This window comes from Pseudomonas asplenii, from assembly GCF_001293465.1.
Classification (GTDB): domain Bacteria; phylum Pseudomonadota; class Gammaproteobacteria; order Pseudomonadales; family Pseudomonadaceae; genus Aquipseudomonas; species Aquipseudomonas fuscovaginae_B.
In genome coordinates this window covers 111289-226631 of record NZ_JSYZ01000014.1, presented here as the reverse complement: position 1 = coordinate 226631, position 115343 = coordinate 111289, and the positions used below count along the sequence as shown (strand labels likewise).

The 115343-nt window shown below is 63.1% G+C and carries 97 protein-coding genes (2 of these 97 only partly in view); 43 read left to right on the top strand and 54 right to left on the bottom strand.

Translation table 11 applies throughout. The features are described from left to right. The 3 genes from PF66_RS18215 to PF66_RS18210 form a co-directional block, all read right to left on the bottom strand. Positions 1-1774: the 5' portion of a dermonecrotic toxin domain-containing protein gene (locus tag PF66_RS18215; RefSeq protein WP_241494399.1), read on the bottom strand. Its footprint begins 1307 nt before the window's first position; the window shows 1774 of its 3081 coding nt (coding positions 1-1774); it begins with the start codon at positions 1772-1774; its stop codon lies off the left edge, out of view. A 104-nt stretch (positions 1775-1878) separates the two neighbouring features. Then, positions 1879-2118, bottom strand: a complete 240-nt coding sequence (locus PF66_RS33485) for a hypothetical protein (RefSeq protein WP_241494397.1) — start codon at positions 2116-2118, stop codon at positions 1879-1881. Between the two features lie 194 nt (positions 2119-2312). Continuing rightward, positions 2313-3863 (bottom strand): PLP-dependent aminotransferase family protein, encoded by a 1551-nt coding sequence (locus PF66_RS18210; protein WP_054063459.1) that lies wholly within the window; start codon positions 3861-3863, stop codon positions 2313-2315. Positions 3864-3953: 90 nt separating this feature from the next. Between PF66_RS18210 and PF66_RS18205 the strand changes: the two genes are divergently transcribed. The 4 genes from PF66_RS18205 (at position 3954) to PF66_RS18190 (ending at position 7130) form a co-directional block, all read left to right on the top strand. After that, positions 3954-4592 (top strand): FMN-binding negative transcriptional regulator, encoded by a 639-nt coding sequence (locus PF66_RS18205; protein ID WP_054063458.1) that lies wholly within the window; start codon positions 3954-3956, stop codon positions 4590-4592. Further along, complete coding sequence (locus PF66_RS18200) at positions 4589-5035, top strand: GNAT family N-acetyltransferase (RefSeq protein ID WP_054056663.1); 447 nt, start codon at positions 4589-4591, stop codon at positions 5033-5035. The genes PF66_RS18205 and PF66_RS18200 overlap by 4 nt, the downstream gene beginning before the upstream one ends. Positions 5036-5051: 16 nt before the next feature. Next, positions 5052-5729 carry a GNAT family N-acetyltransferase gene (locus PF66_RS18195; RefSeq protein ID WP_054063457.1) on the top strand — a complete coding sequence of 226 codons (678 nt, stop codon included), beginning with the start codon at positions 5052-5054 and terminating at the stop codon, positions 5727-5729. Positions 5730-5897: 168 nt separating this feature from the next. Further along, positions 5898-7130, top strand: a complete 1233-nt coding sequence (locus PF66_RS18190) for an autotransporter outer membrane beta-barrel domain-containing protein (protein WP_054063456.1) — start codon at positions 5898-5900, stop codon at positions 7128-7130. A gap of 54 nt (positions 7131-7184) precedes the next feature. On the opposite strand, the gene PF66_RS18185 is transcribed toward PF66_RS18190, so the two are convergent. The 4 genes from PF66_RS18185 to PF66_RS18170 all read right to left on the bottom strand — a co-directional run bounded on the left by PF66_RS18185 (position 7185) and on the right by PF66_RS18170 (position 12283). After that, positions 7185-7463, bottom strand: a complete 279-nt coding sequence (locus tag PF66_RS18185; RefSeq protein WP_017902210.1) for a helix-turn-helix domain-containing protein — start codon at positions 7461-7463, stop codon at positions 7185-7187. Then, positions 7460-8785: a type II toxin-antitoxin system HipA family toxin gene (locus tag PF66_RS18180; protein WP_054056666.1), complete on the bottom strand. Its 1326-nt coding sequence runs from the start codon at positions 8783-8785 to the stop codon at positions 7460-7462. Before PF66_RS18180 ends, PF66_RS18185 begins: the two co-directional genes overlap by 4 nt. Positions 8786-9047: 262 nt before the next feature. Beyond that, on the bottom strand, positions 9048-10856 hold the full coding sequence (gene oadA / locus PF66_RS18175; RefSeq protein ID WP_054056667.1) for a sodium-extruding oxaloacetate decarboxylase subunit alpha: 1809 nt from the start codon (positions 10854-10856) through the stop codon (positions 9048-9050). 11 nt (positions 10857-10867) lie between these two features. Next, the gene (locus tag PF66_RS18170; RefSeq protein ID WP_054056668.1) at positions 10868-12283 is read right to left on the bottom strand and encodes an acetyl-CoA carboxylase biotin carboxylase subunit; all 1416 of its coding nucleotides are present in this window, start codon (positions 12281-12283) and stop codon (positions 10868-10870) included. A 288-nt stretch (positions 12284-12571) separates the two neighbouring features. On the opposite strand from PF66_RS18170, the gene PF66_RS18165 reads away from it, so the two are divergent. Next, complete coding sequence (locus PF66_RS18165) at positions 12572-13534, top strand: LysR family transcriptional regulator (protein ID WP_054063455.1); 963 nt, start codon at positions 12572-12574, stop codon at positions 13532-13534. Here PF66_RS18165 and PF66_RS33480 read toward each other — a convergent pair. From PF66_RS33480 to PF66_RS18150, 3 genes are all read right to left on the bottom strand, one after another. Continuing rightward, positions 13476-13667 (bottom strand): PA3496 family putative envelope integrity protein, encoded by a 192-nt coding sequence (locus PF66_RS33480; protein WP_081005865.1) that lies wholly within the window; start codon positions 13665-13667, stop codon positions 13476-13478. The genes PF66_RS18165 and PF66_RS33480 overlap by 59 nt on opposite strands. A gap of 86 nt (positions 13668-13753) precedes the next feature. Next, complete coding sequence (gene hexR / locus PF66_RS18155; protein WP_017902205.1) at positions 13754-14620, bottom strand: transcriptional regulator HexR; 867 nt, start codon at positions 14618-14620, stop codon at positions 13754-13756. A 183-nt stretch (positions 14621-14803) separates the two neighbouring features. After that, on the bottom strand, positions 14804-17677 hold the full coding sequence (locus PF66_RS18150) for a putative bifunctional diguanylate cyclase/phosphodiesterase (RefSeq protein WP_054056670.1): 2874 nt from the start codon (positions 17675-17677) through the stop codon (positions 14804-14806). 262 nt (positions 17678-17939) lie between these two features. Between PF66_RS18150 and uvrD the strand changes: the two genes are divergently transcribed. The 4 genes from uvrD to PF66_RS18130 all read left to right on the top strand — a co-directional run bounded on the left by uvrD (position 17940) and on the right by PF66_RS18130 (position 22466). Beyond that, a complete protein-coding gene (gene uvrD, locus PF66_RS18145; RefSeq protein WP_054056671.1) occupies positions 17940-20123 on the top strand; it encodes a DNA helicase II in 2184 nt (727 codons plus the stop codon). Positions 20124-20282: 159 nt separating this feature from the next. Beyond that, positions 20283-20723 (top strand): EamA family transporter, encoded by a 441-nt coding sequence (locus tag PF66_RS18140; RefSeq protein ID WP_054056674.1) that lies wholly within the window; start codon positions 20283-20285, stop codon positions 20721-20723. Positions 20724-21058: 335 nt separating this feature from the next. Next, a complete protein-coding gene (locus PF66_RS18135) occupies positions 21059-21925 on the top strand; it encodes a Tim44 domain-containing protein (RefSeq protein WP_054063454.1) in 867 nt (288 codons plus the stop codon). A 133-nt stretch (positions 21926-22058) separates the two neighbouring features. Beyond that, positions 22059-22466 (top strand): SMI1/KNR4 family protein, encoded by a 408-nt coding sequence (locus PF66_RS18130; protein ID WP_017903741.1) that lies wholly within the window; start codon positions 22059-22061, stop codon positions 22464-22466. A 34-nt stretch (positions 22467-22500) separates the two neighbouring features. On the opposite strand, the gene PF66_RS18125 is transcribed toward PF66_RS18130, so the two are convergent. Beyond that, positions 22501-24264, bottom strand: coding sequence for a cation:proton antiporter (locus PF66_RS18125; protein WP_054060275.1), 1764 nt, complete (start codon positions 24262-24264; stop codon positions 22501-22503). 281 nt (positions 24265-24545) lie between these two features. Between PF66_RS18125 and PF66_RS18120 the strand changes: the two genes are divergently transcribed. Then, on the top strand, positions 24546-25031 hold the full coding sequence (locus PF66_RS18120) for an acyl-CoA thioesterase (RefSeq protein WP_054060272.1): 486 nt from the start codon (positions 24546-24548) through the stop codon (positions 25029-25031). Between the two features lie 114 nt (positions 25032-25145). On the opposite strand, the gene pdxY is transcribed toward PF66_RS18120, so the two are convergent. Next, on the bottom strand, positions 25146-26018 hold the full coding sequence (gene pdxY, locus PF66_RS18115; protein ID WP_054060273.1) for a pyridoxal kinase PdxY: 873 nt from the start codon (positions 26016-26018) through the stop codon (positions 25146-25148). Positions 26019-26132: 114 nt separating this feature from the next. Between pdxY and PF66_RS18110 the strand changes: the two genes are divergently transcribed. Beyond that, complete coding sequence (locus tag PF66_RS18110; protein WP_054063453.1) at positions 26133-26537, top strand: DUF3301 domain-containing protein; 405 nt, start codon at positions 26133-26135, stop codon at positions 26535-26537. Positions 26538-26643: 106 nt separating this feature from the next. On the opposite strand, the gene PF66_RS18105 is transcribed toward PF66_RS18110, so the two are convergent. After that, positions 26644-27618 carry a CobW family GTP-binding protein gene (locus PF66_RS18105; protein ID WP_054063452.1) on the bottom strand — a complete coding sequence of 325 codons (975 nt, stop codon included), beginning with the start codon at positions 27616-27618 and terminating at the stop codon, positions 26644-26646. A gap of 35 nt (positions 27619-27653) precedes the next feature. Between PF66_RS18105 and PF66_RS18100 the strand changes: the two genes are divergently transcribed. Next, a complete protein-coding gene (locus tag PF66_RS18100; RefSeq protein WP_054056844.1) occupies positions 27654-28010 on the top strand; it encodes a hypothetical protein in 357 nt (118 codons plus the stop codon). 29 nt (positions 28011-28039) lie between these two features. Here PF66_RS18100 and PF66_RS18095 read toward each other — a convergent pair whose 3' ends face one another. The 3 genes from PF66_RS18095 to dksA are packed head-to-tail and all read right to left on the bottom strand — an operon-like array spanning position 28040 to position 30333. Beyond that, positions 28040-28690 carry a DUF1826 domain-containing protein gene (locus PF66_RS18095; RefSeq protein WP_054056842.1) on the bottom strand — a complete coding sequence of 217 codons (651 nt, stop codon included), beginning with the start codon at positions 28688-28690 and terminating at the stop codon, positions 28040-28042. Then, positions 28690-29901, bottom strand: a complete 1212-nt coding sequence (gene zigA / locus PF66_RS18090) for a zinc metallochaperone GTPase ZigA (RefSeq protein WP_054063451.1) — start codon at positions 29899-29901, stop codon at positions 28690-28692. The genes PF66_RS18095 and zigA overlap by 1 nt, the downstream gene beginning before the upstream one ends. Before the next feature lie 27 nt (positions 29902-29928). Further along, positions 29929-30333, bottom strand: coding sequence for an RNA polymerase-binding protein DksA (gene dksA, locus PF66_RS18085; RefSeq protein WP_054056840.1), 405 nt, complete (start codon positions 30331-30333; stop codon positions 29929-29931). A 123-nt stretch (positions 30334-30456) separates the two neighbouring features. Between dksA and PF66_RS18080 the strand changes: the two genes are divergently transcribed. Continuing rightward, positions 30457-30834, top strand: coding sequence for a hypothetical protein (locus PF66_RS18080; RefSeq protein WP_054056839.1), 378 nt, complete (start codon positions 30457-30459; stop codon positions 30832-30834). Positions 30835-30838: 4 nt separating this feature from the next. Here PF66_RS18080 and PF66_RS18075 read toward each other — a convergent pair whose 3' ends face one another. Continuing rightward, positions 30839-32071, bottom strand: coding sequence for an N-acetylmuramoyl-L-alanine amidase (locus PF66_RS18075; protein WP_054056838.1), 1233 nt, complete (start codon positions 32069-32071; stop codon positions 30839-30841). Between the two features lie 131 nt (positions 32072-32202). Between PF66_RS18075 and folE2 the strand changes: the two genes are divergently transcribed. The 8 genes from folE2 to thrS are packed head-to-tail and all read left to right on the top strand — an operon-like array spanning position 32203 to position 39781. Further along, entirely contained in the window at positions 32203-33099 is an 897-nt protein-coding gene (gene folE2 / locus PF66_RS18070) for a GTP cyclohydrolase FolE2 (RefSeq protein ID WP_054056843.1), read from the top strand. Further along, positions 33096-33764, top strand: coding sequence for a metal ABC transporter ATP-binding protein (locus PF66_RS18065; protein ID WP_054063450.1), 669 nt, complete (start codon positions 33096-33098; stop codon positions 33762-33764). Before folE2 ends, PF66_RS18065 begins: the two co-directional genes overlap by 4 nt. A gap of 2 nt (positions 33765-33766) precedes the next feature. Continuing rightward, complete coding sequence (locus PF66_RS18060; RefSeq protein ID WP_054063502.1) at positions 33767-34630, top strand: metal ABC transporter permease; 864 nt, start codon at positions 33767-33769, stop codon at positions 34628-34630. Positions 34631-34641: 11 nt separating this feature from the next. Further along, a complete protein-coding gene (locus PF66_RS18055; RefSeq protein ID WP_054063449.1) occupies positions 34642-35529 on the top strand; it encodes a metal ABC transporter substrate-binding protein in 888 nt (295 codons plus the stop codon). After that, complete coding sequence (gene hisI / locus PF66_RS18050) at positions 35526-35960, top strand: phosphoribosyl-AMP cyclohydrolase (protein WP_152973052.1); 435 nt, start codon at positions 35526-35528, stop codon at positions 35958-35960. The genes PF66_RS18055 and hisI overlap by 4 nt, the downstream gene beginning before the upstream one ends. After that, a complete protein-coding gene (locus PF66_RS18045) occupies positions 35957-36517 on the top strand; it encodes a carbonate dehydratase (RefSeq protein ID WP_054057218.1) in 561 nt (186 codons plus the stop codon). Before hisI ends, PF66_RS18045 begins: the two co-directional genes overlap by 4 nt. A 2-nt stretch (positions 36518-36519) precedes the next feature. Continuing rightward, a complete protein-coding gene (locus PF66_RS18040; protein WP_054063448.1) occupies positions 36520-37857 on the top strand; it encodes a dihydroorotase in 1338 nt (445 codons plus the stop codon). Between the two features lie 31 nt (positions 37858-37888). Next, on the top strand, positions 37889-39781 hold the full coding sequence (gene thrS / locus PF66_RS18035; protein ID WP_054063447.1) for a threonine--tRNA ligase: 1893 nt from the start codon (positions 37889-37891) through the stop codon (positions 39779-39781). Between the two features lie 112 nt (positions 39782-39893). Here thrS and PF66_RS18030 read toward each other — a convergent pair whose 3' ends face one another. Next, positions 39894-40409 carry a DUF3617 domain-containing protein gene (locus PF66_RS18030; protein ID WP_054063446.1) on the bottom strand — a complete coding sequence of 172 codons (516 nt, stop codon included), beginning with the start codon at positions 40407-40409 and terminating at the stop codon, positions 39894-39896. Positions 40410-40537: 128 nt separating this feature from the next. On the opposite strand from PF66_RS18030, the gene cls reads away from it, so the two are divergent. Both cls and PF66_RS18020 read left to right on the top strand, forming a co-directional pair. Then, complete coding sequence (gene cls, locus PF66_RS18025) at positions 40538-41977, top strand: cardiolipin synthase (RefSeq protein ID WP_054063445.1); 1440 nt, start codon at positions 40538-40540, stop codon at positions 41975-41977. Positions 41978-42098: 121 nt separating this feature from the next. Further along, positions 42099-42518 (top strand): hypothetical protein, encoded by a 420-nt coding sequence (locus PF66_RS18020; protein ID WP_054057213.1) that lies wholly within the window; start codon positions 42099-42101, stop codon positions 42516-42518. 9 nt (positions 42519-42527) lie between these two features. On the opposite strand, the gene cfaB is transcribed toward PF66_RS18020, so the two are convergent. The 5 genes from cfaB to hflK (PF66_RS17995) form a co-directional block, all read right to left on the bottom strand. Next, positions 42528-43712 (bottom strand): C17 cyclopropane fatty acid synthase CfaB, encoded by a 1185-nt coding sequence (gene cfaB / locus PF66_RS18015; RefSeq protein ID WP_054057212.1) that lies wholly within the window; start codon positions 43710-43712, stop codon positions 42528-42530. A 172-nt stretch (positions 43713-43884) separates the two neighbouring features. Then, positions 43885-45795, bottom strand: coding sequence for a cation-translocating P-type ATPase (locus PF66_RS18010; RefSeq protein WP_054063444.1), 1911 nt, complete (start codon positions 45793-45795; stop codon positions 43885-43887). Continuing rightward, complete coding sequence (hflK, locus tag PF66_RS18005; RefSeq protein WP_054063443.1) at positions 45792-46850, bottom strand: protease modulator HflK; 1059 nt, start codon at positions 46848-46850, stop codon at positions 45792-45794. The genes PF66_RS18010 and hflK (PF66_RS18005) overlap by 4 nt, the downstream gene beginning before the upstream one ends. Then, positions 46847-47908 (bottom strand): protease modulator HflC, encoded by a 1062-nt coding sequence (gene hflC, locus PF66_RS18000; RefSeq protein ID WP_081009883.1) that lies wholly within the window; start codon positions 47906-47908, stop codon positions 46847-46849. Before hflC ends, hflK (PF66_RS18005) begins: the two co-directional genes overlap by 4 nt. Before the next feature lie 2 nt (positions 47909-47910). Beyond that, positions 47911-49872, bottom strand: a complete 1962-nt coding sequence (hflK, locus tag PF66_RS17995; protein ID WP_054063441.1) for a protease modulator HflK — start codon at positions 49870-49872, stop codon at positions 47911-47913. A gap of 693 nt (positions 49873-50565) precedes the next feature. Between hflK (PF66_RS17995) and PF66_RS32140 the strand changes: the two genes are divergently transcribed. The 8 genes from PF66_RS32140 (at position 50566) to lpdA (ending at position 58589) form a co-directional block, all read left to right on the top strand. Further along, positions 50566-50904: a hypothetical protein gene (locus tag PF66_RS32140; RefSeq protein WP_017903012.1), complete on the top strand. Its 339-nt coding sequence runs from the start codon at positions 50566-50568 to the stop codon at positions 50902-50904. Between the two features lie 226 nt (positions 50905-51130). Further along, on the top strand, positions 51131-51745 hold the full coding sequence (locus tag PF66_RS17990; protein WP_054061209.1) for a CDP-alcohol phosphatidyltransferase family protein: 615 nt from the start codon (positions 51131-51133) through the stop codon (positions 51743-51745). Positions 51746-51843: 98 nt separating this feature from the next. Beyond that, positions 51844-53601, top strand: a complete 1758-nt coding sequence (locus PF66_RS17985; RefSeq protein WP_054063440.1) for a bifunctional alpha/beta hydrolase/class I SAM-dependent methyltransferase — start codon at positions 51844-51846, stop codon at positions 53599-53601. Beyond that, on the top strand, positions 53598-54959 hold the full coding sequence (locus tag PF66_RS17980) for a phosphatase PAP2/dual specificity phosphatase family protein (protein WP_054063439.1): 1362 nt from the start codon (positions 53598-53600) through the stop codon (positions 54957-54959). Before PF66_RS17985 ends, PF66_RS17980 begins: the two co-directional genes overlap by 4 nt. Beyond that, a complete protein-coding gene (locus PF66_RS17975) occupies positions 54949-55404 on the top strand; it encodes a hypothetical protein (RefSeq protein WP_054063438.1) in 456 nt (151 codons plus the stop codon). Before PF66_RS17980 ends, PF66_RS17975 begins: the two co-directional genes overlap by 11 nt. Before the next feature lie 9 nt (positions 55405-55413). Beyond that, complete coding sequence (locus tag PF66_RS17970) at positions 55414-56034, top strand: lysophospholipid acyltransferase family protein (protein ID WP_054063437.1); 621 nt, start codon at positions 55414-55416, stop codon at positions 56032-56034. A gap of 1 nt (position 56035) precedes the next feature. After that, complete coding sequence (locus PF66_RS17965) at positions 56036-56968, top strand: phosphatidate cytidylyltransferase (RefSeq protein WP_054060960.1); 933 nt, start codon at positions 56036-56038, stop codon at positions 56966-56968. Positions 56969-57188: 220 nt separating this feature from the next. Then, on the top strand, positions 57189-58589 hold the full coding sequence (lpdA, locus tag PF66_RS17960) for a dihydrolipoyl dehydrogenase (RefSeq protein ID WP_054063436.1): 1401 nt from the start codon (positions 57189-57191) through the stop codon (positions 58587-58589). A gap of 60 nt (positions 58590-58649) precedes the next feature. On the opposite strand, the gene PF66_RS17955 is transcribed toward lpdA, so the two are convergent. After that, the gene (locus tag PF66_RS17955) at positions 58650-59123 is read right to left on the bottom strand and encodes an Lrp/AsnC family transcriptional regulator (RefSeq protein ID WP_054060963.1); all 474 of its coding nucleotides are present in this window, start codon (positions 59121-59123) and stop codon (positions 58650-58652) included. A gap of 147 nt (positions 59124-59270) precedes the next feature. Between PF66_RS17955 and PF66_RS17950 the strand changes: the two genes are divergently transcribed. Further along, the gene (locus PF66_RS17950; RefSeq protein ID WP_054060962.1) at positions 59271-59897 is read left to right on the top strand and encodes a LysE family translocator; all 627 of its coding nucleotides are present in this window, start codon (positions 59271-59273) and stop codon (positions 59895-59897) included. Positions 59898-59989: 92 nt separating this feature from the next. Then, positions 59990-61492 carry an aldehyde dehydrogenase family protein gene (locus PF66_RS17945; protein ID WP_054063435.1) on the top strand — a complete coding sequence of 501 codons (1503 nt, stop codon included), beginning with the start codon at positions 59990-59992 and terminating at the stop codon, positions 61490-61492. Between the two features lie 72 nt (positions 61493-61564). Here PF66_RS17945 and PF66_RS17940 read toward each other — a convergent pair whose 3' ends face one another. The 4 genes from PF66_RS17940 to PF66_RS17925 all read right to left on the bottom strand — a co-directional run bounded on the left by PF66_RS17940 (position 61565) and on the right by PF66_RS17925 (position 66201). Further along, positions 61565-63610: a pyridoxamine 5'-phosphate oxidase family protein gene (locus tag PF66_RS17940; protein ID WP_054063434.1), complete on the bottom strand. Its 2046-nt coding sequence runs from the start codon at positions 63608-63610 to the stop codon at positions 61565-61567. A gap of 21 nt (positions 63611-63631) precedes the next feature. Beyond that, the gene (locus PF66_RS17935) at positions 63632-64261 is read right to left on the bottom strand and encodes a glutathione S-transferase family protein (protein WP_054063433.1); all 630 of its coding nucleotides are present in this window, start codon (positions 64259-64261) and stop codon (positions 63632-63634) included. A gap of 145 nt (positions 64262-64406) precedes the next feature. Then, positions 64407-65309 (bottom strand): LysR family transcriptional regulator, encoded by a 903-nt coding sequence (locus PF66_RS17930; protein WP_054063432.1) that lies wholly within the window; start codon positions 65307-65309, stop codon positions 64407-64409. Between the two features lie 76 nt (positions 65310-65385). After that, on the bottom strand, positions 65386-66201 hold the full coding sequence (locus PF66_RS17925; protein ID WP_054063431.1) for an alpha/beta fold hydrolase: 816 nt from the start codon (positions 66199-66201) through the stop codon (positions 65386-65388). A gap of 296 nt (positions 66202-66497) precedes the next feature. Here PF66_RS17925 and PF66_RS17920 point away from each other — a divergent pair, with 296 nt between their 5' ends. Then, a complete protein-coding gene (locus PF66_RS17920) occupies positions 66498-67709 on the top strand; it encodes a putative sugar O-methyltransferase (protein ID WP_152973051.1) in 1212 nt (403 codons plus the stop codon). Positions 67710-67822: 113 nt separating this feature from the next. On the opposite strand, the gene PF66_RS17915 is transcribed toward PF66_RS17920, so the two are convergent. Continuing rightward, the gene (locus PF66_RS17915; RefSeq protein ID WP_054063429.1) at positions 67823-68227 is read right to left on the bottom strand and encodes a DUF3077 domain-containing protein; all 405 of its coding nucleotides are present in this window, start codon (positions 68225-68227) and stop codon (positions 67823-67825) included. A gap of 514 nt (positions 68228-68741) precedes the next feature. On the opposite strand from PF66_RS17915, the gene PF66_RS17910 reads away from it, so the two are divergent. From PF66_RS17910 to PF66_RS17900, 3 genes are all read left to right on the top strand, one after another. Further along, positions 68742-69074, top strand: a complete 333-nt coding sequence (locus tag PF66_RS17910; RefSeq protein WP_239687876.1) for a hypothetical protein — start codon at positions 68742-68744, stop codon at positions 69072-69074. 425 nt (positions 69075-69499) lie between these two features. After that, positions 69500-80086, top strand: coding sequence for a non-ribosomal peptide synthetase (locus PF66_RS17905; RefSeq protein ID WP_160320662.1), 10587 nt, complete (start codon positions 69500-69502; stop codon positions 80084-80086). Next, positions 80083-81243: an FAD-dependent monooxygenase gene (locus PF66_RS17900; protein WP_054063427.1), complete on the top strand. Its 1161-nt coding sequence runs from the start codon at positions 80083-80085 to the stop codon at positions 81241-81243. The genes PF66_RS17905 and PF66_RS17900 overlap by 4 nt, the downstream gene beginning before the upstream one ends. Before the next feature lie 160 nt (positions 81244-81403). Here PF66_RS17900 and glmS read toward each other — a convergent pair whose 3' ends face one another. From glmS to rpmH, 21 genes are all read right to left on the bottom strand, one after another. Further along, positions 81404-83239 (bottom strand): glutamine--fructose-6-phosphate transaminase (isomerizing), encoded by a 1836-nt coding sequence (gene glmS, locus PF66_RS17895; RefSeq protein WP_054063426.1) that lies wholly within the window; start codon positions 83237-83239, stop codon positions 81404-81406. Positions 83240-83250: 11 nt separating this feature from the next. Further along, the gene (locus PF66_RS17890; RefSeq protein WP_054056439.1) at positions 83251-84018 is read right to left on the bottom strand and encodes a DeoR/GlpR family DNA-binding transcription regulator; all 768 of its coding nucleotides are present in this window, start codon (positions 84016-84018) and stop codon (positions 83251-83253) included. 325 nt (positions 84019-84343) lie between these two features. After that, on the bottom strand, positions 84344-85711 hold the full coding sequence (glmU, locus tag PF66_RS17885; RefSeq protein ID WP_054056438.1) for a bifunctional UDP-N-acetylglucosamine diphosphorylase/glucosamine-1-phosphate N-acetyltransferase GlmU: 1368 nt from the start codon (positions 85709-85711) through the stop codon (positions 84344-84346). 113 nt (positions 85712-85824) lie between these two features. Beyond that, positions 85825-86250, bottom strand: coding sequence for a F0F1 ATP synthase subunit epsilon (locus tag PF66_RS17880; RefSeq protein ID WP_010447599.1), 426 nt, complete (start codon positions 86248-86250; stop codon positions 85825-85827). Positions 86251-86295: 45 nt separating this feature from the next. Further along, the gene (gene atpD, locus PF66_RS17875) at positions 86296-87672 is read right to left on the bottom strand and encodes a F0F1 ATP synthase subunit beta (protein ID WP_054056437.1); all 1377 of its coding nucleotides are present in this window, start codon (positions 87670-87672) and stop codon (positions 86296-86298) included. Positions 87673-87699: 27 nt separating this feature from the next. Continuing rightward, positions 87700-88560 (bottom strand): F0F1 ATP synthase subunit gamma, encoded by an 861-nt coding sequence (gene atpG / locus PF66_RS17870; protein WP_017902417.1) that lies wholly within the window; start codon positions 88558-88560, stop codon positions 87700-87702. A 50-nt stretch (positions 88561-88610) separates the two neighbouring features. Next, complete coding sequence (atpA, locus tag PF66_RS17865; protein ID WP_054056436.1) at positions 88611-90155, bottom strand: F0F1 ATP synthase subunit alpha; 1545 nt, start codon at positions 90153-90155, stop codon at positions 88611-88613. 21 nt (positions 90156-90176) lie between these two features. Continuing rightward, entirely contained in the window at positions 90177-90713 is a 537-nt protein-coding gene (locus PF66_RS17860) for a F0F1 ATP synthase subunit delta (RefSeq protein WP_017902419.1), read from the bottom strand. 12 nt (positions 90714-90725) lie between these two features. Next, the gene (locus PF66_RS17855) at positions 90726-91196 is read right to left on the bottom strand and encodes a F0F1 ATP synthase subunit B (protein WP_054056435.1); all 471 of its coding nucleotides are present in this window, start codon (positions 91194-91196) and stop codon (positions 90726-90728) included. Between the two features lie 52 nt (positions 91197-91248). Beyond that, the gene (atpE, locus tag PF66_RS32135) at positions 91249-91506 is read right to left on the bottom strand and encodes a F0F1 ATP synthase subunit C (protein ID WP_002555987.1); all 258 of its coding nucleotides are present in this window, start codon (positions 91504-91506) and stop codon (positions 91249-91251) included. 148 nt (positions 91507-91654) lie between these two features. Then, positions 91655-92524: a F0F1 ATP synthase subunit A gene (gene atpB / locus PF66_RS17845; RefSeq protein WP_054056433.1), complete on the bottom strand. Its 870-nt coding sequence runs from the start codon at positions 92522-92524 to the stop codon at positions 91655-91657. A 16-nt stretch (positions 92525-92540) separates the two neighbouring features. Further along, positions 92541-92948: a F0F1 ATP synthase subunit I gene (locus PF66_RS17840; RefSeq protein ID WP_054056432.1), complete on the bottom strand. Its 408-nt coding sequence runs from the start codon at positions 92946-92948 to the stop codon at positions 92541-92543. Positions 92949-93096: 148 nt separating this feature from the next. Beyond that, the gene (locus PF66_RS17835) at positions 93097-93969 is read right to left on the bottom strand and encodes a ParB/RepB/Spo0J family partition protein (RefSeq protein ID WP_054056431.1); all 873 of its coding nucleotides are present in this window, start codon (positions 93967-93969) and stop codon (positions 93097-93099) included. 9 nt (positions 93970-93978) lie between these two features. Continuing rightward, positions 93979-94773: a ParA family protein gene (locus tag PF66_RS17830; protein ID WP_054056430.1), complete on the bottom strand. Its 795-nt coding sequence runs from the start codon at positions 94771-94773 to the stop codon at positions 93979-93981. 18 nt (positions 94774-94791) lie between these two features. After that, positions 94792-95436 carry a 16S rRNA (guanine(527)-N(7))-methyltransferase RsmG gene (gene rsmG, locus PF66_RS17825; protein WP_054063425.1) on the bottom strand — a complete coding sequence of 215 codons (645 nt, stop codon included), beginning with the start codon at positions 95434-95436 and terminating at the stop codon, positions 94792-94794. Further along, complete coding sequence (gene mnmG / locus PF66_RS17820) at positions 95433-97325, bottom strand: tRNA uridine-5-carboxymethylaminomethyl(34) synthesis enzyme MnmG (RefSeq protein WP_054056428.1); 1893 nt, start codon at positions 97323-97325, stop codon at positions 95433-95435. Before mnmG ends, rsmG begins: the two co-directional genes overlap by 4 nt. Positions 97326-97967: 642 nt before the next feature. Further along, a complete protein-coding gene (gene mnmE, locus PF66_RS17815) occupies positions 97968-99338 on the bottom strand; it encodes a tRNA uridine-5-carboxymethylaminomethyl(34) synthesis GTPase MnmE (protein WP_054056427.1) in 1371 nt (456 codons plus the stop codon). Between the two features lie 81 nt (positions 99339-99419). Beyond that, positions 99420-101099 (bottom strand): membrane protein insertase YidC, encoded by a 1680-nt coding sequence (yidC, locus tag PF66_RS17810; RefSeq protein WP_054063424.1) that lies wholly within the window; start codon positions 101097-101099, stop codon positions 99420-99422. Between the two features lie 2 nt (positions 101100-101101). Continuing rightward, the gene (gene yidD / locus PF66_RS32130) at positions 101102-101347 is read right to left on the bottom strand and encodes a membrane protein insertion efficiency factor YidD (RefSeq protein WP_039792602.1); all 246 of its coding nucleotides are present in this window, start codon (positions 101345-101347) and stop codon (positions 101102-101104) included. Next, positions 101340-101741, bottom strand: a complete 402-nt coding sequence (gene rnpA, locus PF66_RS17805; RefSeq protein WP_054056450.1) for a ribonuclease P protein component — start codon at positions 101739-101741, stop codon at positions 101340-101342. The genes yidD and rnpA overlap by 8 nt, the downstream gene beginning before the upstream one ends. A 16-nt stretch (positions 101742-101757) precedes the next feature. Continuing rightward, entirely contained in the window at positions 101758-101892 is a 135-nt protein-coding gene (gene rpmH, locus PF66_RS32125; protein WP_080635311.1) for a 50S ribosomal protein L34, read from the bottom strand. Positions 101893-102458: 566 nt separating this feature from the next. Between rpmH and dnaA the strand changes: the two genes are divergently transcribed. From dnaA to gyrB, 4 genes are read left to right on the top strand one after another with little or no spacing between them, the layout of a single operon-like run. Further along, entirely contained in the window at positions 102459-103991 is a 1533-nt protein-coding gene (gene dnaA, locus PF66_RS17800; RefSeq protein WP_054056425.1) for a chromosomal replication initiator protein DnaA, read from the top strand. Between the two features lie 38 nt (positions 103992-104029). Continuing rightward, entirely contained in the window at positions 104030-105133 is a 1104-nt protein-coding gene (gene dnaN / locus PF66_RS17795) for a DNA polymerase III subunit beta (RefSeq protein ID WP_054056424.1), read from the top strand. 35 nt (positions 105134-105168) lie between these two features. After that, a complete protein-coding gene (gene recF / locus PF66_RS17790; protein ID WP_054056423.1) occupies positions 105169-106272 on the top strand; it encodes a DNA replication/repair protein RecF in 1104 nt (367 codons plus the stop codon). Positions 106273-106276: 4 nt separating this feature from the next. Next, positions 106277-108694, top strand: coding sequence for a DNA topoisomerase (ATP-hydrolyzing) subunit B (gene gyrB / locus PF66_RS17785; protein ID WP_054056422.1), 2418 nt, complete (start codon positions 106277-106279; stop codon positions 108692-108694). 54 nt (positions 108695-108748) lie between these two features. Here gyrB and PF66_RS17780 read toward each other — a convergent pair whose 3' ends face one another. Next, on the bottom strand, positions 108749-109636 hold the full coding sequence (locus PF66_RS17780; RefSeq protein WP_054063423.1) for a LysR family transcriptional regulator: 888 nt from the start codon (positions 109634-109636) through the stop codon (positions 108749-108751). A 133-nt stretch (positions 109637-109769) separates the two neighbouring features. Here PF66_RS17780 and PF66_RS17775 point away from each other — a divergent pair, with 133 nt between their 5' ends. Continuing rightward, the gene (locus tag PF66_RS17775; RefSeq protein WP_054063422.1) at positions 109770-111407 is read left to right on the top strand and encodes a GMC family oxidoreductase; all 1638 of its coding nucleotides are present in this window, start codon (positions 109770-109772) and stop codon (positions 111405-111407) included. 159 nt (positions 111408-111566) lie between these two features. Further along, complete coding sequence (locus PF66_RS17770; RefSeq protein WP_054063421.1) at positions 111567-113189, top strand: MFS transporter; 1623 nt, start codon at positions 111567-111569, stop codon at positions 113187-113189. A gap of 174 nt (positions 113190-113363) precedes the next feature. On the opposite strand, the gene PF66_RS17765 is transcribed toward PF66_RS17770, so the two are convergent. The 3 genes from PF66_RS17765 to glyS all read right to left on the bottom strand — a co-directional run. Beyond that, positions 113364-114134: a lysophospholipid acyltransferase family protein gene (locus PF66_RS17765; RefSeq protein ID WP_054056418.1), complete on the bottom strand. Its 771-nt coding sequence runs from the start codon at positions 114132-114134 to the stop codon at positions 113364-113366. Positions 114135-114217: 83 nt separating this feature from the next. Continuing rightward, positions 114218-114751 (bottom strand): D-glycero-beta-D-manno-heptose 1,7-bisphosphate 7-phosphatase, encoded by a 534-nt coding sequence (gene gmhB, locus PF66_RS17760; protein WP_054056417.1) that lies wholly within the window; start codon positions 114749-114751, stop codon positions 114218-114220. A 9-nt stretch (positions 114752-114760) separates the two neighbouring features. Then, positions 114761-115343, bottom strand: the 3' end of a protein-coding gene (gene glyS, locus PF66_RS17755; RefSeq protein ID WP_054063420.1) for a glycine--tRNA ligase subunit beta. The gene runs 1475 nt beyond the window's last position; the window shows 583 of its 2058 coding nt (coding positions 1476-2058); its start codon lies beyond the right edge, outside the window; it ends in the stop codon at positions 114761-114763.

Sequence of the window (115343 nt, the reverse complement as noted above, 5' to 3'; positions counted from 1 at the left end):
CGCTGTCGACAAACAGCGCCTCGGCGATCGGCTCGGACAATACCGCGGTGTCCAGCGTGGGCGGCTCGGGAATCTCGGGCAGATCCCAGTCACTGAGAATGACCCGCGTCAGGTGCGGCTCAAGAAAGCCACCCTGGTCATAGATCTTGCGACTGTGGTCGTCCAGCCCAGCCAACACCGATTGCTGCAATGTCTCCTCGACCTGGATAGCCGCCAGCAGGTGCGCCAGCGACGCAAACTCGCGCAAGGGTTGTTCCGCACCCGGTCGCAGCAACACCTGCGGCCCTCGATCGACCCTGCGCGGGCCGATCACGAAATGATTGAGCACGCGGTCCGCCGCCGCGCCAGGATGCGCCAGCAACGCCAGCGGGCGGACGACGATGGACAGTCCCGACACCACCAGCACCCGGGTGTCCAGGCTCATCACGGCCGTGACATATAGCCGTGCACGCTCCGTCAGCCGTTGCGTCAACCGCAGCTCCAGCGCCAGCATCGGCAGCAGGACCTGCATATAAAGCGTGAAGAGCACCTTCTGTCGGGCCCGCTCGGTCGTGTAGCGCTGCAACTTCTGCCTGAGCAGGGCGGGATAGTTGCCACCGATATCGGCATCGCTCACGGCTGCACGCAACAGTGGGTAGGTCATCCAGCCCGGTACTGCCGCCTGCTCCCCGTTTGTCGTCGGCTTGTCATAGTGAATCTGTGCGATTGCCGAGAGCGGAAAGGCCTCGATGTTCTCCAGTGCCATGTCCGTGTAGTCCCGCGTGGAAGACGCGGTGTGCTGGTCCAGAAAAGGGATGAAACCCGGATCGACCGCTGCCAACGGACTGTTGTCGATCTTCGTGAGGGTCACGCGGATATCGGAAACCGAGACGTTCTCGGCCTTGGGTTCAAGCTTGAGCAGGCTCTTGGCCAACTCCCGCTCGGCAAACTCGATGATGCCGGGGATACCTTCGAGAAACGCCTCGCCTTCACGCAACCGATGCACCTCTGACAGCCTGCTGACGAAGCGGCCGTAAGTGGCACGCTCCGCTGTCGAGGCCTGCCGCAACCAGTCGGGAAGCAACTCATGCAGTTGCAGCAGCTTCGCTTCGTGCTCGGCGTGAAAGGCGCCGAGCAATGCCTGTGGGCCGGTCAACTCGTGCAAACGCCGATCGAGAGCGACACGGTCGCCGTAGTCGCCCGGCTTGATTGCACTGATGCTTTCCAATTGCCGCATCAGCAGGGTGACCGCCAGGGCATCGAAGACATGGTTGTCTGGCGAGTATTCTCCCTGGTCCGGTTCACTGTCTCTCAAGGTCCATCCCAAGGCGGTTTCCAGGGCAACGATGGAGTCGAACGCCTTGATCCCGCCGAGCAGCGTGTACAGCAACACGATCTGCCGTTCACCCACCTGCCGCGTCAAAACCAGTCCCTGCTGAAATAGCGGCTCGGGATCTCGGACTCCGGTGTCGACAAGGGTGATATAGGCTTTCGTGCAACCCTCTCCCAGCGCCAGGCAACGGGCCCGGAAATCGGGGTAATCGAGTACGGCCTCCACGGTATCCAGTTCATCACCCGCGAGCGCGGCACTGGCCTTGCGCAATTGTGCGGCAATGAAGTCCGAGAGTTGCTGCCAGGGCGTAGTACCTTGTTCTGCTGGCGAACGCCCGGCATTCGGGACCAACGACCGGTACAAGGCTGGCGAACTCCAGAAGTCGACCAGGCTCTGCTTATAGGTCGCCAGCAACGCCGGGGCCCACTCGCTGACCAGCTGTTCCGCACTGTCGGCCCGCATCCCCAGTATCGGTAGATACTTGCCGCCCGAGTCGAGTGTCAGGTAGCTGCCCAGGGGATGAACCGGGGCAACCTTTCCCAGCCAGCAGTCGATCAGCCGATGGTTCAGCGGGACGACCCGATAGGTCGCCGGGGCATCGGGGTTGCGCCCGGCGTGACGTAGATAAAGGCGGCATTGCGTAGCGCTTTTCCCCGGGTCGGGAAAAAGTCCTCCAGCATCGCCTGCACCAGGTCGGCCGTGGCGCTCTCCAGGCCGGGCCGGGCGGCCAGGCAGTCGTTGAGGCTGAAGACATGCAGGGCCTGGTCGCTTTCACTGACCGGAGCGGTGACCGTAATGACCGTCATACTCCGCCCCCTGCACAGGAAGGCACATGACAAACGGGCAAGCTGGAAACTGTTGGAGTTGTTGCGTTGGGCATGACCAAAAGCCTCTGGGCAAAAGAATTCTGCCCACGACAGTAGCCATGCCCCCTTCCTGGAACGCGGTAACTAAGTAGCCCGGCGCCCGGACTGCCCGGGCTCAAACGCCGGACACCCCCTCAGTTCCGCCAGACCTCGCGCAAGCGGCCCAGGGCCGCTTCGATGTCCGCCTCCGGGACGGCCGCGAAACCCAGGACCAGCCCGGCGTGACGATCCGTCGGCGGCGGCGGCGGAGTGATCCAGAAGTTGCTCAGGGGGCTGATCTCCACTCCGACACTCGCCGCCTGCGCGATCAGCTCCTGCTCGCGCGCAAGACTTTCGACCGGCACCATCAGGTGCAGGCCGGCGATCGCTTCCGGCAGGCTGCCGCAACCGCGAATGCCGCTCGGCCAGTGGGCCAGCAGGGCGTTGCGCCGGCTCAGGGCGGCCCGGCGCATGCGACGGATATGCCGCTGGAAATGCCCGGCGGCCATGAACTCGGCCATCACCGCCTGGGTGCTGACTTCCGAGTGGCGCATGTCCAATGCACGACGCTGGGAAAAGGCGTCCACCAGCGTCGGCGGCAACACCAGGTAGCCCAGGCGCAACGCCGGAAAGGCGATCTTGCCGAACGTGCCGACGTAGAGCACCCGCCCCTGCCGGTCCAGGGCCGCCAACGGTGCCAGCGGCGCGCCGCTGTAGCGGTACTCGCCGTCGTAGTCGTCCTCGACGATCCAGCCGCCGGTGCGTTCGGCCCAGGCCAGCAGCTCCAGGCGCCGCGCCAGGCTCATGATCACCCCGGTGGGGTATTGATGAGCCGGCGTGACATAGGCCAGCCGGCAGTCCGGCAACCGCCCGAGTTCGGCACAGTCCAGGCCCTCGTCATCCACCGCCACGCCATGCACCGTCGCCCCGGCTACCGCGAACGCCAGCCGCGCCGCCCGGTAGCCGGGGTTTTCCACCGCCACGCCGTCGCCGGGGTCCACCAGCAACTGTGCACAAAGGCTGATGCCCTGTTGTGCACCGCTGGTGATCACAATTTGTTCAGGCGAGCAGGACAAACCACGGGAACTGCGCAGGTACGCTGCGATCAGGCTGCGCAACTGCCTCTCCCCCGCCGGCTCGCCGTAGCACAGCTGCGCCAGGTCCGGTTTTCTCCAGAAAGCCGCCTGCAGCTTGGCCCAGACGCCGAACGGGAACAGGTCGAAAGCCGGCACTCCCACCCGAAAGGCCCGTGGCGGACCCTCCGGTGGCTCGTACATCGCGTTGCGCTCGATGCGCTCCAGTGCCTGATTGTGGATAACTTTACTGGATGAAATCCCAGTATCTTTCACCGATTTTGTGGATAACTCTGTTGATAAGCCTGTTGAAAACTCTGTGGATATTTTTGTGGACAACTTTCTGATCGGCAGCGCCTTGTCTGGCAATTGCGCAACGTAGGTGCCATCGCCAATCCGCCCCTCGATGAAGCCCTCGGCATACAGCTGGTCATAGGCCCGAACCACGCTGTTGCGGGAGATCCCCAGGGCGCTGGCCAGGTCGCGGCTGGCCGGCAGGCGGCTGCCACTGGCCAGGCGTCCGTCCAGCACCCGCAGGCGCAGGGCCTGGTAGAGCTGGCGGCTGAGGCCCTTGGCCGGATCCAGCTGGATCCCGGCAGGGTCGAACGACAGGGGCAGCGATGGACTGGGCATGGCATTGGACCTATGAAAATCATCAACAATGGCTCTTACAACCAACCAATAGCCTGCCTAGGATGCCGGTATTCGCCAAGGAAAATTTCCATGTACACACCCAGCGCCTTCGCCGAACACGACCTGCCCACCCTGCACCGGCACATCCAGGCCACGCGCCTGGCGATCCTGGTCACCCACGGCAAACTGGGCCTGCAGGCCAGCCACCTGCCGCTGCTGCTCGACCCGGGCCAGGGCGCCCATGGCACCCTGCTCGGGCACCTGGCACGGGCCAATCCGCAGTGGCAGGAGCTGGCCGAAGGCGCCGAGGCGCTGGTGATCTTTCCGGGGGTCGATGCCTATGTCAGCCCGTCCTTCTATGCCAGCAAGGCCGAACACGGCAAGGTCGTGCCAACCTGGAACTACACGGCCGTGCACGCCTACGGCCAGGCCGAGGTGTTCGACGAGGCCGGGCGCCTGCGCCAACTGGTTGGTGCCCTCACCGACCGCCATGAAGCCGGCCGGGCCACCCCCTGGACAGTCGACGATGCGCCCGAGCCGTACATCGCCACCATGCTCAAGGCCATCGTCGGCATCGCCCTGCCGATCCAGCGCCTGGAAGGCAAGCGCAAGCTCAGCCAGAACCGCAGTGCCGTCGATATCGCCGGCGTACAACAAGGGCTGGCGGCCAGTGCCGACAGCCAGGACCAAGCCCTCGCCCAATTGATGCATCAAGGAGTGTCAGCATGAGTTCGATCGAAATCCGTCCGGTGACCGCCGCCGACCAGGCCGTCTGGCGTCCGCTGTGGCAGGCCTACCTGAAGTTCTACGAAACCGAATTGCCGGACAGCATCTACCAGTCGACCTGGCAGCGCTTCCTCGACCCGGCCGAGACCACCCACGCCGCCCTGGCCTGGCAGGACGGCAAGGCCGTGGGCCTGGTGCACTTCATCTACCACCGCTCGAACTGGAGCATCCAGAATTCCTGCTACCTGCAGGACCTGTTCGTCGCCCCCGAGGTACGCGGCACCGGCCTGGGTCGCAAGCTGATCGAGCATGTGTACGCCACGGCGGCCCGGGACGGCTGCAGCAAGGTGCACTGGCTGACCCACGAAACCAATGCCACGGCCATCCAGCTGTACGAGCGGATTGCCGAACGCCCGGGCTTCATTCAATTCCGCCACGGCCTCTGAGCCCGAGAACAACACCATGTCGACAACCGTAGCCAACTGGAATGGCGCCCCGGCGCCGTCCACCCGACGCCTCGAAGGACGCTTCATCGTCCTGGAAAAACTCGACGCCGCCCGCCATGGCGACGAGCTGTATCGCGCCCTGGAAGGCCCCGGCGCCGATCCGAAACTGTGGGACTACCTGCCCTACGGCCCGTTCCCGCAGCGTGAAGGCGCCTTCGACGACTGGCTTGCCGGCCACGCGGCGAGCAGCGATCCCTACTTCTTTGCCGTCGTCGACAAGGCCAGCGGCGAAGTCCAGGGCGCCCTCAGCCTGATGTCGATCGTGCCGGCCCAGGGCCGCATCGAGATCGGCCACGTCACCTTCGGCGCACCGATGCAGCGCTCGCCCAAGAGCACCGAGGCGGTCTACCTGCTGGCCAGGGAGGCCTTCGCCCTCGGCTACCGGCGCCTGGAGTGGAAGTGCAACAACGACAACGCCCGCTCCCGCGCCGCCGCCGAGCGCCTGGGTTTCCAATTCGAGGGCGTGTTCCGCCAGCACATGGTGGTCAAGGGCAGGAACCGCGACACCGCCTGGTTCAGCATCATCGACTCGGAGTGGCCCGCCGTGAATGCCGGCTTCGAGCGCTGGCTGTCGGAGGACAACCTGGGCGCAACGGGGCAGGTGCGGACCCTGACCGAATGTCGCGAAGCCTGAAGGCCTGACACGCGGTGGCCGACTTTCCGGCCACCGCACACCAGGACACAGCCGAAATAAACGGAAAGCTGCTGACATCTCCCGCGAAGCCCAGGTAAAAACCCCGACATTTACCGCTTGGACAGCTCGATACATTTCCTCCTCGACCTATTCTGAGGATGAAATGGAATGCTCCCCAAGACCCGTCTCGCCATCTCCCTGGCCCTGGTGCTCAACGGACTGCTGGCCCAGCAGGCACAGGCCCAGCAGCCACCGCCAAATGCCTACCGCGGTTCATCCAGCGTCTACGACTGGGACTGGCTGCTCAAACAGCCGCCGGAACCCGGGGGCAGCCTGCCGACCACCTCCCCGTCACCCGCCCATGAGCCCGCCAAAGGCGGCCAGGGTGGCAACATCCTGCCGACGATTCCGGCATCCCCACTGCTCGAAGCCCTGAACCGGCTCGGTCCGGCCGAAAGAGAAGCCGCCCTGACCCAACTGGCCGGTGCCGATAATGCCAACCTGGCCCAGGCCACTCTCGGCGCTACCCGACAGGTGGGCGCCAGCGCGCTGTCGGCCATGCTCCAGCCCGACAACGGCAGGAGTCGCCTGTGGCTACAGAGCCTGAGTAACGTGGGCCGATTCGAACCGGCACAGGGCGGCAAGGACTTCCAGCAGACGACCCGGGGCCTGGTGCTGGGGGCCGACTGGTCGCTGGGCAACGAATGGCGCCTGGGCCTGCTCGGCGGAAAATCCCGTTCCGAGCACAAGGGCAGCCACTTCAGGGGCGAACTGGACAGCTGGCATGCCGGCGCCTACGCCCTGCGCCAGGACGGCCCCGCAGCCTTGCGCTTCGGCGCGATCCATAGCAGCCACGCTGGCAGCACTCAACGCCACGTCGCGTTCAGCGGCTATCAGGATCGACTCTCCGGCAACTACACGGCCACCAGCCAGCAGGCCTTCGCCGAATTCGGCTACAGCCTGGGCAACAACCAACTGAGTACCGAACCCTTTGCCGGCCTCGGCTACCAGCGCTACTCACGCCAGGGACACACGGAAAAAGGCGGTGAGGCGGTGCTGAAGAACAGCGGCCAGGCCCTGGACAACTTCAGCACCACACTGGGCCTGCGGGCCGCCGGCAACTGGCGCTTCGGCCACGGCATGAGCCTGACCCCGCACCTGAGTGCCGGCTGGAAGCACCTGTATGGCGAACTCGACAGCATCACCCGCCAGACGAACCGGACCACCGCCATGACCTTCACGACCCGCGGCATCGCCCAGGACCGCGAGAGCCTGGCGATCGAAGCCGGACTCGAACTGAACCTGTCCTCCCGCCATCGCCTGGGCCTGGGCTACAGCGGCGAACTCGGCGCGAAGAACAGCAACCACGGCATCATGGGGCAGTGGGCGCTGGCTTTCTGACAACTTTCCATCAACCGGTCAGGCTCATGAACAGCTGCCTGACCGATGAGCACCTCAGCCTGATGTCTTGCGCAGTCGCACCACGCCCATCTGCAACCCGAAGGGCCTGAATACAGAGTTCAACGACTTGAGGGTCGGATTGCCTTCGTCATGCTCGATATGCACCAGGGTACGGACCGAAATCCGGCACATCCGGGCAAACTGGGTCTGCTGCAACCCCGTTACCTCCGTCCGCAAGCGCCTGACCGCAACACCGATGCTGATCATGCCCTGGGCCAGATCATCCTGAATGGCCTGGATCAGCAGGGCACGGACTTCCAGGCTGAGCGTCATGCCAACCCCCAGTCTCGCAGACGCTGACCAAGCCTTTTCAAGGCAATCAACGGATGGTTCATGGTGACGGCGGGCAAGCCACTATCCGTCAGAATATCGGGCAAGGCCAACAGATGCCTGGCATCCGCCCGAAGCCGCTCAAAGGCTGCCTGGGGCTCGACCAGCCCCGCCAGCGCGTCGCACGCCTTGCGCCAATCCACCTCCCCGCCCCTTTCGATATCTCTTGCCCACTTGGTGCTGCGTGTCACACCTTCATCATCCATGACCATGGGCGCCAGGTCGTAAATCGGTGCCAGGCGAACCCCCCGCTGATCGCGGATGATCGATGTGTTGCGCCCATGGTTGTCGGAGTTGCCCAGGATCTTGTTGAGCAAATCACGGCGCAGATAATCCGCCACCAGATCTTCCACCTGCTCCCCCTGGCCGGCCTGGCGCCAAAGTGCAACCAGACGAGTGATCACCTCCAGGTGCTTCAGGCGACTGCCAGGCACCGTGACCCCGGCCAACGAATACACCGACTCCACGGCTGAACGCTCGGTCCCCTGCTCAGTGACATGACGGTCGAAACGTTGCATCCAGAGGCTCGGTCTGTTGGCTTCCTCCAGCTTCAGCCCCTGCACCGAGACAGTTTCGATCCCAAGCACCTGCAAAGCCCTGTAATAGTGGTACTCGCTCCTGAGGATGTCCTGATCGGTCTGCGTGGACTTGTTTCGAGCGAATTTCACGAACCAGTGTTGTGCCACGTCGCGATCATCGAGAACCGCGTCCGGGTACAGCAGGCCATTGTGGTCCTCACTCATCAGCAACTTCGGTGCTTCGCCTCCAGCTCCCGTAGCTCCGCCAATCGCCGCGCCCTGCTCGTAGGCGTACTCGAGAAATCGGTTATCGCGCGCCACCACGTCCGCTCGGGTAAATCCCATGGGCTCACGACCGTCCTGCACGTCCACGGACTCCTTGACCCGCAGATGGCCAACGGGAGCCGGGGTGCTTTTACCCAGCAAAAAAAGGTCGGCATTGACATCATCAGGCTTTTCCCGCCCCACCCTGGCGATGAGGAAGCGCCTGGCAGCACCGGCAGGAGCAATATCCTGCAGGAAGGCCGGAGCCTGCCGGTCATCCATGCTGTCCCAGTCCAGCGGGAGGTTCGCACTGACCGCACAGGCGAATGGACTGCCCATATCCTCGATATGATCCAGCAGATAGCTCTGCTTGTAGGCAAACCTGCAACGCCCCTCGAAACCTTTTTCCGGCGACTCGAAAATCAGGGTCATGGCGTCCTGCCAGATTCCGTCGGTGTAGGCCTGAAGTGTGAGTGCGTACATGATTCAACCTGCAACTTAATGCACTTTATAGGCAGAGACTGCCGCCAAAACTGCAATATAGTACAGATTCGCCTGCCAGCATCGCCCAATAACTGCAATATAATGCATCAGCCTTGCTATACGGCGCAAATATACGCAATAAAATGCATATCGTTCTAGAGCAGCAGACCATAACACCCCACACAACATGCTCAAAGAATGAACAAAAAAAGGGAGGCATACGCCTCCCCGAGGATAAACATTGATAGATGAAGGCTGTCGATCAGCCTTCGATCTCGATCAGGATCTCGCCCGGGTTGACCCGGTCGCCCTTGGCCACGTGGATGGCGACGACCTTGCCCGACACTGCGGCCTGCACTTCGGTCTCCATCTTCATGGCTTCGGTGATCAGCACGGCCTGACCGGCCTTCACACTGTCGCCTTCCTTGACCAGCACATCGACGATGTTGCCTGGCATGGTGGTGCTGACGTGGCCTGGCGCACTGGCCTGCTTGCGCTTGCTGCTGCCACCGCCGACGAATTCGTTGAGCGGTTCGAACACCACTTCTTCCGGCATGCCGTCGATGGACAGGTAGAAGTGCCGCTTGCCTTCGGCCTTCACGCCGACCCCGGTGATGTCCACGCGGTAGGTTTCGCCGTGCACGTCGATGACGAACTCGGTCGGTACGCCCTCGCCGCCCGGCGCACGCACACCGCCGGCCTCGGGGATCGGCAGCAGCACTTCAGGCACCAGGGTGCCGGCCTCGCGCTCTTCGAGGAACTTGCGCCCGATGTCCGGGAACATGGCGAAGGTCAGCACGTCTTCTTCCGACTTGGCCAGGGTGCCGATGTCGTTGCGCAACTTGGCCATTTCCGGCTTGAGCAGGTCGGCCGGCCGCACGTCGATCACGTCCTCGCTGCCGATGGCCTGGCGGCGCAGCTGCTCGTTGACGGTGCCCGGCGCCTTGCCGTAACCGCCCTGCAGGTACAGCTTCACTTCGTTGGTGATGGTCTTGTAGCGCTCGCCGGCCAGGACGTTGAAGAAGGCCTGGGTGCCGACGATCTGCGAAGTCGGGGTCACCAGCGGCGGGAAGCCGAGGTCTTCGCGCACCCGCGGAATTTCCGCCAGCACTTCGTTCATGCGGTTGAGGGCGCCCTGCTCCTTGAGCTGATTGGCCAGGTTGGAAATCATCCCGCCCGGCACCTGGTTGACCTGCACCCGGGTGTCGACCGCGGTGAATTCGCTTTCGAACTGGTGGTACTTCTTGCGCACGGCGTAGAAGTACAGGCCGATTTCCTGCAGCAGTTCCAGGTCCAGGCCGGTATCGAACTCGCTGCCCTTGAGGGCGGCGACCATCGACTCGGTGCCAGGATGGCTGGTGCCCCAGGCGAAGCTGGAGATGGCGGTGTCGATATGGTCGGCACCGTTTTCCACCGCCTTGAGCTGGCACATCGCGGCCAGGCCTGCGGTGTCGTGGGAGTGGATGAACACCGGCAGCGACTGCTCGGCCTTCAGTGCCTTGACCAGCTCGCCGGTGGCGAACGGAGTCAGCAGGCCGGCCATGTCCTTGATCGCCACCGAGTCGCAACCCATGGCTTCCATCTGCTTGGCCTGGGCCACGAAGGCCTCGATGGTGTGCACCGGGCTGGTGGTGTAGGCGATGGTGCCCTGGGCGTGCTTGCCGGCGGCCTTCACCGCCTCGATGGCGACGCGCAGGTTACGCACATCGTTCATGGCGTCGAAGATACGGAATACATCGATGCCGTTGACCGCCGCCTTGGCGACGAAGGCCTTGACCACGTCGTCGCTGTAGTGGCGATAGCCGAGCAGGTTCTGGCCGCGCAGGAGCATCTGCAGGCGAGTGTTGGGCAGGGCCGCGCGCAGCTTGCGCAGGCGCTCCCACGGGTCTTCCTTGAGGAAGCGCACACAGGCGTCGAAGGTCGCGCCGCCCCAGACTTCCAGCGACCAGTAGCCGACCTTGTCGAGCTTGTCGCAGATCGGCAGCATGTCTTCGGTGCGCATGCGGGTGGCGAGCAGCGATTGGTGGGCGTCGCGCAGGATCGTGTCGGTAACGTGAATCTTTTTGGTCATTGTAATAGTCCTCACAGGCCTGCGTGGGCGGCGATGGCGGCGGCGATGGCCAGGGCCAGCTCTTCGGGTTTGCGCTTGATCGAGTAGTTGGTCAGTTCCGGATGGCTTTCCACGAAGCTGGTATTGAACTGGCCACTACGGAATTCCGGGTTACGCAGGATTTCCTGGTAATAGGCGGCGGTGGTCTTCACGCCTTGCAGGCGCATGTCGTCCAGGGCCCGCAGGCCACGGTCCATCGCCTCTTCCCAGGTCAACGCCCAGACCACCAGTTTCAGGCACATGGAGTCGTAGAACGGTGGAATGGTGTAGCCGGTGTAGATCGCCGTGTCGGTCCGCACGCCGGGACCACCGGGCGCGTAGTAGCGGGTGATCTTGCCGAAGCTGGGCAGGAAGTTGTTCTTCGGGTCCTCGGCGTTGATCCGGAACTGCAGGGCAAAACCGCGATGGATGATGTCTTCCTGCTTGACCGACAGCGGCAGGCCGGAGGCGATGCGGATCTGCTCGCGGACAATATCGATCCCGGTGATTTCCTCGGTGATGGTGTGTTCCACCTGCACCCGGGTGTTCATTTCCATGAAGTACACCTCGCCATCGGCGAGCAGGAACTCCACGGTGCCGGCGTTCTCGTAGCCCACCGCCTTGGCCGCACGCACCGACAGGTCGCCGATGTAGGCGCGCTGTTCAGGGGTCAGCTGGGGGCTCGGGGCGATTTCGATCAGTTTCTGGTTGCGGCGCTGGATCGAGCAGTCGCGCTCGAACAGGTGCACCACGTTGCCGAAGCTGTCGCCGAGAATCTGCGCCTCGATGTGCTTGGGGTTGACGATGCATTTTTCCAGGAACACTTCCGCCGAGCCGAAGGCCTTGGTCGCTTCGGAAATCACCCGCGGGAATGCCTGTTCCAGCTCCTCGCGGCTGTTGCAGCGCCGGATGCCGCGACCACCACCACCGGAGGTGGCCTTGAGCATTACCGGATAACCGATACGGTCACCCTCGCGCAGGGCTTCCTCGATGCCGGAGACGTTGCCTTCGGTGCCTGGAGTGACCGGCACGCCGGCCTTGATCATGCTGCGCCGGGCTTCGGTCTTGTCACCCATGCGCCGGATCACTTCCGCCGCCGGGCCAATGAACTTCACCCCACGTTCAGCGCAAATTTCTGCCAGTTCGGCATTTTCCGAGAGAAAGCCATAGCCGGGATGCAAGGCATCGCAGCCGGTTTCCACCGCCAGGTTCACCAGCTTGCGCGGGTTGAGGTAGCCGGCCAGGGGCTCGGCGCCAATGCTGTAGGCCTCGTCCGCGCGCTTGACGTGCAGGGCGTGCCGGTCAGCGTCGGAGAAGATCGCCACGGAGCGAATGCCCATTTCGGCACAGGCCCGCACGATACGTACGGCAATCTCACCACGGTTGGCGATCAGGATCTTTTTTATCACTTGGAAATTCCTAAGCCGCTGGAACAAAACAACCTGCTGGAACCAGAAAGGACCTGGGCCCGCCCGCGATGGTGTCCGTCAAAACACCAGAAGCCTCGCGGGCCAGCCCTATGTCCACGACCCGATGTCTGTCCCACAGCACGGGTCGACGAGTGACTAAATGTTTCAAGCCAGTCGCATCACCACACTAGTCCCGGTCAGCGATAAACTAAAATCAATAATTATTGGGTCGCTTATAAGCAATGATTTATAGTTGCCTGACCAGCCGCCTGAGAGTGCTCGCAAAAAATGCGTAAGTCCTTGATGCGTATGACATTACGCCAGTTGAAGATCTTCAATGAGGTCTGCGATTTGCGTTCCTACAGCCGCGCGGCCGAGGAAATGTCGCTTACGCAGCCAGCCGTCAGCCTGCAAATTCGTCAGCTGGAAGAGCTGATTGGCCAGCCGTTGTTCGAATATGTCGGCAAAAAGCTCTACATGACCGAAGCGGCTGAAGCGTTACAGCGCGCCAGCCGGGACATCTTCGGCCGGCTGGAAAACCTCGACATGCAGCTCTCCGACATGCAGGGATCGCTGCAGGGGCAATTGAAACTGGCGGTGGAATCCAGCGCGAAGTACTTCGTGCCGCACCTGTTCGCCGCCTTCAAGCGCCAGTATCCCGAGGTCAGCCTGCACCTCACGGTGGTCAATCGCGCCCAGGCCCTGCGGCGGCTGTCGGACAACCGCGACGACCTGCTGATCATGTCCATGGTGCCCCAGGACATGGGCCTGGAATTCCTGCCGTTCCTGAACAACCCGATCGTCGCCGTGGCCCCACCCGATCATCCGTTGTGCCACAGGGGCCCGCTGCGCCTGCAGGACCTGGAACCCTATCCGTTGCTGATCCGCGAACCGGGGTCGGGCACCCGGATGGCCTGCGAGGAGTACTTCAAGGAAAAGCGCGTGCACTTCTCGCAGACACTCGAAGTGACCTCTGGCGAGGCGCAGTGCGAAAGCGTGGTGGCGGGGCTGGGCCTGGCGCTGTTGACGCGCCACGCCCTGAGCCTGGAACTGGCGACCGGCGTGCTCCGGGAACTGCCGGTGGAAGAACTGCCGCTCTATCGCAGCTGGTGCGTGGTTCAGGCCAGGGATAAACGCCTGTCACCGGTCGCGCATGCGTTCCTGGGGTTCATCCGAAGTGAAAGGCTGCAGATCAGTGGGCTCGCTGAGCGCTTCGACGGTCGGCTGCCGAGTCCATCTGCCAGTAATTGAGGGCGGCGATTTCCTGTTGCAGCTGACGCAGTTCGTTGCGGTCTTCGATTGCGCGACGGAATTCCATGCGGCGCTGGTCTTCCTGCTGCCGACGGGTCTTTACGCTGCTTTGCTCTTCGTGGTGCCGGGCCATTTCGAGTCTCCCAGGTTGGGTTGGAGACTCCAAGATGGCTTCAGGGCGTTACGATTTGGCGGCAGCCGGATGACAGGGAGATGAAATCAGTCTTCGAGGTTCTTCAGCGACTTGGGCGACAGCCGCAAGCTGCGCAGGCTGCGCTTGACGCTCTTGAGGTGGTTCACCAGGCTCGGCCCGCGGGCCATCGCCACGCCCATCGCCAGCACATCGATCACCACCAGGTGGGCGATACGCGAGGTCAGCGGCGTGTAGATCTCGGTGTCCTCGTGCACGTCGATCGCCAGGTTGATCGTCGACAGCTCGGCCAGCGGTGTCTGGCTCGGGCACAGGGTGATCAGCGTCGCGCCGCTTTCACGGACCATGTTGGCGGTGATCAGCAGGTCCTTGGACCGCCCCGACTGGGAAATGCAGATCGCCACGTCGCTGGGTTTGAGGGTCACCGCCGACATCGCCTGCATGTGCGGGTCGGAGTATGCCGCCGCGGTCAGCAGCAGGCGGAAGAACTTGTGCTGGGCATCCGCCGCCACCGCACCGGACGCACCGAAGCCGTAGAACTCAACACGCTGGGCGGCCGACATGGCCGTCACCGCCCGCTGCAGGGCCGCCGGGTCGAGCTTCTCGCGCACCTCCATCAGGGTGTGCAGGGTGGTGTCGAAGATCTTCAGGCTGTAGTCGGCGACAGAGTCGTCTTCATGGATCGCGAACTGGCCGAAACTGGCACCCGCCGCCAGGCTCTGGGCCAGCTTGAGCTTCAGGTCCTGGAAGCCCGAGCAGCCGATGGCCCGGCAGAATCGCACGATGGTCGGCTCGCTGATGCCCACGCTGTGGGCCAGGTCGGCCATGGAGCTGTGCATCACCGCCGCCGGGTCGAGCAGGACATGATCGGCAACCTTGAGCTCCGATTTGCGAAGCAGGGTGCGGGACTGGGCGATGTGTTGCAACAGATTCAAGGGCTGGACTCGATTGTTATGGGCGAACGCCTGGGATGTAGCATTCTTGTAGTTATACTACATGAAATCGCGGCTTGCCTGTTCATTGCGTTGGCGAATACGGTTTCAGGAGCCGGTTTCGCCGGGCAATGGCCGCCTTGGGCGGTTGGCGGCGGCAATGATCGGGCGTCAGTGCGCCGTGATTCAGACGGCGCGCTGATCGTCGAGCAGCAGCCGCACCAACTCCGCGGCCTCCACCGGCCGGCTGATCAGGTAGCCCTGCACCTCGTCGCAGCCGTGCAGCTTGAGGAACTCCAGTTGCTGCGGGTTTTCCACGCCCTCGGCCACCACTTTCAGGCCCAGGCTGTGGGCCATGGCGATGATTGCCCGGGTGATCGCGGCGTCTTCACTGCCTTCGTCCAGGCCGCGGATGAAGGCCTGGTCGATCTTCACGTAGTCCACCGGGAAGCGCTTGAGGTAACTCAGGGACGAATAGCCGGTGCCGAAATCGTCGATGGCCAGCTTCACGCCCAGGTCGCGCAGTTGCTGGAAGGTCGCGATGATGTGCTCGACGCTGTCGAGCAACTGGCTTTCCGTCAGTTCCAGTTCCAGCAGGTGCGGCGCCAGCCCGCTTTCCTCCAGGACCTGACGCACCAGGCTGACCAGCTTGCCCTGGCGCAACTGGTGCACCGACAGGTTCACCGACACCCGCATCGCCGGCAGGCCCTGGCGCTGCCACTCACACGCCTGCCAGCAGGCCCGGCGCAACACGAACTCGCCGATCGGACCGATCAGCCCGGTTTCCTCGGCCAGCCCGATGAAGTCCCCGGGCGGCACCCGGCCCATGGTCGGATGCTCCCAGCGCACCAGCGCTTCGGCGGCGTTCAGGCGACCGGTGGCGAGGCACAGCTTGGGTTGGTAGAACACGCTCAGTTGCTGTTCCTCGATGGCCTTGCGCAACTGGTTCTCCAGTTGCAGGCGCTCCAGGGTGCTGGCCTGCAGGCTTTCGGTATAGAACTGGAAGTTGTTGCCGCCCAGGTGCTTGGCATGTTGCATGGCGATGTTCGACTGGCTGACCAGCGCCGGGATTTCCCGGGCGCTGTCCGGCAACAGGCTGATACCCATGGAAGCGCTGACCACCAGCTCATGCCCTTCCACCGTCACCGGCAGGCGCAGCTTGCCGAGCAGCCGCGTCGCCATCCTGGCCAGGCTGGACAGCGTGCCGTAGGCATCGAACAGCACCGCGAACTCGTCACCGGACAGGCGGGCGATGGTGTTCGCCTCCGGCAGCGCGTTCACCAGGCGCCGGGCCATCTTCTGCAACAACTGGTCGGCGACTTCATGGCCTAGGCTGTCGTTGAGCAGCTTGAAGCGATCCAGGTTGATATGCAGCAGCGCCAGGCTGCGCCCTTCCTGGCGGGCCCGCTGATTGGCCTCGCGCAGACGCTCCTTGAACAGCGAGCGGTTGGCCAGGCCGGTCAGCTCGTCGTAATGAGTCAGGTAGCGCATGCGCTCTTCGGATTCGCGCCGCGCCGACAGATCGGCGAAGAAGCCCACGATATGGCTGACTTTCCCCCGCTTGTCGCGCACGGTATTCAGTTGCAGCCACTGCGGATACAGCTCGCCGTTCTTGCGCGCCTCCACCAGTTCGCCCTGCCAACTGCCGTACTGCTCCAGGGATTGGTGGATCATCGAGTAATGCCGACGGGCGTCGCGGCTGCAAGGCAGTTCGACGACGTTGCGCCCCAGCATGTCCTCGATCTGGTAGCCGGTGACCCGGCTGAACGCCTGGTTGACCGCCAGCAGCGCGTAGTTCGGGTCGAAGATCACGATGCCTTCACTGGCGGCCTCGAACACCGTCGCGGCCAGTTGCCGCTGCGCCTCCAGCTCCTTGTGCGAGCTGATATCGCGCCGGGTACCGACCATTCGTAGTACGCGACCGCTGGCACTACGTTCCACCGCCCGGCCGCGGTCCTCGATCCAGACCCAGTGGCCGTCGCCATGGCGTATGCGGTATTCGATGACATAGTCCTCGCTGCGGCCCTTGAGGTGCTCCACCAGGGCGCGCTTGAGCGCCGGCAGGTCCTCGGGGTGCAGGCGCGGCTTGAGGTGGCTGAGCATGGCCGTGACGTATTCGGGGTCGAGGCCGAACAGCTCCTTGAGTTGGGTGTGGTGCACCTCGTCGGTCTGCAGGTTCCAGTCCCACAGGCCGAGTTCGCTGGCCTGCAGGGCGAGCGCCAGGCGCGTTTCGCTCTTGGTCAGGGCCTGGTTCGCCAGGTCCAGCTCCCGGCTGCGCTGGGCGACACGGTTTTCCAGCTCGGCCTGGGCCTCGCGCAGTTCCAGTTCAGCCCGGCGGCGTTGCTCGACCTCGCGGGCCAGCTCCTGGTTGAGCTGCTCGCTGCGGGCCTGGGCCTGCTGCAGGTTCTCGATCAGCGCCTGGTTCTGGAAGCGCCGCAGCAGGCCGCGCTCGATCAGCCGATTGACCTGCAATGCCACCACGCTGAGGGAGGCCAGCAGGATCAGTCCGAGCCAGCCCCAGCCCTGGCGGGCGCCATCACCCTCCCAGAACAGGTAGCCGATGGCAGGCAGCAGGCAGGACAAGGTGAAGGTGAGGAACGCCGGAAAGCTCACGGCATAGGCGATGCTGGCAGACAGGGTGGCCGCGCCGATCAGGCCGAATACCCAGGCCTGCTGGAGAAAACTGTCGGTAGGCACCAGGGCGATGCCGGCGCAGGCCAGGGTCAGGCCACTGACGGCGGAGCCGAGCAGGAACATCCGGCGCCAGATCGGCTGGGCCTGCCGGCTGGGAATGGCCGAATCGAACGCCGCGACCTGGATCACGCGCAAGGCCACCAGCGCCATCAGCCAGACCATCCAGATGCTGACCAGCAGGTAACGCTGCGGGCTCCAGAGCAGCCAGGCGCAGACCAGACCGTTGATCAGCATGAACAGGGTGGGCAGCAACGAGCCCTGGTACAGCAGGCGTGTGCGCTCGACCGCCAACTCGGTGGCGAACTGCTTGCGGATCACCCGCCCGGCCTCCACGGAGGGGCTCAGCGTGTCGGAGCTGTGTGTCATATGGGCATTGTTCTTATAATGGTTGAGCCATAAATGTCGCAGGAGCATACACAAGCCTCCGGCCGGACCAAACTGCTCCAAGTCATAAAATGTAATGGATTTTCCCGCGATAGACCCTTCCACACCGGACAAAGTCAGCTATTGCGCCGCCTGCGGCCGATGACCCGCCGGTCGTCATCACGCCGGTTTTTTCGTCGGCCACGGCCTCGACCGCCCGGCATTAGGGTTTGCCCACCCGTAGCCAGCACCCTAGAATGCGCCGATGCGCAACGATGACCTCTCCCTCCTGCTGAACTCCCTCAACGACGCCCAACGCCAGGCCGTAGCCGCCCCCGTTGGTCGTCAGTTGGTCCTGGCTGGCGCCGGCTCCGGTAAGACCCGGGTGCTGGTGCACCGTATCGCCTGGCTGATCCAGGTCGAGAACGCCTCGCCCTACTCGATCCTGTCGGTGACCTTCACCAACAAGGCCGCTGCCGAGATGCGCCACCGCATCGAGCAGTTGATGGGCATCAGCCCGGCCGGCATGTGGGTCGGCACCTTCCACGGCCTGGCGCACCGCCTGTTGCGGGCGCACTGGCAGGAAGCCGGGCTGAGCCAGACCTTCCAGATCCTCGACAGCGACGACCAGCAGCGGCTGGTCAAGCGGGTGATCCGCGACCTGGGCCTGGACGAGCAGCGCTGGCCGGCCCGCCAGGCCCAGTGGTTCATCAACGGGCAGAAGGACGAGGGCCTGCGCCCGCAGCATATCCAGGCCAGCGGCGACCTGTTCCTGGCGACCATGCGCAGCATCTACGAGGCCTACGAGGCCGCCTGCGCCCGGGCCAACGTGATCGACTTCTCCGAGCTGCTGCTGCGCGCCCTGGACCTGTGGCGCGACCACCCGGGCCTGCTCGAGCACTACCAGAAGCGTTTCCGGCACATCCTGGTGGACGAGTTCCAGGACACCAACGCCGTGCAGTACGCCTGGTTGCGCATGCTCGCCAAGGGCGGCGACAGCCTGATGGTGGTCGGTGACGACGACCAGTCGATCTACGGCTGGCGCGGCGCGAAGATCGAGAACATCTACCAGTACTCCGACGATTTCCCGGACGCCGAGACCATCCGCCTGGAGCAGAACTACCGCTCCACCGCCGGAATCCTCAAGGCCGCCAACGCCCTGATCGCCAACAATACCGGGCGCCTGGGCAAGGAGCTGTGGACCGACGGCGGCGACGGCGAGGCGATCAACCTCTACGCCGCCTTCAACGAACACGACGAGGCGCGCTACGTGGTGGAAACCATCGAAAGCGCGCTGAAGACCGGCCTGGCGCGCAGCGACATCGCCATTCTCTACCGCTCCAACGCCCAGTCACGGGTGCTGGAAGAAGCCCTGCTGCGCGAGCGCATCCCCTACCGGATCTACGGTGGCCAGCGCTTCTTCGAACGGGCCGAGATCAAGAACGCCATGGCCTACCTGCGCCTGCTCGAAGGCCGGGGCAACGATGCGGCGCTGGAGCGGGTGATCAACGTCCCGGCCCGCGGCATCGGCGAGAAGACCGTCGAGGCCATCCGCGAACACGCCCGCCACAGCAATGTGTCGATGTGGGAGGCCATGGCCCAGCTGATCGCCAACAAGGGCGTGACCGGCCGGGCCGCCAGCGCGCTCGGGGCCTTCATCGAGCTGATCGAGAACCTGGCCGCCAGGACCCAGGACAGCCCGCTGCACCTGATGACCCAGATCGTCATCGAGCAGTCCGGCCTGATCGCCTATCACGAGGCGGAAAAAGGCGAGAAAGGCCAGGCCCGGGTGGAAAACCTCGAGGAACTGGTCAGTGCGGCGCGCAACTTCGAGGCCGCCGAGGGCGAGGAAGACCTGTCGCCGCTGGCGGCGTTCCTCGGCCATGCCTCGCTGGAAGCCGGCGATGCCCAGGCCGACGAGCACGAAGACAGCATCCAGCTGATGACCCTGCACAGCGCCAAGGGCCTGGAATTCCCCTACGTGTTCCTGGTGGGCATGGAAGAAGGCCTGTTCCCCCACAAGATGAGCCTGGAGGAGCCCGGCCGCCTGGAGGAAGAGCGTCGGCTGGCGTATGTCGGCATCACCCGGGCGATGCAGAACCTGGTCATGACCTACGCGGAAACCCGTCGGCTGTATGGCAGCGAGACCTACAACAAGGTGTCGCGCTTCGTACGTGAAGTACCGAAGGGCCTGGTGCAGGAAGTGCGCCTGTCCAACAGCGTCAGCCGGCCGTTCGGTGGCAGCCAGCAGCAGGCCAGCAGCCTGTTCAGCGGCAGCGAGATTCCGCAGACCGGCTTCAGCCTCGGCCAGGCGGTACGCCACAGCATCTTTGGTGACGGCGTGATCCTCAACTTCGAGGGCTCCGGCGCCCAGGCACGGGTCCAGGTCAACTTCAGCGAAGGCAGCAAGTGGCTGATGCTCGGCTACGCCAAGCTCGAAGCCATTTAAGCGGCAAGGCAGAAACCAGGATCGCTCCCACGTTCCGCGTGGGAGCGCCGCCCGGGACGCTCGGCGTCCATTCCCTGTCACGCAGGGCGGTACCGGATGCAGGCCCACGCGATGCGTGGGAACGATCGAATCGAATTCACTCTGCGGGAGTGCGACACCATGGGCCCTGGCTTCTTTTCCTCGTGGACATTCTGGGCGCTGCTGTCGGCGACCTTCGCCGCATTGACCGCGATCTTCGCGAAGATCGGCATCGATAACGTCAACTCGGACTTCGCCACCCTGCTGCGCACGGTGGTGGTGCTGATCAGCCTGGCCTTGATTTTGTACGCCACGGGCCAATATCAGTCCCTGAGGTCGATCTCCGGCAAGAGCTACCTGTTCCTGCTGCTGTCGGGCCTGGCCACCGGTGCTTCCTGGCTCTGCTACTTCCGTGCGCTGAAAGCCGGCCCGGCGTCGCTGGTGGCGCCGGTGGACAAGCTCAGCGTGGTGCTGGTGGCGATCATCGGCGTCCTGCTGCTGGGCGAAAGGCTCGACCTGCGGCAATGGGCCGGTATCGGCATGATTACCGGCGGCGTAGTCCTGCTGGCGCTGCGGCGCTGACGCTTCCGGGGCACACAGCCTTGTGGTGTTGAAACGCCTTGGGCACCGCCGCGCCCCTGTAGGAGCCGGGCTTGCCCGCGAAGGGGCCCTTGAGATCGCTAAAAGCTTCGCGGGCAAGCCCGGCTCCTACAGGAGGGGTGGCGAATTGGAAATTTCATACAAGATCTAAAGACAAGCCAACAACCCAATGAACATTGGACCTACTGGCTTTCATGAAATATTCAGCATTGAGGTGAGAGGATTCAGGCAAAAGCCGGAAACACTCTCTCGCTAGCCAGTAACAATTCACCTGTGCAGTATGACACGCGTGCACTCCACAAACGGGAATACCCTTTATGCAACGTTTTCTTAGCATCGCCCTGGCGCTCTGCATCGGCCTGACGATGAGCCTCGACGCCAACGCCAAGCGCTTTGGCGGCGGTAAAAGCGCGGGGTCGGCACCGACCCACCAAACCAGCCAGATGGCCCCTGCCACTGGCGCTGCCGGCGGTGCAGCCGCCACGGCTGGCGCAGCGGGTGCCGCAGGTGCGGCAGCCAAGGCAGGCGGCGCCTCGCGCTGGTTGGGCCCATTGGCCGGTATCGCCGCTGGCGGCCTGCTGGCGTCCATGTTCATGGGCGGCGGTTTCCAGGGCATGCAGTTCTTCGACATCCTGATCATGGCGGTCATCGCCTTCGTGATCTTCCGCTTCATTGCCTCCCGTCGCCGCAAGCAGCAGGAGCAAATGGCTCCAGCCGGCGCGCCGTACCAGCGTGAAGTGTTCGAGCAACCGGCTCCTGCCCAGAACCCGATCTTCGGTGGTTCCGCCGCGCCGCGCCGCGTGATCAACGCCCCGGCCTGGTTCAACGAGGAGCGCTTCCTGGAAGCCGCCCGCAGCCACTTCCAGGCGCTGCAGCAGCACTGGGACGCCAACGAAATGGACAAGATCGCCGAGTTCGTGACCCCGCAAATGCTGCAGTTCCTCAGGCAGGAACGCGCCAGCCTGGGCGACGGCTTCCAGTCCACCTACATCGACAACCTGCAGGTGCAACTGGACGGCGTGGATGACCGTGCCGACAAGACCATCGCCACCCTGACCTTCAGCGGCGTGTCGAAAACCTCGCGTTTCGACCAGGGCGAAGTGTTCAGCGAAAGCTGGAACATGGAGCGCCTGCCAGGCGACAACCAGCCTTGGCTGGTCGCCGGTATCCGCCAGAACGTTTGATCCAGGCGCGTTGTCTGATACATCAGAACCCCGGACTTGTCCGGGGTTTTGCATTTCACGATTGCACTTGTAACGAGCTACTGTATAAAACGCGTCATACCCAACCGCGCCATGCAGCAAGAGGATCGAGGCCGTGGAAGAAGTTATCGAACAATTGCGTGAAGCCAACGAACCCGTACCGGTGCCACTGGAGTTGCCCGACGAGGATCAGTTGGTCGAGATCGAAGAGGAGCTGTTCATCAACATCCCCTTCGTCTTCAAGGAATTCCTGCTGACCGTCAGCGACGTGGTCTACGGCAGCCTGGAGCCGGTGACCGTCACCGACCCGCAATCCCACACCTACCTGCCGGAAGTGGCGGCCAACGCCTGGGACAGCGGCGTGCCGCGGGACCTGATCCCGATCTGCCAGGACGGTGACGACTACTACTGCGTCGAGGAGGACGGCACTGTGGTGCTGTGGTCCGGCGAAGAGGAACTGATCACCGAAGAGTCCTGGGAGTCGGTCTGGCACTGGGCGCGGGACGTCTGGCTGGAAAGCTGACACCCCGCCGGAATCGGCGGGGCACCCTGAGGCCTCAGTGCCCCGCCGAGTCCCTGTTGTTCTCCAGCGTCTCCAGCAGGGCCACCTGCATCCGCGTATGCACGCGGACGAACCAGCGCCAGAGCAGCGCCGCCACCGCCGCAGCGACCACCGCGATCAGCATCAGCAGTTCGCTGGTGGGCAGAATGCTCGCCGACAGCGCCGACAACAGCAGGAAGATCACCAGCAGCGACAGCAGCGGAATCACCTCGGCGATCACCCGGCGCACGCGCTGGGTATGCCGCCCGGCCACGTCCGGCTTCACCCCCATCTCCGCCAGCAGCATCGACAGCGCCTTGAGCTTGCGGTAGGCGGCAATCAGAAAGGGCAGCGACAGCAGCAGCGCGCCACCCCAGATCAATGCCTTGTGCCAGCTCGGTTCACTGACCCAGCCTTGCAGATAGGTGGCGATCGGCTGGGCGAAAAAGCCGCCGGCAAAGAAGATCGCCACCACCAGCGCCAGGTTCACCCCCACCTGCAGCAGGATCTTGCGGATCAGCGAGGCCAGCAGCGCGCCTTCGCCCTGGGGCTGGATGCTGCGCAGCCATTCGCCATACAGGCCGAACACCCGGCCCATGCGGCGCGGCACCACGGCGGCGAGCTTCAGCGACAGCGGGTCGGCCGCGCGGATCAGGTACGGTGTGAGCAGGGTGGTAATCACCGAGACCGCCACGGCCACCGGATAGAGGAAGTGACTGGTGACCTGCAGGGTCATCCCCAGTGCGGCGATGATGAAGGAAAACTCGCCGATCTGTGACAGCCCCATGCCCACCCGCAGCGAGGTGCGGCCATCGTTGCCGGCGATGAACGCGCCCAGTCCGCAGGAGACCATCTTGCCCAGCACCACCGCGACGGTGATCACCGCGATCGGCCAGGCGTATTCGAGCAGTACCGCCGGATCGAGCATCAGGCCGATGGCGACGAAGAAGATCGCGCTGAACAGGTCGCGAACCGGCTCGATCAGGCGCTCGATCTTCAGCAACTGGCGCGACTCGGCCATGATCGCACCGATCAGGAACGCCCCCAGCACCATGCTGTACTCGAGCTTCACCACCAGCAGGCAGAAACCGAAACACAGGCCCAGCACGGTGATCAGCAGCATCTCGTTGCTTTCGAAACGGGCGACATAGGCCAGCAGACGTGGCACCAGCAGGATACCGATGACCAGCGCGACGATCATGAACAGCGACAGCTTGCCGACGGTGGAGAACACTTCGCCGGAACTCACCGTGCCACTGACGGCAATGCTCGACAACAGGGCGATGATGCCGATGCCGAGAATGTCCTCGACGATCAGCACGCCGAAGATCAGTTGCGCAAAGCGCTGGTTCTTCATCTTCAGATCATTGAGCGCCTTGACGATGATGGTGGTCGAGGAAATCGCCAGGATCGCGCCGAGAAACAGCGAGTCCATGGTGTTCCAGTCGAACCAGCGGCCGATCTCGTAGCCGATCCAGATCATCAGCACGATTTCCAGGAACGCGGCGATGAACGCCGTCGCGCCGACCTTGAACAGCTTGCCCAGGCTGAACTCCAGCCCCAGGCAGAACATCAGGAAAATCACCCCGAGCTCGGCCAGGGTCTTGATGGTGTCCTCGTCATGGATCAGGCCGAACGGCGGGGTGTGCGGGCCGATGATGAAACCGGCGACGATATAGCCGAGCACCACCGGCTGCTTGAAGCGGTGGAACAGGATGGTCACCACGCCCGCCACCAGCATGATCACGGCCAGGTCCTGAATAAAGCTGATGGCATGCATGGCGTGACGCTCCTTGTGTCGGCGGATGTTGGCCAGACCGCCCACCGCGCCCATCGAGTCGTCGGCGGTCAACGTTCCGGGTGTAAGAATTTTCTATGGCATGGCTTTTCGAAGGTTAACACCGCGACTTCCGACAGAAAGCCGGTGCAATATGTAGAAACAGATCGCTTGGCGCGTGACGATGCAACCATGGCTGGCGTCCCGTAATCGAGGTGTCTGAAAAATGCCCAAAGCGCCCGCAGAGGTGCCTGAACCTGTCCCTACCTACCCATGAGCGTGCTATGGAACCTGGAAACGCCCAGCTGTCGATGACCGTTTTGATGACCCCGGATATGGCCAACTTTTCTGGCAATGTCCACGGCGGCACCCTGCTCAAATACCTGGATGAAGTGGCCTATGCCTGCGCCGCCCGTTATGCCGGCCGCTACGTGGTGACCCTGTCGGTGGACCAGGTGATTTTCCGCGAGCCGGTGCATGTCGGCGAACTGGTGACCTTCCTGGCTTCGGTGAACTACACCGGCAACACCTCGATGGAGGTCGGCATCAAGGTGGTGACAGAGAACATCCGCGAGCGCTCGGTGCGCCACACCAACAGTTGCTTCTTCACCATGGTCGCGGTCGACGACCAGCGCAAGCCGGCACCGGTGCCACCACTGCAGCCGGAGACCAGCGAGGGCAAGCGCCGCTACGCCCAGGCCCAACAGCGCCGGCAGATCCGCCAGGAGCTGGAAAAGCGTTACCAGGAGATCAAGGCCGACGCGCCTTAAGCTCTTGTAGGAGCGGGCTTGCCCGCGAAGGCGTCCGTTCAAGCGGCGCGAGACTTGAGGGCCTATTCGCGGGCAAGCCCGCTCCCACACGGGTACATGGAGTGGGCCCGGAGATCACAGGCTGATCGGCAACGCCTCGAAGCGCACCCGCGGATGGGCGATGCGATCCTGGGCCCGCACCAGTTCCAGCTCGTAGCTGGCGCAGGCCTGGGTTTCCAGCAGCACTTCGTGCACCGCCGACGCGGTGAACTCGAAGGCCGCCAGCAGGCTGTCGCCCAGCAGCACCCGGGCCAGGAACAGCCCTGAAGTCAGGTCGCCGACGCCCACCGGCTGGCGCGGGAACGCCAGCAGCGGACGGCGCAGGTGCCAGCTGCCTTCGGCGGTCACCAGCAGCATCTCGAAGCTGTCCTCGGGCTTGCCCGGATAGGCCAGGTGCTTGACCAGCACCACCTGCGGCCCCCGCGTCAGCAGGCTGCGGGCCATTGCCAGGCAATCGAACAGCGACTGGGGCGAGCGGCCGCAGAAGCTGTCCAGCTCCAACTGGTTGGGGCAGAGGATATCGGCCTGCGCCACCGCCTCCTGCAGCAGGAAGTCGCTGACCTCCACCGGCACGCTGCAGCCCTTCTCCGGATGGCCCATCACCGGATCGCACAGGTACAGCGCCTTGGGGTTGGCCGCCTTGATCCGCGCCACGCCGCTGAGGATCGCCCGCCCCTGCGCCGCGCTGCCCAGGTAGCCGGACAGCACCGCGTCGCAGTTGCCCAGCTCGCCGATGGCGGCAATACCTTCCACCAGTTCCGGGATCCGCTGCGGCGCCAACACTTCGCCGGCCCACTGGCCGTACTGGGTGTGGTTGGAGAACTGTACGGTGTTCAACGGCCAGACATTCACCCCGACCCGCTGCATGGGGAAAACCGCCGCACCATTGCCGGCATGACCGAAAACCACGTGGGACTGAATGGCAAGCAGATGAGGAGTGCGTTTCATTCCGAATTCCAGCAAGACAAAAAGATTCGAGCCACGCAGTATGCGACTAAACAGAGCCTGTACGACAGACCGGCGAGCCAGTTAAGCTGCTCTCAACTTGATGGAGTGGCATTCATGCTGACCCTGGGAAATATGTTCGTGCTGATGTTGCTGGCCACCGGCGCTGCCTGGCTCTGGCACAACCATGGCCTGCGCGAACGGGCGCTGGAGCGGGTCAAGCAGCATTGCGCCAGGCTTGACCTGGAACTGCTCGACGGTGCCGTGGCCCTCAAGCGTATCGGTATCGTCCGTGATGCCAACGGCCGACGGCGCCTGGCGCGGATCTACCACTTCGAGTTCACCGTCACCGGCGAGCAGCGCCACGTCGGCACCATCACCCAGTTCGGCGCCCACAGCGCGCAGATCGATCTGCCGCCCTACCCGTTCGAAGCCAGGGCCGAGCAGCCGACGGCCGAGATCATCGAACTGAGCCAATGGCGCCAGGATCATCCCAAGGACCACAGCCAGTCGCGTCACTGAGCGGCTGAGGGCCTGTACGGCCGATGCGCATGCCTGCATTCCAGTTCAGGGGCCTGCCAGGAATGGCAGCGCAGCCCGGCGAAGCCACGGGCCGAAGTCGAACAGGCTAGCCCAGCCGGCAGGCCTGCATGCCGGCTTTCAGCGGCTCGATGTCCTGGGGCTGACTGAAGATCAGCTCAAGCCGCGAGTCCTTGCGCCAAGCGCTGGGCTGCCAGGCCAGCGACGAGTTATCCACAGCATTGCCCGACACCCAGCCAGCCGGGCTGTGGATAACCAGCTTGGCCCGCCGCCAGTCCAGAGTGGCCAACCACTCACGAATGCGTTCCGGGTCCAGTTGCTGGCTCGGGTGCCAGCGCCAGCCGATGCTCCAGTTGCCCTCCCCGGCATGCTCCTGGCAGATCGGTTGGCTCGGGTCGGTCCAGATCGCCGGCAGCGTCACGCTCGCCGGTGCCGTGGGCAGCACGCCCGGCGTGGCCGATTCATCCAGGCCTGGCGACTCCAGGGCCAGCAACTCGTCCAGCGCCAATACACCCTGCTCGGTCCAGCGCAGCGGACGCTCCGGCAAACGCGCCAGCACTTGCCCGCGCGCGGCCTCATCCAGCCCTTGCGACTTGTTCAACAGCAGCAGCCCGGCCCACGCCAAGACCTCCTGCTGCGACGCCGGCAACGGTTGGCCCGCCGCCAGGGCCGGTGCGTCCAGCACCATCACGCACGGCTGCAAGGCCAGTACCCCGCGCCACGGCGCCGCGCCCAGTTGCCGCAGAATATGCGCCGGATGACCGAGACCGGAAGGCTCGATGAACAGGCGGTCGGGGCGCGCCTTGCGCAGCAGCCGGCCGAGGCCGATCTGGAACGGTGCGCCGTTGACGCAGCACACGCAGCCGCCAGCCACCTCGCCCAGTGCGATACCATCGTCGGCCCGGGTCAGCAGCGCGGCATCCAGGCCGATCTGGCCGAACTCGTTGATCAGCACGGCCCAGCGCTCGCCTGGCGGTTTTTGCGCCAGCAACTGATGAATCAGGCTGGTCTTGCCGGCACCGAGGGGACCGGCGATGACATGCGTGGGAATGTTCTGCAACATAAGCGGGCCGATATGCCTGAAGGGGTGGGTGAATGATGCGGTCGATTGGCCTGACGCTGCTGGCGGCGCTGGGGTCGAGTCAGGTCCTGGCGCAAGCCTGTGTGGTCCACAGCCAGGGCGAACGGCTCGACGTGAAGGTCTGCCAGGAGAACGTGAATATCCCGGCCAAGCTGTTCAACGACGGTTTCTGCCAGCCGAGCCTGGCGGGCCAAAAGGTCGAGGTCGAATACGTCGAGCAGTGCCCGGGCGGCTCATTCGGTGTCTGCCGCAACGCCCAGGTTGCCAATATGCCCTACCGGCAGAATATTCACTATTACGGTGTGGCAACGGATGCCGCGTATCTCAAGCCGTTCTGCGAAGGCCAGAGTGCCGGGCAGTGGCAGGTGCCCTGAGCACACCTGAAGCTGTGCGGCGCCTGAACTCAAGCCAGCCAGTCCAGCGTCAGGATCAACCGGCGCTCCCCCGCCGCCACCTGCGGCGAACGATGCACCAACCCGAACCCTTCATTGCCATGCCAGCGTTCGCCCTTCAACAAGGCCACCGCGCCGCTGTCCATCTGCCGAATCGACCCGGCCTCCATCGGCTCCGCCACCGGACTGCCCAACTGCCGCCGATCCATCGCCCCTTCCGCCAGCCACTGGCTGCCCAAACCCGCGTAGGTGGTGATCAACCTCACCGGCACATGGTCGACGTGAAACCGCGGGCACATCGCCTTGTCCAGCACCCGCAGGCGCAGGCCGATCCGCCGCGCGCCGAGCAGGCAGGCATAGGCGCCGACCAGCCAGGACACGTCGCTGATGAAGCCCTCGTAACCCTCCAGGTCACTGAACCCCGAGGCCAGCCCGTGCAGGTTCGGCCTGGACTCGTCGTCCGGCATCTCCAGGCTCAGCGCCTGCGCCAGCGGCTCGCCCAACGACAGCAGCAAGTGCGCAAAATCGGCGATATGGCTGGGTAGGCGGCGCTGCCAGAGTGCCAGGTTGACCCCATCCTGAAGAATCTCGCCAAGCACGGTCGGGGCCTCGCCCTCGACCTGGCGGATCGACGGTTGCGCCTGCAAGCGCGGCGCCAGCATCAGGCAGCCGCCTCTTCGTCGTGCCACGGTCCGAACGGGTCGTGCAGCAGCCGCCAACCCTCGACCCCCAGGGCCATTTCGTCGTCGCTGAGCAGGCAGCCGTCCAGGTCGGCCGTCAGTTGCGCAAAATCGATACCCTGGCCGATGAACACCAGTTCCTGGCGGCAATCGCCGGTGGCCGCCATCCAGTTCTGCATGATCGCCGCGAGGCTTTCCTCGTCCTGCGGCCAGTGCTGTTTCGGTACGAAGCGCCACCAGCGCCCGGCGAAACCATGGCGCATCAGGCCACCGGCCTGGGACCAGCTGCCGGCTTCCTGGTACTTGCTCGCCAGCCAGAAGAAACCCTTGGAACGCAGCAGCCTGCCGTTCACCCAGGGCCGGTTGATGAAGTCGAAGAAGCGCTCGGGGTGGAACGGCCGCCGCGCCCGGTAGGCGGTCGAGGCGATGCCGTATTCCTCGGTTTCCGGCACATGCTCGCCGCGCAGTTCCTGCAGCCAGCCCGGAGCCTGGGAGGCACGCTCGAAGTCGAAGCGGCCGGTGTTGAGGATCTTCGCCAGGGGCACTTCGCCCATCACCATCGGGATGATCTCGGCCTGGGCATTCAGGCGCGCGAGGATCGCCATCAGTTCTTCGCGCTCCTGGCTGGAGATCAGATCGATCTTGCTGATCAGAATCACGTCGGCGAACTCGACCTGCTCGATCAGCAGGTCGGTGATCGAGCGCTCGTCGTCCTCGCCGAGGGTTTCGCCGCGGGAGGCCAGGCTTTCCGCCGCCTGGTAGTCGAGCAGGAAGTTCATGCCGTCGACCACCGTGACCATGGTGTCGAGGCGGGCGATGTCGGCCAGGCTCTGTCCGGTCTCGTCGCGGAAGGTGAAGGTTTCGGCCACCGGCAACGGTTCGGAGATACCGGTGGACTCGATCAGCAGGTAGTCGAAGCGCCCGTCGCGAGCGAGCCGGCCGACCTCCTCCAGCAGGTCCTCGCGCAAGGTGCAGCAGATGCAACCGTTGCTCATCTCCACCAGTTTTTCCTCGGCGCGATTGAGGCTGACGTCACGCTGAACCTCGCTGCCGTCGATATTGATTTCGCTCATGTCGTTGACGATCACCGCTACCCGCAGGTTTTCGCGGTTGCGCAGTACATGGTTGAGCAGGGTGCTCTTGCCGGCGCCGAGAAAGCCCGACAGCACGGTCACGGGAAGACGTTGGGTCATGGTTGGTTCCTCATCAGGTTGGCCGGCTCAGAGCGCCCGTTTGTGGCGCTCGCGCAGCTCTTCACGTTCCTTGGCTTCGATGCACAGGGTGGCAGTGGGCCGCAGCAGCAGGCGCTTGAGACCGATCGGTTCACCGGTCTCGCGACACCAGCCGTATTCGCCACGGGCCAGGGCCTCGAGGGCCTGGTCGATCTTGTCGAGCAGCTTCTTCTCCCGCTCCAGCAGGCGCAGTTGCCATTGGCGCTGTTCCTCGGCACTGCCGATGTCCGCCGGATCGCTGCTGGGCTCGTGCTCGCGCAGCACGACGAACTCGCCGCTGATGCGCTCCTGCAGTTCACGCCGTTGCTGGAGCAGCAACTCACGGAAGAACGCCTGCTGTGCATCGTTCATGTAGTCCGCCTCGGGCTGGGCGAGCAGTTCGTCTTCGGTCATGGAGAGGTCGCCGTCGGGGAATTTGCTTGATGTTATATTATAACAATACATTTTAGCCAATCCCCACTTGCCGCTGGCGACGAAGGGGTTGATGCTGGAGCCAACCCTCTCTTGAGAATGCCGATGCGCGCCGCCCTGAAATACCCGTTGCTGAGCCTGCTGCTCTGCGCCACCGGCGCCGGGGCCCAGGTGCCCGGCCCACTGGCCAACTGCACCCGCAGCGCCACCCTGCTGGCGTGCAAGGACGCCGCCGGCAACGCCTATGGCGTCGCCACGGTGGGCAAGACGATCTACCTGCAGGGGTTCGAAGTGACCGGCAAGCGCTACTGGGCGCAGACCAGCAGCCGCTACGGACAACTGACCTTCTTCACCGGCATTGCCTCGGATGGCGAGGCCTGGGTCGGCTACAGCCGGCGGGTGGGGTGGACCACGGTGAACCGCTTCTCCAGTTCCGGCGGGCTGAGCAAGAAGTTCACCTGTGATCGGTTGGTGGGCTGCTAGGCCACTAGACCAGCACTTCGTTTGCCTGCTGCTGGCGCCAGGCGATGTAGCTGTCCTGCGGCGGGTTCTTCTCGAAGTAGGTTTTCAGGCCCTGGAACAGCCCGTCGGCAATCGCCTGCTGGTGCCGCGCGGTGACCAGCCGCTGGCTGTCGCGGACGTTGGAAATGAAGCCGGTCTCGACCAGGATCGACGGCACGTCCGGTGACTTGAGCACCGCGAAGCCGGCCTGCTCCACGCGCTTCTGGTGCAGGGTGGTGATGTTCTCCAGGCTGCCGAGCACGGTATGCCCCAGTTGCAGGCTGGCGGCGATGGTCGCGTTCATCGACATGTCGAGGATCACCCCGGCCAGCATCGGGTCCTTGTCCTTGAGGTTGAGCAGGCTCTGCGCACCGATCAGGTCGGCACCGTTCTCGCGCTGGGCCATGAAGCGCGCGGTGGTCGAGGTCGCGCCGCCTTCGGACAGGCAGTACACCGACGCCCCCGACGCGGTGATCCGCGGCGCCGCATCGGCGTGCACCGAGATGAACATGTCGGCGTTGTGCTTGCGGGAGAACTCCACGCGCTTGCGCAACGGCACGAAGAAATCGTCGTTGCGTACCAGGCGAACATCGAAGCCCTTTTCACGCTTGAGCCGCTTGGCCAGAAGCTGGGCGATGGACAGCACCACGTCCTTCTCGCGCTGCCCCTTGGAGCCCACCGCGCCCGGGTCCTTGCCGCCGTGCCCGGGGTCGACCACCACCATGATGTCGCGCCTGGGGTGAGCCTTGCCCGGCGTCGGTTCATGCCTGGCCTGGGGCGCGACGGCTGCCGCGGCCAGAGTCTGGGGCGGTGCGGCGGCGCTGGCGTTGCTGGCCAGGTCGAGCACCAGCCGGTGGCCCTGCCCCTCCCCGGGCGGCAGCAGGAAGCTGTTCAACTGCACCGGGTTGGCCAGGTCGAGGACGATCCGCGTGTCGCCCTGGCCGAAATGTCCCGAGCGGATCGAGCGGATCACCGTGTTCTTCAGGGCCAGTTGGCTGAAGTCGCCCGTCAGCTTTGCCCCGCTCAGGTCGATGATCAGCCGCTCGGGCGCGGTCAGGGAAAACGTCTTGTACTGCACCGGGCCACTGAGATCGAGCACCAGTCGCAGCTTGTCGCCGGAGCGCCAGAGCCGGGCGTTGCGGATCTGCGCCGCCGACACGCCAAGCGGGATGAAGGCCGCACTGGCCAGCAGGAAGTTGAGCAATTGACGTCTATGCATGAACCGATAACCACAAATTGAGGGAGCGTCCCTGCTCGATATGGCTGTGTAGAGCCCTGGCGAAAAAAGGCATCGTCGAATCAATTGTTATAATATAACATGACATTTTATTTCCAACGATGGACCTGCTCATGAATGCGTTGACGCTGCCGGATATCGCCGCGCAGTCATCCCGGCAAGCCCTGCCCCTTGAGTGGGTGGGCATGTGCGGCATTGCTCTGCCCATCACCCTCGACGGCCAACGCCTCAGCGCCAGCGCCGACGCCGGCGTCAGCCTCGATGACGGCGAAGCGCGGGGTATTCACATGTCCCGGCTGTACCTGGCCCTGGAGCGCCTGCAACAGGAAGAACTGACACCGGCACGGGTCCACGCGGTGCTGCAGCAATTCCTCGACAGCCATGACGGGCTGTCCAGTAACGCCTACCTGCGCATCCACACCGATCTGCTGCTCAAGCGCCCGGCGCTGGTCAGCCCGCTGGCCGGCTGGAAAGCCTATCCCGTCAGTGTGTTAGCCGAGCTGAAAAGCGGAGTGTTCCACGTGGAACTGAAAATTGACGTGGCCTACTCTTCCACCTGCCCCTGCTCGGCCGCCCTCGCCCGACAACTGATCCAGCAACAGTTCAACCAGGACTTCGCCAACCAGCCGCTGGAACACGGCAAGGTCCTCAACTGGCTCGGCAGTACCCAAGGCATCGTCGCCACACCCCATAGCCAGCGCAGCATTGCACACCTGCAAATCCGACTTGATGAAAAAACGTATCGGTTTCCCTTCGAAGCCCTGATCAACGATGCCGAGGCCTCACTGGGCACCGCCGTGCAGACTGCGGTGAAGCGCGCCGACGAGCAGGCCTTCGCCCTCGCCAATGGGCAGAACCTGATGTTCTGCGAAGACGCGGCACGCCGCCTGAACCTGGCGCTCAAGCGTGCAGACGCGGTGCAGGGTTTCCACCTGCGGGTGGTTCACGCTGAAAGCCTGCACGCCCACGACGCCGTGGCCGAGAGCGGGTGGAACTGGAGGTCGGCATGATCCGCTGCCAAGGCCTGCGCTGGGGCCCACCCGGCCAGCCACTGACCCCCGCGGTGGATTTCGAACTGGCCGCCGGTAGCCTCACCGCGGTCATCGGTGCCAACGGCACCGGCAAGAGCAGCCTGCTGAAAGTCTTCGCCGGTTTGCAGAAGCCCCTGGCCGGCAAGGTGCAGTTGGATGTTCCACGCCGCAGAGGCCTGTCGTTCCTGCCGCAACAGCAGCACCTCGACCGGCAGTTCCCGATCAACCTGCAGGAACTGGTGGTCGCCGGCCTGTGGGGCATCAAGCTGAGCCCGCAGCAACGCAACGAACGCCTGCAGGCGGTGATCGCCGACTGGGACCTCGAAGGCCTGGAACAGCGGCCGCTGATGGCCTTGTCCGGCGGCCAGTTGCAACGCGCTCTTCTGGCCCGCCTGAGCCTGGCCGAAGCGCCGCTGCTGTTGCTCGACGAACCCCACGCCGCCCTCGACGAGGAAGGCCAGGCACTGCTGTGGAAACACATCCACGCCTGGCACGCGGCGGGGCGTACGCTGGTAGTGGTCTGCCATGACCTCGCCGCCGTGCGCCAGCACATCCCCGACGCCTTGCGCATCAAGCACAGCGGCTGCGTACTGGCCCCGAGTCGCGAGCTGATCGTGCAACAACCGATCACACAGGTGGCCTGATGCTGATGTTCGCCCAGCACCTGTGGCAGCCGTTCCACGATTTCGTGTTCATGCGCCGGGCCCTGCTCGGCGGCCTGGTCCTGGCCTGCAGCACCGCGCCGCTGGGGGTGTTCCTGATCCTGCGACGCATGAGCCTGATCGGTGACGCGGTGGCCCACGGCATCCTGCCCGGCGCCGCCGTCGGCTTCTGGATCGCCGGCCTGAGCCTGCCGGCACTGACCCTCGGCGGCCTCGGTGCGGGCATGGGCATGGCCGGCCTGTCGGCCTGGATCACCCGGCGCACCGGCCTGCGCGAAGACGCCAGCCTGGCGGCGATCTATCCGATCTCGCTGGCCAGTGGCGTGCTGCTGCTCGGCATCGCCGGCAAGCGCCTGGACCTCTTGCACCTGCTGTTCGGCTCGGCACTGGCGGTGGACGGGCCGACCCTCACCGGCATGCTCTGGGTCTGCGGCATCAGCCTGGTGCTGCTGGCGGCGATCTACCGGCCGCTGATGCTCGACACCCTCGACCCGCTGTTCCTGCAGACCGTCAGCCGCCTCGGCCCGCTGGCCCACGGTGTGTTCCTGACCCTGGTGGTGCTCAACCTGGTGATCGGTTTCCAGGCCATCGGCGCCCTGATGGTGGTCGGCCTGATGATGCTGCCGGCGATCGCCTCGCGCTTCTGGAGCCGTCGCCTGCCAGTGCTGATGCTGATCGCCGCGCTGCTCGGCTGCGTCTCGGTCGCCGCCGGCCTGCTGCTGTCGTTCTACTGCTCGCAACCCAGCGGCCCGGCCATCGTGCTGGTCGCCGGCTGCCTGTACCTGTTCTCCGTGGTCTTCGGTCCGGTGCACGGTCTGCTGCGCCGACCACCCCTGCCATCCCAATGAGGTGTCACCCGATGCGTGCGTTACTCGTTCTGTTCAGCTCCGTGCTGGCCCTGTCGTTGCAGTTGTCCAGCGCCCAGGCGGCGGAGAAGCTGCCGGTGGTCGCCAGCTTCAGTATCCTGCGGGACATCACCCAGCAGATCGGCGGCGACCATATCCAGGTTTCCGCGATGGTCGGCCCGGACGCCGACGCCCACACCTACGAGCCGACCCCGGATGATGCCCAGGCGCTGCTCAAGGCCAAACTGATCGTCAAGAACGGCCTGGAGTTCGAACCCTGGCTTGACCGCCTGGTGACCAGCACCGAGACCAAGGCCCCGGTGGTCACCGCCAGCAAGGGCGTGCTCTCGCACACCATGGAAGAGGACGGCCAGACCGTGCCCGACCCGCATGCCTGGCACAACCTGGCGAACGTCGAGCTGTACGTGAACAACATCACCAAGGCGCTGATCCAGGTCGACCCCGCGCACAAGGACGACTACACCCGCAACAGCCAGGCGTACCTGAAGCAGATCTATCGCCTGCTGGCCCAGGCCAAGGTCAAGCTCGGCAACCTGCCGGCCGGCAACCGCCGCATCGTCACCTCCCATGACGCCTTCGGCTACCTCGGCCAGGCCTATGGCATCCAGTTCATGGCGCCCCAGGGCCTATCCACCGAGCGTGAGCCGTCGGCCGCCGAAGTTGCCGAGCTGATCCGGCAGATCCGCAAGGACAAGGTCACCGCGGTATTCATGGAGAACATCAAGGACGCCCGCCTGCTCAAGCAGATCGCCGACGAAAGCGGCGCGAAGATCGGCGGCACCCTGTACTCCGACGCCCTCGCCGCCGAAGGCCCGGCCAGCACCTTCATTGGCCTGTTCGAATACAACATGAACACCCTGCACGCGGCACTGAGCAAGTGACCGCCCGGCCGCCCCTGTCGATGCTCGCTCTGGAGCGCGCCGCCGCGGGCAGCCGCTGGCCCCTCACGGCCGTGCTCGACGCCCTGCCGTGGAACGCCGACGGCCTGATCGCCGCCATCGCCCAGCAACACGACACGGGCGAAGTGCTGATGCTGGCCTGGATGAACCGCCAGGCCCTGGCCGAAACCCTCGAACGCGGCCAGGTCTGCTACTGGTCGCGCTCGCGCCAGCAGTTGTGGCGCAAGGGCGAAAGCTCCGGGCACCGCCAGCGCCTGGTCGAGGCCCGCCTCGACTGCGACGGCGATGCGGTCCTGCTGCGGGTCGAGCAACAGGGCCCGGCCTGCCATACCGGCCGTCCCAACTGTTTCTACAACGCCATCCGCGACGGCGCGGTGGAGATCATCAGCGCCCCTCAGGAGACCTCCCCATGATCCGCAAGAACCCTTCCGGCGACCTGCCGGTGATCGCCGAATCCGCCTACGTGGACAAGACCGCGATCATCTGCGGCAAGGTGGTGATCGGTGACAACGTCTTCGTCGGCCCCTACGCGGTGATCCGCGCCGATGAAGTCAACGAACACGGCGAGATGGACCCGATCATCATCGGCGCCAACTCCAACATCCAGGACGGCGTGGTGATCCACTCCAAGTCCGGCGCGGCGGTGACCATCGGCGAGTTCAGTTCCATCGCCCACCGCTCGATCGTCCACGGCCCCTGCACGGTCGGCAACCGGGTATTCATCGGCTTCAACAGCGTGCTGTTCAACTGCGCGGTCGGCGACGGCAGCGTGGTCCGACACAACTCGGTGGTCGACGGCCGCGACCTGCCACCCGGCTTCTACGTGCCCTCCACCACCCGCATCGGCCCCCATACCGACCTGTCGCAGTTCCCACCGGTCAGCGTCAGCGCCTCGGAGTTCTCCGAGGACGTGGCGCGCACCAACGTCGACCTGGTCCGGGGCTACAAGGCCCTGCAGAACGAGTTCTGAGCATGAGCAGCCTGCTGATCCGCAATGCCCGCGTGGTCAACGAGGGCCGTCAGTTCGACGCCGATGTCCGGGTGATCAACGGCCGCATCGACTCCATCGCCGCCGAGATCGGCAACGCCAGCGCCGACGTGGAAATCGACGCGAATGGTGACTGGCTGCTGCCGGGGATGATCGACGACCAGGTGCACTTCCGCGACCCGGGAGCACCGGCCAAGGGCACCATTTACAGCGAATCGCGGGCGGCGGTGGCCGGCGGCATCACCAGCTACATGGACATGCCCAACACCCGCCCGGCGACCCTGACCCTCGACGCCCTCGCCGACAAGCAGCGCCGGGCGGCGAACGCCTCGGTGGCCAACTACGGCTTCCACTTCGGCGTCAGCCACGACAACCTCGACACCGTGGCGGCCCTCGACCCGCGCCAGGTCGCCGGGGTCAAGGTGTTCATGGGCGCGTCCACCGGCAACCTGCTGGTGGATGACCCGCACATCCTCGAACGGCTGTTCGCCGAGGTACCGACCCTTCTGCTGGCCCATTGCGAACACACGCCGACCGTCGACACGCGCCTGAAGAACCTCAAGGAACTGCTGGGCGGCATGATCCCGCCGGCCGCCCACCCGCTGATCCGCAATGCCGATGCCTGCTACCGCTCCTCGTCGCTGGCGGTGGAACTGGCCAGGAAGCACGGCACCCGCCTGCACGTGCTGCACCTGACCACCGAGCGCGAACTGGAACTGTTCGAGAACAAGCCGCTGGGCGAGAAGCTCATCACCGCCGAAGTCTGCCTGCATCACCTGCTGTTCGACGATCGCGACTACCCGCGCCTGGGTAACCGGATCAAGTGCAACCCGGCGATCAAGCAGCAGTCGGACCGCGATGCCTTGCGCAAGGCGCTGTTGAGCAACCGCCTGGACGTGATCGGCAGCGATCACGCGCCGCACACCTGGGAAGAAAAGCAGCGGCCCTACGAGGAAGCGCCCTCCGGCCTGCCGCTGGTGCAGCACGCTCTGCCGGCGCTGATGGAACTGGTGGCGGACAAGGTGCTGCCACTGACCACCCTGGTGGACAAAACCAGCCACCGGGTCGCCGACCTGTTCGCCATCGCCGAGCGCGGCTACCTGCGCGAAGGCTACTGGGCCGACCTGGTGCTGCTCAATCGCCAGCCGCAGCCGCGGCCGGTCGCCGGTGAACCGATCCTCTACGAATGTGGCTGGACTCCCTTCATCGAGCACAGCTTCCGCCACCACGTGCACACCACCGTGGTTTCCGGGCAGGTCGCCTGGCATGCCGGCCGACTTCATGACGGCTGTCAGGGCCTGCCCCTGCAGTTTCTCCGCTAATACCCTTCCAGATCGACCGAGGCCCCCAGCAATGATCCGCATCACCCTCCCCGATGGCTCGCAACGCGAGTACGACCAGCCGCTGTCGGTCTTCGAAGTGGCCGCCAGCATCGGCGTCGGCCTGGCCCGGGCAGCGGTGGCCGGGCGGATCGACGGCGTGCTGGTCGACTGCGACACCCTCATCGAGCAGGACGCGGCAGTGAGCATCGTCACCCCGCGCGACGACGAAGGCCTGCAGATCCTCCGTCATTCCTGCGCGCACCTGCTGGCCATGGCGGTCAAGCAGCTCTACCCCTCGGCCCAGGTCACCATCGGCCCGGTGATCGAGAACGGCTTCTTCTACGACTTCGCCTACGAACGCCCCTTCACGCCCCAGGACCTGGAACTGATCGAGGAGCGGATGCAGGCCCTGGCCGCGACCAATCATTCGGTACGTCGTCGTACCCTGCCGCGTGACGAAGCCATCGAATATTTCGAGAACCTGGGCGAGCACTACAAGGCCGAGCTGATCCGTGCCATCCCCGAAGACGAAACCTTGTCGCTGTACCGCCAGGGCGATTTCGAGGACCTGTGCCGCGGCCCGCACGTGCCGTCGACCGGCATCCTGCAGGCGTTCAAACTGACCAAGGTGGCCGGGGCCTACTGGCGCGGCGACGCCAACAACGCCCCGCTGCAGCGGATCTACGGCACCTGCTGGGCCAACGCCCGGGACCTCAAGGCCTACCTCACCCGCCTGGAAGAAGCCGGCAAGCGCGATCATCGCAAGCTCGGCGCGCAACTGGACCTGTTTCACTTCGACGAGTGCGCACCGGGTTCGGTGTTCTGGCATGCCAAGGGCTGGACGCTGTTCCAGCAACTGATCGGCTACATGCGCCAGCGCCAGGAGCAGGCCGGCTACGTCGAGGTGAACACCCCGGACGTGATGGACCGCGGCCTGTGGGAAACCTCCGGGCACTGGCAGAACTACCGCGACCACATGTTCACCACCAGCACCGAGGACGAGCGGGTGTTCGCCCTCAAACCGATGAACTGCCCGGGCGCGGTGTCGATCTTCGGCCATGGCCTCAAGAGCTATCGCGACCTGCCATTGCGCATCGCCGAGTTCGGCAAGGTCCATCGCTACGAGCCGTCCGGCGCCCTGCACGGGCTGTTGCGCGTGCGCCACTTCACCCAGGACGATGCGCACATTTTCTGCACCCCGGAGCAGATGCAGGATGAGTGCGAAACGGCGATCGCCCTGGTGTTCGATATCTACCGCGAGTTCGGCTTCAGCGACGTGCTGGTGAAACTCTCCACCCGCCCGCTCAACCGCATCGGCAGCGACGAGACCTGGGACCGGCTGGAAGGCGCGCTGCTCGGCGCCCTGGGCCGGATGGGCATCGACTACCGGATCAACCCCGGCGAAGGCGCCTTCTACGGGCCGAAGCTGGAGTTCGTGCTACGCGATGCCATCGGCCGCGACTGGCAGTGCGGGACCCTGCAGGTCGACCTCAACCTGCCGGAGCGTTTCGATATCGGCTACATCGACGAGAACGGCGAGCGCCAGCGGCCGGTGATGCTGCACCGGGCGCTGTTCGGTTCGCTGGAGCGCTTCATCGGCATCCTTGTCGAGCACTACAGCGGTGCCCTGCCACTGTGGCTTTCGCCCTGCCAGGCGGTGGTGCTGAACATCAGCGAGGGCCAGGCCGACTATGCCCGGGAGACCGTCCAGCGGCTCAAGGCCCATGGCTGGCGAGCGGTGGCGGACCTGCGCAACGAGAAGATCGGCTACAAGATTCGCGAACACAGCCTGCAGAAGGTGCCCTACCTGCTGGTGGTCGGCGAGAAGGAAAAGGCCGCGGGGCTGGTCAGCGTGCGCAGCCGGGCGGGAGAGGACCTGGGGACGATGACGGTCGAGGCGTTGCTGCAACGCCTCGACACCTGAGGACACCCCTCTACCTGTAGGAGCGAGGCTTGCCCGCGAATGCGTCCTCAAGGTCGCCAAAAGCTTCGCGGGCAAGCCCCGCTCCTACAACCCACCGCAGGCCGCTCTTTCATCAGGACCGCGGCTTCACCGCCCCGCAATCCTGCCCCAGCCAGACCGCCTTGGTGTCCATGCTGCCATTCTGCTGGATACCAGTGGCATTGAACGTGCCGCTGACCTTGGTGGTGAACTCGCGATCACTGACAAAATGCGCCGTGCCCGCACCCTGGGCCTTCGGACAGCTGAAGCGGAACTTCCAGTCCGGCCCCTTGCGTTCGGTGACCTGCTGCTGGCAGCCGGACTGCGGATCGGTCAGCGGAATCGCCTCGGAAGCCACCTGCTGCGGCGTCAGGCACACCCGCACGCCCTGCCCGCCCAGGTTGATGCCCTGTTTTTCCAGGGCGGCACGCTGCTCCGGCGTGGTGTTCTGCTTGAGCACGCCCAGCAGCATGTTCACATCCAGCGACTGGTTCTCGACCTGCACATTGCTGGAGGTCAGTTCCCACAGACCGGGCTGCAGCACTTGCGCCTGGGCCACGGGAATCACGAAGGCACAGGCGAGGGCCAGCCCCGGCAGACGAAGGTTCATCGTATAGCTCCTGAAGAAAGGTCCTGCTTAGACGCCAGAATCATGCTTGGGTTGCGTGATGAATTAAATAGCGACAATCGCGCCGGAACATGGTCTGTTAGACGGTACGGATTCAGGATCAGGACCTCATGGATTTTTTTGGCCCTCATGTCTTCGGCTATCTGATAGCGCTGATTCACACGCTGGGCAGTATCGCGGCCATTCACGCCGTGCTGACCGTACGCACCGCCCAGGGCTCGATCGCCTGGGCGCTGTCGCTGGTATTCATTCCCTACCTCACGCTGATTCCCTACCTGGTCTTCGGCCGCAGCACCTTCGATGCCTACATCAAGGCCCGGCGCCAGGCCAACGTGGAAATGCGCAAGGCCATCGCCGACCTGAACTGGCGGCCCTGGGTCGAGGAGGCCCTGGCCGCCCGCAACTCCCAAGCCTACGCGGCATTGCGGGCGATGCCCAAGCTCGGCCGCATGCCGTGCCTGGCCAACAACCAGGTGCGCTTGCTGGTCAACGGCGAGGCCACCTTCGAGGCGATCTTCCAGGCCATCGAGCAGGCCCGGCATGCCGTGCTGGTGCAGTTCTTCATCATCCACGACGACCAGCTCGGCCGACGCCTGCACGAACTGCTGCGCAAAAAGGCCGCCGAGGGCGTCGAGGTCTACCTGCTCTATGACGGCATCGGCAGCCACGCCCTGCCCCACGGCTATGCCGACAGCCTGCGCGACGGCGGCGTGCGGGTGAAAGCCTTCGCCACCCGCAGCGGCTGGCTCAACCGCTTCCAGGTGAACTTTCGCAACCACCGCAAGGTGGTGGTGGTCGACGGTCTGGTCGGTTTCGTCGGCGGGCACAACGTCGGCGACGAATACCTGGGGGCCAGGCCGCCGCTGTCGCCCTGGCGCGACACCCATGTGCAGGTCAGCGGCCCGGTGGTGGCCTGCCTGCAGGAGTCGTTCGCCGAAGACTGGTTCTGGGCCGCGCGCCAGCTGCCGCCGCTGATCCTGCCGGACACCTACCCCGACGACGGCGTCCTCTGCCAGTTGCTCGCCAGCGGTCCGGCCGACCCGTTCGAGACCTGCTCGCTGTTTTTCGTCGAGGCGATCCACGCCGCCCGCGAGCGGGTGTGGATCACCAGCCCGTACTTCATCCCCGATGAAGCGGTGTTCGCCGCACTGCGCCTGGCGGCCCTGCGCGGCGTCGACGTGCGCCTGCTGCTGCCCTCGCGGCCCGACCACCGGATCGTCTACGCCGCCTCCAGCCTCTATGCCTTCGAAGCCGTGCGCGCCGGGGTCCGGGTATTCCGCTATGGCCCGGGATTCCTGCACCAGAAGGTGGTACTGGTGGACAACGAGATCAGCGCCATCGGCAGCGCCAACCTGGACAACCGCTCGTTCCGGCTGAATTTCGAACTGATGCTGCTGACCGTCGACCCGGCCTTCGCCGGCGAGGTGGAAAACATGCTGCTGAAGGACTTCGACCTGGCCCGCGAAGTCACCCACGAGGACAGCCGGGAAACCCACCGCCTGCAGCAACTGGGCATGCGCATCGCCCGGCTGATTTCGCCGATTCTGTAGCAGGAAGGACTATTTTCAGATAAACGTAGGACCGTTCCGAAAGGCCGGCCCGGCCCTGCGATCGACACCGTGGGTCTTTTAAGCTGGGGGTTTCGCCGAGCAATCCTCCGGAGGCCCCACGATGAAGTTCACATCTGGCAGTTCCAGCACCCCACCGTCGATCACCGTCGAATTCGGCAAGCCCAGCCATGTCCATCACCTGCACTACCAGGTGCTCTACAAGGACAAACCCTTCGAGGAGGCCGCCCTGTACTACTACGACAACGGCCTCTACAAGATCGTCTCGCCGGGCGAAGAACACTACGGCGTCTATGTGGTGAGGGGCAGCTTCGACGACCTGCGCTACGCCATCAGCTATATCTCGCTACCCTCCAGCGACTGGTACGGCAACGTCGCCCAGCATGACCTGAGTTTCGACCGGGAAACCGGCACCTTCGAGCAACAGGCCCTGCTGCCCTCGGACCAGGATATTCCCCGCCAACATGGCCGCTACCGGTTGGAGAGCAACCCGGTAGCCGACCCGCGCCCGCTCAAGTGGTAAGACGGGCAGTCAGCGATAGAGATCGCCACGGGTCCAGGGCAGGTCGTGGCCGCCGTCGGCCAACGGTTTCACCGCGAGGATCTGGTGCAGGTTGATCCAGCCCTTCTCGAAGGCGTAGGCGCAACCGGCCAGGTACAGCCGCCAGATCCGCAGGGCCTTGTCCGGCACCAGCTTGCCAGCCGCCTCCAGGTTGCCCTCCAGGCGCTGGCTCCAGATGTTCAGGGTTTTGGCGTAGTGCAGGCGCAGGCTCTCCACGTCGACCACTTCCAGCCCGGCCTCGCTAACGAACGCCGAGATCATCGACAGATGCGGCAGCTCGCCATTGGGAAATACGTAGCGGTCGATGAAATCGCCAGCACCGCGCCCGACCGGGCGGCCGTCGACATGGCGGGCAGTGATGCCATGGTTCATCACCAGGCCGCCCTCGCGCACCGCGCCGAACAGGATATTGCTGTACTGCTGCAGGTTGGCATGGCCGACATGTTCGAACATGCCGACACTGACCACCTTGTCGAACCGACCGTCCTGCGGCAGGTCGCGATAGTCGAGCAACTGCAGGTCGACCTTGTCCTGCAGGCCCTCGGCGATCACCCGCTCCCGGGCCAGCGCCAACTGTTCCTTGCTCAGGGTGATGCCGAACACCTTGACCCCGAACTCCCGGGCGGCGAAGCGCGCCAGGCCGCCCCAGCCACAGCCGACATCCAGCAGGTACTCGCCCGGTTGCAGGCGCAGCTTGCGGCACAGGTGACGGAACTTGGCCTGCTGGGCTTCCTCCAGGCTGGCATCGTCGCGCTCGAAATAGGCGCAGGAATAGACCATGTCGCGATCCAGCCAGAGCTGATAGAACGCATTGGAGAGGTCGTAGTGGTAGGAAATCGAAGCCGCGTCGGTTTCCTTGTCGTGGGAGTGGCGCTGTGCCGGACCGTCCCCTTCGTCCTCCAGCAGCGCCTGGCTCAGTTCGTCGCAGACCCGTACCACTTCGCTGACCGGACCTTCGAGTTCCAGCTTGCCCTCGACGAACGCACTGCCGAGCAGGTCCAGCGTCGGATGGCTGAATTGCGCGACCAGTTGCGGGTCCTTCACGGTGATGGTGATGCTGGGATGCGGCCCGAGATCGAATTGATGGCCGTCCCAGAGTTTCAGACGCAGCGGTAGCTGAAGATTCTGTAAGGCCGGTGGAAGTTGCGCGAGCATGAGTGGTCCCCCCCTTGTTTCAGAAGTCTGATTAAAGGGTAGCGCATTACCGGGAACTGTCAGGCTATCGGGATGATAGACCCGATTCATGATATTCGCCTGCTGTCACCGCAGTGGGAGGGATCTTGGGCTTGCCCGCGAATAGCCCGCATGGGCACCGCCTTATCCCCATTTACTCGGGAAGCTTGAGCAACGGCTCCTGGAAGCGCAGCAGCCGCCCGGCGTTGCCCAGCACCAGCAGGGTGCTGAGGTTGTGCAACAGCGCCGCGATCATCGCTCCCGCCACGCCCAGCCAGCCGAAAGCCGCCGCCGCGACGATCGCCAGGGTCCAGCCCAGGCCGATCACCACGTTGACCTGCAGGGTCCGGCGGCACTGCCGGCTCAGGCGTACGCAGGTGCCCAGGCGGCGCAGGTCGCTGCCGATCAGCACCACGTCCGCCGAGGCCAGGGCGATGTCCGCGCCGCCCGCGCCCATCGCCACCCCGACCACCCCGGCCTTGAGCGCCAGCGAGTCGTTGATGCCGTCGCCCACCACCATCGGTCGGAAGCCGCTGTCGATCTCGCCGAGCACCCGCTGGAGCTTGTCCTCGGGCAGCGCCTGGGCGGCGACATCGCTGATGCCGACCTCCCGCGCCAGGCGGTCGGCCACGCTCTGGCGGTCACCGGTCAGCAGCAATTGCCGGCCCAGGCCCAGCTCACGCAGCTCGCCCAGGGCGTGTCGGGCCTCGGGCTTGGTGCTGTCGGCCAGCAACAGCCAGGCGAGAAATTCACCCTCCAGGGCCAGGCCGGCAATCGGCCCGTCGTGCTCGGGTACCGGCGTGGTGGCGATCGCCAACTGGCTGAACAGCTCCGGCCGGCCCAGCGCCGCCTGGCCGTGGGCGGTGCTGGCGACGATACCCAGCCCCTGGCGCTCGTGCACGTCACTCAAGGCCACATGCTCGGCCGGCTGCGCCAGCCCCGCCAGGGCCCGGCTGACCGGGTGGCTGCTGGCCGAACCGAGGCTCGCCGCCAGGCGCAGCATCGGCTCGCGGTCCGTCACTGCGGTCTGCAGCGACTGCAGGCGCAGGCTGCCGTAGGTCAGGGTGCCGGTCTTGTCCACCACCAGCGAGGTCAGGTCGGCCAGTTCCTCGAGAAACGCCGAGCTGCGGATCAGGATGCCGTGCCGCGCCGCCACGGCGATGCCGGCAATCGCCGTGGCCGGTGCCGACAGCACCAGCGCACAGGGGCAGGCTGCCACCAGCACGGCGAGCATCGCCTGGGCGTCGTTGGTGATGAACCAGGTGACCGCGGCGATCATCAGCACCAGCACCAGATAGCTGCCGGCATAGCGCTCCAGCAGGCGGGTGATCGGCGGCTTGGCCCGCTCGGCGCTCTGCATCAGCGCGATCACCTTGCCCAGGGTCGACTCATGGCCGGTGCGGGTCACCTCGATGCGCAGCAGCCCATCGAGGTTGATCGCCCCGCCGAACACCTGCACCCCGGCACTCGCCTCCAGCGGCACCGACTCGCCGGTGATCGGCGCGGTATCGAGGCTCGCCTGGCCGGACAGCACCACGCCGTCGGCCGGTACCCGGTCGCCGGCGCGGACCTCCACCTGGTCGCCGGCCTTGAGGGTGGCGTTGTCCACCTCAAGCACACTGCCATCGGCCTGTACCTGCCGCGCGTGGCTGCGGGTCAGCCGGCCGAGGGCGCCGATGGCCTCCTGGGAGCCGATGACGCTGCGCTCTTCAAGCACGTGGCCGAAGATCATGATGATCGGCAGCAGGGCGGCGGTCAGCAGGTCGCCGGTGGCCCAGGCGCCGAGCATCGCCAGGGCGATCAACTGGTCGGTGATGCCGTGCAGACTCGGATAGCGCAGGCTGTACCAGGCCGAGCGCATCACCGGCACCGCCACCAGGATCGAGGCAAAACCGAGCAGCAACTGGCTCACCCCGACCTGCCCCGGCGCCAGCCAGCGCCACAGCAGGCCCAGCCCGAGCAGGCCGAGGGCGAGCATCGCCAGCAGCAGTTGGCGGGCCGCGCTGCGCTGTTCGGCGCGGCTCAGCAGGCTGGCCGGCGGATGGGCCGTGGTCGATGCACTCATTGCTCTGCTCCCTGGATGATCAGGCGGGAATCGTCCCGAGGGTCGACCGTGGTCACCGACCCGGCCTGCTGGAGAATCTTCGGCATACGCTCGCGGTACAGGCGCAACAACAGGCCCGGGTCGCTGCCGTCCTGCTGCGCCTTGCCCAGGCTCGCCACCGTGGCCGTATCGGCCTGGGCCCTGGCCAGGCGTTCGCTGGCCTGGGCCTTGGCGACCTGCACCAGGCGGTCGGCCTCCTGGGTCGCCGACTGGCCGAGCTTGGCCGCTTCGTTACGGGCATTGGCCACGGCCTTGTCGGCCTGCTGGCTGGCGGTCAGTACCGCATTGAAGGCATTCACCGCCGGGCCCGGCAGGCTCGACTGGACGTCGACCCGCGCCACCTCGACGCCAATCCCCTGCCCGCTCGCCGCCAGTTCGGCCAGGCGCCGGTTGACCCCTTGCAGCAAGTCGCCGCGCAGGCGCTCGCGGCGTTCGGCGGCCTGACTGTCGCTGCCGATCAGTTCGGGGCGAGCGACCAGTATGGTGTCCAGGTCCCGCGCCGCGCTCAGGGCCACGGCGCTGCGGGTGACGATCCGGTCGAGGGCCGGCAGCACGTGCTCGGCCTGGAGCACGAAGGCATAGGGATCGGTGACCTTGTAGAACACCCGTACATCCAGCTGCACCACACCGGCATCGCCGGTCAGCAGGTAGCCGGAGCCGGCCAGCGCGTCATTGATCGGCGTCGCCAGGGTGGCCTGGCGGTCGGCCTGCAGCGCCGCATCGGAGCGCAGCAGCCCTTCGATGCGCCGCTCGATCACCCGGTCCGCCGCCGGCAGGATCACCACCTGCTCGAAGGGCCGCGGCCAGGCCAGCAGCAAGCCGGCATTCTGGATACGCTCCAGGGCCCCCAGGCGCAGGACCACCGCGCGCTCCTGCGGGTCGATCTGCCGCACGTTGGAAAAGGCCCAGGCCAGTGCCGCCAGCACCGTCACCGCATAGAGGCCGAGAAACGCCAGGCGACCGGCCTGGATCCACGGGCTGTCCAGGCCCCGTGAGGGTTCCGGGTATTCACTCATGGCTGCGCCCCGGCCTTGCCATCATGCTTGTCGACAGCGGCCGGCGGCCCGTCGACCAGCACCCGGAAAGGCGCCGCATCGGTGCGCAGGATCAGCCTGGTTCCCGGGGTGACGATAGTGCCGAGGGTGTCCAGCGAGCGCAGCAGGTTGTACAACTGCGGCGAGCCGGCGTAGGCCCGGCCATAGATCTGCGCCGCCTCGACCCGCGACTGTGCCTCGATGTCGGCGGCCTTGACCGTGGCATCGGCCTGCAGGATGCGGGCATCGCGTTCAGCGGCGGAGCGGATCTGCGCGGCCTCGCGCTTGCCGATCGCGGTACGTTCGGTGGCGATGGTTTCCCGTTCGGCGCGCATGCGGTCGACGGTGGCCGAGAGCGTCACCGAAGGCAGCGTCAGGCGCTCGATGCCGACCTGCAGGACCCGCACGCCGTAAGTCGAGAGCAATTGCTGGTCGATCTGCTGACGCAGTTGCGCCTCGAAATCGGCGATCCGTACCTGGCGGGCATCGGTGTTGACCAGGCTCGACAGGTCGAAGCTGGCGGCGGTGGTTTCCAGCGCCGATCCGACGAAGGTGCGGATCTGCCGCGCGGCTTCGTCCGGCTGGTTCTGCACGGCGCGCATGAAGCGCTCGACGTTCTGCGGATCGCCCTGGACCTGCCAGGCCACATAGGCCTGGATGATGATGCGCAGGCCATCACGGGTGCCGACATCCTGCAGGCCGCTGGAGGTGGTCCGCAGGCGCAGGTCGACCGGAATCGCCGCCTCGAACGGCGCCGGCCAGCGCCAGCCGAGGCCCGGTTCGAGCAGCACCCGCGACGGGTTGCCGAAACGGGTGATTACCGTGGCCTCGCCGGAGCGCACCTGCACCAGGCTCGCCGCCGCGACCGCGAACAGGATCAGCAGCAGCGCCCAGCCCATGCGCCGCCACGGAAATGGCCCGCCGCTGCCCGCATCGCCGTGGTGGTGATGGTGCCCGTGATGAGGGTGATACCCGTGATGATGACCGGCGTGCTCGTGGCCGCCGTGATCGTGATGATCGGCACAATGGGAGTGGGACAGGCTCAAGGGGTGACTCCTGGCTGGACGGCTTTACGCGCAGGCATGGGGTCGGCCGGCAGCGTGAATGAACGCAGATCGATGGTGGGGGCGCTGTTGCCGCCCAGGCGGTGGTCGAGCAGCCATAGCTTCGCCTTGCCCAGCCCCTGGCTCAGTTGCGCCAGGTACTGCTCCAGCACGAAAGCCTGGCCGGCCTGGGCATAGGCCTGGCGCTCGGCGCTGAAACGCAGGTCTGCCGCGCGGGCGCCGGCCTGTACTTCGTGGGCGCTGGCCCTGGCCTGGTCCTCGACAATGCTGGCCTGCAACTGCGCCTGGTTGGCCTGTTCGCTGGCGGCGCCACGCTCGCGGGAAATCAGCGCCTGGGCGCTGATCTGTGCCGCCTGCACCGCGTGATAGGCGTTCGCCGCACCCGCTGGCGGATGAATCGCCTCGACCACCGTGGCGAGGATTTCCACGCCACTGTCCAGGCGTTGCAGGTCGGCCTGTACCGCACGGCCGATATCCTCGGCCAGCGCCGTGCGCTGTTCGCCCAGCAGACCATCGAGAGTCCGCGCGGCGAAATCATGGACCAGCACCCGGCTGGCGGTGCTGCGGATCAAGCTCGGCACATCGGCGCTGTTGTAGGTGGCGGCCAGCGCGGCCTGGTCGCTCAAGCCAATGCGGTAGACGAAACGCACGTCCATGTTGACCACCTGGAAGCCCTGCCGGTCGCCGCTGCTGCTGGCGATCACCTGGGACTTCTCGTTCACGTGGCTGGCGTCCCACAGCCGGTTGGCGCTGGCCGGCGCCTCATCCTCGGCGGGGTCGGGTACGGCAGAGGCCGCCGCCTCGACGCTGGTGGCCAACTCGTGGACCACGCCATTCTCCACCGCCAGCACCCGGCCCAGCGGCCAGGGCAGGCCGACATGCAGGCCGGGGCCGAAGACGTCCACCGGTTTGCCGAAACGTTCGTAGATACCACGCCCCTGCAACGGCACTTCGCTGACCCCGCTCAACAGCCAGCCGACCGCCAGCACCACCAGCAACACCGGTGCGAATGCCCGGCGCATGTAGCTGAAGGCCCAGATCTGACGCAGGTCGATGCCAAAGCGGTTGTGCAGTTCATCCTGCAGCGCCAGCAACGGTTGCGGCGGCCAGCGCAGCAGGCCGGCGATGAAGCTGGTCGCCACCAGGCGCGGCTCCAGGCTGTCGCGCCGCGGGCTGAACAACGACAACAGCGCCCGCAGCAACAATTCCGCCGCCACCAGTGCCGGCAACAGGCCGATCAGGCTGAGCAGGCGAGCCGGCCAGAGGTTCTGCGGCCCGCTGAACAACAGGCACAGGGCACTGACCACCTGCACGCCGATCGCCACCCGAACGAACTGCGCCAGGGCCTCGGCTTCCGGCCATTCGGCGGCATGGGCCTGGGCCAACTGGCGCTCCAGCACCAAGAGGGCAAATGCCAGCAACAGGCCCAGGCTCGCCGCCACGGAGCCGCTCAGCCCCAGGCTCGCGCCGGCCAGCGTCAGGTTCCAGGTCTGCTCGACGCTCACCAGCGCCAGCAAGGCCCAACCGCCCAGCCATAGCGTCGTCGCACCGATCTGCGCCAGGGCGTTGCGCCACAGGCTGTCCAGGCGGGCGAGCAGACGCTCGTAGGCGCCCAGTGCTTCTGCCACCTGCAGCGCGGACGCCACGCCGGGCTCGACCACGGCAGGCGCCCTCGCCTGCTCGCGCCAACGCGCCACACCGGCAGCCGACTGCAACGCCGCGACCAGCACCAGCAAGGCCACGGCGTTGTTGTTCAGCAGGCTCGGCCAGATCGACGCCGGCGCAAACAGCCCGACGAAGAAGCCCAGCACCAGGCCACTGAGCGCCAGCACCGCCAGGCCGAGGCCCAGGCGTTGCAACTGACGGGCCTGCAAGCCCGCCCGCTGGAAGCGCGGCAGGCTTTCGAGGTCGGCCTGCGACGCTTCAAGATCCACTCGCATGTCCACTCCAGACCCGGTTCGATCACCGAGGTCATTCACATCAGGATAGCCGGAGCCCTGGCGCAGACCTCAGGTCGGCGCACCCGCGAGCCCCTTGAAATATTTGGTTACCTTATAACAGAAAGGGTGAATTTTTCGTTCGCAGGAGCGCTTTTTGTGCGCAGCCGGCAGGCCCGGTTGTGATGCTGCAAACCCGGACCTGCCGAACACCGCCAACCCAAAAGCGCTATCGAACCCGATGAACACCAGGCTGAAAACCCGGACTACGCCAAAACTCAAAAGCAAAGGGAAGTTACTCACATGAACAATATATAAGTCCTACAGATAAAACCGACCCTATAAATCAATAGCGAGAGCAATGTAACAAAATCCAACAAGAGAGTGACTTGATTGGCGAATCGCCAGTGACTAACATCCGAGCAGCCGAACAATGTTTTTCATTAACTTAAAATATTCCAATTAAAAGCCGAACATCGGAAAACTCCGGTGACCTTGCACTAAAAGACTGTAAGCGCTTTACCTGCCGGCTCGCCATGCCGAGGACTCCTGCTGGAGAGCCAAAAGTTAAGACTGATGCTTTGCAATAATTAATAACTATATGCCAGACGGCAAACACACTTGACACCCCATCGTGCGTGCTGGTGACCCATAATATCGCCAACACTCAGCGCGCACCCCAACGACGGAGCCGCCATGAGTCGTGATCTGAACCAGTATTGTTTCTTCCAACCCTCTTCCACGCCCTTTGGTGCTTCCGGTGGAGTCAGTTGCCTGACCATCAATCAACCGGGCTCGCGCCTGGCGCTGAACAACCTGCTGGATTTGATCAGTCATGAAATACGCCAGGAAGATAATGAAAAAGTCCATCGACTGACCTTCAGGAGTGGCCAGACACTCTGCATAAAAGTCGATGCCAACCTGATTACGGTTCGTGGGCCGCGTATCAGCTTCCACAGCGACTCACGTTATCCACAGGTCACTTATCTGGAAGATCCTGCTCTCAGCAATAGTAGCAATAAGCTATCAATCTGAACCCTTCCCCCCCCTGAATCCAGGTGTCCGTCGCCTGGATTCAGCGCCAGGCCCAGGACCCTTGCGGGTTTATTTCTTGAATGTGCAGGGCCGCACGGATTTTTAGCCGGAAGCTAATGTCAGCCTCTGTTGTTTATGGCAATAATTCGTTCACTTTGCCGATAAACGGTTATCCCGATCACCACCGTCTGGACCCAAGCCCTCTCAGACAAGGACCGTCGCTTCCATGCCTTCGATCTACCAACTCAAACCCCGCTTCCAGAATCTGTTGCGACCGGTGGTCCAGCGCCTGTTCGACAATGGCACCACGGCCAACCAGGTCACCCTCAGCGCGGCATTGATTTCCCTGCTGGTGGGCGCGGTGGTAGCCACCTTCGCCAGCCACGCCTGGGTCTTCCTGCTCATCCCGCTGTGGATGATCCTGCGCATGGCTCTGAACGCCATCGACGGCATGCTGGCCCGGGAGTTCGGCCAGCAATCGAAGCTCGGCGCCTACCTGAACGAGCTCTGCGACATCATTGCCGACAGCGCCTTGATCCTGCCGTTTGCCCTGCTGCCCGGGGTCAGCCTGCCGGCGGTGCTGCTGGTGACCCTGCTGGCGCTGTTCAGCGAATACGCCGGGGTGATGGGGCCGCTGGTCGGCGTGTCGCGGCGCTACGACGGGCCGATGGGCAAGAGCGATCGGGCTTTCGCCCTCGGCGTGATCGCCACCGGTGTCGCTTTCGGCCTGCTCCAGTCCCTGTGGATAAACGGCCTGTTCCTGCTGATCGCCGCGCTGCTGGTGGTCACGCTGATCAACCGCGTCCGCCAGGGCCTGAAAGAGGCCGGTCAAGAACCCTGATAGCAGGAAGCGCTGGCTCCCATGGAAAACCACAGGCAATGAAAGGCAGGCCCCTGCGGGCTCTCCACTGATCTGCGATACGGCACAAGGATAATGCGATGCGCGACGAGCAAACCCAGACCTTCAGTACCCACGATGGCGTCGAACTGTTCTATCGCCACTGGCCGGCCACCGCGCCGGTGGCCGGCGAGCCGCGCAAGGCCATCCTGCTGTTCCACCGTGGCCATGAACACTCCGGACGCATCGCCCACCTGGTGGACGAGCTGGACCTGCCGCAATTCGACTTCTTCGCCTGGGACGCCCGCGGCCACGGCCAATCGCCGGGCGAACGCGGCGACAGCCCGAGCTTCGCCACCAGCGTGCGCGACGTGCAGACCTTCTGCGACCACCTGGGCACGACCTTCGGCATCGCCGAGGAAAACCTCGCGGTGGTCGCCCAGAGCGTCGGCGCGGTGATCGTCGCCACCTGGGTGCACGACTACGCGCCGAAGATCCGCGCGCTGGTGCTCGCCTCGCCGGCCTTCAAGGTCAAACTGTACGTACCGTTCGCCCGTACGGGCCTGGCCCTGCTGCGACGCTTTCGCGGCAACTTCTTCGTCAACAGCTACGTCAAGGCCAAGTTCCTCAGCCACGACCCGCAACGCATCGCCTCTTATGACAGCGACCCGCTGATCACCAAGGCGATCTCGGTGAATGTGCTACTGGGCCTGTACGAAGCCGCCGAGCGGGTGGTCGCCGATGCCAATGCGATCCAGGTGCCGACCCAGGTGCTGATTTCCGGTGCCGATTTCGTGGTCCACCGCAAACCCCAGGAGCAATTCTTCCAGCGCCTGGGCAGCCTGAAAAAGGAACTGCACGTACTGCCGGGGTTCTTCCACGACACCCTCGGCGAGCGCGACCGGCACCTGGCGGTCAGCCGCGCCAGACGCTTCATCGAACAGGGCTTCCTCAGCCCGGTGAATCGCCCGGGCCTGCTGGACGCCGACCGCATCGGCGAAACCTGCGCCGAGTCCGAAGCGCTGGCCGCGCCACTGCCACACAACTCGCCACGCGACCTGTACTGGCGCCTGACCCGCGCCGGCATGGCCGTGGGCGGCAAGCTGTCGGCCGGGGTCAAGCTCGGCTTCGACACCGGTTTCGACTCCGGCAGCACCCTGGACTACGTCTATCGCAACCAGCCCACCGGGCACACTGCGCTGGGCCGGCTGATCGACCAGAATTACCTGAACTCCATCGGCTGGCGCGGCATCCGCCAACGCAAGCTGCACGTCGAGGAACTGCTGCGCCTGGCCATGGCCCGGTTGCGCGAGCAGGGTCGCGAGGTGCGCATCGTCGATATCGCTGCCGGCCACGGGCGCTACATCCTCGAAGCCCTGCAAGGGGTCACGCCGCTGCCGGAATCGATCCTGCTGCGCGACTACAGTGATATCAACGTCCGCGACGGCAGCGCGCTGATCGCCGAGAAGGGCCTCGGCGAGATCGCCCGCTTCGTCAAGGGCGATGCCTTCGACCGCGCCGACCTCGCCGCGCTGGACCCCAAGCCCAGCCTGGCGGTGGTGTCGGGGCTGTATGAACTGTTCGCCGACAACGGCATGGTCGGCAACTCCCTGGCCGGGCTGGCCGAAGCCTGCGAGCCGGGCGCCTACCTGGTCTACACCGGACAACCGTGGCACCCGCAGCTGGAACTGATCGCCCGCGCCCTGACCAGCCATCGCCAGGGCCAGGCCTGGGTGATGCGCCGACGCAGCCAGGCGGAAATGGACCAGTTGGTGGAAGCCGCCGGGTTCCGCAAGATCACCCAGCGGGTCGATGAATGGGGGATCTTCAGCGTCTCCCTGGCACAACGGGTGCAATGATGGACGCCACCGCGCGCGAAGCCGGCCTGCTCAAGCGCGCCGTGCTCTGGCTGCTGCTTCTGGCACCGTTGTTCTTCGGCAGCTATGGCTTCGCCACCTGGTACACCAGCCAGCGCAGCGATGTCGGCAGCTTCGTGTTCGGCTGGGAGAGCCAGATACCGTTCTGGGCCTGGACCATCGTGCCCTACTGGTCCATCGACCTGCTGTACGGCCTGTCCCTGCTGTTGCCACGCAGCAGACGCGAGCTGGACCGGCACGCCCTGCGCCTGCTGACGGCGCAGGCCATCGCGGTGTCGTGCTTCCTGCTCTGGCCGCTGACCTTCACTTTCACCCGGCCACCGCTGGACGGCGTGTTCGGCTGGCTGTTCGCGGTGCTGGCCGGCTTCGACAAGCCGTTCAACCAGGCGCCGTCGCTGCACATCGCCCTGCTGGTGATCCTCTGGGTCATGTACCGCCGGCATTTCAACGGGGCCGGACGCTGGCTGGTGCACGGCTGGTTCGCCTTGATCGGCCTCTCGGTGCTGACCACCTATCAACATCACTTCATCGACGTGCCCACCGGCGCCCTGGCCGGCTGGCTGTGCGTCTGGCTGTGGCCGGACGATCGCTCCAGCCCGCTGGCGGTGGCGCGGCCGGCCCGCGACGGGCAGCGCCTGCGCCTGGCGGCCCGCTACGGGCTGGGTGCCCTGCTGCTGGCCGGTGTCGCCGGCTATTTCGCCGGGGCCGCGCTGTGGCTGTTCTGGCCGGCGCTGGCCCTGGCGCTGGTGGCGCTCAACTACGCGCTGTTCGGCGCCCAGGGCTTCCAGAAGCGCGCCGATGGTAGCCTCAGCCCGGCCGCGCGCTGGCTGTTCGCGCCCTACCGGGCAGGTGCCTGGATCAATTCACGGTTGTGGACAAGATCCCATCCACAGCCCGATCCGCTTGTGGATAACCTCTGGCTCGGCCGCCTGCCCGGCCGCGACGAACTGCGAGCCGGCCCGTTCAAGGCCATCGTCGACCTGTGCGCCGAACTGCCGCTGGCGCCAGGAGGGCGAGCCTATCGGAACATCCCGGTGCTGGACCTGATCGCCCCCTCCGCCGAACAGTGCCGGGAGGCCGCGCAGGCCATCGAACAACTGCGCCAGCACGGACCGCTGCTGGTCTGCTGCGCCCTGGGTTACTCGCGCAGTGCCACGGCCGTCGCCGCCTGGCTGTTGCACAGCGGCCGGGTGCAGGAAATCGACGAGGCCCTGGCCCTGATCCGTGCGGCGCGCCCCGGCGTGGTCCTGCACCCGGCCCACCGCCAGGCGCTGGAAGCCATGATCCACCTGCAGCCCGGTGCGGCCCCCGCCCACCTGAGGATCGCCGATGCCCGCTGACATTCCCCTGCATGTCGTCGCCAGCCTGTTGCGCCGAGGGCGCTCGCTGGATCAGTTATCCACAGGGCTGACGCTGCTCGGTGTGCTGCTGGGCCTGGCACCGCTGCTGATCGGTACGCTCAGCCCGTGGTGCCTGGGGCTCGGCCTGTGGTTGGCCATGTCGGGGCTGTTGCAGAAATACTGGGCGTTCAGGGTCGCCTTCGACGCCGACCTGTTCCAACTGATGGCCGGCAACCCGAGTGCCCTGGGCGACCGCACCGAAGCCCTCGACACCGCGCTGCAGGACCTGGGCCTGCAACCGCGACAGTCGCTCAGCCGTCCCTGGAGCGAACGTAGCCGCGGTGCGCTGCGCCTGCTCAAGCGCCAGGCCCTGTGGCTGGCGTTGCAGATCCTGCCGCCCCTGATCGTCATCCTGGCCAGCCCCTGGCTGCCTTTCGCCGGATAAGGAATCGTCATGCTCGAACCCGTGGTAGCCACCCTGATCACCTCCGCCGCGCGCCTGATCACCGGCGCGCGCAGCCTGTGGATAGGTTGCGCGCCCGACCCGGTGCAACGCATCTACTTCGCCAACCACAGCAGCCATGGCGACTTCGTGCTGCTCTGGGCCTCGCTGCCGCCAGCGCTGCGGACACTCACCCGGCCAGTCGCCGGCGCCGACTACTGGAACCGCAGCGCGCTGCGCCGCTACATCATTCGGCGGGTGTTCAACGGCGTACTGATCGACCGCGAACGCAAGGAGCCTGGGGATAATCCGCTGCAACCGATGCTCGACGCCCTGGAACAGGGCCACTCGCTGATCATCTTTCCCGAGGGCACCCGCAACCAGGAAGAAGGCCTGCTGCCGTTCAAGAGCGGGATTTTCCACCTGGCGCGGGCTTATCCACAGGCGCAACTGATTCCGGTGTGGATCGCCAACCTCAACCGGGTCATGCCCAAGGGCCGGGTGCTGCCCCTGCCGCTGTTGTGCACCACCGCCTTCGGCGCACCGCTGCAACTCGAAGAAGACGAAAGCAAAGAACATTTCCTGCAACGCAGCCGCGATGCGCTGCTGGCCCTGGCACCGGAGCAACATTGAGATGGATAGGCAGACCCTGATGTTGTTCGCCGGGATCGGCATGATCCTGGTCCTGGCTTCGCTGATCGGCTTCATCCTCAAGCGGCGCGCCGGCGATGCACCGAACGCGGTGATCGACAACCTCAACGCACGGATCAACGCCTGGTGGGTGATGGTGCTGGTGATCGGTACCGCCTTCTGGCTCGGTACCGGAGCGGTGATCCTGCTGTTCTACGCGGTGTCGTTCTATGCCCTGCGCGAGTTCCTGACCCTGACGCCGACCCGGCGCAGCGACTATCCGGCGCTGGTGGCGGCGTTCTACCTGGCGCTGCCGCTGCAGTACCTGCTGATCTATTCCGACTGGTACGGGCTGTTCTCGATCTTCATCCCGGTGTACGTGTTCCTGCTGCTGCCGATCCTCGCCTCCCTCGGCGGCGACAGCACGCATTTCCTGGAACGGGCCTCGAAGGTCCAGTGGGGCTTGATGATCGCGGTGTTCTGCGTGTCGTTCGTGCCGGCCCTGCTGACCCTCGACATCGCCGGCTACGAAGGGCGCAACCTGCTGCTGATCGCCTACCTGGTGATCGTGGTGCAACTGTCGGATGTGCTGCAGTACGTCTGCGGCAAGCTGTTCGGCAAGCGCAAGATCGCGCCCAACCTGTCGCCGTCGAAAACCGTCGAAGGCTTCGTCGGCGGCATCACCCTGGCTTCGCTGATCGGCGGCGCGCTGTTCTGGATCACCCCGTTCAAACCCTGGCAGGCACTGCTGATCGCCCTGCTGATCAACCTGCTGGGCTTTGCCGGCGGTATCGTCATGTCGGCGATCAAGCGCGACCGCGGGGTCAAGGACTGGGGCCACATGATCGAGGGCCACGGCGGCATGCTCGACCGGCTGGACTCGGTGTGCTTCGCCGCGCCGATCTTCTTCCACCTGGTGCGCTACTGGTGGACCTGACCGGTCCGCTCACCTGATCCGATTGTTCCCACGCCCCGCGTGGGAATGCAGCCCCTGACGCTCTGCGTCACCCGTGCGGACGCGTCCTGGGAGACGTTCCCACGGAGACCGTGGGCTCACCGCTGGCAAGACAGGCACTTGACCGGCATCCTGCTATGCGCTCATATTATGATCATAATATTTTGTTTCCCTTGGTGACCCGACTGGCAGGAGAACAACCATGAGCAATTACGACGTGATCATCATCGGCGGTGGGCCTGGCGGCTATAACGCGGCGATCCGCGCCGGTCAGCTGGGCCTGAGAGCCGCCTGTGTGGAGGGCCGCGACACCCTCGGCGGCACCTGCCTGAACGTCGGCTGCATGCCCTCCAAGGCCCTGCTGCACGCCTCCGAACTGTATGAGGCGGCCACCAGCGGCGAGCTGGCCAACCTCGGTATCGAGGTGACGCCGCGCCTCGACCTGGCGCAGATGATGAAGCAGAAGGACGACAGCGTTGCCGGGCTGACCAAGGGTATCGAGTACCTGTTTCGCAAGAACAAGGTCGACTGGATCAAGGGCTGGGGCCGCCTCACCGGGCCCGGTCAGGTCGAGGTGACGGCCGCCGATGGCCGCAAGAGCCAACTGCAGGCCCAGGACATCGTGATCGCCACCGGTTCCGAACCGACGCCACTGCCCGGCGTGGAAATCGACAACCAGCGCATCCTCGACTCCACCGGCGCCCTCTCGTTGCCGGAAGTGCCGCGCCACCTGGTGGTGATCGGCGCCGGGGTGATCGGCCTGGAACTGGGCTCGGTGTGGCGACGGCTGGGCAGTCAGGTCACGGTGGTCGAATACCTCGACCGCATCTGCCCCGGCACCGACCTCGAGGCTGGCAAGACCCTGCAGCGCGCCCTCGGCAAACAGGGCATCGGCTTCAGGCTCGGTACCAAGGTGACCCGCGCCACCCCTTCGGCCACCGGCGTACAACTGCGGGTCGAGCCGGCCGCCGGCGGCGAGAGCGAACTGATCGAAGCCGATTACGTGCTGGTGGCGATCGGCCGCCGCCCGTTCACCCGCGGCCTCGGCCTGGAAAACGTCGGCCTCGCCACCGACCCGCGCGGCCTGCTCGCACAGCACGGTCATCGCAGCGAAGTGCCGGGCATCTGGGTGATTGGCGATGTCACCTCGGGACCGATGCTCGCCCACAAGGCCGAGGACGAAGCCATGGCCTGCATCGAACGGATCGCCGGCAAGGCCGCCGAGGTCAACTACGCCCTGATTCCCAGCGTGATCTACACCCGCCCGGAACTGGCGAGTGTCGGCAAGACCGAAGAGCAGCTCAAGGCCGAAGGCCGCGCCTACAAGGCCGGCAAGTTTCCCTTCAGCGCCAACAGCCGCTCCAAGATCAACCACGAGACCGAAGGGTTCGCCAAGGTCCTGGCCGATGCGCAGACCGACGAGATCCTCGGCGTGCACCTGGTCGGCCCGAGCGTCAGCGAGATGATCGGCGAATACTGCGTGGCCATGGAGTTCTCGGCCTCGGCCGAAGACATCGCCCTGACCTGCCACCCACACCCGACCCGCTCCGAGGCCTTGCGCCAGGCGGCGATGAACGTGGAAGGCCTGGCGACACAGATCTAGTGCCCTGTGTAGCTGATTCGCTTGCTCAACTTCGAGTCTTCGAATTGACCGTACAGGACACTAGACAGGAAGATGATCGAGCGGCAGCGGTCCGGGCGCCTTCACCGCCTGGATCGCAAAGTTGCTGCGGATGTCGCGCACTCCCGGCAGGCGCAACAGTTCGCCGGTGAGGAAGCGTTCGTAGGCACGCAGGTCGGGGACCACCACCTGCAGCAGGAAATCCGACTCGCCGGACACCAGGAACGCCGAGATCACCTGCGGCAGGGCCGTGACCGCCAACCGGAACGCCTCGGCGTCGGCCTCGTGGTGCCGCTCGACCTTCACCCCGACGAACACCGTCAGCCCCAGCCCGACCTCGTCCCGATCCAGGTTCACCTGGTAACCGCGAATCACCCCGGCCTCTTCCAGCATGCGCACCCGGCGCAAACACGGCGAGGCCGACAGGCCGATCTCGTCGGCCAGTTCGACGTTGCTCAGGCGGCCATCGCGTTGCAGCGCGGCGAGAATCTTGCGGTCGTAGGCATCGAGTTTGATTTTTGGCATATCCAGCTACCCGAGTGGTTCCTGTTGGCATTTTGTGCCAAGTCTAAGCCCGTGCGGGGTCGAATACGCAAGCACCTGCCCCGGCCTTCCGGCATAGACTTTTGCCTGTTCCCCCACTCAATCGAGAGAACGGCAACGATGCTCCTCTACCTGCTCGCGCTGGCGATGGTCTATCTGCTCCCCGGTCCCGACATGATCCTGCTGCTGCAAACCGGCGCCCGCCATGGCCGCGCCCTGGCTCTCACCACCGCACTGGGGCTGGCCGTGGCCCGTGCCTGCCATGTCGTCCTCGCCGCCCTGGGCCTGGCGGCACTGTTCAGGGCGGCCCCGTGGACCTTCGACCTGGTGCGCCTGGCAGGCGCCACCTACCTGCTGTGGATCGGTATCCGCATGCTGCGCCCCGGCACGCTGGCCAGCCTTGGGGGCGCCGCCCGGGCCGCGCACCCTCTTCGACTCGGTTGGCGCGGCGCCTTTCGCCAGGGGCTGCTGACCAATCTGCTCAACCCCAAGGCACTGCTGTTCTGTTCGGTGCTGCTGCCACAGTTCATCGATGCCCAGGCCGGGGCCGTCGGCGCCCAATTCCTCGGGCTCGGTGCAACGCTGGTAGGCGTCGGCCTGCTGTTCGACAGCGCCTATGCCCTGACCGGCGCCTGGATCGGCCGCTGGCTGGACAGCAACCCGCGGGCCCAGCGTCTGCAGCAATGGCTGTTCGGCGGCCTGCTGATCGGCTTTGCCGCGCGCCTGGCCTTTATCCAGCAAGCCTGAACCTTCATGCATGACAAACGCCGTTAGCAGGTGAGCCGACGGCGTTTTTCTTATACATTTCATTCCTCATTTATTCAGGCAGTCCAGTCACCATGACCAGCACGCTCGATCGTCTTATCGCCGGCACTCCCATTCTCTACGCGGGTAATCGGGTTTCCCCGGTACCGCCGGAATTGGCCGAGCGTTTCCAGCCGGGCGATCATCTGCTGGTCGACCAGAGCAGCGGTGAACTGCTGCTGATCCCACAGTCGGTGCAGCAGCTCGCCGCGGCTGCCATCGATGCCGCGCAAAACGCCTTCAGTGCCCTGGCACAGGTTTCGGACGAAGCCATCAGCCGCTTCTTCGACCTGTTCGCCGGGCACCTGGAGGCCGAGCCATCCTGGGCCTTGATCGAGGCCGCCAACCAGGCCGACCTGGCCCGCGCCCAAGCCCTGGGGCGCTCCACCACGCGCCTGGCCACCAGCCAGGCCATGCGCCGCGACATGATCGCCGGGCTGCGCGCCTGGCGCGATGCACCGCTGATCCGTGGCCGCGTACGCGAGTCCGTGGAACATGCAGGCTGGAAAGTCGAGCAGGTGGTCGCACCGCTGGGTGTGGTGGCGTTCGTTTTCGAGGGCCGGCCCAACGTCTTCGCCGATGCGGCCGGGGTTCTGCGCACCGGCAATACCGCCGTGCTGCGCATTGGCAGCGATGCCCTCGGCACCGCCCAGGCGATCGTCAGGCACGCCCTGGCGCCGGCCCTGCGTGAAGCCGGTTTGCCAGAGGGTGCGGTATCGCTGGTGGAAAGCCTCGACCGCGCAGCGGGCTGGGCGATGTTCGCCGACCGCCGCCTGTCCCTGGCCGTGGCCCGTGGCTCGGGCCACGCAGTGAAACAGCTCGGCGGCATCGCCCAGCAGGCCGGTACCGTCGTCAGCCTGCACGGCACCGGCGGTGCTTGGCTGGTCGCCCACCAGGATGCCGATGCCGCCCGTTTCGCCGACGTGGTGCGCAACTCCCTCGATCGCAAGGTATGCAACACACTGAACGTCTGTGTGATCCATCGTCAGCGGGCGGCGGAACTGGTGCCGGTGTTCCTCGAGGCCCTGACCGAGGCCGGCCGGGCTCGTGGTCAGAGCTGCAAGCTGCATGTGGTCAGCGGCGACGAAGGCGTGCTGCCCGAACAGTGGCTGCAGGCGCGGGTCCAGGTTCGCCGGGCCGAGGGCGACCAGGAAGAGGCACAGACGGAAATCCTCCCCGAGGCGCAACTGGGTCGAGAATGGGAATGGGAGGACACGCCGGAAGTCAGCCTGAAGATCGTCGACGACCTGGACCAGGCCATCGCCCTGTTCAATCGCTACAGCCCGCAGTTCACCGTGTCGCTGCTCAGCGCCGATCGCCAGGCCCATGACTACTTCTACAACAGCATCAATGCGCCCTTCGTGGGTGATGGCTTCACCCGTTGGGTCGATGGGCAGTATGCGTTGAACAAGCCGGAGCTGGGTCTTTCGAACTGGGAGAACGGTCGGCTGTTCGCCCGTGGCGCGATTCTCTCGGGTGACGGGGTGTTCACCCTGCGCAGCCGGATGACTCAGGTCGATACCCGCCTGCGCCGCTGACCGATACAGACGCTACACCTGCTTGAGTGTTCCCACGCTCCGCGTGGGAACGCCCCATCACAGCCGCATGGTTCAGAGATCGAGCACCAATGGCTCCTCCCCCTGGGCCGGGACCGCACAGCAGATCAACACTTGCCCGTCCCCCGGCAGTTCCGCCGGCGGCCGCGGGTAATGCACCCGTCCACTGATCAGCCGCGTGCTGCAGGTACCGCACGAGCCACCCCGGCAACTGAACTCCGGCCGCAAGCCACGGCTCTCCGCCAACGCCAGCAGGCTTTCCCCCTCCGGCTGCCAACGGGCCTCTTTCGCCGACCGGTGGAACAGCACCGGCACCGCTACGGTAGCCGCCGGCGGCTGCTCGATCTGCCTGGCGCCCGGATCCAACCGCCGACTCAGCGTCGACGGACCAAACGTTTCGGCATGGATCTGCTCGTCACGAATATCCCTGTCACGCAATTGATCGTATAAATCCTGGGTAAAACCACCCGGCCCGCAGAGAACGAAATCCACCGCGTCATAGTCGTCGATACGCAGCAACTGCTGCATGACCTCGACACTCAGGCGCCCACGCACATCGTAATCCCTGCCCGGCACCGCCTGCGCCTCCGGCTGGCTCAGCAGACGCACCACCCGCACCGTTTCCCCGGCACGCGCCATCAGCTCGTCCAACTCCTCGGTGAACGGCAGTTCCGCCAGCGAGCGGGCACTGAGGAACAGCACGGTCGGCCGCATCCGCCGTGTGCGCTGCCCCTGGTAAACCACCTCGCGCAGCATCGACAGCAACGGCGTGATGCCGACACCCGCCGCCAGCAGCACCAGCGGACGCGGCGCACTCGGTGCCACGGTGAAGTGCCCCTGTGGCGCTCTCGCCTCAAGCAGATCGCCTACTTGCAGGTGATCGTGGATATGCGACGACACCCGCCCATCGCGTTTCACGCTGATCCGCAGAAACGGATCAGATGGCGCTCCGGACAGGCTGTAGGTCCGAATATGAGTCTGCCCATCGATGTTCAAGCGCAAGGGCAGATGCTGCCCGGCCTGGAACAGCGGACTCCCCGCCCCGTCGGCTGGCTGCAGGTACAACGAACGGATATTGCGGCTTTCCTCGACGATCCGCTCGATGCGCAGCGGCCGCCAGCTATTGCCCAATGCTTCGGCCTGCAAGCGGGCGGCAGCCTGCTGCCAATTGCCGGTCATCAGGCTATTGGGGGAAAAGCCTTCGAACTTCCAGCGCAAGGTCGAACCAGCCGGGCGGCGAACAACATGTTCCACGTGGAACGTCCACAAACGCTCCGCGCCCTGGAATGCTTTCACTAACGGGCCGTCGAGAATGATCTCGGTGCGACCGCTCAATTGCAGCAGGTCGCCACTGTTGAAGTCGATGAACAACAAACCGGCCCGTGGATTGACCAGCAGGTTGCCCAGGGTGTTGAAGAACAGGTTGCCGGAGAAGTCCGGGATGGTCAGACAGTCACCCTCCACCCGGACGAAACCGCTCTGGCCGCCGCGATGGGAAACGTCCACCGAACGGACACCGTCGATATCGACATAGCTGGCGACGAAAAAGGTATCGGCTTGACGAATCATCGCCGTGGCCAGCGGGTCCAGTGTCGTGCCACGGTGGACGACCCGTTGTGCCGGATCGACTGGCGCCACCCGCTCGAACTGGCGTAGCTGGATATACTGCGGGCAGTTACCGAAGCTGTGTTCCACGACGATATCCAGGCCCTGTTCTCCCAGGCTATGGATACGCCCATTGATCCGGTTGCGCCGCCGCGTGTGCAGTTCGATGCCCAACAGGCCCAGCGCCGCCCCTTGTAGCACGGCTTTATAAGTCGGGTCCTCGGGCTGGGGAAAACTGTCGACCAACAGGTGTTTCGGATCCGGGGACGAGGCAAAACCAGGTTCGCCTTCGAACAGGCTGGCCCAAGGCCGCCCCGCGTCATCGACCGCACCCAACAGCATGAACGGCAGTTGCCGGAAGAAATCGCGATGCTGGTCCGGCATATAGTCCCGGACCACCCGGGTGCCCAGTTCAGCCATCCGCTCGGCGACGCCGACTCGTGCCTGCATCTGCCGTTCGCCCGCATGCCAGGGTGAAACGCCGGACTGTTTCATCGCGATCTCTCCCGTGCGGACTCAGGCCGTCTGCAAGCCAACGACAGTGCGTGGCATCGGTACGAAACCTGGCAAGGCTTCGATACGCGCCAGCCAGGCCCTCACCTTAGGGTAGTCCGCCAACGAGACGTTGCCCTCCGGTGCATGGGCGATGTAGCTGTAGCCGGCGACATCGGCGATGGTCGGTTCGGAGCCGACCAGATAAGGCGTGTGGCTCAACTCCTGCTCGACCACCTTGAGCAAGGCATGGGAGCGGCTGATCGCCTCCTCGGCATCGAAGTTCGCACCAAACACAGTGATCAGCCTCGCCCGCGCCGGACCAAAGGCAATCGGCCCCGCCGCCGCCGACAGCCAACGCTGCACCCGGGCAGCACCGAGCGGATCGCTCGGCAGCCAGCGGCCGTTGCCATACTTCTGGGCCAGGTACACCAGGATCGCGTTGGAGTCGGCGAGGACCACACCCTGGTCGTCAATCACCGGTACCTGGCCAAAGGGGTTCAGCGCGAGGTATTCGGGCTTCTTGTGGGCACCGCCGGGCAGATCGACATGGATCAGTTCCACCGGCAGGCCGAGCAGGGACAGCATCAACTCGACGCGATGGGCATGACCGGAGCGAGGGAAGTTATAGAGTTTGATGGCAGGCTGAGACATTGGACACTCCAGAGGCGCTGATGCGATCCGGGATGGACCGCGCGGTGGAGTCATCTTCCGCCTCCGGCGAAAACAACAGAATCACCAGGAATGGCAATCCGTTATTTCAGTGGGTGAAATAAAGCGCCAGAGGACTCAACCGTGTTCATCCTCTCAAGGCCCGATTTTCCCTCAGGGCCGCCACCACAAAATCGACAAAACTGCGCACCCGCACCGGGGCCTTGCGCCCGCCCTGGTACACCACATGAATCGGCAACGGCGGCAGCTCGAAGTGCTCGAGCACCACCTCCAGTTCCCCCGAAGCCAGCTTGTCCGCCACCTGGTAGGACAACACCCGGGTCAACCCCGCGCCCAGGCACGCCGCCCGTATCGCCGCCTGGTTCGCGGTCACCGCCATGCGCGGTTCCAATCGCACATTCAGCGGCTTGTCGCCGTCGGCGAACTGCCAGCTGCGGACCTGGGAAGCGCTGGATGTCATGATGATCCGCGCCTGGCGCAACTCATCCGGATGCCCGGGCCGGCCATGCTGCGCCAGGTAGCCGGGGGAGGCACACACCACCCGCCGCACCTGCCCTACCCGCACCGCGTGATGTCCGCTGTCCGCCAACTCGCCAATGCGTACCGCCACGTCGATACCGTCCTCGACCATGCGCACCACCCGGTCGATCAGCAGCGCATTGATGGTCACGGCCGGATACTGTTCCAGGTAACGCACCATCACCGGCGTGACGTACAACTCGCCAAACAGCACCGGCGCGGTCATGGTCAGTTGCCCGCTGGGATGGGCGTGGCTGTCGGCAGCGCAGGCTTCGGCTTCTTCCAGTTCGGCGAGAATCCGCCGGCAATCCTCGAAATAGCGCTGGCCGGGTTCGGTCAGGTGCACATTGCGCGTGGTACGAATCAGCAGTTGCGCGCCAATGCGTTGCTCCAGGGCCGCCACCGCCCGGGTGACGCTGGGCGCCGACAGGTTCAGGCGCCGCGCGGCCGCCGAAAAGCCCTGCTCCTGGGCGACGGCAAGGAACACCTGCATTTCCTGGAATCTGTCCACTGTGCCCCCTGTACGCACCCGCAAAGAAAAGAGCCGCATCGGCGGCCCTTTTCAGCGTATCGAAAACCCGGCGGGATTACCCGGAGAGTTTTTCCAGGAACGCCAGCAGCGCCTGGTTCACGCTGGCCGGGTTCTCGATGCTGGAAATGTGCCCCGCCTCGGGAATGCCGATGTACGAGCAGCCGATGAGTTCGGCCATTTCCCGCGCTTCGCTCGGTGGCCTAGGCTTGTCCTGCTCGCCGCACATCACCAGGGTGGTCTCGGCATTCAGCGCGGCCAACGCCGCAAGACGATCGTCACGGCCGAAGATCAGCCGCCCCAGCGGGACGATGCTATTGAGCAGTTGCTCGCGGGAGTAGGCCGTCAGGGAATGGCGGAAGGTCTGGTAGAACGGCGTCTCGGGGTCGATGCCGGGCCTGAAGAAGATCGGCACGATGGCATCGAGCAGCGGCGGCGGGATAGTGCCGGCGTCCTCGATCATCTTCAGCATCGAGAAGTAATACTGGCGGGTGGCTTCCGGTTCGGCACCGGCATAGGTGTCCATCAGCACCAGGCCACGAATGCGTTGCGGCGCAGCCAGTGCCAGGCGCGCGCCCCACATGCCGCCGACCGACAGGCCGACCAGGCTGAAACGCTGGATATCCAGCCGGTCGAGCAAGGCCAGCACCTGGCTGGCCAGGTCATCCAGGCTGTGGGTGGTGGCCGGCAAGGGCCCCGACTGACCGTGGCCCCACAGCTCCGGCACGATCACCCGATAGTGCCGGGACAACACGGCGATCTGCGGCGCCCACATGGCGCTGTCCCACAGGTAGCTGGAGCCGAGGACGACCACCTCGCCCTTCCCCTGGTCCAGGTAGTGGAGCGGCTGACCATCGATAGTCACAACTGGCATGGAATCCCCCTTGGGTGTGGATAAGACGGCAGATGCCTGTGCGGCATGCGGTGAGTGAATCTTGCAGAGATCGGACAGTATTGGCTACAGGAGTTCACCGGCCAACAGCCAGGGTTTTGTAATGAAAGATTCTGCATCAATGTTGATAATCCATAGCCAGTGAAAACGGATAGCTTGTGGATATCAGGACGGTTCAAGCACACTCATTCAAGCCACAGGGGCAGTTCCTGCAGAACAGGTTTCTTCTACTATCATTTGGTCTTTTTACTCTTGAACGCAGGACGCAGGGGAAATCAGTGGAAATTTCAAGTATTGCGACATTATCTGGAATAGCGGCGCCATCGGAGGCGCGGCGAGAGGCGGCAAAACGGATGGCCGTCGAAGTTCTCGCCTCGCTCGAAAATCGAGACGACATCATCGAGAAGCGTGGCCTTGATGCGAAGTTCGGGAAGCCTGACGCGAACTGGGCCGATGACTCTCCAAACGACTTTCGTGACGCCGTCAAACTGCTTGCAACGCTTGAATGGACACACATCAGCAATCTGAGGCTGATGGCGCAATGCTTTACTGGCTACAGCCTCAGGGAAATGAAAGGGGCACGCGGCGTTCGAAGTGTTGGCGAAATATCGAGCGACTTCGACGACCGCTTGCGCCAGATAGACCCCACTGAGGTCATTCGATCCTGGCAAGACTCTGTAAAAGATGTGCCGGAATGGGCCAGGGTAAAACCACCTCATATCCTGGGGGAAGTCGGCTGGTACGTTGACGGCGTCCTCGTCAACTACGATACCCGCGTCTATCAGGAACGGATGACGCTGCTCTATTCGTCCGGAGTTCTGGACAAGCTGAGATCGCTGGGTCGACCGGCGAGAATTCTTGAAATCGGCGGTGGCTATGGCGCTCTGGCGCTGGCACTGATGGAGGCCGTACCCGACTGCGAATATGTCATCTGCGATTTGCCAGAGAGCCTGCTTTTCTCCGGTATCTACCTGTCGATAGCGACCCAGAACGTGAAAATGCATGGCGGAGCCGGTAACGAGCGCCTGTCGTTGCTACCGAATTACCTGTTCGACACGCTGTCCGAAAATTTCGACCTGGTCATCAACACGCTGTCGATGAGTGAAATGTCGGAGTACCAGGTAAAGCGATACGCATCCGGTATCAGGAATCAGATTTCCGACCACGGCATATTTTTCGAGCAGAACCAGAATAATATCGTGATGGGGCTCTCGTTCGCCGAGGCCCTGTTGGCCCCTGAATTTCCTGCGCGCCAGCAAATGCAAAGCCGGATGGTGCTCACTGAAGGCTCACCCAACCTCTGGGCGAACTCGCAGCAGGTGCTTGATGGCCTTCAGCGGCCGACAGCGCAAGCTCCTGCAGTGAAGGCTGCAGCAATCGCGCCCCCCGTCGAGGCTCCACCCAGCCCGGCGGTCACTCCTCCAGCCAGCTGGATGACCAGGATAAAGGCCGGTATCAAGCGCAGGCTGGCATCTGCCACCTCACGCTGACACTCCGTTTCATCGTGTTTCACAAGGCCCGTCTCGACGGGCCTTTTCCATGCTGGACAGACCCAGGACCGACGACTGAAGCGGCGAGCCTTCCGACAAGAGAAGGACGCCATTCACCCAAGCGATCGATGTGCACCGCTCAGCAACGCATCCACCACCGCCCGGGCCATTTCGACCGAATGGGTGATCGACCAGAGCTGGTCCCGAGCCAGATCGTTGGTGGAAGGAACCAGATCATCGGCGACGTACTCGGCAGCCTTGAGCAAAAACGACACATGCTGCAGGGCCACTTCCACGTCGATGCCTGCGCGGACCGTGAAGACCGGGAGTTTGTGGGCGTCGAGGTAGTCCGTGGGAAGTGCGGCGGTCTTGTCGATCACGCCAAAGCGCGGGGGTTGTGCAGGATCGGAGTCGGGGGCGAGATAGTCGATGCAACGGCCAATGACATCACGCACCACGGCGCATTTTTCATCCAGAGTGGAAGTATGGGGTGGGTCTGGAACGATCTTGGTTTTCATGAAGTTCGGCTCCTGGTTCGAGAGACCACCACCTACCGTCGTCAAACAATGAGGTGGCAGCTGTACGCAGGTTGACGAACCGGGAACCAAGGAACCGGCAGACCCTAAGGCCTCCCGCGCACAGCCGCCATGAAGCGTTCCTTCCCCAGATGAGCCAGGAAGGACATGGTGGCGCAAAGGCGCTCTGATTCGTTCGGATCGTCAAACCCGCTCGTTGATTTGGCAACGAGAACCAGAGCCTAAAGGCAGGGCTGATTGATCAACAAGTCAGCTCAAGCCGACGGCATTGTAGGCAAAACCCAGCCAAACCAGTAGGTAGGCCGACGAGCTGTGGATAAGTCGACAGGCCCATTAACACTTTGAAACCTTCGTTTTCGGCCCCGACGGCTCGACTGCGCTAACCTCATGGTTTTCAAGCACTGAAATTTCCTACATGAACTACTCAGGACTTCTCTGCGCCGCCTTGCTGTTGTCGCTTGCCGGGTGCGAACAATCGGCCTCTTCGGGCAGTGGAATGTCCTCGACACACCCCGACGCCGCGGCCCTCAAGGGTGGTTTTCGCGGCACCGGCAACGAGCCGGGCTGGGTCGTTGAAGTGGGGATGGGAGAAACGCCGCCGCTGCACCTGGAGATGAACTACGGCCGGCAGAAAACCGAGGTGACCAAGAGCGAATCGACCACCGACGGCTTTTTCGGCAATGCCGCGGACGGTACTGAAATCCAGGTACTGATCGACAGGAGCCCCTGCACCGACGACATGAGCGGCAAGCCATTCGAGGCCACCGTGCTGCTCAAGGTCGGGGATCGCGACTACCACGGTTGTGGTGAGTGGCTTGTAGCGCACTAGCCAGCAGGCTGAACACGGCACAAGCGCAAACAGCGTAGACCGTTGCACCGTGTTCCCGGCTGATGCACGAAAACGGGTTTTCCTCTGCCCCCGGAACAAGCGACTGCTTGCTCTGGTGTCCCCCTTTTCCGGTATAGATCTCTCCCCTCTGTAAACGCCTAATGACGTCAAGTTGATCGTTTTCAGTCATGGCTGCGTTGGAATCCACCAACTTCGCTACCCCCCATGGATCCCTCGCCGGCGCATGACGCGAATGATATCGGCCGCTCAAGCAAGCACCCGACCACGATGCAATGACGGTCGGTTCGCTGTGGTTACCGAACAGACAGAACGTCCATTGCACATTCCGCCCCCCTCTCCCTGGCTTTTCACATCCGACCCATTGGTTGTTGGCGAGCCTGAGTGACTTGAATACAGGCGCCCCCATGACATCCGCTGACTTGCCAATGTTCGCCCCTGAAACGCCAGCCGTTGAACTCACCTCCCCCCAGCAAGGCATCTGGTTTGACCAGATCGCGAATCCCGAACTGCCCTACTACAACATCGGCATGGTCCTTGAGATCAAGGGTGAACTGGATCTGCCGCTGTTCGAGAAAGCGTTCCAGCTGATCGTGGATCGCCATGAGTCCTTGCGCCTGGTGCTCAGTGAGCAGGGTGCAAGCGTGCGTCAGCGCGTACTGCCCCACGTCAAGGCGAAGCTGAGCGTTGTCGAGTTTTCAGGCGAACAGGCTGGCGAAGAACCTGTAAAGGCCTACCTGCAAGATGTTTTTCGCCAGCCGTTCACGCTGCTGGGGGAGGTGCTGTGGGAGGCCAGGCTCGTGCGCTGCGGAGCGGATCGGCATTACTGCCTGTATCGCAACCACCACCTGGTAGGGGATGGCATCGCGGTCTATTTGATCATTCACGCGGTGGTAGACGCTTACAACGGCCTGCTGCGGGGTGATCACAATCCACCCCAGGGAAATTCTTATCTGTCGTTTCTCGCCGAGGACCGAGCCTATCTGGAATCGACCCGTTTCGAACGTGACAAGGCTTTCTGGAAAGAGCGCTATGCCGAGCTGCCGCCACCCTTTCTGCAGCCACGCGTCGCGGTTGCCGACAACCGAACAGCGCCCAGCGCGCTGAGCCAGATGATGATCCCCCGGGCTCTTTTCGAGGAGCTCGGGCAGTTTGCACGCAGTAAGGGCCTGTCACTGCCTCATATTTTCATGAGCGTCATCAGCACTTACTTCTGCCGTACCACCGGTGTCGACTCCATCGTCATCGGCATGCCGGTCCACAACCGGACAACGGCTTACCAGAAGAACACCGCGGGCATGTTCTCCTCCCTGAATCCCATCCGTCTTGAGGTGGACCCCCAGGCTTCGTTTCTGGAACTGATGCAGACGACCTCCACCCAGTTGCGCCGCAGCTACCGGTATCAACGCTTTCCGATCGCAGAACTCAACCGGATGCTGAAACTGAACCAGATGAGCCGGCGGCAACTGTTTGACGTGTCACTGTCGTTTGAGAGTCTCGATGGAGAGGTGATCTTCGGCGACAGCCCGACCAAAGTGCATTCCCTGTACAGCGGGCATGAGCGCCTGCCGCTGGCGATTTTCGTGTGCGACTACAACCCCAACGCAGACGTTTATCTGGACTTCAACTTCAATACGGCATTTTTCACGCTGGAAGAAGTGCAGCAGATTCAAACGCGCATGCTTTCCATGCTGACCCACGTGGTCGAGCAGCAACACACGGCGGTTTCACACTTTCCGATCATGCCGATGGCCGAACGGCAACAGGTGCTGCAGACATTCAACGCCACTGAGCAGTTGTACCCTGACGATGAACTCATTCACACGCGCTTCGAGCAACAGGCAGAACGCCAACCAGACGCCTGCGCCGTCAGCGATCACCACGGCAAGGCGCTGACCTACGCCGAACTGAATCGTGCCGCCAACCAACTGGCGCATCATTTGATCACACTGGGCGTCGGCCCCGATGACCGGGTCGCTATCTGCGTCGAACGTGGCCCCCAGATGATTGTCGGCCTGCTGGGGATTCTCAAGGCGGGGGCCGGTTATGTGCCGCTGGACCCTGCCTACCCCGCTGAGCGCCTGGCCTATCTGCTGCAAGACAGCGCACCGGTCGCGGTGCTGGTACACACCGCGACAGCGCAGGTGCTGGCGCTCGGATCACTACCCGTCATCCATCTGGACGATGCCGCCTTGCAGGCGCAATCCGTGCAGAACCCACAGGTACCGGGCCTGGACGCCTCGCATCTGGCCTACGTGATCTACACCTCGGGCTCCACCGGCTTGCCAAAAGGCGTGCAGGTCGAACATCGCCACGTGGCCCGCCTGTTCTCGGCCACCGACGGCTGGTTTGGCTTCAGCCCGGATGACGTCTGGGCACTGTTCCACTCGTTTGCTTTCGACTTCTCGGTCTGGGAAATCTGGGGCGCCCTGATGCACGGCGGGCAACTGCTGATCGTCCCGCACCTGGTCAGTCGCTCACCCCGGGAATGTTATGCACTGCTCTGTGACGCTGGGGTCACAGTGCTCAACCAAACCCCTTCCGCCTTCCGCCAACTGATCGCCGCACAGGCCGACAGCCAGCAAGCCCATGCGTTGCGCCACGTGATCTTTGGCGGCGAAGCGCTGGAAACCGGCATCCTCAAGCCCTGGTACGCCAGGCCAGGCAACGCCGGGACGCAACTGGTGAACATGTACGGCATCACCGAAACCACCGTGCACGTGACGTATTACCCCTTGCAGGCCGACGATGTCGAGCGGGCAGGCGTCAGCCCGATTGGCCAGCGGATACCGGATTTGCAGTTGTATGTGCTCGACGCCCGCCGCGAGCCCATGCCTCCGGGCGTGGTCGGTGAGTTGTATGTCGGTGGCGCCGGCGTGGCGCGAGGCTATCTGAATCGCCCCGAACTGAATGAAGAACGCTTTCTCGCCAACCCGTTCAGCGAACAGCCCGACGCCCGCCTGTACCGCACGGGCGATCTGGTGCGCTGGGCTGCTGACGGTCGCCTCGAGTACATGGGGCGCAATGACGATCAGGTCAAGATCCGGGGTTTCCGTATCGAGCTGGGTGAAATCGAAGCCCGCCTGGCCGGGTACGAGGCGGTGAAAGAAGCGGTGATCATGGCCCGTGAAGACATGCCGGGCGACAAGCGCCTGGTGGCCTATTTCACCACGGATGCCGCAGTGAGCCCCGACCTGCTGCGCCAGCATCTGCAGGCCCAACTGCCGGACCACATGGTGCCCGCTGCCTACGTGCGCCTGGAGTCGCTGCCACTGACCTCAAACGGCAAGCTGGATCGCAAGGCCCTGCCCGCGCCCACCCAGTCATCGATGGTCAACCGCCAATACGAGGCGCCTATTGGTGACACCGAAACCGCCATCGCCGCTATCTGGCAAGAATTGCTGGACATCGATCAGGTGGGTCGCCATGACCACTTCTTCGAGCTGGGCGGGCATTCATTGGTGGCCGTCAAGCTGATAGAGCAGATGCGCCAGATCGGCCTGAGCGCCGATGTTCGCGTGCTGTTCAGCCAGCCGACCCTGGCCGCCCTGGCGGCGGCCGTGGGCGGAGGTGCGGAAATCGTGGTACCTGCCAATCGGATCCCCGAGGACTGCAAACGCATTACCCCGGACATGCTGCCCCTGGCGAACCTCACCCAGGCCGCTATCGACCGCATCGTGGCCACGGTACCCGGGGGCTTGGCCAACGTGCAGGACATCTATGCCCTGGCGCCGCTGCAGGAAGGTATTCTTTTCCATCACCTGCGCGGTGAGCAGGGCGACCCCTATGTCCTGAAATCCGTCTTTGCCTTCGAGGATCAAGCCCGTCTGGACGCATTCAGCCAGGCACTGCAACAACTGATCCAGCGCCACGATATCCTTCGTACCGCCCTGCTCTGGGAAGGGCTGGACGAACCGGTGCAAGTGGTATGGCGCCAGGCCACCCTTGCCACGGAAACCCTCCACCTTGATCCGGCTCAAGGGGATATCTCCACGCAACTGCAACACCGCCATGACCCGCAGCACTATCGCCTGGATCTGGGCCAGGCACCGTTGATGCGGCTGGTCAGTGCCTACGATACCGCGCATCAGCGCATCGTCTCGCTGCTGCTGTGCCATCACCTGGTGCTCGACCACACTGCGCTGGCCGTCATGCGTGACGAGATACAGGCCCTGATGTTGGGTAAAGGCCATGACCTGCCGGCCTCGGTGCCGTACCGCAATTACGTGGCCCAGGCCCGCCTGGGCGCCAGTGTCGAAGCCCAGGAAGCCTTCTTCCGCAACATGCTCGGCGACCTCGACGAGCCGACCCTGCCGTTCAACCTGCACGACGTGCACGGCGGCGCAAACGCAATCGAAGAGGTGTATCACCGTATTGACAGCACCTTGAGCCAACGCCTGCGCAGGCAGGCCCGGCTGTCCGGAGTGAGTCCAGCCAGCCTGATGCACCTGGCCTGGGCCCAGGTCATCGGACGCTTTTCAGGACGCGACGACGTCGTCTTCGGTACCGTCCTGATCGGTCGAATGAGCGGCTCGGCCGGTACAGACCGTGCGCTGGGCATGTTCATCAATACCTTGCCGATGCGTATCAAGGTGGGTGATCAGGGGGCCCGGGCCAGCGTTCAAACCACTCACGCACAGCTGTCGGCACTGCTCGAACATGAACATGCCTCGCTGACACTGGCGCAGCGTTGCAGCGGTGTGCCGGGCGATCTGCCCCTCTTCAATGCCCTGCTCAACTACCGACACACTGACGGCGAAGCCTTGAGTCGGGAGATCGGCGCGGTATGGGCCGGCATTCAAGTATTGAACGCCGAGGAACGCAGTAACTACCTACTGACATTGAACGTGGACGACCTGGGGGAGGACTTCATCCTCAATGCCCAGACCGTGGTCGACATCGGTGCGCAGCGTATCTGCAATTACGTGCAGACCGCACTGGAAAGCCTGGTCGAAGCCCTTGAACAGGTTCCTCAGGCGCCCTTGCACAGCCTCTCGATCCTGCCGGTGCAGGAGCGCCATCAACTGGTGGTCGACTTCAATGCAACCGCGTTCGATTACCCCTTGGAGCAGACACTCCACGGCTTGTTCGAAGCCCAGGTGGAGCGCACGCCGCAAGCGGTCGCCGTGGTGCATGGCGATATCCGCCTGAGTTATCGCGAGCTGAATGACCGGGCCAACCAACTGGCACATCATTTACTCGATATCGGGGTAAAACCGGATGACCGTGTGGCCATCTGCGCCGAGCGTAGCGAGTCGATGGTCATCGGTTTACTCGCGATCCTGAAAGCCGGCGGCAGTTATGTACCGCTGGACCCGGCTTATCCTGCGGACCGGATTGCCTACATGCTGCAGGACAGCACTCCCTCTGCCGTATTGGCTCAACAGACGACAGTGAGCCTGCTGTCGAGCGTTGCGGTACCGGTGATTGATGTGGATTGTCAGTCATTGCAGGGTCAATCGCTGGCCAATCCCCAGGTGCCGGGCCTGACCGCGGCTCATCTGGCCTACGTGCTTTACACCTCCGGCTCGACCGGCACGCCCAAGGGCGTGATGAACGAGCATCGTGGCGTGGTCAATCGTCTGCTTTGGGCACAAGACCACTACGCAGTGAATGAAACCGACCGCGTCCTGCAAAAGACCCCCTTCGGCTTCGACGTGTCGGTCTGGGAGTTCTTCCTGCCCTTGCTGGCCGGCGCCCAGCTACACATGGCCCGCCCAGGCGGTCATCAGGATCCGGCCTACATCGCTCACGTCATCCGTGAACACGGCATCACCCTGATGCACTTTGTGCCATCGATGCTCGATGTCTTTCTGGAGCATGGCGACCGCCAAGGCTTCAGTGAGCTGCGACGTGTGCTGTGCAGCGGTGAAGCGTTACCCGGGCATCTGGTTCGGCGCTTCAAGGCGCAGTATCCGGATATCGCGCTGCACAACCTGTACGGTCCGACCGAAGCGGCCATCGACGTCACCGCATGGGACTGCTCGGGCCCCGGCACGCCCGACAGTACGCCGATCGGCAAGCCGATCGCCAACACCCGGATTTACCTGCTGGATGCCCATCAGCAGCCCGTCCCCCTGGGGGTCGCGGGAGAGATTTACATTGGCGGGGTTCAAGTGGCACGCGGTTATTTGAACCGTGCACAGCTGACGGCCGAGCGTTTCCTCAGCGACCCGTTCAGCGACGACCCGAATGCCCGTCTCTACAAAACCGGCGACCTGGGCCGGTGGTTGGCCGACGGCACGGTCGAGTACCTGGGCCGCAATGACTTCCAGGTGAAGATCCGCGGCCTGCGCATCGAGCTGGGCGAGATCGAAGCGCATCTGCTGGCCTGCGAAGGCGTCAGGGATGTGGTGGTGATCGCTCGCCAGGACACCGACGGTGATACCTATCTGGTCGGCTACATGGTCGGCACCCACGCCAACGAGCTGTCAGCGCAGGCACTGCAGGCGCATCTGCGCCGGCACGTCCCCGACTACATGGTGCCGAGGTATCTGATTCAGCTGGAGCACTTCCCGCTCAATGCAAACGGCAAACTGGACCGCAAGGCCTTGCCCGAACCCCAGGAGCCCCTGGGCAGCACTGACGCGACAGCGCCGCGCACGGCACTGGAACAGGCGCTGGTGGCGCTCTGGAAAGACAACCTGAAACGCGAGGTACTGGGCGTCCACGATAACTATTTCATGCTTGGCGGCGACTCTCTGAAGGTCATTCATCTGCAGATCAAGGCGCGTGAGCAAGGTATGCCGCTCACGCTGGGGCAGATCTACCAGAACCCGACCATCGCTCAACTGGCACAGCTTTTGAGCACGCAGCAGGCATCCTCAGCGCAATGGCAGCCCACCGTCCATGTGAAGCCTTTTGCCCAAGTATCAGAAGACATCCGCTTGGCCAGCGAGGGCGTGTTCGATGAGGTGTTCCCGGCTTCGCAGCTGCAGGTCGGGATGATCTATCACTCGATGATGTACCCGGACTCGGCGATCTATCACGACATCTTTCGCTACCGGCTACGCCTTCGCTGGGATGCCACCTCATGGAACCGTGCGTGCGACGCATTGATCCGGCGTCATCCGGCGTTGCGCATGTCCTTTGATCTAAGCCACCACGCAACGCCCATGGCGCGTGTGCATCGCGCGGTCGAGCCGCCTGTGCAAGTGATCGACGTCACCGCCCTGGGCCCTGCCGAGCGGGCGCTGGCGGTTTCCAGTTACATCGAAGAGCGTAAGCGTCACCGTCCAGATTGGCATGAGGCACCGCTCTATCAGTTCGGCGTATTCGTCGCGGCGGACGACATTAATCTGGTTTTCAGCTTTCACCACGCCATTCTCGATGGCTGGAGCGTCGCCACCCTGATGCGTGACCTGATCACCCTCTACACGTCGACGCCAGAAACCGACCCTTTGCCTGCCCTGATCACCACGCCAGCCGACTTCATCGCCCTGGAGCAGGCGGCGGTGACGACGGCTGAGCATCGTCTGTTCTGGAGCGAATACTTGCGCGAAGCACCCGCCGCGTCGATGACCAGTTGGGTCCATGCGGTCGCCCCGGACCCTGTAGCGCACCGTTCGGCCTATCGGGAAATGCCGGCGGCTGACCTGGCCCGGCTCGAAGCGTTCTGTAGGGCGCACGACCTGCCGTTGCGCTCGGTGTTGTTGACGGCTCATGGCTTTGCGCAAGCCATCCTGTCCAACCAGAAAGAAGTGCTGTGCGGCGTCATCAGTCACGGTCGCCCCGAGTTCGAGGATGCAGCCTCGATTCTCGGCCTGTTCCTCAACACATTGCCTGTGCGTTTCAACACGCTGGGCCAGAGTTGGCTGGAGCTGGTCCGCCAATCGATTGCCCAGGAACAACAGGTGTTCACGCATCGGCGCTATCCGTTCGCCCTGATCCACCGTGAAACCGACGTAGCCTTGGATGTGGTGTTCAACTACGTCGATTTCTATGTGCTCAGTGACATGCTGGCCGAGGACGATGGAATCCTTATTGACTGGGAAACGACCGAGGCCAGCAACTATGACCTGCTGACCAGCCTGGGCCGCCATCCGCGCAATGGCTCGCTGATGTTGAAGATGGACTACCGCACTGCCCGCGTCGCCGAAAGCCAGGTGCAGGCTTATGCCGAATACCTGTTGCGCACCCTGGCATTGATGATGGACGCGCCAGAGGCCAGCCCCTGTGTACCGGCATGGAGCCCCGTTCTCGAGCCGACCACGCCAGCCCCGGCCATCCCACGGCCCCATGACAATCTGGCGAGTCTGTTGCTGGACAGCTTTGCCCGCCATGCCCCACAAACCGCCGTGAGTTTCGACGGGACCCGACTGTCGTACCGCCAACTGAGAGACGCCAGTGCGCAAATGGCCAGTTGGCTGCACCGGCACGACATAGGCCAGGGAGACCGGGTTGCGATCATGATGCCGCGCTCGCCCGAGCTGATCGTGGCCTTGCTCGGCGTCATACAGGCTGGCGCTGCGTATGTGCCGATTGACCTGAGCTTCCCGGATGAGCGCATCCGGCTGATTCTCGAGGATTCGCAGCCCAGCCTGATCCTGTTCGCCGACGCATCGCAGAGCCGGGTGACATCACTGGCGAAGCACGCACACCAGCGGCATTGGGATAGCGTGGCCGCGGAGTTCGACAACGATCCCGGCCGCTGCGCGGAACGGGTTGCCGTACTCGCGGCGGGCATCGAGGCCGACGACAACGCCTATGTGCTCTATACGTCGGGTTCGACAGGCCGTCCCAAAGGCGTGGCCATGCCACACCGTGCCTTGACCCATCTGATCCTCTGGCAGAACCGCGAACAGGCGCAGGGCATCGACCCGACCGTTTCGCTGAAAACACTGCAGTATTCATCAATCTCGTTCGACGTCTCGTTCCAGGAAATTTTCTCGACCCTGTCCTGCGGCGCTGAACTGGTGATGATTGAAGAAGCCCTGCGCTATGACTTCATCCAATTGTTGAAGTTGATCTGCGCACGGCAGATCAACCGTCTGTTCCTGCCCTACGTCGCCTTTCAAGGGCTGGCCGAAGTGGCCATGCAATTGGGGATTCGCCCCGTCTCCCTGCGCCTGATCAACGTGGCCGGTGAGCAGTTGAAGATCACGAGTGAGATCCGCGACCTGATAAATGGCCTCGAAGGCTGTCGGGTAGAAAACCACTATGGGCCGACCGAGTCGCATGTGGTCACGCGCCTGAAGCTTGAGGGTGCCAGCGAAACCTGGCCGAGCATGCCGTCGATCGGCACGCCGATCGACGGGGTACGCCTGCATGTTCTGGATGCAGCCGGCAATGCCTGCCCTGTCGGCGTCATCGGCGAACTGTTTATCGAAGGGCCTTGCCTGGCAAACGGCTACTGGAATCGATCCGACCTGACCGACGAACGCTTTGTCTACCGGCAACTGGAAGGCCAGGCCCGCAGGCTATATGAAACCGGGGACATCGGGTTTTACCTGCCTTGGGGTGATCTGGTCTATCAAGGCCGCGGTGATGCCCAGGTGAAGATTCGCGGCTACCGCGTCGAGTTGGGCGAGATCGAGGTAGCGATGCTGGGCTCCGCCCGATTCGGTGCCGACATTCGACAAGTCGCCGTTATCGACAAGCCGGCAAACGATGGCACCCGTTATCTGGTGGGCTTTGTTCAGGCCATGCCGGGGCGCGTGCCGGATCTGGATCAACTCAAGGCAGAGATGCGCCTGGCGTTGCCCGATTACATGGTGCCCAACACGCTGATCAGCATTGAGCAACTGCCAGTGGGCCCCACCGGCAAGATCGACCGTCGGCAACTGCAAAAAGTAGAGATTCAACACATCCTGCAGCGGCCCTTCACCGCTCCCCGAAATGCCGTTGAAGACTTGTTGCAGGCTTATTGGCAGGAAGCCCTGGGCCTGGAAGAGATCAGTGTCCATGACAACTTCTTCGAGGTGGGCGGCAACTCGCTCAAAGCGGTGCAACTGGTCGCGAAGCTGGTCACGCATCAAGGTCTGGAACCCTCATTGGCCGACTTCATCCAGGCCCCGACCATCGCCGAATTCGCCCAAGTGCTGCAAGGGACCGCCACCGGACACCCCGCTACTGGCGCGCTGGTGGACTTCAAGAACGCGCCTGGCCAGCCGCCGGTGTTTCTGGTCCACCCTATCGGCGGCCACGTACTGTGCTATGCCGCACTGGCGCATGTCCTCAAGGACCAGGTCAATCTTATGGCCTTGCAGGCGCCGGGAACCTGGGACGCCCGTGAACCGATCCCATCGGTCTACGGCCAGGCGACCTATTACGCCGATGCCATCGAGCAGGCCGTACCGCACGGCGCGCTGAATATCGGTGGCTGGTCGTATGGCGGCGTCGTGGCGTATGAGCTGGCGAGCGAGTTGCAGCGTCGCGGGAGGCTTGTGCATAACGTGTTCCTGCTCGACACCATCGTGCGTATCAATCAGGGCCAGGTGCAGGTCGAACGCTCCGAGTTCCTCAATTGGTTCATGTGGGAATTGCTCAGCGGCGACGGCCAGAAGGAATACGACTATCAGGCGCTGGATTTTTCCGCGATGAGCGATGCGCAAGCCTTTGCGCAGATCCGGCAGCACGGCATCGACCAGGGCATTTTCGACGAAACCATTACCGTGGCAACACTGGACCAGCTGTTCCGGGTGTTCCACGCCAACTGGCAAGGGATGCTGGACTACAGTTTCCCGCCACGGGACCTGCCGGTGACGTTATTCGCGGCGGATGTCGAGCTGCCCAATGTCCTGCAAAGCCCCCACGAAATGGTGGGCACCGCCTTTAACGACCCTTATCGCGGATGGCGCGCGCTTTCTCCCCAGGTCCAGCGCATTGGCGTAGAAGGCGACCACCTGACGATGATGCGCGAACCCCACATCCAGCGGGTGGGCAGCTTCATCAAGTTACACATGGACGCGGCCCTGATAGGAGACGCCGGCAACACTGCCGGATTGACCGCTCCATCAGGCGTGAATGACTTGCTACAGGTGAAAACAGCATGACAGAACAGAGGAAAGCCATCGTCGCAGGCGCCGGTGTCGGCGGCCTGACGGCGGGCATCGCACTGCAACGCGCGGGATGGCAGGTCACGGTCTTCGAAGCGGCTCAAACGCTGCGCACCGGCGGCACCGGCTTGTCCATCATGGCCAATGCCATGGCGGCGCTGAATTCGATCGGCGCCCATGCTCCGGTCGAACAGGCGGGCCAGGAGATCCGCCAGTTCTTTTTCAAGAAAACCGGTGGCGCGCCCATCACCAGCATCCCGATTCATGAGATCGGTGAGCAATTGGGCTACCCCAGTATGAGTATCCAGCGGCCCTTGCTGCTGCGTGCACTGGCGCAGCAACTGGCACCCGACACCCTGATAACGGGTATGCGCTGCGCAGGTTATACCAACCACGCCCATGGCGTGACGGTGCACTTCGAAGACGGCAGCAGCCAAGCGGCTGACCTGCTGATTGGCGCCGACGGTCTCAACTCGGTCATACGCCGACAAATGCTGGGCGAGACGCCCCTGCGATCCTCGGGCTATATCGCCTGGCTGGCGGTAACGCCGTTCAGCCACCCGGTCATGACTGAAGGCTACGTGGCGCACTACTGGGGCCGCGGCAAGCGCTTCGGGCTTTGCGATGTGGGCGACGGCCACGCTTATTGGTGGGGGACCTGTAACCATGAAAACGCCTCGCACGACGCCTTGAGCCTCAACAAACAGGAAGTGCTCGACGCCTATGCCGGCTGGGCACCGGAAGTCTGTGCCGCCATTGAGGCGACGCCCGACGATGTCATATTGAAAATGCATGCCAGGGATCGACAGCCCGTAGAGCAGTTCTGCGATGGGCATGTGGCGCTGTTGGGCGATGCAGCTCATCCCATGTTGCCGAGCCTGGGCCAGGGAGCGGCGCAGGCCATCGAAGACGCCGTCGTACTGGCTGATCGCCTGGCAAAGACCCCTGACCTGCGCACCGCGCTGGCGGAGTACGAGGCGCATCGGCATCCGCGCGCCAATGAAATCGTCAACACCGCGCGCTTCATGAGCGGCATCGAACAGGCCGAGTCGAGCATCGCCTGCTGGCTTCGCGACTGGTACATGCGCCTGGCGCCCAAAAGCAGCGTGCGCAAGAAGAATATCGACATCATGTCGTTCAAGCCCTGCGCTTGATAAGCACAGGTGCAGACGGGCCGGGTGTTCTCTGCGGGGTCCAAGGTAAAAGCATTGAGGCCACATCCCCTAAGGTGAGACGTGGCCCCCGTGATACAGCTTTTATTGTCCTGGTAGCGACTTTATTGTCAGAACCCGCAGATCATCATCGTCTACCGCGTTATTCCACCGTCACCGACTTCGCCAGGTTGCGCGGCTGGTCGACGTCGGTGCCCTTGAGCACAGCGACGTAGTACGACAGCAACTGCAGCGGGATGGTGTAGAGGATTGGCGCCAGGGTGTCGTGGATGTGCGGCAGGGTGATGACGTGGGTCCCCTCGCCATTGCTCATGCCGGCCTGTTCGTCGGCAAAGACAATCAGTTCGCCGCCACGGGCGCGGACTTCCTGCAGGTTGGACTTGAGCTTCTCCAGCAGTTCGTTGTTCGGCGCCACAGTGACGATCGGCATGTCATTGTCGACCAGCGCCAGTGGGCCGTGCTTGAGTTCGCCGGCCGGATAGGCTTCGGCGTGGATGTAGGAGATCTCCTTGAGCTTGAGCGAACCTTCCATCGCCACCGGATACTGCGCGCCACGACCGAGGAACAGGGTGTGGTTCTTGTCGGCGAACAGCTCGGCGATCTTCTCGACCTTGGCGTCCATCGCCAGGGTTTCGCCCAGGCGGGTCGGCAGGCGACGCAGTTCTTCCACCAGTTCGGCTTCGACACCTTCCGCCAGGGTGCCACGGACCTGGCCCAGGGCCAGGGTCAGCAGCAGCAGGCCAACCAGTTGGGTGGTGAAAGCCTTGGTCGAGGCCACGCCGATTTCGCGACCGGCCTGGGTCAGCAGGGTCAGGTCCGACTCGCGCACCAGCGAGCTGATGCTGACGTTGCAGATCGCCAGGCTGCCGAGGAAGCCCAGTTCTTTTGCGTTGCGCAACGCGGCCAGGGTGTCGGCGGTTTCGCCGGACTGGGAGACGGAGACGAACAGGGTGTCCGGCTGCACCACCACCTTGCGGTAGCGGAATTCGCTGGCGACTTCGACCTGGCACGGAATGCCCGCCAGGCCTTCGAGCCAGTAACGCGCGACCATGCCGGCGTGGTAGCTGGTACCGCAGGCGACGATCTGTACATTGCGTACCTTGGCGAACAGCTCGGCGGCCTGGGGGCCGAAGGCCTGGACCAGCACCTGGTTCTGGCTCAGGCGACCTTCCAGGGTGCGTTGCACCACGGAGGGTTGCTCGTGGATCTCCTTGAGCATGAAGTGGCGGAACTCGCCCTTGTCGGCGGCTTCGGCGCCATCGCGATACTGCACGGCTTCGCGCTCGACGACCTGGCCATCGATGTCCCAGATCTGCACACTGTCACGGCGGATTTCGGCAATATCGCCCTCCTCCAGGTACATGAAGCGGTCGGTCACCTGGCGCAGGGCCAGTTGGTCGGAGGCGAGGAAGTTCTCACCGAGGCCGAGGCCGATCACCAGCGGGCTGCCACTGCGGGCTGCCAGCAGACGATCGGGCTGCTGCGCATTGATCACGGCCAGGCCGTAGGCGCCGTGCAGTTCCTTGACCGTGGCCTTGAGGGCCTTGGTCAGGTCGCCCAGGTCCTTGAGCTTGTGGCTCAGCAGGTGGGCGATCACTTCGGTGTCGGTGTCCGACGAGAAGACGTAGCCCAGGCCCTTGAGCTGTTCGCGCAGGGCTTCGTGGTTCTCGATGATGCCGTTGTGCACCACGGCGATATCGGCGCCGGAGAAATGCGGGTGGGCGTTACGCTCGCAGGGGGCGCCGTGGGTGGCCCAGCGGGTGTGGGCGATGCCCAGGCGGCCGGCCAGTGGCTGGCCGGCCAGGGCCTGGTCCAGCTCACTGACCTTGCCGGTCCGGCGGGTCCGCTCCAGCGTACCGTTGTGAGTGAAGACGGCGACACCGGCGCTGTCGTAGCCCCGGTATTCCAGACGCTTGAGACCCTCGACCAGAATGGCCGTGATATTACGTTCAGCAACTGCACCGACAATTCCGCACATGCTTTTCTCTCCTAGCTGACGGCCGCGCAAATCAAATGTATGCCGCGGGCCTGAATCTGTTCGCGTGCCTCCTGGGGCAAGCGTTCATCGGTAATAAGGGTATGGACGCTGCTCCACGGCAGTTCCAGGTTGGGAATACGCCGACCGATCTTGTCGGACTCGACCATGACCACCACTTCGCGGGACACTTCGGCCATCACCCGGCTCAAGCCGAGCAATTCGTTGAAGGTGGTGGTGCCCCGCTCCAGATCGATGCCGTCGGCACCGATGAACAACTGGTCGAAGTCGTAGGAGCGCAGCACCTGTTCGGCGACCTGGCCCTGGAACGATTCGGAATGCGGGTCCCAGGTGCCGCCGGTCATCAGCAGCACGGGCTCGTGCTCCAGCTCGCTGAGGGCACGGGCGACATGCAGGGAGTTGGTCATCACCACCAGGCCAGGCTGCAGGCCCAGTTCCGGGATCATCGAGGCCGTGGTGCTGCCACTGTCGATGATGATGCGGGCGTGTTCCCGCAGACGGCCGACGGCGGCACGGGCAATAGCCTGCTTGTATTTCGACACCGAGTGGGCGGGATCGCTGACCAGTTCCTGGGGCATGCTGATCGCGCCGCCATAACGACGCAGCAGCAGACCATTGCTTTCGAGCGCGGCCAGATCCTTGCGAACCGTAACCTCGGAAGTTTCGAAGCGTTTGGCCAGTTCGTCCACGCTCACTTCACCCTGTTCACTGAGCAAGGCGAGAATGCTATGACGACGTTGAGGGGTATTACGTTTCGACATGGGACGTTATGTTTCGATTCGAAAGATAATAAGTGCAATCAAAACCTGTAATCGAAACTTCGTCAAGTGAAGGTTTTCAAAAAATGGCTTGTGGGTAACTTTTTCGGTTCGCGGGTCGAGCCCTTCCCTTCACCGCCAGAAAAATCCTTTGGCAGGCGGCCATTCACGACATGTTGTGGTGTCGATGAAATGGCTGTCGCCAGCAAGCCCGGTTGCGCAGGGGGAAGTCTGCGCACGGGGAAGAGGGAAGATTTATCCACAAACGCAGAGGGCCACCCACGGTGGCCCTCACTTTCCACAGCGCTCAAAAGCGCTTGTGGATAATTCAGCTCTTCTTGATCTTCACCGGCCGCTTCCAGCCATCGATATTGCGCTGGCGTGCACGCGCCACCGCCAGTTGGCCTTCATCGACGTTCTGGGTGATGGTCGACCCCGCCGCCGTGGTAGCACCGTGGGAGATATCCACAGGGGCGACCAGGGAGTTGTTGGTACCGATGAAGACGTCATCACCCAGCACCGTCTTGTGCTTGTTGGCACCATCGTAGTTGCAGGTGATGGTGCCGGCGCCGATGTTGGTGCGTTCACCGATCACGGCATCGCCCAGGTAGGCCAGATGGCCGGCCTTGGTGTCGTTGCCGAGCACGGCATTTTTCAACTCGACGAAGTTACCCACATGGGCACGCTCGCCCAACACGCTGCCGGGGCGCAGGCGGGCGAACGGACCGGCATCGCTGCCCTCGCCCATGATCGCGCCGTCGAGGTGGGTGTTGGCCTTGAGCACCACGCCCTTGCGCAGGGTGCTGTCCTTGATCACGCAGTTCGGGCCGATCACCACGTCATCCTCGATCACCACGCGGCCTTCGAGGATCACGTTGATGTCGATCAACACATCACGCCCCACCGTGACCTCGCCACGCACATCGAACCGGGCCGGGTCACGCAGGGTCACGCCCTGGGCCATCAGACGCAGGGCCGCACGCTTCTGGTAATGACGTTCGAGCTCGGCCAGTTGCCGACGATCGTTGGCGCCCTGCACTTCCATGGCATCGTGGGGTTGCTCGGTTTCCACCACCAGGCCGTCGGCGACCGCCATGGCGATCACATCGGTGAGGTAGTACTCGCCCTGGGCGTTATTGTTCGACAGACGGCTCATCCAGTCGCCCAGGCGCCGGGCCGGCAAGGCGAGAATGCCGGTGTTGCCTTCGGTGATGGCGCGCTGCGCCTCGTTGGCGTCCTTCTGCTCGACGATCGCACAGGCCTTGCCCTGGGCGTTGCGCACGATACGGCCGTAGCCGGTCGGGTCCGCCAGTTCGACGGTCAGCAGTGCCACCTGTTCAGGCGTGGCGTGCTGCAGCAGGCGCTGCAGGGTTTCCACTTCGATCAGCGGCACATCGCCGTAGAGCACCAGCACGGTGTCGGCGGTAATGAAAGGAACGGCCTGGGCCACGGCATGGCCGGTCCCCAGTTGTTTATCCTGCAGGACGAAGTTCAGGTCATCGGCGGCCAGTCGTTCACGCACCTGGTCCGCACCGTGGCCGATCACCACGTGAATGCGCTGTGGATTCAATTGGCGGGCGCTGTGGATAACATGTCCGAGCATCGAATTGCCAGCTACGGGATGAAGAACCTTCGGCAACGCCGAACGCATGCGGGTGCCTTGGCCGGCAGCAAGGATAACGATTTCGAGAGACATGACTGGCTACCAATCCTGGGTGGTCAGCGGCTGTGACCAGGTGATGAATATCGGAAAAGAAAAAAGGGTAGCCGAGGCTACCCTTTTTAATCAATCGCGCAACAAGCGGTGGCTTAGCCGCCGAACTTCTTGCGGATCTGCTGGACGGTACGCAGCTGGGCTGCGGCCTCGGCCAGACGTGCAGCAGCGGAACCGTAGTCGAAGTCCGCGCCTTTTTCGTTCAGGGCCTTCTCGGCAGCCTTGACGGCTTCCTGAGCGGAGGCTTCGTCCAGGTCGGCAGCACGTTGCACGGTGTCGGCAAGAACCTTGACCATGTTCGGCTGAACCTCGAGGAAACCACCGGAGATGTAGAACACCTCGGCTTCCCCGCCCTGCTTGATCAAGCGGATCGGACCCGGCTTGAGATTGGTGATCAGCGGCGCGTGGCCCAGGGCAATACCCAGGTCACCCAGTGCACCGTGTGCAATCACCATCTCGACCAGTCCGGAGAAAATTTCTCCTTCCGCACTGACGATATCGCAATGGACTGTCATAGCCATCTGATTGCCTCAACCTAAATTAGCGCCCGTTGCCGGGCGCCGGGATTACAGTTTCTTGGCTTTCTCGATCGCTTCTTCGATGCCGCCAACCATGTAGAACGCTTGTTCTGGCAGGTGGTCGTAGTCACCGTTGAGGATGCCTTTGAAGCCAGCAATGGTGTCTTTCAGGGAAACGTATTTACCCGATGCACCGGTGAAGACTTCAGCCACGAAGAACGGCTGCGACAGGAAACGCTGGATCTTACGAGCGCGGGATACCAGCTGCTTGTCGGATTCCGACAGCTCGTCCATACCCAGGATCGCGATGATGTCCTTCAGTTCCTTGTAGCGCTGCAGCACGTACTGAACGCCACGAGCGGTTTCGTAGTGGTCGTTGCCGATCACGTTCGGATCCAGCTGACGCGAAGTCGAGTCCAGTGGGTCTACCGCTGGGTAGATACCCAGGGAAGCGATGTCACGGGACAGTACGACGGTGGCGTCGAGGTGGGCGAAGGTGGTCGCTGGCGACGGGTCGGTCAGGTCGTCCGCAGGTACGTATACGGCCTGGATCGAGGTGATCGAACCTTGCTTGGTCGAAGTGATGCGCTCTTGCAGCACGCCCATCTCTTCAGCCAGGGTCGGCTGGTAACCTACTGCCGAAGGCATACGGCCCAGCAGTGCGGATACTTCGGTACCGGCCAGGGTGTAACGGTAGATGTTGTCGACGAACAGCAGAACGTCGTTACCTTCGTCACGGAACTTCTCGGCCATGGTCAGGCCGGTCAGGGCAACGCGCAGACGGTTCCCTGGTGGCTCGTTCATCTGGCCGTAGACCAGTGCCACTTTGTCCAGAACGTTGGAGTCCTTCATCTCGTGGTAGAAGTCGTTACCCTCACGAGTACGCTCCCCCACACCGGCGAACACGGAGTAACCGCTGTGCTCGATGGCGATGTTACGGATCAGTTCCATCATGTTTACGGTCTTGCCGACACCGGCACCACCGAACAGACCAACCTTACCACCCTTGGCGAACGGGCAAACCAGGTCGATAACCTTGATGCCGGTTTCCAGCAGTTCGTTGCCACCTGCCTGTTCAGCGAAGGATGGAGCGGCGCGGTGGATACCCCAGCGCTCTTCCTCGCCGATCGGACCGGCTTCGTCGATCGGGTTGCCCAGCACGTCCATGATCCGGCCCAGGGTCGCTTTACCGACCGGTACGGAGATGGCTGCGCCAGTATTGTTCACGTCCAGGCCACGCTTGAGGCCTTCGGTGGAACCCATCGCAATGGTACGTACCACGCCGTCGCCCAGCTGCTGCTGAACTTCCAGGGTGGTTTCGGCGCCTTGAACCTTCAAGGCGTCGTAGATGCTCGGTACGCTGTCGCGTGGAAATTCCACGTCGATGACGGCGCCGATGATTTGAACGATACGTCCGCTACTCATAGCTGGATCCTCTGAATATTTGAACCGTTAAACCGCGGCAGCGCCGCCGACGATTTCCGAGATCTCTTGGGTGATCGCAGCCTGACGCGCCTTGTTGTAGATCAGCTGCAAGTCGCTGATCAGATCACCGGCGTTGTCGGTAGCGTTCTTCATCGCGATCATCCGCGCCGCTTGTTCAGCAGCGTTGTTCTCGACCACCGCCTGGTACACCTGCGACTCCACATAGCGCACCATCAGGCCGTCAAGCAGCTCTTTGGCGTCCGGTTCGTACAGATAGTCCCAGTGGTGCTTGAGATCCTGATCCGGGGTTGCCACCAGTGGAATCAACTGCTCCACGGTAGGCTGCTGGGTCATGGTGTTGATGAACTTGTTGGATACCACGGACAGGCGGTCGATACGGCCGTCCAGGTAGGCATCCAGCATCACCTTCACGCTGCCGATCAGGTCGTTGATCGACGGCTCTTCACCCAGGTGGCTGATAGCTGCAACGACGTTGCCGCCGAAGTTGCGGAAAAACGCCGCCCCCTTGCTACCCACGACACACAGATCGATCTCGACGCCGTTTTCGCGGTTTACCGCCATGTCCTTGACCAGGGCCTTGAACAGGTTGGTGTTCAAGCCGCCGCACAGACCACGGTCACTGCTCACCACGATGTAACCGACGCGCTTGATGTCGCGGTCGATCATGAACGGGTGGCGGTATTCCGGGTTGGCGTTGGCCAGATGCCCAATTACCTGGCGGATACGCTCCGCATAAGGACGGCTAGCAGCCATGCGCATTTGTGCCTTGCGCATTTTGCTGACCGCCACTTTTTCCATGGCGCTGGTAATTTTTTGCGTGCTTTTGATGCTCGCAATCTTACTGCGAATCTCTTTTGCGCCTGCCATGTAACACCTATCAGGTTAGCAAGCGGGAGCCTTGCGGCTCCCGCTGCGGCTTACCAGGTTTGGGTGGCCTTGAACTTCTCGATACCAGCCTTCAGGCCAGCGTCGATTTCGTCATTGAAGTCACCCTTCACGTTGATCTTGGCCATCAAATCGGCGTGATCGCGGTTGAAGTAAGCAATCAGCGCCTGCTCGAAGCTGCCGATCTTGGCGATTTCAATGTCGGTCAGGAACCCACGCTCAGCGGCATACAGCGACAGCGACATGTCGGCGATCGACATTGGCGCGTATTGCTTCTGCTTCATCAGCTCGGTAACGCGCTGACCATGCTCAAGTTGCTTGCGGGTCGCTTCGTCCAGGTCAGAAGCGAACTGGGCGAATGCCGCCAGTTCACGGTACTGAGCCAGGGCGGTACGGATACCACCGGACAGCTTCTTGATGATCTTGGTCTGAGCGGCACCACCTACACGGGATACCGAAACACCGGCGTTCACTGCTGGGCGGATGCCCGAGTTGAACATGGCCGATTCCAGGAAGATCTGACCGTCGGTGATGGAAATCACGTTGGTCGGAACGAACGCGGAAACGTCGCCAGCCTGGGTTTCGATGATCGGCAGAGCGGTCAGGGAGCCGGTTTTGCCGGTCACTGCGCCGTTGGTGAACTTCTCGACGTACTCTTCAGAAACGCGGGATGCGCGCTCCAGCAGACGGGAGTGGAGATAGAACACGTCACCTGGGTACGCTTCACGTCCTGGTGGACGACGCAGCAGCAGGGAGATCTGGCGGTAAGCCACAGCCTGCTTGGACAGATCGTCATAAACGATCAGCGCGTCTTCACCGCGGTCGCGGAAGTATTCGCCCATGGTGCAACCGGAGTACGGAGCCAGGAACTGCAGGGCAGCCGATTCGGAAGCGCTGGCGGCAACGATGATGGTGTTGGCCAGTGCGCCGTTTTCTTCCAGCTTGCGAACCACGTTGGCGATGGTCGATTGCTTCTGACCAACGGCGACGTATACGCAGAAGATACCGCTGTTCTTCTGGTTGATGATGGCGTCGATCGCCATGGCGGTCTTACCGATCTGACGGTCACCGATGATCAGCTCACGCTGGCCACGGCCGACCGGGATCATGGCATCGACTGCCTTGTAGCCAGTCTGTACAGGCTGGTCTACCGACTTACGCCAGATCACGCCTGGAGCAACTTTCTCGACCGCGTCGGTCTCGGTGTTGTTCAGCGGACCTTTGCCGTCGACAGGGTTGCCCAGTGCGTCGACAACGCGACCCAGCAGTTCCTTACCTACCGGAACTTCCAGGATGCGGCCGGTGCACTTGGCGCTCATGCCTTCAGCCAGAGTCGTGTACGCGCCCAGTACCACGGCACCCACGGAGTCCTGCTCCAGGTTGAGGGCCATGCCGTAGACGCCGCCCGGGAACTCGATCATTTCGCCGTACATAGCGTCGGCCAGACCGTGAATCCGCACGATACCGTCAGACACGCTGACGACGGTGCCTTCGTTACGGGCTTGGGAGGTCACATCGAGCTTTTCGATGCGGCCCTTGATAATTTCACTTATTTCGGAAGGATTGAGTTGCTGCATTGCTCTGCTGCCCCTTCAAACTCAAGATTTCAATGCTTCGGCCAGTTTCGCGAGTTTGCCGCGAACTGAGCCATCGATAACCAGGTCGCCGGCGCGAATGACAACACCCCCGATGAGGGATGCATCTTCCGCAACTTGCAGGCGCACTTCCCGGTCGAGTCGTGCACTGAGAACCTTGGCGAGTTTGTCTTGCTGTTCTTGGTTCAATGCAAAAGCACTGGTGACTTCCACGTCTACCGACTTCTCCCGCTCGGCCTTGTACAGGTCGAACAGGGCGGAGATCTCCGGCAACAGCTGGAGACGGTCGTTTTCGGCAACGACGTGGATGAAATTCTGTGCCTTGGCATCGAACTTGTCGCCGCACACGTCGATAAACGCGGCGGCCTTGTTTGCGCTCGTCAGTCGCGGGGCCTTGAGCACGCGCTGCATGGTGTCGTCCTGCGACACCGCTGCTGCCAGGCCGAGCATGGCTGACCAATTGGCCAGTTGCTGGTGGGCCTGAGCGTGCTCGAAGGCCGCCTTAGCGTAAGGTCGGGCCAACGTGGTCAGTTCTGCCATGATCGCCCTCGCTTAAATTTCAGCAGCCAGTTTGTTAACCAGCTCCGCGTGCGCGTTTTGATCGATTGTGGCGCCCAGGATCTTCTCGGCACCACCGACGGCCAGGCTACCCAGTTGGGCGCGCAGCGCGTCTTTGACGCTGTTCAGTTCCTGTTCGATCTCGGCCTGAGCCGAAGCCTTCACGCGCTCAGCTTCGACGCGGGCTTTTTCAACAGCCTCTTCGACGATCTGGTTGCTGCGTTTCTTGGCTTGCTCAATGATCTCGGCTGCCTGTGCTTTCGCTTCGCGCAGTTGATTGCCCGCTTTCTCTTGGGCCAACTCCAGGTCGCGAGCTGCACGGGTGGCAGCGTCCAATCCATCCGCGATCTTCTTCTGACGTTCGTGCAAAGCCGCGATGACCGGAGGCCACACGAACTTCATGCAAAACAGTACAAAAATGAAGAACGCAACGGACTGGCCAATCAGGGTTGCATTAATGTTCACGCCAACACCTCGCTCGTTCGTTGTCCATCAATCAACTCGAAAATTCGAGTGATTAGCCAGCGAGTTGACCAACGAAGGGGTTCGCGAAGGTGAAGAACAGAGCGATACCAACGCCGATCATGGTAACGGCGTCGAGCAGACCGGCCACGATGAACATTTTAACCTGCAGCATTGGAACCATTTCTGGCTGGCGAGCAGCGCCTTCCAGGAATTTGCCGCCCAGCAGGCCGAAACCAATTGCGGTACCCAGTGCGCCCAGGCCGATCAGCAGTGCAACAGCGATAGCAGTTAGACCAACTACAGTTTCCATCTTTCCTCCCGACTTTTACGTCGTATGGTTTAGGTTTTTTTAATTTAAAGCGGTAAAACAAATCGTTTCAGCGGGCCCTGCCGCGGTTTCCCGCTTGAGGCCCTCTCCCGTTTGACCGGGAGAGACATCAGACTGGCCGAGGCCGGTCTTAATGGTTTTCTTCGTGCGCCATCGACAGGTAGACGATGGTCAGCATCATGAAGATGAACGCCTGCAGGGTGATGATCAGGATGTGGAACACCGCCCACGCCCACTGCAGAGCCACGCCCAGGCCGCTCAGCCAGAGCAGGCCGGTGCCGAACATCACGGCGATCAGGATGAACACCAGCTCGCCGGCATACATGTTGCCGAACAGACGCAGTGCCAGAGAGATCGGCTTGGCGATCAGGGTCACGAATTCCAGCAGGAAGTTGACCGGGATCAGCAGCGCCTGGACCAGGACGTTCTTGCTGCCGAACGGGTGCAGGGTCAGTTCGCCGATGAAGCCGCCGATGCCCTTGACCTTGATGCTGTAGAAAATGATCAGCGCGAACACCGAGAAAGCCATGGCCAGCGTGGCGTTCGGGTCGGTGGTCGATACGGCGCGGAACGGAATCTCGTGGTTGCCGGAGATCAGCGCAGCCAGTTGCGGGATCCAGTCGACAGGCACCAGGTCGATGGCGTTCATCAGGAACACCCAGACGAAAATGGTCAGGGCCAGCGGCGCGATCAGCGGGCTGCGGCCGTGGAAGCTGTCCTTGACGCTGCCGTCGACGAACTCGACCAGCACTTCGACGAAGTTCTGCAGGGCGCCCGGCTGACCGGAGGTCGCCTTCTTCGCCGCCATGCGGAACAGCAGGATGAAGATCAGGCCCAGAGCCACGGACCAGCCCAGGGTATCCACGTGGAATGCCCAGAAGCCCATGGCCTTGGCTTCTGCTGCGGAATGGGCAAAGCCCCAACCGCCGTTAGGTAGCTGACCGAAGGTCAGGTTCTGCAAGTGGTGCTGGATATAGCCCGAAGCGGATTCTGCTGACATGTTTGCCTCAAACGCCCTAAGGTCTCAAAAGTCTTGTTTTCATTAGCAGGGGTGCAAACCAGCTGACCGACTGGGTCAGCACGAAGACGCCGAATACCGCGATCGGCGCCAGAGGCTTCACACCTGCAAACGTCAGTGCGAACAGCACTGCCGTCAAAATCAACTTGCCCGCCTCGCCGGCGTAAAAGGACCGGACGATGGACTGGGCTGCTCGGGCGCCGGAAAACCGAAAGGCCCTGTGAGCAAAATACGCATTGGGGAGCAATGCTATCAGGCCTCCGCAGAGTCCCGAGTATCCGGCAACGACACCACGCCATTGCCAAAGCGCCAGCGCGGCCACCAGCAATACGACCAATTGAGCCAATAAAACCGGAAATACCGCCAAGCGATGGAAGGGCAACCTGTTTGGCGTGCGGTTTTCCATCACTTGCGCTCCTCAAGGGTCGGCCGCCGTAAATCAATAACTTGGCATAAATTGTGCCGACAAAATGCGCGCAGAGTATAGGGGCGGTTCAGCCCCTATTCAACTGCCAGGTAGTCTTTTCCGACTGCGCGCTACATGAGGAAATGTTTCAGCGGATGTGCGCAAGGACACCTTGCAACTCGTCGAGCGAGTTGTAGCGGATCACCAACTGGCCCTTTCCTTTCTGGCCATGGCGGATCTGCACCGCAGAGCCCAGGCGCTCGGCCAGGCGCTGTTCGAGACGGCTGATATCCGGATCGGCCTTGGGCGGCTCGACCGGTGCCGGTTTGCCGCTCAGCCACTGGCGAACCAGGGCTTCGGTCTGACGTACGGTGAGGCCGCGTGCGACAACGTGTCGCGCCCCTTCGACCTGCCGGTCATCCGGCAATCCGAGCAGGGCACGGGCGTGTCCCATTTCGAGGTCGCCGTGGGACAGCATGGTCTTGATCACTTCCGGCAACGCAATCAGGCGCAGCAGGTTGGCCACGGTCACCCGGGACTTGCCCACAGCCTCGGCGACCTGTTGCTGGGTCAGCTGGAATTCCTGCTGCAGGCGCTGCAGGGCCAGGGCTTCCTCGATCGGGTTGAGGTCTTCGCGCTGGATGTTCTCGATCAGGGCCATGGCGATGGCGGTTTCATCCGGCACATCGCGGACCATGGCCGGGATGGTCTCCTGGCCGGCCTGCTGGCTGGCGCGCCAGCGGCGTTCGCCGGCGATGATTTCATAGCGCCCGCCGCCGATCGGACGGACCACGATCGGCTGCATGACGCCCTGGGCCCTGATCGAATTCGCCAATTCTTCCAGCGCCTGGGGGTCCATGTCGCGGCGCGGCTGGTACTTGCCGCGCTGGATCAGGTCCAGTGGCAACTGCTGCAGCTCGCGCTGGTCGGCCAGTACGGCCTGCTCTTCCAGCGCACTGACGGTCGGACCGCTCAGCAGAGCGTCCAGTCCGCGTCCGAGTCCTCGTTTCTTGACGGCCATGGGGACTCCTTAGGTTGCCGGGGCGGTGACGCGTGAATTTTTGCGCTGGCGACGAACCATCTCGCCGGCCAGGGCCAGGTAGGCCACCGCGCCGCGGGATTGCTTGTCGTAGGCCAGGGCCGGCATGCCGTAGCTCGGCGCCTCGGCCAGTCGGACGTTGCGGGGAATCACGGTGTCGTACAGCTGGTCACCGAAATGTTCCTTGAGCTGTGCGGAAACGTCGTTCATCAAACTCAGACGTGGGTCGTACATGGTCCGCAGCAGGCCTTCGATTTTCAGCTCGGGGTTGAGCAGCTCGGCGATGCGCTTGATGTTATCCACAAGGTCACTCAGACCTTCGAGGGCGTAGTACTCGCACTGCATGGGGATAACTACCCCGTCGGCCGCGACCAGGGCATTGAGGGTCAGCATCGAAAGCGATGGCGGGCAGTCGATCAGGATGAAGTCGTAGTTCTCGCGGATCGGCGCCAGGGCGCTGCGCAGACGGCTTTCCTTCATCTGCATTTCCAGCAGCACCACTTCGGCCGCCGTCAGGTCGCGGTTGGCCGGCAGCAGTTGGTAACCGCCGTGTTCGGAGAAGTGCATGGCCTGGGCCAGATCGCATTCGCCGATCAGCACATCGTAGATGGAGTTTTCCAGGCCGTGCTTATCCACACCGCTACCCATGGTGGCGTTGCCCTGTGGATCGAGGTCGATCAGCAGCACCCGGCGCTTGGTCGCGACCAGGGATGCTGCGAGGTTGATGCAGGTGGTGGTCTTGCCCACGCCACCCTTCTGGTTCGCTATCGCGAATACCTTAGCCATTCTTGCTTGTGTTCCCAATCATGCCGTGCGGCGCAGTATCAGCAGATGACGTTGGCCTTGGCAACCGGGTACGGCCAAGGCGTGTTCGCTATCGAGGTGGAAGTCTGCCGGCAATGCTACCAGCTCATCCGCTGGATGGACGCCCTTCATTGCCAGCCAGCGTGTATCGCGGTCACCCAGGTGACGGGTCCAGTTCGTGAAGTTCTCCATGCTGCTGAACGCCCGGGAAATGATGCCGGTAAAGGGCTGTTCAGGCTGGAAGGCTTCGACACGACTGTGGATAACTTGCAGGTTATCCAGCTTGAGTTCGAGTTTGACCTGGGTCAGAAAGCGGGTCTTCTTGCCGTTGCTGTCCAGGCAGGCCACAGCCGAACCGGGAAACAGGATCGCCAGGGGGATGCCCGGCATGCCGCCGCCACTGCCGACATCGAGCCAGCGCCCGTCCTCGATGAAGGACATCACGCTCAGGCTGTCGAGCAGGTGCCGCGAAACCATTTCGTCCGGATCACGCACGGCGGTCAGGTTGTAGGCCTTGTTCCACTTGATCAACAGGGACAGGTAACCCAGCAGCTGTTCGTGCTGGGTTGCGGTCAGGTCGACACCGAGCTGGCGAGCACCTGTGGATAACTCTTCGGCGTGTTGCGTGGTGACCAACGAACTCAAGCGCTTTGCTCCAACTGACGGCCGGCGCCGCGTTTTTTCAAATGAATCATCAACAGGGATATCGCCGCCGGCGTCACCCCGGGAATGCGCGAAGCCTGGCCCAGGGTCTCGGGACGGGTGGCGCTGAGCTTGCTCTGGATTTCCTTCGACAGGCCGGAAATGGTCGAGTAATCGATATCCACAGGCAGGCGGATGTCTTCACTGGCCCGCAGGCGGGCGATCTCGTCCTGCTGGCGGTCGATGTAGCCGGCGTACTTGGTCTTGATCTCGACCTGTTCGGCGACCTGTGGATCATCCGCACCCTGCCCGGTCACTTCGACCAGGCCAGCGTAGTCGATTTCCGGACGGCTCAGCAGGTTCAGCAGGTTGTATTCATGGGCCAGGGGGGTGCCGAATTTTTCGGCGATGGCGTTGCCCTGCTCGGTACCCGGGCGGACCCAGGTGCTTTTCAGACGCTGCTCTTCCTGCTCGATACCCTCGCGCTTCTTGCAGAAAGCCGCCCAGCGCACGTCATCCACAAGCCCGAGTTCGCGGCCTTTTTCCGTCAGGCGCAGGTCGGCGTTGTCCTCGCGCAGGATCAGGCGGTACTCGGCACGGGAGGTGAACATCCGGTACGGCTCCTGGGTACCGAGGGTGATCAGGTCGTCGACCAACACACCGATGTACGCCTCGTCGCGACGCGGGCACCAGCTGTCCTTGCCCTTGGCCCGCAGTGCGGCGTTGGCGCCAGCCAACAGACCCTGGGCGCCGGCCTCCTCGTAACCGGTGGTGCCGTTGATCTGGCCGGCGAAGAACAGACCGCCGATCACCTTGGTTTCCAGGCTGTACTTGAGGTCACGCGGATCGAAGTAGTCGTACTCGATGGCGTAGCCGGGCCGGACGATATGGGCGTTTTCCATGCCGCGGATCGACTGGACGATCTGCAGTTGCACGTCGAACGGCAGGGATGTGGATATCCCGTTCGGGTACAGCTCGTTGGTGGTCAGACCTTCCGGCTCGATGAACACCTGGTGGCTCGCCTTGTCGGCGAAACGGTGGATCTTGTCCTCGATCGACGGGCAGTAGCGCGGGCCGATGCCCTCGATCACGCCGGAATACATCGGCGAACGATCGAGGTTGGCGGCAATGATCTCGTGGGTGCGGGCATTGGTGTGGGTAATCCAGCAACTGACCTGCCGTGGATGCTGCTCTTTGGAACCCAGGAAAGACATCACAGGGATCGGCGTGTCGCCTGGTTGTTCGGTCATCACCGAGAAATCCACAGACCGCGCGTCGATGCGCGGCGGCGTACCGGTTTTCAGCCGACCGACACGCAGCGGCAGCTCGCGCAGGCGATGGGCCAGGGCGATCGAGGGTGGATCGCCGGCACGGCCACCGGAATAGTTCTGCAAACCGATGTGGATAAGTCCGCCCAGGAAGGTACCGGTGGTCAATACCACGGAGTCGGCGAAGAAACGCAGGCCCATCTGGGTGACGACGCCGCGGACCTGGTCCTGCTCGACGATCAGGTCATCGGCGGATTGCTGAAATATCCACAGGTTCGGCTGGTTTTCCAGGATCTCGCGTACCGCGGCCTTGTACAGGGCGCGGTCGGCCTGGGCCCGGGTGGCGCGCACCGCCGGACCTTTGCGGCTGTTGAGAACGCGGAACTGGATGCCGCCTTTATCGGTGGCAATCGCCATAGCGCCGCCAAGGGCATCGATTTCCTTGACCAGGTGGCTTTTACCAATACCACCAATGGCCGGGTTGCAGCTCATGGCACCGAGGGTTTCCACGTTGTGCGTCAGCAACAGGGTTTTTGCCCCCATGCGTGCTGATGCTAGTGCTGCCTCGGTACCGGCATGACCGCCGCCGATGACGATCACTTCAAAACGGGAAGGGAAATCCACCACGCACCTCGTGCCTGCTTCCAGGTAGGTAAATAAGAGAAATTTGGACTGAATGACCCAGTATAGGGAATTCGCCCTTCCTAAAGAACCCTTTGCACAAAATTTAACCAGTTGTGGATAAGCACGCACAATAGAAATCAAAAAGAAGGAAATGTATTAAAACCTTGTTTTTATGTTTATTCTTAGGGCCCAACCTATCTGTGGATAAGGTTATACAGCCCTTATTTATCAATGTGTACAGCGATTCATAACTCTGTGGTCATGTGCTCGGGAGGGTTTGGGATAACCGGTGTAAGCCTGTGGATTAAAGTGATCGTTATCCACAGAGTGGTTCATCCTCAGTTTTCAGGCCGGGTTATCAACTGAGCTGAAGCGCGGTTATTCACAGGGCTTAATCCACAGAAAAAGGCCGGGGAGGCGACGGCCGGACACGGAAAATCCTCCCGTGGCCAGGATGAATCAGTGGAGATTGGAGTGTCAGGCAGGAAAGGGTTGATGACGGGTATGGCTGGAGGGAAATGGCGCAAGTGGCCATTTTCAGGAATAGGAAGGAAACGCGAGCCGGGTGGAACCCTGCCGTCCCGGCTCACCTCAAGGCAGGCGCCTACCTTGAATTGTGGATAACCACATTGCTGCTGGCTGTCATTTTCCGATACAAAAACTCGAGAAAATTCTTCCCAGCAAGTCATCGGAGCTGAATGCACCGGTGATTTCGCCGAGGAACTGCTGGGCCTGGCGCAAATCTTCGGCCAGCAGCTCGCCCGCCCCCGCCAGGGTCAACTGGGCGTGGCCGTGTTCCAGGGCCGCACTGGCGAAGCGCAGGGCCTCCAGGTGCCGGCGACGTGCGCTGAAACTGCTTTCGGCGGTCTGTTCATAACCCATGCAGGCCTTGAGGTGATCACGCAGCAGCTCCAGGCCTTCGCCAGCAGACTTGGCGCTGAGGCTGATGGTGACATGACCGTCCTCGCTGACTTCCAGGGCGATCTTCTCGCCGCTCAGGTCGGCCTTGTTGCGGATCAAGGTGACCTTGGCCGGGTCAGGCCGCTGTTCAAGAAACTCCGGCCACAGGGCGAAGGGATCTGCTGCCTCGGGCGCCGTGGCGTCCACCACCAGCAGCACGCGATCCGCCTCGCCGATGGCCTTGAGCGCCCGTTGCACCCCGATCTTTTCCACATGGTCGTCGGTGTCGCGCAAGCCGGCGGTGTCAACCACGTGCAGCGGCATGCCATCGATGTGGATATGTTCACGGAGAATATCCCGGGTGGTGCCGGCGATCTCGGTGACGATGGCCGCTTCGCGCCCGGCCAGGGCATTGAGCAGGCTCGACTTGCCGGCATTCGGCCGGCCGGCGATCACCACGGTCATGCCATCGCGCAACAACGCGCCCTGCCCGGCTTCGCGGATCACTGTGGACAACTCGTCACGGACCGCGTCGAGCATCGCCAGGACATGGCCATCGGCAAGGAAGTCGATTTCCTCCTCGGGAAAGTCGATGGCCGCCTCGACGTAGATCCGCAGGCTGATCAGCTGTTCGGTGAGGTTATGCACACGCTGGGAAAACGCTCCCTGCAACGAACGCAGGGCATTGCGCGCCGCCTGGGCGGAACTCGCCTCGATCAGGTCGGCGATCGCTTCGGCCTGGGCCAGGTCGAGCTTGTCGTTGAGGAACGCGCGTTCGCTGAATTCGCCCGGACGGGCCAACCGGCAACCCAGTTGCAGGCAACGCTGCAGCAGCATGTCGAGCACGATAGGGCCACCGTGGCCCTGCAGCTCCAGCACATCTTCGCCGGTGAACGAATTCGGCCCCGGGAAATACAGCGCCAGGCCTTCGTCCAGCACTTCACCGGCCTCACCGTGGAATGGGCCATAGTGGGCAAACCGCGGTTTCAGCTCACGACCGCTGATGGCCTGTGCCGCAGTCTGCGCCAGAGGCCCGGAAATACGGACGATACCGACACCACCACGACCCTGGGCGGTGGCGACGGCGGCGATGGTTTCCCGAGGGACGTTCATGGAGCGAGCCTCAAAACAGAAAGTGGCAGATAGCAAAACGCCCCACTAGGGGGCGTCTTGAGTGGTTATCCACAGCGTATGTCAGGCAGCGGCCTTTTTGGTAGCAGCTTCGATACGGCTGGTGATGTACCACTGCTGGGCGATCGACAGGCAGTTGTTCACAACCCAGTACAGCACCAGACCCGCAGGGAACCACAGGAAGAAGAAGGTGAAGATGATCGGCATCAGCTTCATCACCTTGGCCTGCATCGGGTCCGGCGGAGTCGGGTTCAGACGCTGCTGGATGAACATGGTGGCGCCCATGATGATCGGCAGGATGAAGAACGGATCCTTGATCGACAGGTCGGTAATCCACAGGATGAACGGGGCCTGGCGCATTTCAACGCTTTCCAGCAGCACCCAGTACAGCGAAAGGAAAACCGGCATCTGCACCAGGATCGGCAGGCAGCCACCCAGCGGATTGATCTTCTCTTTCTTGTACAGCTCCATCATGGCCTGCGACATCTTCTGCCGATCGTCGCCAAACTGTTCCTTCAGCTGGGCCAGTCGCGGGGCAACGGCACGCATGCGGGCCATCGACTTGTAGCTGGCAGCCGACAGTGGGAAGAACAGGCCCTTGATCAGCATGGTCAGCACGATGATCGAGAAGCCCCAGTTACCCAGCAGGCCGTGGATATGTTGCAGCAGCCAGAAGATCGGCTGGGCGATGAACCACAGGATGCCGTAGTCGACGGTCAGTTCCAGGCCTGGGGACAACTGCTTCAGTACGGACTGGATCTTCGGACCGGCGTAGAGAACGGCACTGACCTCGGCCTTCTGCCCTGGCGCCACGTTCAGCGAAGGGCCGGTGTAGCCGATGATGTAATTGCCCTGGCTGTCCTTGCGGGTGCTTACGACATTGCTGTCGCCCTTGGCAGGAACCCAGGCGGTTACGAAGTAGTGTTGCAGCCAGGCCACCCAGCCACCCTGGACGGTTTCCTTCAGCGAGCCCTTGTCGATATCTTTCATCGACACTTTCTTGTACGGCTCCGAACTTGTCCACAGGGCGGCGCCCAGGTAGGTCGCGGTACCGGTGGCGGTGCTCGAGGACGGATCGGCGCTGGCGTCGCGCTTGAGCTGGGCGAACATCGCCCCCGACCATGGCTGGCCGCTTTCGTTGTCGATCAGGTAGGAAACGGTCACGTCATACAGGCCGCGCTTCAGGGTGAAACGCTTGATGTAGTTGACGCCGTTCGCGCTGAACTTCAGGTCGACGACCAGTTGGTCCTGACCGTCAGCCAGTTGATAACTTTTCTGCTCGGATGCGTACAGCGGACGACCTGCGGCATTCGAGTCCGGGCCGTTGGTACCGATCAGGCCGCTTTGTGCCAGGTAGATACGCTCGCCACCGTTGTCAAACAGCTGGAATGGAACGTCCGGATGATCCTGGCGACGTGGGTATTTCGGCAACTTGAGTTGCGCGACGTCACCACCTTTCGGATCGATGGCAAGTTCCAGCACATCCGTCTTGATCTGGATGAGGTCCTTGCTGACGGCCAGCGGTGCTTCGGCAGGAGCGCTGGTGTCATTGGTGGCTCGTGGAATGTCATCACTGGCGGCGGCATTGCTGCCGGTTGCGGTATCCGGCAGACCGGAAACGGTGGTGCTGGCAACATTCTGAGTCGGCAGGGCAGCCTGGCCGTAGTCCTGGTTCCATTTCAGAACCATGACGTAGGACACGATTGCCAGGGCGACGATCAGGATCGTGCGTTTGATATCCATGATTACTCGGCCATCGAAGAAGAACGGGAGGTAGGAATAGGTGGAACCGGGTCATAACCACCGGCATTCCACGGATGACAGCGACCTAAACGACGAAAGGTCAGCCAGCCACCGCGCAGGAGTCCATGAGTTTCGATGGCTTCGTACGCGTAGCAGGAACAACTGGGGTAGAAACGACAGTGACTGGCCATCAGGGGACTAATGGCATAGCGGTAAAACTGGATCGGAACGAGTGCCAGTTTACGCATCTGGACTGTCTACCCCTGCAGATTCGGTTTTGACTGCGGCAGCTGGTGCATTACGAACCAGGCGTTTCCACAGCTTACCGAAATGCTGAATCAATTCGGGGTTTTCTACGTCCCCCAAACCTTTGCGCGCGACGATAACAATGTCCCAGCCTGCCAGTAAATCCTGGTGCAGACGGAACGATTCGCGCATCACACGTTTGAGGCGATTGCGCTCAACGGAGAGCTTGACGCTCTTTTTACCGATAACCAGCCCCAGCCGGGGATGATCGAGGTCGTTGTTGCGCGCAAGGAGCAGGAGGTTTTTCCCCGGAACCTTGCCGGTAGGGGAGTCAAAGACCGCCTTGAAATGTCGTGGAGTAAGCAGACGCTTTTCCCGACTGAAGTCCTGACTCACCACCAAAGCCGGAATATCAAACCGACAGACGGGCACGACCTTTGGCGCGGCGGCGCGACAGGACGGCACGACCGTTCTTGGTTGCCATGCGAGCACGGAAACCGTGGGTGCGGGCGCGTTTGATAGTGCTGGGTTGGAAAGTACGTTTCATGGCGTTGCTACCTGGTTCGTCACAACGGGCCGGAATGGCCCCCGTTTTAAGAGATCGGCGATTCTAGAGAAAGCAAGCCTTCAGGTCAATTTCCAACCAGCTTTTCCTTCCTATAGGTATTTCTCGTTCCCGGGCTTGATCAACACGAGCTCCAGACATAGAAATAAAGAAGCGAATTATTTAAAGCTTTTCTGTAAAGCTTATAAAAGCTTAGCTCGCGAGCATCTGTGGATAACTGGCTTGAGGCCAGGAAACACCTACTGTACAGAGAATGACAACACGGTGGGGAAACGGTGCCCTGCCTGTGCTGCGCCGGCGAATAAGTTGTGTGTGGAAAGAGAGGTTATCCACAGGCGGGTTGTCCACAGACTTTCGATCACACTTGTGCAACGCCCTCAAGGGCTGTTATCCACAGGGCTTATTCACATACCGCTGGTCGCCTTGTTCACAGATAAGAGATTGATTCGCCGGGCTCTGCCTGCAATCGACGTGTGGATAAGTGCTCGGCCTGCCGGTACAATGGCCGCTTGTTTTTGCCTTACCGGCTTTCAACTTAGGGGATATCCGTGTCAGTGGAACTTTGGCAGCAGTGCGTGGAGCTTCTGCGTGATGAGCTGCCTGCCCAGCAATTCAACACCTGGATCCGTCCACTACAGGTCGAAGCCGAAGGCGACGAGTTGCGTGTCTATGCACCGAACCGTTTTGTGCTCGACTGGGTGAACGAAAAGTACCTGGGACGTTTGCTTGAGCTGCTGAACGAGCATGGCAACGGCATGGCGCCTGCCCTTTCCTTATTAATAGGCAGCAAACGCAGTTCGGCGCCGCGTGCTGCACCGAATGCTCCTCTGGCTGCCGCGGCTTCCCAGGCCCTGGCCGCCAGTGCGGCTGCCGCCGCGGCGGCTACACCGACTGCACCGGTGGCAACGCCGACCCCGCCACCCGCCAGCCAGAAGGAAGTGGCGGAGGCCAGCGAAGAGCCGTCCCGCGACAGTTTCGATCCGATGGCCGGCGCCGCCGCGCAGCAGGCTCCGGTACGTGCCGAACAGCGCACGGTCCAGGTCGAGGGCGCACTCAAGCACACCAGTTACCTGAACCGTACCTTCACCTTCGAGAACTTCGTCGAGGGTAAGTCCAACCAGCTGGCCCGCGCTGCGGCGTGGCAGGTGGCGGACAACCCCAAGCATGGCTACAACCCGCTGTTCCTGTATGGTGGCGTCGGTCTCGGTAAGACCCACTTGATGCATGCTGTGGGTAACCATCTATTGAAGAAGAACCCGAATGCCAAGGTGGTCTACCTGCATTCGGAGCGTTTCGTCGCCGACATGGTCAAGGCGCTGCAGTTGAACGCCATCAACGAGTTCAAGCGCTTCTACCGTTCGGTGGACGCCCTGCTGATCGACGACATTCAGTTCTTCGCACGCAAGGAGCGTTCCCAGGAAGAGTTTTTCCACACCTTCAACGCCTTGCTCGAAGGCGGCCAGCAGGTGATTCTCACCAGTGACCGCTATCCCAAGGAAATCGAAGGCCTGGAAGAGCGCCTGAAGTCGCGTTTCGGCTGGGGCCTGACCGTTGCGGTGGAGCCGCCCGAGCTGGAAACCCGCGTGGCGATCCTGATGAAGAAGGCCGACCAGGCCAAGGTCGAACTGCCCCATGACGCGGCGTTCTTCATTGCCCAGCGTATTCGCTCCAACGTACGCGAACTCGAAGGCGCACTGAAGCGGGTGATCGCCCACTCGCACTTCATGGGGCGAGAGATCACCATCGAGCTGATCCGCGAATCGCTGAAGGACCTGCTGGCCCTGCAGGACAAGCTGGTGTCTGTGGATAACATCCAGCGGACCGTGGCCGAGTACTACAAGATCAAGATTTCCGATCTGCTGTCCAAGCGCCGTTCGCGCTCGGTCGCTCGTCCGCGTCAGGTCGCCATGGCCCTGTCCAAGGAATTGACCAACCACAGCCTGCCGGAAATCGGCGATGTGTTTGGTGGGCGCGACCACACCACTGTCTTGCACGCATGCCGCAAGATCAACGAACTAAAGGAATCCGACGCGGACATCCGCGAGGACTACAAGAACCTGCTGCGTACACTGACCACTTGAGAATTGCAGCGCAGCTTATTAAGGCAAGGGACTAGACCATGCATTTCACCATTCAACGCGAAGCCCTGTTGAAACCCCTGCAACTGGTCGCAGGCGTCGTCGAGCGCCGCCAGACCTTGCCGGTGCTCTCCAATGTGCTGCTGGTCGTCGAAGGCCAGCAACTGTCGCTGACCGGTACCGACCTCGAAGTCGAACTGGTCGGCCGCGTCCAGCTCGAAGAGCCTGCCGAACCCGGTGAGATCACCGTACCGGCGCGCAAGCTGATGGATATCTGCAAGAGCCTGCCGAACGATGCCCTGATCGACATCAAGGTCGACGAGCAGAAACTGGTGGTCAAGGCCGGCCGCAGCCGCTTTACCCTGTCGACCCTGCCTGCCAACGATTTCCCGACTGTGGAAGAAGGCCCGGGTTCGCTGACCTGCAGCCTGGAGCAAAGCAAGCTGCGTCGCCTGATCGAGCGCACCAGCTTCGCCATGGCCCAGCAGGACGTGCGTTACTATCTCAACGGCATGCTGCTGGAAGTGTCCGCCGGCGTGATCCGTGCCGTGGCCACCGACGGCCACCGCCTGGCGATGTGCTCCATGCAGGCCGACATCGGCCAGCAGGATCGTCACCAGGTGATCGTGCCGCGCAAGGGTATCCTGGAACTGGCCCGCCTGCTCACCGAGCCGGAAGGCAACGTCAGCATCGTGCTGGGTCAGCACCACATCCGCGCCACCACCGGTGAGTTCACCTTCACCTCCAAGCTGGTCGACGGCAAGTTCCCCGACTACGAGCGCGTCCTGCCAAAAGGCGGGGACAAGCTGGTACTGGGTGACCGCCAGGCACTGCGCGAAGCCTTCAGCCGTACCGCGATCCTGTCCAACGAGAAGTATCGCGGCATCCGTCTGCAACTGGCCAGTGGTCAATTGAAGATCCAGGCCAACAACCCCGAGCAGGAAGAGGCGGAAGAAGAAGTGGGCGTCGATTACAACGGCGGCTCCCTGGAAATCGGCTTCAACGTCAGCTATCTACTGGACGTGCTGGGCGTGATGACCACCGAGCAGGTGCGCCTGATCCTGTCCGACTCCAACAGCAGTGCGCTGCTGCAGGAATCGGACAACGATGACTCGGCCTACGTCGTCATGCCGATGCGCCTGTAACCGTGCCCCTCCTTTATATGTTCAGCACACGCTAGATGTCCCTCAGCCGTGTTTCGGTCACCGCGGTGCGCAACCTGCACCCGGTGACCTTCTCCCCCTCCCCGCGTATCAATATCCTTTACGGCGCCAACGGCAGCGGCAAAACCAGCGTGCTGGAAGCCATCCACCTGCTGGGGCTGGCCCGTTCGTTCCGCAGCACCCGTCTGCTTCCGGTGATCCAGTACGAGCAGTTGGCCTGTACGGTGTTCGGCCAGGTCGAATTGGCCGAGGGTGGGCAGAGCGCCTTGGGGATATCCCGCGATCGCCAGGGGGAATTCCAGATCCGCATCGACGGGCAGAATGCCAGGAGCGCCGCGCAGTTGGCGGAAATCCTGCCGCTGCAGTTGATCAACCCTGACAGCTTCCGTCTGTTGGAGGGGGCGCCGAAGATTCGTCGGCAGTTCCTCGACTGGGGAGTGTTCCACGTGGAACCGCGCTTCATGTCGACCTGGCAGCGCCTGCAGAAGGCCCTGCGGCAGCGGAACTCGTGGCTGCGGCATGGTACACTTGACGCCGCTTCGCAAGCGGCCTGGGACCGGGAACTGTGCCTGGCCAGTGCCGAAATCGATGAATACCGCCGCGCCTATATCAAAGCCTTGAAACCAGTCTTTGAGCAGACCTTGAGCGAACTAGTCGAACTCGAGGGGCTGACGCTGAGCTATTACCGTGGCTGGGACAAGGAAAAAGAGCTGAGCGCCGTGCTCGCCTCCTCCCTGCAGCGGGACCAGCAGATGGGCCATACCCAGGCTGGACCACAGCGAGCTGACTTGCGTCTTCGATTGGGCGCACACAACGCCGCGGACATTCTGTCGCGGGGGCAGCAGAAACTGGTGGTCTGCGCGTTGCGCATTGCCCAGGGACACCTGGTGAGCCAGGCCCGGCGCGGGCAATGTATTTATCTGGTGGATGACTTGCCGTCCGAACTGGACGACCAGCACCGCCGCGCACTATGTCGTTTGCTTGAAGAATTACGCTGCCAGGTGTTCATCACCTGTGTAGACCACGAATTACTGAGGGAAGGCTGGCAGACGGAAACGCCAGTTGCGCTGTTCCACGTGGAACAGGGCTGTATCACCCAGACCCACGACCATCGGGAGTGAAGGCATGAGCGAAGAAAATACGTACGACTCGAACAGCATCAAGGTGCTGAAAGGTTTGGATGCCGTACGCAAACGTCCCGGTATGTACATTGGCGACACCGATGATGGTAGCGGTCTGCACCACATGGTGTTCGAGGTGCTCGACAACTCCATCGACGAAGCGCTGGCTGGTTACTGCGACGACATCTGCGTCACTATCCACCCGGACGAGTCGATCTCCGTTCGCGACAACGGCCGCGGCATCCCGGTCGATGTACACAAGGAGGAAGGCGTCTCCGCAGCCGAAGTCATTATGACCGTGCTGCACGCCGGCGGTAAGTTCGACGACAACTCCTATAAGGTATCCGGCGGCCTGCACGGTGTGGGTGTGTCGGTGGTGAACGCCCTGTCCGAAGAGCTGGTACTGACCGTCCGCCGTAGCGGCAAGATCTGGGAACAGACCTATGTCCACGGCGTACCCCAGGCACCGATGGCTATCGTTGGCGACAGCGAAACCACAGGTACCCAGATCCACTTCAAGGCTTCCGCCGAAACCTTCAAGAACATCCACTTCAGCTGGGACATCCTGGCCAAGCGGATTCGCGAGCTGTCCTTCCTCAACTCCGGCGTCGGCATCCTGCTGCGTGACGAGCGCACCGGCAAGGAAGAGATGTTCAAATACGAGGGTGGCCTGCGTGCCTTCGTTGAATACCTGAACACCAACAAGACCACGGTCAACCAGGTGTTCCACTTCAACATCCAGCGTGAAGACGGCATCGGCGTGGAAATCGCCCTGCAGTGGAACGACAGCTTCAACGAAAACCTGCTGTGCTTCACCAACAACATTCCTCAGCGTGATGGCGGTACCCACCTGGTGGGCTTCCGCTCCGCACTGACCCGTAACCTGAACAACTACATCGAACAGGAAGGTCTGGCGAAGAAGCACAAGGTCGCCACCACCGGTGACGATGCGCGTGAAGGCCTGACGGCGATCATCTCGGTCAAGGTGCCGGATCCGAAGTTCAGTTCCCAGACCAAGGACAAACTGGTGTCGTCCGAGGTCAAGGGTGCGGTCGAGCAGGAAATGGGCAAGTACTTCTCCGACTTCCTGCTGGAGAACCCCAACGAAGCCAAGCTGGTGGTCGGCAAGATGATCGATGCCGCTCGTGCCCGTGAAGCGGCGCGCAAGGCCCGTGAGATGACCCGCCGCAAAGGTGCGCTGGATATCGCCGGCCTGCCGGGCAAACTGGCTGACTGCCAGGAGAAGGACCCTGCCCTTTCCGAACTGTACCTGGTGGAGGGTGACTCCGCAGGCGGTTCCGCCAAGCAGGGTCGTAACCGTCGGACCCAGGCGATCCTGCCGCTCAAGGGCAAGATCCTCAACGTCGAGAAGGCCCGTTTCGACAAGATGATCTCGTCCCAGGAAGTGGGCACGCTGATCACCGCGCTGGGTTGTGGCATCGGCCGCGAAGAGTACAACATCGAGAAGCTGCGTTATCACAACATCATCATCATGACCGATGCTGACGTCGACGGTTCGCACATTCGTACCCTGCTGCTGACCTTCTTCTTCCGTCAGTTGCCGGAGCTGATCGAGCGCGGTTACATCTACATTGCCCAGCCACCGCTGTACAAGGTGAAGAAAGGCAAGCAGGAGCAGTACATCAAGGACGACGACGCCATGGAAGAATACATGACGCAGTCGGCTCTCGAAGACGCCAGCCTGCACCTGAATGAAGACGCGCCGGGTGTTTCCGGCGAGGCGCTGGAGCGTCTGGTCAATGACTTCCGCATGGTGATGAAGACCCTCAAGCGCCTGTCGCGTATCTATCCACAGGAGCTGACCGAGCACTTCATCTACCTGCCGGCGGTAAGCCTTGAGCAACTGGGCGATCATTCGGCGATGCAGGAATGGCTGGCCAAGTACGATGCCCGCCTGCGCCTGAGCGAGAAGTCCGGCCTGGTCTACAAGACCAGCCTGCGCGAAGACCGTGAGCGTAACGTCTGGCTGCCGGAGGTGGAACTGATCTCCCATGGCCTGTCGAGCTACGTCACCTTCAACCGCGACTTCTTCGGCAGCAACGACTACAAGACCGTGGTCACCCTGGGCGCGCAACTGAGCTCGCTGCTCGACGAGGGTGCCTACATCCAGCGTGGCGAACGCAAGAAGGCCGTGAGCGAGTTCAAGGAAGCCCTGGACTGGCTGATGGCTGAAAGTACCAAGCGCCACACCATCCAGCGATATAAGGGGCTGGGTGAGATGAACCCGGACCAGCTGTGGGAAACCACCATGGATCCGACCGTTCGCCGGATGCTGAAAGTGACGATCGAAGACGCCATCGCGGCGGACCAGATCTTCAACACCCTGATGGGCGATGCGGTCGAACCACGCCGCGACTTCATCGAGAGCAATGCCCTGTCGGTGGCCAACCTGGACTTCTGATTCCCGGTGGTTCGTTGCTCAAGAAAGCCCGCGCAAGCGGGCTTTCTTATTGCCTCATTCGGCCAGCAACACCGCTTGTTCCTGGGCACACAGCGCCAACAGAAAATCCCACACCACCCGCAACCGCACCGACTTGTGCAACTCACGGCGGGTACTGATCCAGTAGCTGCGCTGGATCGTCTCCTGCGGCAGTACCCGCACCAGCTCCGGATCATCCTTGGCCATGTAGTTGGGCAACACCGCAATTCCCAGTCCGGCCCGGGCGGCGATCTGCTGGGCGACCACGCTGGTGCTGCGCAGGGTCACGTTCGGCGAGCGGCAGAAGTCGTCGAGGAACAGCAGCTCCTGGCTGAACAGCAGGTCATCCACATAGCCGATCCACTGGTGCTCCGAGAGATCGTCACGGGTTTCCAGGCGGGGCGCCCGGGCCAGGTAGGCCGGGCTGGCGTAGAGGGCCAGGCGGTAGTCGGTGAGCTTGCGGGTGATCAGCATGTCGGCGTGGGGGCGGTCCAGATGGATGCTGATCTCGGCCTCGCGGTTGAGGATGCTGACGAAGCGCGGTACTGCCACCAGTTCCACCTCCAGCCCCGGATAGCGCTCGAACAGCGCCCCCAGGCGCGAAGTGAGAAACATGATGCCGATGCCTTCGGTGACCCCCAGGCGGATCTTGCCCAGCGGCGCGATGGCCTGGGTGATCTCTTCCTGGGCCAGCAGTGCCACGTTTTCCATGGCTTCGGCATGCTTGAGCAGGGCCTGGCCGGCGGGGGTCAGCTCGTAGCCCTGGGCATGCTGGACGAACAGCGCGGTGCCCAGGCTCTGCTCGATGGTCTCGATATGCCGGGCCACGGTGCTGTGGGTGGTATTCAACCGCTTGGCCGCGGTCAGCAGGCGGCCGCTGCGCTGCAGTTCGAGAAAAAAACGCAGATCGTTCCAGTCAAACATTGAGCTTCCTTGTGAATCGTGGGGTTCACCTGCCTGCTTGAAAACGCACAGCACTTGCGCAAAAACGAAGGTTTTCATCCCGAAACTAATCAATAACATGGGCTGATACAAGAACAATAAAGGCGAGGTCCTCATGGCATCTGCCCATTTGCCTTATGACTACGTGATCGTCGGTGCCGGGCCAGCTGGCTGCGTGCTGGCCAATCGGCTGTCCGCCGACCCGAGCAACAACGTGCTGCTGCTCGAAGCCGGTGGCCGGGACAACTACCCGTGGATCCACATCCCCGTCGGCTATCTGTTCTGCATCGGCAACCCACGCACCGACTGGTGCTTCAAGACCGAATCGCAACCCGGCCTGCAGGGCCGCAGCCTGAGTTATCCACGGGGCAAGGTGCTCGGTGGCTGTTCCTCGATCAATGGCATGATCTATATGCGTGGCCAGGCCCACGACTATGACCGCTGGGCCGAACAGGGCAATCCGGGCTGGGCCTGGAAGGACCTGTTGCCGCTGTTCAAGCACAGCGAAAATCACTTCGGCGGCAGTGGGGAGTTCCACAGCGACACCGGTGAGTGGCGGGTGGAACAGCAGCGTTATTCCTGGCCGATTCTCGATGCGTTCCGTGAGGCGGCTGCTGAAAACGGTATCGCCAGTGTCAGTGATTTCAATACGGGGGATAATGAGGGCTGTGGATACTTTCAGGTCAACCAGCGCTCCGGGGTACGCTGGAATTCGGCCAAGGCGTTCCTGCGGCCGGTACTCAAGCGCCCCAACCTGACCGTCCTCACCGGCGTGCAGGTCGACCGGGTCAACTTGGAAAAAGGTCGGGCAACATCGGTGCTGGCGCGCTGGCAAGGCGAAGAACATCTGTTCCCGGCCCGTCGGGAAATCATCCTGTGTGCCGGTTCGGTCGGTTCGCCGGGGATTCTGCAACGTTCCGGGATCGGCCCGCGACCGCTGCTGGAGAGCCTGGGGATCGGCGTGCGCCACGAACTGCCGGGGGTCGGCGGCAACCTGCAGGATCACCTGCAATTGCGGCTGATCTACAAGCTCAGCAATGCCCGGACCCTCAACCAGATGGCCAATAGCTTGTGGGGCAAGGCCGGCATGGGCCTGCGATATCTCTACGACCGCAGTGGTCCGTTGGCGATGGCGCCGAGTCAACTGGGCGCGTTCGTGAAATCGAGCCCGGAGCAGACGTCGGCGAACCTGCAATACCACGTGCAGCCGCTGTCGCTGGAGCGCTTTGGCGAGCCGCTGCATCGCTTTCCGGCGTTCACTGCTTCGGTGTGCAATCTGCGTCCGCAGAGCCGCGGGCGCATCGACATCCGTTCGGCCGATCCGGGCGCTGCTCCGCTGATCGACCCCAATTACCTCAGTGACCCCGAGGACCTGAAGGTCGCCGCCGAGGCGATTCGCCTGACCCGACGCATCGTCGCCTCCCCTGCCCTGCGCCGCTTTGCCCCCGAGGAGTACCTGCCCGGCCCGGCCTTGCAAAGCGAGGAACAGCTGCACGAAGCGGCGGCGAAGATCGGCACCACCATCTTTCACCCGGTGGGTACCTGTCGCATGGGCCACGGCGTGCAGGACGTCGTCGATGCCCGCTTGCGGGTGCATGGGGTACCGGGCCTGCGAGTGGCCGATGCCTCGATCATGCCGCAGATCACCTCGGGCAATACCTGTTCGCCCACGGTGATGATTGCCGAGAAGGCGGCGCAGATGATCCTGGCAGATGTCCGGACGCCTGCGGCGGAGTTATCCACAATCCTGTAGGAGCAGGCGGTGCGGATTGCGCTGTTCAGGCGGATGACAGGAGCGGTCAAAAGGAAGATCGGTAACGAGCAAGACACGGACTCCGGTGGCAGTCAGCCGGAGTCCACAGTGGAACAACAAGAATAATCACTGTGGCCCACGAGGCCGAGGACATCACTCATGTCGGACTACATCCAGCAACAGTCGGCGTCTGTCTCCGCCAGCAGCGGCAAGGAAGAGCGCCGGATCATTTTTGCGTCATCCCTCGGGACGGTTTTCGAGTGGTATGACTTTTTTCTCTACGGTGCCCTGGCCGCCGTCATCAGCAAGCAGTTCTTCGCCGGGGTCAACGACACCACGGCGTTCATCTTCGCCCTGATGGCCTTCGCCGCCGGCTTCCTGGTGCGGCCCTTCGGTGCGCTGGTGTTCGGCCGGCTGGGGGACATGATCGGCCGCAAGTACACCTTTCTCATGACCATCATACTGATGGGCCTGTCGACCTTCGCCGTCGGCCTGCTGCCGACCTACGCCAGTATCGGCATCGCCGCGCCGATCATCCTGGTGCTGCTGCGCATGCTCCAGGGCCTGGCGCTGGGGGGCGAGTACGGCGGCGCCGCGACCTACGTGGCCGAACACGCGCCGGCCGGCAAGCGCGGTTTCCACACCGGCTGGATCCAGTCCACGGCCACCCTCGGCCTGTTGCTGTCGCTGCTGGTGGTCCTGGCCAGCCGCTACATCAGCGGTGACCAGTTCGAAACCTGGGGCTGGCGGCTGCCGTTCCTGCTGTCGATCGTCCTGCTGGCTATTTCCACCTGGATTCGCATGAGCATGCACGAGTCACCGGCCTTCGTGAAAATGAAGGCCCAGGGCAAGGCCAGCCATTCACCGATCCGTGAGTCCTTCGGCTCCTGGCAGAACCTGAAGATCGTTCTCACCGCCCTCTTCAGTATCAATGCCGGGCAGGCGGTGACCTTCTACACCGCGCAGTTCTATGTCCTGTTCTTCATGACCCAGATGCTCAAGATGGACCCGGGCCAGGCCAACACCCTGCTGATCATCAGCGTGGTGATCGGTGCGCCGTTCTTCGTGCTGTTCGGCTGGCTTTCGGACAAGGTCGGGCGCAAGCCGATCCTGATGATGGGCCTGCTGCTGGCGACGGTCTGCTACTTCCCGCTGTTCAAGGCCCTCAGCCATTACGCCAACCCACAGATCGATGCCGCCAGCCGGCAGGCACCGATCGTGGTGACGGCCGACCCGGCCGGCTGCACCTTCCAGTTCGACCCGGTGGGCAAGGCGCGTTTCGACAGCCCCTGCGACAAGGTCAAGACCTTCCTGGTCAAGCAGGGCCTGCCCTACAGTTCCCAGTCGGCTGCAGCGGGCAGCGAGGTGACGGTCACCGTGGGCGCGCAGAAGATCAACGGCTTCGACGAGGCGGCCATGCGCGCGGCGATCAGCCAGGCCGGCTACCCGGCCAAGGCCGAGGCCGCGACGGTGAACCAGCCGATGGTGGTGTTGCTGATCGTGCTGCTGATCCTGATCGCGACCATGACCTACGGTCCGCTGGCGGCAGTGATGGTCGAACTGTTCCCGACCCGGATCCGCTACACCTCCATGTCCCTGCCCTACCATATCGGTAACGGCTGGTTCGGTGGCTTCCTGCCGACCGTGTCGTTCGCCCTGGTGGTCTACACTGGGGATATCTTCTATGGCCTCTGGTATCCGGTGCTGATCACCGGCGTGAGCCTGGTGGTCGGGCTGTTCTGCCTGAAAGAAACCCGGGATGTGGATATCGACAAGGTCTGAGAGATTCACAGGCATGAAAAAACCGGCATGAAAGCCGGTTTTTTTATTGCTCGAAAAAACTTATGCACGATTTACATTGAATAGTCATACAGAGAAATAAGTATATAAATCATTTACTTACGTGGCTATTTCAAGAAATATCAAAATCTTGTGCACAAGTTATCCACAGATCGGTCAGGCGGCGCTGGGTGCTTCGGCAGCCGCTACAGGCGGCAGTGAACCCATCTCACGCTGGGCGTTCTCGTTCCAGGCCTGGACCCGCTCGTTCAGGTCGGCAATGGCCCGTGGGCCGGTGCCTTCGGCGTACATCGGGGCGCCGATCACCACGGTGATGGTGCCCGGTTTCTTCGCCCAACCGGTCTTCGGCCAGAATTTGCCGGCATTGTGGGCTACCGGCAGCACGGGCAGCTCGGCATTCACCGCCAGCGCCGTACCACCGCGGGAAAACTTGCCGATGGTACCGTAGGGCACGCGAGTGCCCTCCGGAAAGATCAGCACCCAGGTGTGGTCCTTGAGCAACTCATCGCCCTTTTTCGCCACGTGCTTGAGCGCTTCCTTCGGGTTGTCCCGGTCGATGGCGATCGGCCGCAGCATGGCCATGGCCCAGCCGAAGAACGGCACGTAGAGCAACTCACGCTTGAGCACCTGGCTCAAGGGCGAGAAATAGGCCGACAGGAAGAACGTTTCCCAGGTGCTCTGGTGGTTCGACAGAATCACGCAGGGCCGCTCGGGAACGTTGTGTGCACCCTGCACCTCGACCCGGATATTCAGGAATACCTTGGTCAGCCACAGCGCGCAGCGGCACCAGTACACGTTGATGAAGCGATAGCGCGCCTTGAACGGCAGGAACGGCGCGACGAAAAAGCTCAGGGAGCACCACAGCAGCGAACTGGTGCCCAGCAGCAGGTAAAAGAAAAAGGTTCTGATGGCCTGCAGGATCGACATAGCGACATTTACCGTTGCGGGCATTGCCCGCCTGTTAATAAGTGAACCCCTGAACAGTCCTTGATCAGGAAGTCAGAAAGGCGCTAGTTGTGGATAAGCTCAGCCGCGACGGCCGCCAGATCGTCAAAGATCAGCGTGCCCACCGGCAGGGTTTTCCCCAGGGTCTTTTCGCCCTTGCCGGTCTTTACCAGAACGGGCTGGCAATCGACGGCGCTGGCGGCCTCCAGGTCACCGAGGCTGTCGCCGACAAACCATAGCCTAGCCAGTTCAACGCCATAATGCGCGGCGATGGTCCTGAGCATGCCCGGCTTGGGCTTGCGGCAATCGCAGCCCTCGTCCGGCCCATGGGGGCAATACACCACCAGCCCGAGCTCGCCACCCTGTTGCGCCACCAGCGAGCGCAGGCGCTCGTGCATGGCGTCCAGGGTCGCGAGGTCGTAGTAGCCGCGGGCGATGCCGGACTGGTTGGTCGCCACGGCGACCGTCCAGCCCGCCCTGCTCAACTGCGCGATGGCTTCGATCGACCCGGGGATCGGAATCCACTCCTCCACCGACTTGATGTAGGCGTCGGAGTCCTGGTTGATCACCCCGTCGCGATCGAGTATCAGCAGCTTCAAGTCGCGTCCTCAGCCTAGCAGCGAAATGTCGGCGATGTTGAGGAACAACCCGCGCAGACGTGCAAGCAAGGCGTAGCGGTTCTTGCGCACGTCTTCGTTCTCGGCGTTGACCATGACCGCTTCGAAGAAGGCATCGACGGATTCGCGCAGGGCGGCCAGGCGTGCCAGTGCCTCGGCATACTCGCGTTTCTCCATCAGCGGCTGGACGTCCTTGTCGGCTTGCTGGATGGCCGAGTGCATGGAGAACTCTTTCGCGTTGTCGAAGTACTTCGGATCGACTGTCGAGAAAATGGTCGGTTCGGCCTTGCTGATCAGGTTCGATACACGCTTGTTCACCGCGGCCAGGGCGGCGGCTTCCGGCAACTGACGGAACTTCTGCACCGCCTGGACGCGCTGGTCGAAGTCCAGGGCCGAGCCCGGCTTCAGGGCACGCACCGACAGGTAGGTGGCGACGTCGATGCCTTCGTCCTCGTAACGGGCACGCAGGCGGTCGAAGATGAACTCCAGCACCTGGTCGGCGAGGCCCGCGGCCTTGACCTTGGCTCCGTACGCGTTGACCGCGAAGGCCACGGTCTCGATCAGGTCGAGGTCG

Coding starts and splice junctions, on each gene's coding strand:
- PF66_RS17950 (WP_054060962.1), top strand. CDS start 59,271: ATGCTCCTCTACCTGCTCGCGCTGGCGATGGTCTATCTGCTCCCCGGT.
- PF66_RS17910 (WP_239687876.1), top strand. CDS start 68,742: ATGTCCTCGACACACCCCGACGCCGCGGCCCTCAAGGGTGGTTTTCGC.
- PF66_RS18020 (WP_054057213.1), top strand. CDS start 42,099: ATGAAGTTCACATCTGGCAGTTCCAGCACCCCACCGTCGATCACCGTC.
- PF66_RS17970 (WP_054063437.1), top strand. CDS start 55,414: ATGCTCGAACCCGTGGTAGCCACCCTGATCACCTCCGCCGCGCGCCTG.
- thrS (WP_054063447.1), top strand. CDS start 37,889: ATGATCCGCATCACCCTCCCCGATGGCTCGCAACGCGAGTACGACCAG.
- PF66_RS17975 (WP_054063438.1), top strand. CDS start 54,949: ATGCCCGCTGACATTCCCCTGCATGTCGTCGCCAGCCTGTTGCGCCGA.
- PF66_RS33480 (WP_081005865.1), bottom strand. CDS start 13,667: ATGGCCCGGCACCACGAAGAGCAAAGCAGCGTAAAGACCCGTCGGCAG.
- PF66_RS18095 (WP_054056842.1), bottom strand. CDS start 28,690: ATGCTGGCGCCGCGCTTGCAGGCGCAACCGTCGATCCGCCAGGTCGAG.
- atpD (WP_054056437.1), bottom strand. CDS start 87,672: ATGAGTAGCGGACGTATCGTTCAAATCATCGGCGCCGTCATCGACGTG.
- PF66_RS17905 (WP_160320662.1), top strand. CDS start 69,500: ATGACATCCGCTGACTTGCCAATGTTCGCCCCTGAAACGCCAGCCGTT.
- PF66_RS18055 (WP_054063449.1), top strand. CDS start 34,642: ATGCGTGCGTTACTCGTTCTGTTCAGCTCCGTGCTGGCCCTGTCGTTG.
- PF66_RS17985 (WP_054063440.1), top strand. CDS start 51,844: ATGCGCGACGAGCAAACCCAGACCTTCAGTACCCACGATGGCGTCGAA.
- cls (WP_054063445.1), top strand. CDS start 40,538: ATGGATTTTTTTGGCCCTCATGTCTTCGGCTATCTGATAGCGCTGATT.
- dnaN (WP_054056424.1), top strand. CDS start 104,030: ATGCATTTCACCATTCAACGCGAAGCCCTGTTGAAACCCCTGCAACTG.
- PF66_RS17880 (WP_010447599.1), bottom strand. CDS start 86,250: ATGGCTATGACAGTCCATTGCGATATCGTCAGTGCGGAAGGAGAAATT.
- PF66_RS17835 (WP_054056431.1), bottom strand. CDS start 93,969: ATGGCCGTCAAGAAACGAGGACTCGGACGCGGACTGGACGCTCTGCTG.
- PF66_RS18180 (WP_054056666.1), bottom strand. CDS start 8,785: ATGTACGCACTCACACTTCAGGCCTACACCGACGGAATCTGGCAGGAC.
- atpG (WP_017902417.1), bottom strand. CDS start 88,560: ATGGCAGGCGCAAAAGAGATTCGCAGTAAGATTGCGAGCATCAAAAGC.
- PF66_RS17765 (WP_054056418.1), bottom strand. CDS start 114,134: ATGTCGATCCTGCAGGCCATCAGAACCTTTTTCTTTTACCTGCTGCTG.
- PF66_RS18125 (WP_054060275.1), bottom strand. CDS start 24,264: ATGCATGCCATCAGCTTTATTCAGGACCTGGCCGTGATCATGCTGGTG.
- PF66_RS17980 (WP_054063439.1), top strand. CDS start 53,598: ATGATGGACGCCACCGCGCGCGAAGCCGGCCTGCTCAAGCGCGCCGTG.
- mnmE (WP_054056427.1), bottom strand. CDS start 99,338: ATGAACGTCCCTCGGGAAACCATCGCCGCCGTCGCCACCGCCCAGGGT.
- rpmH (WP_080635311.1), bottom strand. CDS start 101,892: ATGAAACGTACTTTCCAACCCAGCACTATCAAACGCGCCCGCACCCAC.
- PF66_RS18075 (WP_054056838.1), bottom strand. CDS start 32,071: ATGCATAGACGTCAATTGCTCAACTTCCTGCTGGCCAGTGCGGCCTTC.
- glmS (WP_054063426.1), bottom strand. CDS start 83,239: ATGTGCGGAATTGTCGGTGCAGTTGCTGAACGTAATATCACGGCCATT.
- PF66_RS18100 (WP_054056844.1), top strand. CDS start 27,654: ATGCGGTCGATTGGCCTGACGCTGCTGGCGGCGCTGGGGTCGAGTCAG.
- PF66_RS18150 (WP_054056670.1), bottom strand. CDS start 17,677: ATGACACACAGCTCCGACACGCTGAGCCCCTCCGTGGAGGCCGGGCGG.
- PF66_RS18185 (WP_017902210.1), bottom strand. CDS start 7,463: ATGACGCTCAGCCTGGAAGTCCGTGCCCTGCTGATCCAGGCCATTCAG.
- PF66_RS33485 (WP_241494397.1), bottom strand. CDS start 2,118: ATGACGGTCATTACGGTCACCGCTCCGGTCAGTGAAAGCGACCAGGCC.
- atpB (WP_054056433.1), bottom strand. CDS start 92,524: ATGTCAGCAGAATCCGCTTCGGGCTATATCCAGCACCACTTGCAGAAC.
- PF66_RS17940 (WP_054063434.1), bottom strand. CDS start 63,610: ATGAAACAGTCCGGCGTTTCACCCTGGCATGCGGGCGAACGGCAGATG.
- PF66_RS18140 (WP_054056674.1), top strand. CDS start 20,283: ATGGGCCCTGGCTTCTTTTCCTCGTGGACATTCTGGGCGCTGCTGTCG.
- PF66_RS17915 (WP_054063429.1), bottom strand. CDS start 68,227: ATGAAAACCAAGATCGTTCCAGACCCACCCCATACTTCCACTCTGGAT.
- PF66_RS18105 (WP_054063452.1), bottom strand. CDS start 27,618: ATGTTGCAGAACATTCCCACGCATGTCATCGCCGGTCCCCTCGGTGCC.
- PF66_RS18190 (WP_054063456.1), top strand. CDS start 5,898: ATGCTCCCCAAGACCCGTCTCGCCATCTCCCTGGCCCTGGTGCTCAAC.
- PF66_RS18030 (WP_054063446.1), bottom strand. CDS start 40,409: ATGAACCTTCGTCTGCCGGGGCTGGCCCTCGCCTGTGCCTTCGTGATT.
- PF66_RS17830 (WP_054056430.1), bottom strand. CDS start 94,773: ATGGCTAAGGTATTCGCGATAGCGAACCAGAAGGGTGGCGTGGGCAAG.
- uvrD (WP_054056671.1), top strand. CDS start 17,940: ATGCGCAACGATGACCTCTCCCTCCTGCTGAACTCCCTCAACGACGCC.
- folE2 (WP_054056843.1), top strand. CDS start 32,203: ATGAATGCGTTGACGCTGCCGGATATCGCCGCGCAGTCATCCCGGCAA.
- PF66_RS17775 (WP_054063422.1), top strand. CDS start 109,770: ATGGCATCTGCCCATTTGCCTTATGACTACGTGATCGTCGGTGCCGGG.
- yidC (WP_054063424.1), bottom strand. CDS start 101,099: ATGGATATCAAACGCACGATCCTGATCGTCGCCCTGGCAATCGTGTCC.
- atpE (WP_002555987.1), bottom strand. CDS start 91,506: ATGGAAACTGTAGTTGGTCTAACTGCTATCGCTGTTGCACTGCTGATC.
- PF66_RS17900 (WP_054063427.1), top strand. CDS start 80,083: ATGACAGAACAGAGGAAAGCCATCGTCGCAGGCGCCGGTGTCGGCGGC.
- PF66_RS17770 (WP_054063421.1), top strand. CDS start 111,567: ATGTCGGACTACATCCAGCAACAGTCGGCGTCTGTCTCCGCCAGCAGC.
- PF66_RS17780 (WP_054063423.1), bottom strand. CDS start 109,636: ATGTTTGACTGGAACGATCTGCGTTTTTTTCTCGAACTGCAGCGCAGC.
- PF66_RS18165 (WP_054063455.1), top strand. CDS start 12,572: ATGCGTAAGTCCTTGATGCGTATGACATTACGCCAGTTGAAGATCTTC.
- PF66_RS18210 (WP_054063459.1), bottom strand. CDS start 3,863: ATGCCCAGTCCATCGCTGCCCCTGTCGTTCGACCCTGCCGGGATCCAG.
- PF66_RS17840 (WP_054056432.1), bottom strand. CDS start 92,948: ATGGAAAACCGCACGCCAAACAGGTTGCCCTTCCATCGCTTGGCGGTA.
- PF66_RS18120 (WP_054060272.1), top strand. CDS start 24,546: ATGGAACCTGGAAACGCCCAGCTGTCGATGACCGTTTTGATGACCCCG.
- PF66_RS17890 (WP_054056439.1), bottom strand. CDS start 84,018: ATGTCGAAACGTAATACCCCTCAACGTCGTCATAGCATTCTCGCCTTG.
- atpA (WP_054056436.1), bottom strand. CDS start 90,155: ATGCAGCAACTCAATCCTTCCGAAATAAGTGAAATTATCAAGGGCCGC.
- cfaB (WP_054057212.1), bottom strand. CDS start 43,712: ATGCTCGCGCAACTTCCACCGGCCTTACAGAATCTTCAGCTACCGCTG.
- hflK (WP_054063441.1), bottom strand. CDS start 49,872: ATGCGAGTGGATCTTGAAGCGTCGCAGGCCGACCTCGAAAGCCTGCCG.
- dksA (WP_054056840.1), bottom strand. CDS start 30,333: ATGACCGAAGACGAACTGCTCGCCCAGCCCGAGGCGGACTACATGAAC.
- pdxY (WP_054060273.1), bottom strand. CDS start 26,018: ATGAAACGCACTCCTCATCTGCTTGCCATTCAGTCCCACGTGGTTTTC.
- PF66_RS18200 (WP_054056663.1), top strand. CDS start 4,589: ATGAGTTCGATCGAAATCCGTCCGGTGACCGCCGCCGACCAGGCCGTC.
- lpdA (WP_054063436.1), top strand. CDS start 57,189: ATGAGCAATTACGACGTGATCATCATCGGCGGTGGGCCTGGCGGCTAT.
- oadA (WP_054056667.1), bottom strand. CDS start 10,856: ATGACCAAAAAGATTCACGTTACCGACACGATCCTGCGCGACGCCCAC.
- PF66_RS17990 (WP_054061209.1), top strand. CDS start 51,131: ATGCCTTCGATCTACCAACTCAAACCCCGCTTCCAGAATCTGTTGCGA.
- PF66_RS18205 (WP_054063458.1), top strand. CDS start 3,954: ATGTACACACCCAGCGCCTTCGCCGAACACGACCTGCCCACCCTGCAC.
- zigA (WP_054063451.1), bottom strand. CDS start 29,901: ATGACCCAACGTCTTCCCGTGACCGTGCTGTCGGGCTTTCTCGGCGCC.
- PF66_RS18135 (WP_054063454.1), top strand. CDS start 21,059: ATGCAACGTTTTCTTAGCATCGCCCTGGCGCTCTGCATCGGCCTGACG.
- PF66_RS18010 (WP_054063444.1), bottom strand. CDS start 45,795: ATGAGTGCATCGACCACGGCCCATCCGCCGGCCAGCCTGCTGAGCCGC.
- PF66_RS17935 (WP_054063433.1), bottom strand. CDS start 64,261: ATGTCTCAGCCTGCCATCAAACTCTATAACTTCCCTCGCTCCGGTCAT.
- glmU (WP_054056438.1), bottom strand. CDS start 85,711: ATGTCTCTCGAAATCGTTATCCTTGCTGCCGGCCAAGGCACCCGCATG.
- PF66_RS32140 (WP_017903012.1), top strand. CDS start 50,566: ATGAGTCGTGATCTGAACCAGTATTGTTTCTTCCAACCCTCTTCCACG.
- gyrB (WP_054056422.1), top strand. CDS start 106,277: ATGAGCGAAGAAAATACGTACGACTCGAACAGCATCAAGGTGCTGAAA.
- PF66_RS17860 (WP_017902419.1), bottom strand. CDS start 90,713: ATGGCAGAACTGACCACGTTGGCCCGACCTTACGCTAAGGCGGCCTTC.
- PF66_RS17945 (WP_054063435.1), top strand. CDS start 59,990: ATGACCAGCACGCTCGATCGTCTTATCGCCGGCACTCCCATTCTCTAC.
- hflK (WP_054063443.1), bottom strand. CDS start 46,850: ATGAGTGAATACCCGGAACCCTCACGGGGCCTGGACAGCCCGTGGATC.
- PF66_RS18065 (WP_054063450.1), top strand. CDS start 33,096: ATGATCCGCTGCCAAGGCCTGCGCTGGGGCCCACCCGGCCAGCCACTG.
- PF66_RS17925 (WP_054063431.1), bottom strand. CDS start 66,201: ATGCCAGTTGTGACTATCGATGGTCAGCCGCTCCACTACCTGGACCAG.
- PF66_RS17965 (WP_054060960.1), top strand. CDS start 56,036: ATGGATAGGCAGACCCTGATGTTGTTCGCCGGGATCGGCATGATCCTG.
- PF66_RS18040 (WP_054063448.1), top strand. CDS start 36,520: ATGAGCAGCCTGCTGATCCGCAATGCCCGCGTGGTCAACGAGGGCCGT.
- PF66_RS18195 (WP_054063457.1), top strand. CDS start 5,052: ATGTCGACAACCGTAGCCAACTGGAATGGCGCCCCGGCGCCGTCCACC.
- PF66_RS18110 (WP_054063453.1), top strand. CDS start 26,133: ATGCTGACCCTGGGAAATATGTTCGTGCTGATGTTGCTGGCCACCGGC.
- PF66_RS18045 (WP_054057218.1), top strand. CDS start 35,957: ATGATCCGCAAGAACCCTTCCGGCGACCTGCCGGTGATCGCCGAATCC.
- yidD (WP_039792602.1), bottom strand. CDS start 101,347: ATGCGTAAACTGGCACTCGTTCCGATCCAGTTTTACCGCTATGCCATT.
- recF (WP_054056423.1), top strand. CDS start 105,169: ATGTCCCTCAGCCGTGTTTCGGTCACCGCGGTGCGCAACCTGCACCCG.
- PF66_RS18080 (WP_054056839.1), top strand. CDS start 30,457: ATGCGCGCCGCCCTGAAATACCCGTTGCTGAGCCTGCTGCTCTGCGCC.